Annotated in this window: 106 protein-coding genes and 3 tRNA genes (1 of these 109 running past the window's edge); 54 read left to right on the forward strand and 55 right to left on the reverse strand. The window is 67.1% G+C overall.

The window, feature by feature from the left end:
* Positions 1–428 carry the end of an ATP-dependent protease ATPase subunit HslU gene (gene hslU, locus ACO2RV_RS06005; protein WP_423290821.1) on the forward strand. Its footprint begins 883 nt before the window's first position, so only the last 428 of its 1,311 coding nucleotides appear in the window; its start codon lies off the left edge, out of view; its stop codon occupies positions 426–428.
* 66 nt (positions 429–494) lie between these two features.
* Here hslU and ACO2RV_RS06010 read toward each other — a convergent pair whose 3' ends face one another.
* The 4 genes from ACO2RV_RS06010 to ACO2RV_RS06025 are packed head-to-tail and all read right to left on the reverse strand — an operon-like array spanning position 495 to position 3,513.
* On the reverse strand, positions 495–860 hold the full coding sequence (locus tag ACO2RV_RS06010; RefSeq protein WP_423290824.1) for a helix-turn-helix domain-containing protein: 366 nt from the start codon (positions 858–860) through the stop codon (positions 495–497).
* On the reverse strand, positions 857–1,468 hold the full coding sequence (locus ACO2RV_RS06015) for a Smr/MutS family protein (protein ID WP_423290827.1): 612 nt from the start codon (positions 1,466–1,468) through the stop codon (positions 857–859). Before ACO2RV_RS06015 ends, ACO2RV_RS06010 begins: the two co-directional genes overlap by 4 nt.
* Positions 1,465–2,766, reverse strand: a complete 1,302-nt coding sequence (locus tag ACO2RV_RS06020; RefSeq protein WP_423290829.1) for a murein transglycosylase A — start codon at positions 2,764–2,766, stop codon at positions 1,465–1,467. The genes ACO2RV_RS06015 and ACO2RV_RS06020 overlap by 4 nt, the downstream gene beginning before the upstream one ends.
* Before the next feature lie 12 nt (positions 2,767–2,778).
* The gene (locus tag ACO2RV_RS06025) at positions 2,779–3,513 is read right to left on the reverse strand and encodes a Tim44/TimA family putative adaptor protein (RefSeq protein WP_423290831.1); all 735 of its coding nucleotides are present in this window, start codon (positions 3,511–3,513) and stop codon (positions 2,779–2,781) included.
* A gap of 452 nt (positions 3,514–3,965) precedes the next feature.
* Between ACO2RV_RS06025 and secB the strand changes: the two genes are divergently transcribed.
* The gene (gene secB, locus ACO2RV_RS06030) at positions 3,966–4,433 is read left to right on the forward strand and encodes a protein-export chaperone SecB (RefSeq protein ID WP_423290833.1); all 468 of its coding nucleotides are present in this window, start codon (positions 3,966–3,968) and stop codon (positions 4,431–4,433) included.
* A gap of 55 nt (positions 4,434–4,488) precedes the next feature.
* Here the strand turns inward: secB and dnaQ are convergent, their stop codons facing one another.
* From dnaQ to ACO2RV_RS06055, 5 genes are read right to left on the reverse strand one after another with little or no spacing between them, the layout of a single operon-like run.
* On the reverse strand, positions 4,489–5,205 hold the full coding sequence (gene dnaQ / locus ACO2RV_RS06035; protein WP_423290835.1) for a DNA polymerase III subunit epsilon: 717 nt from the start codon (positions 5,203–5,205) through the stop codon (positions 4,489–4,491).
* Positions 5,198–5,803, reverse strand: coding sequence for a dephospho-CoA kinase (gene coaE, locus ACO2RV_RS06040; RefSeq protein ID WP_423290837.1), 606 nt, complete (start codon positions 5,801–5,803; stop codon positions 5,198–5,200). Before coaE ends, dnaQ begins: the two co-directional genes overlap by 8 nt.
* Positions 5,800–6,645 (reverse strand): shikimate dehydrogenase, encoded by an 846-nt coding sequence (locus ACO2RV_RS06045; protein WP_423290839.1) that lies wholly within the window; start codon positions 6,643–6,645, stop codon positions 5,800–5,802. The genes coaE and ACO2RV_RS06045 overlap by 4 nt, the downstream gene beginning before the upstream one ends.
* Complete coding sequence (locus ACO2RV_RS06050; RefSeq protein WP_423290841.1) at positions 6,642–7,274, reverse strand: Maf family protein; 633 nt, start codon at positions 7,272–7,274, stop codon at positions 6,642–6,644. The genes ACO2RV_RS06045 and ACO2RV_RS06050 overlap by 4 nt, the downstream gene beginning before the upstream one ends.
* A complete protein-coding gene (locus ACO2RV_RS06055; protein ID WP_423290843.1) occupies positions 7,267–8,136 on the reverse strand; it encodes a pyruvate, water dikinase regulatory protein in 870 nt (289 codons plus the stop codon). The genes ACO2RV_RS06050 and ACO2RV_RS06055 overlap by 8 nt, the downstream gene beginning before the upstream one ends.
* Before the next feature lie 301 nt (positions 8,137–8,437).
* On the opposite strand from ACO2RV_RS06055, the gene hemE reads away from it, so the two are divergent.
* The 4 genes from hemE (at position 8,438) to ACO2RV_RS06075 (ending at position 11,829) form a co-directional block, all read left to right on the forward strand.
* A complete protein-coding gene (gene hemE / locus ACO2RV_RS06060; RefSeq protein WP_423290845.1) occupies positions 8,438–9,490 on the forward strand; it encodes a uroporphyrinogen decarboxylase in 1,053 nt (350 codons plus the stop codon).
* A gap of 16 nt (positions 9,491–9,506) precedes the next feature.
* A complete protein-coding gene (hemJ, locus tag ACO2RV_RS06065) occupies positions 9,507–9,932 on the forward strand; it encodes a protoporphyrinogen oxidase HemJ (RefSeq protein ID WP_423290847.1) in 426 nt (141 codons plus the stop codon).
* A gap of 247 nt (positions 9,933–10,179) precedes the next feature.
* The gene (gene rho / locus ACO2RV_RS06070) at positions 10,180–11,445 is read left to right on the forward strand and encodes a transcription termination factor Rho (RefSeq protein WP_423290849.1); all 1,266 of its coding nucleotides are present in this window, start codon (positions 10,180–10,182) and stop codon (positions 11,443–11,445) included.
* Between the two features lie 18 nt (positions 11,446–11,463).
* Positions 11,464–11,829, forward strand: coding sequence for a hypothetical protein (locus ACO2RV_RS06075; protein ID WP_423290850.1), 366 nt, complete (start codon positions 11,464–11,466; stop codon positions 11,827–11,829).
* A gap of 233 nt (positions 11,830–12,062) precedes the next feature.
* Here ACO2RV_RS06075 and ACO2RV_RS06080 read toward each other — a convergent pair whose 3' ends face one another.
* On the reverse strand, positions 12,063–14,084 hold the full coding sequence (locus ACO2RV_RS06080) for a thioredoxin domain-containing protein (protein ID WP_423290852.1): 2,022 nt from the start codon (positions 14,082–14,084) through the stop codon (positions 12,063–12,065).
* A gap of 138 nt (positions 14,085–14,222) precedes the next feature.
* Here ACO2RV_RS06080 and mnmE point away from each other — a divergent pair, with 138 nt between their 5' ends.
* From mnmE to ACO2RV_RS06105, 5 genes are all read left to right on the forward strand, one after another.
* On the forward strand, positions 14,223–15,575 hold the full coding sequence (mnmE, locus tag ACO2RV_RS06085) for a tRNA uridine-5-carboxymethylaminomethyl(34) synthesis GTPase MnmE (RefSeq protein ID WP_423290854.1): 1,353 nt from the start codon (positions 14,223–14,225) through the stop codon (positions 15,573–15,575).
* 187 nt (positions 15,576–15,762) lie between these two features.
* On the forward strand, positions 15,763–17,619 hold the full coding sequence (gene mnmG / locus ACO2RV_RS06090; RefSeq protein ID WP_423290856.1) for a tRNA uridine-5-carboxymethylaminomethyl(34) synthesis enzyme MnmG: 1,857 nt from the start codon (positions 15,763–15,765) through the stop codon (positions 17,617–17,619).
* A 48-nt stretch (positions 17,620–17,667) separates the two neighbouring features.
* A complete protein-coding gene (gene rsmG, locus ACO2RV_RS06095; RefSeq protein ID WP_423290858.1) occupies positions 17,668–18,318 on the forward strand; it encodes a 16S rRNA (guanine(527)-N(7))-methyltransferase RsmG in 651 nt (216 codons plus the stop codon).
* A gap of 54 nt (positions 18,319–18,372) precedes the next feature.
* Positions 18,373–19,230, forward strand: a complete 858-nt coding sequence (locus ACO2RV_RS06100; protein ID WP_423290860.1) for a ParA family protein — start codon at positions 18,373–18,375, stop codon at positions 19,228–19,230.
* A gap of 11 nt (positions 19,231–19,241) precedes the next feature.
* Entirely contained in the window at positions 19,242–20,162 is a 921-nt protein-coding gene (locus tag ACO2RV_RS06105; protein WP_423290862.1) for a ParB/RepB/Spo0J family partition protein, read from the forward strand.
* 3 nt (positions 20,163–20,165) lie between these two features.
* Here the strand turns inward: ACO2RV_RS06105 and holA are convergent, their stop codons facing one another.
* The 4 genes from holA to ACO2RV_RS06125 all read right to left on the reverse strand — a co-directional run bounded on the left by holA (position 20,166) and on the right by ACO2RV_RS06125 (position 26,404).
* A complete protein-coding gene (gene holA / locus ACO2RV_RS06110; RefSeq protein WP_423290864.1) occupies positions 20,166–21,191 on the reverse strand; it encodes a DNA polymerase III subunit delta in 1,026 nt (341 codons plus the stop codon).
* 4 nt (positions 21,192–21,195) lie between these two features.
* Complete coding sequence (locus tag ACO2RV_RS06115) at positions 21,196–21,864, reverse strand: hypothetical protein (protein ID WP_423290866.1); 669 nt, start codon at positions 21,862–21,864, stop codon at positions 21,196–21,198.
* Positions 21,851–24,496 carry a leucine--tRNA ligase gene (leuS, locus tag ACO2RV_RS06120; protein WP_423290868.1) on the reverse strand — a complete coding sequence of 882 codons (2,646 nt, stop codon included), beginning with the start codon at positions 24,494–24,496 and terminating at the stop codon, positions 21,851–21,853. The genes ACO2RV_RS06115 and leuS overlap by 14 nt, the downstream gene beginning before the upstream one ends.
* Positions 24,497–24,598: 102 nt before the next feature.
* Entirely contained in the window at positions 24,599–26,404 is a 1,806-nt protein-coding gene (locus ACO2RV_RS06125) for a sensor domain-containing diguanylate cyclase (protein ID WP_423290870.1), read from the reverse strand.
* A gap of 180 nt (positions 26,405–26,584) precedes the next feature.
* Here ACO2RV_RS06125 and ACO2RV_RS06130 point away from each other — a divergent pair, with 180 nt between their 5' ends.
* Positions 26,585–27,277: a YggS family pyridoxal phosphate-dependent enzyme gene (locus ACO2RV_RS06130; protein ID WP_423290872.1), complete on the forward strand. Its 693-nt coding sequence runs from the start codon at positions 26,585–26,587 to the stop codon at positions 27,275–27,277.
* Here ACO2RV_RS06130 and ACO2RV_RS06135 read toward each other — a convergent pair.
* Positions 27,274–27,891: a L,D-transpeptidase family protein gene (locus tag ACO2RV_RS06135; RefSeq protein ID WP_423291064.1), complete on the reverse strand. Its 618-nt coding sequence runs from the start codon at positions 27,889–27,891 to the stop codon at positions 27,274–27,276. The two genes, ACO2RV_RS06130 and ACO2RV_RS06135, sit on opposite strands and share 4 nt — an antisense overlap.
* A 162-nt stretch (positions 27,892–28,053) precedes the next feature.
* On the opposite strand from ACO2RV_RS06135, the gene ACO2RV_RS06140 reads away from it, so the two are divergent.
* From ACO2RV_RS06140 to arfB, 3 genes are read left to right on the forward strand one after another with little or no spacing between them, the layout of a single operon-like run.
* A complete protein-coding gene (locus ACO2RV_RS06140) occupies positions 28,054–28,740 on the forward strand; it encodes a response regulator transcription factor (protein WP_423290874.1) in 687 nt (228 codons plus the stop codon).
* 56 nt (positions 28,741–28,796) lie between these two features.
* Entirely contained in the window at positions 28,797–29,288 is a 492-nt protein-coding gene (locus ACO2RV_RS06145) for a cyclic nucleotide-binding domain-containing protein (RefSeq protein ID WP_423290876.1), read from the forward strand.
* Between the two features lie 10 nt (positions 29,289–29,298).
* Positions 29,299–29,730, forward strand: coding sequence for an alternative ribosome rescue aminoacyl-tRNA hydrolase ArfB (arfB, locus tag ACO2RV_RS06150; protein WP_423290878.1), 432 nt, complete (start codon positions 29,299–29,301; stop codon positions 29,728–29,730).
* Between the two features lie 18 nt (positions 29,731–29,748).
* On the opposite strand, the gene ACO2RV_RS06155 is transcribed toward arfB, so the two are convergent.
* A complete protein-coding gene (locus tag ACO2RV_RS06155) occupies positions 29,749–29,961 on the reverse strand; it encodes a DUF1674 domain-containing protein (RefSeq protein WP_423290880.1) in 213 nt (70 codons plus the stop codon).
* 175 nt (positions 29,962–30,136) lie between these two features.
* Between ACO2RV_RS06155 and htpX the strand changes: the two genes are divergently transcribed.
* Both htpX and ACO2RV_RS06165 read left to right on the forward strand, forming a co-directional pair.
* A complete protein-coding gene (gene htpX, locus ACO2RV_RS06160) occupies positions 30,137–31,144 on the forward strand; it encodes a zinc metalloprotease HtpX (RefSeq protein WP_423290882.1) in 1,008 nt (335 codons plus the stop codon).
* Positions 31,145–31,265: 121 nt separating this feature from the next.
* Positions 31,266–31,341, forward strand: a tRNA-Thr gene (locus ACO2RV_RS06165).
* 55 nt (positions 31,342–31,396) lie between these two features.
* On the opposite strand, the gene ACO2RV_RS06170 is transcribed toward ACO2RV_RS06165, so the two are convergent.
* From ACO2RV_RS06170 to ACO2RV_RS06185, 4 genes are all read right to left on the reverse strand, one after another.
* Positions 31,397–35,497, reverse strand: a complete 4,101-nt coding sequence (locus ACO2RV_RS06170) for a glycosyltransferase (protein ID WP_423290884.1) — start codon at positions 35,495–35,497, stop codon at positions 31,397–31,399.
* Between the two features lie 132 nt (positions 35,498–35,629).
* Positions 35,630–36,613 carry a GDP-mannose 4,6-dehydratase gene (locus ACO2RV_RS06175; protein ID WP_423290886.1) on the reverse strand — a complete coding sequence of 328 codons (984 nt, stop codon included), beginning with the start codon at positions 36,611–36,613 and terminating at the stop codon, positions 35,630–35,632.
* Between the two features lie 46 nt (positions 36,614–36,659).
* The gene (locus ACO2RV_RS06180; RefSeq protein WP_423290888.1) at positions 36,660–37,634 is read right to left on the reverse strand and encodes a GDP-mannose 4,6-dehydratase; all 975 of its coding nucleotides are present in this window, start codon (positions 37,632–37,634) and stop codon (positions 36,660–36,662) included.
* A 147-nt stretch (positions 37,635–37,781) separates the two neighbouring features.
* Positions 37,782–39,215, reverse strand: a complete 1,434-nt coding sequence (locus ACO2RV_RS06185; RefSeq protein ID WP_423290890.1) for a phosphomannomutase — start codon at positions 39,213–39,215, stop codon at positions 37,782–37,784.
* 114 nt (positions 39,216–39,329) lie between these two features.
* Here ACO2RV_RS06185 and ACO2RV_RS06190 point away from each other — a divergent pair, with 114 nt between their 5' ends.
* Both ACO2RV_RS06190 and ACO2RV_RS06195 read left to right on the forward strand, forming a co-directional pair.
* Positions 39,330–40,772 (forward strand): mannose-1-phosphate guanylyltransferase/mannose-6-phosphate isomerase, encoded by a 1,443-nt coding sequence (locus ACO2RV_RS06190; protein WP_423290892.1) that lies wholly within the window; start codon positions 39,330–39,332, stop codon positions 40,770–40,772.
* Positions 40,773–40,908: 136 nt separating this feature from the next.
* A complete protein-coding gene (locus ACO2RV_RS06195; protein WP_423290894.1) occupies positions 40,909–41,991 on the forward strand; it encodes a glycosyltransferase in 1,083 nt (360 codons plus the stop codon).
* A gap of 87 nt (positions 41,992–42,078) precedes the next feature.
* Here the strand turns inward: ACO2RV_RS06195 and ACO2RV_RS06200 are convergent, their stop codons facing one another.
* Positions 42,079–42,432, reverse strand: a complete 354-nt coding sequence (locus ACO2RV_RS06200) for a hypothetical protein (RefSeq protein ID WP_423290896.1) — start codon at positions 42,430–42,432, stop codon at positions 42,079–42,081.
* A 323-nt stretch (positions 42,433–42,755) separates the two neighbouring features.
* Between ACO2RV_RS06200 and ACO2RV_RS06205 the strand changes: the two genes are divergently transcribed.
* From ACO2RV_RS06205 to ACO2RV_RS06220, 4 genes are all read left to right on the forward strand, one after another.
* The gene (locus tag ACO2RV_RS06205) at positions 42,756–43,055 is read left to right on the forward strand and encodes a hypothetical protein (protein WP_423290898.1); all 300 of its coding nucleotides are present in this window, start codon (positions 42,756–42,758) and stop codon (positions 43,053–43,055) included.
* A gap of 47 nt (positions 43,056–43,102) precedes the next feature.
* Positions 43,103–43,561: a hypothetical protein gene (locus ACO2RV_RS06210; RefSeq protein WP_423290900.1), complete on the forward strand. Its 459-nt coding sequence runs from the start codon at positions 43,103–43,105 to the stop codon at positions 43,559–43,561.
* Between the two features lie 113 nt (positions 43,562–43,674).
* A tRNA-Leu gene (locus tag ACO2RV_RS06215) sits at positions 43,675–43,761 on the forward strand.
* A gap of 490 nt (positions 43,762–44,251) precedes the next feature.
* Entirely contained in the window at positions 44,252–46,414 is a 2,163-nt protein-coding gene (locus ACO2RV_RS06220) for a DUF6311 domain-containing protein (protein WP_423290902.1), read from the forward strand.
* A gap of 277 nt (positions 46,415–46,691) precedes the next feature.
* On the opposite strand, the gene ACO2RV_RS06225 is transcribed toward ACO2RV_RS06220, so the two are convergent.
* The 7 genes from ACO2RV_RS06225 to galE form a co-directional block, all read right to left on the reverse strand.
* A complete protein-coding gene (locus ACO2RV_RS06225; RefSeq protein ID WP_423290904.1) occupies positions 46,692–47,096 on the reverse strand; it encodes a GtrA family protein in 405 nt (134 codons plus the stop codon).
* A 20-nt stretch (positions 47,097–47,116) separates the two neighbouring features.
* On the reverse strand, positions 47,117–47,836 hold the full coding sequence (locus ACO2RV_RS06230) for a class I SAM-dependent methyltransferase (RefSeq protein WP_423290906.1): 720 nt from the start codon (positions 47,834–47,836) through the stop codon (positions 47,117–47,119).
* Between the two features lie 140 nt (positions 47,837–47,976).
* Entirely contained in the window at positions 47,977–48,753 is a 777-nt protein-coding gene (rfbF, locus tag ACO2RV_RS06235; RefSeq protein WP_423290908.1) for a glucose-1-phosphate cytidylyltransferase, read from the reverse strand.
* 11 nt (positions 48,754–48,764) lie between these two features.
* A complete protein-coding gene (locus ACO2RV_RS06240) occupies positions 48,765–49,748 on the reverse strand; it encodes a glycosyltransferase family 2 protein (protein ID WP_423290910.1) in 984 nt (327 codons plus the stop codon).
* A complete protein-coding gene (locus tag ACO2RV_RS06245; RefSeq protein WP_423290912.1) occupies positions 49,748–50,674 on the reverse strand; it encodes an NAD-dependent epimerase/dehydratase family protein in 927 nt (308 codons plus the stop codon). The genes ACO2RV_RS06240 and ACO2RV_RS06245 overlap by 1 nt, the downstream gene beginning before the upstream one ends.
* Before the next feature lie 2 nt (positions 50,675–50,676).
* The gene (gene rfbG / locus ACO2RV_RS06250) at positions 50,677–51,777 is read right to left on the reverse strand and encodes a CDP-glucose 4,6-dehydratase (RefSeq protein WP_423290914.1); all 1,101 of its coding nucleotides are present in this window, start codon (positions 51,775–51,777) and stop codon (positions 50,677–50,679) included.
* A 108-nt stretch (positions 51,778–51,885) separates the two neighbouring features.
* Positions 51,886–52,869, reverse strand: a complete 984-nt coding sequence (galE, locus tag ACO2RV_RS06255; RefSeq protein WP_423290916.1) for a UDP-glucose 4-epimerase GalE — start codon at positions 52,867–52,869, stop codon at positions 51,886–51,888.
* Between the two features lie 241 nt (positions 52,870–53,110).
* Between galE and ACO2RV_RS06260 the strand changes: the two genes are divergently transcribed.
* Positions 53,111–54,139 carry an SDR family oxidoreductase gene (locus ACO2RV_RS06260; RefSeq protein WP_423290918.1) on the forward strand — a complete coding sequence of 343 codons (1,029 nt, stop codon included), beginning with the start codon at positions 53,111–53,113 and terminating at the stop codon, positions 54,137–54,139.
* Positions 54,140–54,143: 4 nt separating this feature from the next.
* Here ACO2RV_RS06260 and aguA read toward each other — a convergent pair whose 3' ends face one another.
* The 5 genes from aguA to acnA form a co-directional block, all read right to left on the reverse strand.
* Entirely contained in the window at positions 54,144–55,235 is a 1,092-nt protein-coding gene (aguA, locus tag ACO2RV_RS06265; protein ID WP_423290920.1) for an agmatine deiminase, read from the reverse strand.
* A gap of 10 nt (positions 55,236–55,245) precedes the next feature.
* Positions 55,246–56,136, reverse strand: coding sequence for an N-carbamoylputrescine amidase (gene aguB, locus ACO2RV_RS06270; RefSeq protein ID WP_423290922.1), 891 nt, complete (start codon positions 56,134–56,136; stop codon positions 55,246–55,248).
* 55 nt (positions 56,137–56,191) lie between these two features.
* Positions 56,192–56,533: a DUF2794 domain-containing protein gene (locus tag ACO2RV_RS06275; protein WP_423290924.1), complete on the reverse strand. Its 342-nt coding sequence runs from the start codon at positions 56,531–56,533 to the stop codon at positions 56,192–56,194.
* 384 nt (positions 56,534–56,917) lie between these two features.
* Positions 56,918–57,775 carry a DUF1223 domain-containing protein gene (locus ACO2RV_RS06280; RefSeq protein ID WP_423290926.1) on the reverse strand — a complete coding sequence of 286 codons (858 nt, stop codon included), beginning with the start codon at positions 57,773–57,775 and terminating at the stop codon, positions 56,918–56,920.
* Positions 57,776–58,059: 284 nt separating this feature from the next.
* Positions 58,060–60,744 (reverse strand): aconitate hydratase AcnA, encoded by a 2,685-nt coding sequence (gene acnA / locus ACO2RV_RS06285; RefSeq protein ID WP_423290928.1) that lies wholly within the window; start codon positions 60,742–60,744, stop codon positions 58,060–58,062.
* 215 nt (positions 60,745–60,959) lie between these two features.
* Here acnA and ccmA point away from each other — a divergent pair, with 215 nt between their 5' ends.
* From ccmA to ACO2RV_RS06330, 9 genes are all read left to right on the forward strand, one after another.
* On the forward strand, positions 60,960–61,586 hold the full coding sequence (gene ccmA, locus ACO2RV_RS06290; RefSeq protein WP_423290930.1) for a heme ABC exporter ATP-binding protein CcmA: 627 nt from the start codon (positions 60,960–60,962) through the stop codon (positions 61,584–61,586).
* Between the two features lie 20 nt (positions 61,587–61,606).
* Complete coding sequence (gene ccmB / locus ACO2RV_RS06295; RefSeq protein ID WP_423291066.1) at positions 61,607–62,278, forward strand: heme exporter protein CcmB; 672 nt, start codon at positions 61,607–61,609, stop codon at positions 62,276–62,278.
* Between the two features lie 312 nt (positions 62,279–62,590).
* Complete coding sequence (locus ACO2RV_RS06300) at positions 62,591–63,145, forward strand: F0F1 ATP synthase subunit delta (protein WP_423290932.1); 555 nt, start codon at positions 62,591–62,593, stop codon at positions 63,143–63,145.
* The gene (gene atpA / locus ACO2RV_RS06305) at positions 63,145–64,674 is read left to right on the forward strand and encodes a F0F1 ATP synthase subunit alpha (RefSeq protein WP_423290934.1); all 1,530 of its coding nucleotides are present in this window, start codon (positions 63,145–63,147) and stop codon (positions 64,672–64,674) included. Before ACO2RV_RS06300 ends, atpA begins: the two co-directional genes overlap by 1 nt.
* A 37-nt stretch (positions 64,675–64,711) precedes the next feature.
* Positions 64,712–65,593: a F0F1 ATP synthase subunit gamma gene (locus ACO2RV_RS06310; protein ID WP_423290936.1), complete on the forward strand. Its 882-nt coding sequence runs from the start codon at positions 64,712–64,714 to the stop codon at positions 65,591–65,593.
* A gap of 24 nt (positions 65,594–65,617) precedes the next feature.
* On the forward strand, positions 65,618–67,051 hold the full coding sequence (gene atpD / locus ACO2RV_RS06315; RefSeq protein WP_423290938.1) for a F0F1 ATP synthase subunit beta: 1,434 nt from the start codon (positions 65,618–65,620) through the stop codon (positions 67,049–67,051).
* Between the two features lie 74 nt (positions 67,052–67,125).
* Positions 67,126–67,542 (forward strand): F0F1 ATP synthase subunit epsilon, encoded by a 417-nt coding sequence (locus tag ACO2RV_RS06320; protein ID WP_423290940.1) that lies wholly within the window; start codon positions 67,126–67,128, stop codon positions 67,540–67,542.
* Between the two features lie 74 nt (positions 67,543–67,616).
* Complete coding sequence (tenA, locus tag ACO2RV_RS06325) at positions 67,617–68,306, forward strand: thiaminase II (RefSeq protein WP_423290942.1); 690 nt, start codon at positions 67,617–67,619, stop codon at positions 68,304–68,306.
* Positions 68,307–68,399: 93 nt separating this feature from the next.
* Complete coding sequence (locus tag ACO2RV_RS06330) at positions 68,400–69,125, forward strand: GntR family transcriptional regulator (RefSeq protein WP_423290944.1); 726 nt, start codon at positions 68,400–68,402, stop codon at positions 69,123–69,125.
* Between the two features lie 12 nt (positions 69,126–69,137).
* Here the strand turns inward: ACO2RV_RS06330 and infA are convergent, their stop codons facing one another.
* Positions 69,138–69,419, reverse strand: a complete 282-nt coding sequence (infA, locus tag ACO2RV_RS06335) for a translation initiation factor IF-1 (protein ID WP_013168254.1) — start codon at positions 69,417–69,419, stop codon at positions 69,138–69,140.
* A gap of 75 nt (positions 69,420–69,494) precedes the next feature.
* Positions 69,495–71,120, reverse strand: a complete 1,626-nt coding sequence (locus ACO2RV_RS06340; RefSeq protein WP_423290947.1) for a DEAD/DEAH box helicase — start codon at positions 71,118–71,120, stop codon at positions 69,495–69,497.
* A gap of 245 nt (positions 71,121–71,365) precedes the next feature.
* Here ACO2RV_RS06340 and ACO2RV_RS06345 point away from each other — a divergent pair, with 245 nt between their 5' ends.
* Positions 71,366–72,109 carry a class I SAM-dependent methyltransferase gene (locus ACO2RV_RS06345; RefSeq protein ID WP_423290949.1) on the forward strand — a complete coding sequence of 248 codons (744 nt, stop codon included), beginning with the start codon at positions 71,366–71,368 and terminating at the stop codon, positions 72,107–72,109.
* 9 nt (positions 72,110–72,118) lie between these two features.
* On the opposite strand, the gene metW is transcribed toward ACO2RV_RS06345, so the two are convergent.
* A complete protein-coding gene (gene metW, locus ACO2RV_RS06350) occupies positions 72,119–72,751 on the reverse strand; it encodes a methionine biosynthesis protein MetW (protein WP_423291068.1) in 633 nt (210 codons plus the stop codon).
* A 50-nt stretch (positions 72,752–72,801) separates the two neighbouring features.
* Positions 72,802–73,992, reverse strand: a complete 1,191-nt coding sequence (metX, locus tag ACO2RV_RS06355) for a homoserine O-acetyltransferase MetX (protein ID WP_423290951.1) — start codon at positions 73,990–73,992, stop codon at positions 72,802–72,804.
* Positions 73,993–74,124: 132 nt separating this feature from the next.
* On the opposite strand from metX, the gene ACO2RV_RS06360 reads away from it, so the two are divergent.
* From ACO2RV_RS06360 to ACO2RV_RS06370, 3 genes are read left to right on the forward strand one after another with little or no spacing between them, the layout of a single operon-like run.
* Positions 74,125–75,027 carry a chorismate mutase gene (locus ACO2RV_RS06360; RefSeq protein ID WP_423290953.1) on the forward strand — a complete coding sequence of 301 codons (903 nt, stop codon included), beginning with the start codon at positions 74,125–74,127 and terminating at the stop codon, positions 75,025–75,027.
* A 42-nt stretch (positions 75,028–75,069) separates the two neighbouring features.
* Positions 75,070–76,224 carry a histidinol-phosphate transaminase gene (hisC, locus tag ACO2RV_RS06365; protein WP_423290955.1) on the forward strand — a complete coding sequence of 385 codons (1,155 nt, stop codon included), beginning with the start codon at positions 75,070–75,072 and terminating at the stop codon, positions 76,222–76,224.
* Positions 76,214–77,149, forward strand: coding sequence for a prephenate/arogenate dehydrogenase family protein (locus ACO2RV_RS06370; protein ID WP_423290957.1), 936 nt, complete (start codon positions 76,214–76,216; stop codon positions 77,147–77,149). Before hisC ends, ACO2RV_RS06370 begins: the two co-directional genes overlap by 11 nt.
* Positions 77,150–77,174: 25 nt before the next feature.
* Here the strand turns inward: ACO2RV_RS06370 and ACO2RV_RS06375 are convergent, their stop codons facing one another.
* From ACO2RV_RS06375 to ACO2RV_RS06385, 3 genes are all read right to left on the reverse strand, one after another.
* On the reverse strand, positions 77,175–77,549 hold the full coding sequence (locus ACO2RV_RS06375) for a VOC family protein (RefSeq protein WP_423290959.1): 375 nt from the start codon (positions 77,547–77,549) through the stop codon (positions 77,175–77,177).
* A 70-nt stretch (positions 77,550–77,619) separates the two neighbouring features.
* Entirely contained in the window at positions 77,620–78,321 is a 702-nt protein-coding gene (locus tag ACO2RV_RS06380; protein WP_423290961.1) for a helix-turn-helix transcriptional regulator, read from the reverse strand.
* A gap of 257 nt (positions 78,322–78,578) precedes the next feature.
* Complete coding sequence (locus tag ACO2RV_RS06385) at positions 78,579–80,069, reverse strand: CoA-acylating methylmalonate-semialdehyde dehydrogenase (protein ID WP_423290963.1); 1,491 nt, start codon at positions 80,067–80,069, stop codon at positions 78,579–78,581.
* A gap of 130 nt (positions 80,070–80,199) precedes the next feature.
* Between ACO2RV_RS06385 and ACO2RV_RS06390 the strand changes: the two genes are divergently transcribed.
* Positions 80,200–81,117 carry a LysR family transcriptional regulator gene (locus tag ACO2RV_RS06390; protein WP_423290965.1) on the forward strand — a complete coding sequence of 306 codons (918 nt, stop codon included), beginning with the start codon at positions 80,200–80,202 and terminating at the stop codon, positions 81,115–81,117.
* A gap of 144 nt (positions 81,118–81,261) precedes the next feature.
* Here ACO2RV_RS06390 and ACO2RV_RS06395 read toward each other — a convergent pair whose 3' ends face one another.
* From ACO2RV_RS06395 to ACO2RV_RS06435, 9 genes are read right to left on the reverse strand one after another with little or no spacing between them, the layout of a single operon-like run.
* Complete coding sequence (locus tag ACO2RV_RS06395) at positions 81,262–82,140, reverse strand: Pnap_2097 family protein (protein WP_423290967.1); 879 nt, start codon at positions 82,138–82,140, stop codon at positions 81,262–81,264.
* Positions 82,137–83,402, reverse strand: a complete 1,266-nt coding sequence (locus tag ACO2RV_RS06400; protein ID WP_423290969.1) for an MSMEG_0569 family flavin-dependent oxidoreductase — start codon at positions 83,400–83,402, stop codon at positions 82,137–82,139. Before ACO2RV_RS06400 ends, ACO2RV_RS06395 begins: the two co-directional genes overlap by 4 nt.
* Before the next feature lie 28 nt (positions 83,403–83,430).
* Entirely contained in the window at positions 83,431–83,718 is a 288-nt protein-coding gene (locus ACO2RV_RS06405; protein WP_423290971.1) for an MSMEG_0570 family nitrogen starvation response protein, read from the reverse strand.
* A complete protein-coding gene (locus ACO2RV_RS06410; protein WP_423290973.1) occupies positions 83,711–84,868 on the reverse strand; it encodes an MSMEG_0565 family glycosyltransferase in 1,158 nt (385 codons plus the stop codon). The genes ACO2RV_RS06405 and ACO2RV_RS06410 overlap by 8 nt, the downstream gene beginning before the upstream one ends.
* Positions 84,865–85,878 carry a sll0787 family AIR synthase-like protein gene (locus tag ACO2RV_RS06415; protein ID WP_423290975.1) on the reverse strand — a complete coding sequence of 338 codons (1,014 nt, stop codon included), beginning with the start codon at positions 85,876–85,878 and terminating at the stop codon, positions 84,865–84,867. The genes ACO2RV_RS06410 and ACO2RV_RS06415 overlap by 4 nt, the downstream gene beginning before the upstream one ends.
* A gap of 1 nt (position 85,879) precedes the next feature.
* On the reverse strand, positions 85,880–86,452 hold the full coding sequence (locus ACO2RV_RS06420) for an MSMEG_0567/Sll0786 family nitrogen starvation N-acetyltransferase (RefSeq protein ID WP_423290977.1): 573 nt from the start codon (positions 86,450–86,452) through the stop codon (positions 85,880–85,882).
* Entirely contained in the window at positions 86,449–87,591 is a 1,143-nt protein-coding gene (locus tag ACO2RV_RS06425) for an MSMEG_0568 family radical SAM protein (RefSeq protein WP_423291070.1), read from the reverse strand. The genes ACO2RV_RS06420 and ACO2RV_RS06425 overlap by 4 nt, the downstream gene beginning before the upstream one ends.
* Positions 87,509–88,567, reverse strand: a complete 1,059-nt coding sequence (locus ACO2RV_RS06430) for a Nit6803 family nitrilase (RefSeq protein ID WP_423290979.1) — start codon at positions 88,565–88,567, stop codon at positions 87,509–87,511. Before ACO2RV_RS06430 ends, ACO2RV_RS06425 begins: the two co-directional genes overlap by 83 nt.
* A gap of 36 nt (positions 88,568–88,603) precedes the next feature.
* Positions 88,604–89,086 (reverse strand): MSMEG_0572/Sll0783 family nitrogen starvation response protein, encoded by a 483-nt coding sequence (locus tag ACO2RV_RS06435; protein WP_423290981.1) that lies wholly within the window; start codon positions 89,084–89,086, stop codon positions 88,604–88,606.
* A 380-nt stretch (positions 89,087–89,466) separates the two neighbouring features.
* Between ACO2RV_RS06435 and ACO2RV_RS06440 the strand changes: the two genes are divergently transcribed.
* Positions 89,467–90,852: a PLP-dependent aminotransferase family protein gene (locus ACO2RV_RS06440; protein WP_423290983.1), complete on the forward strand. Its 1,386-nt coding sequence runs from the start codon at positions 89,467–89,469 to the stop codon at positions 90,850–90,852.
* A 118-nt stretch (positions 90,853–90,970) separates the two neighbouring features.
* Here ACO2RV_RS06440 and ACO2RV_RS06445 read toward each other — a convergent pair whose 3' ends face one another.
* The 3 genes from ACO2RV_RS06445 to ACO2RV_RS06455 form a co-directional block, all read right to left on the reverse strand.
* Positions 90,971–92,029, reverse strand: a complete 1,059-nt coding sequence (locus tag ACO2RV_RS06445) for a threonine aldolase family protein (RefSeq protein WP_423290985.1) — start codon at positions 92,027–92,029, stop codon at positions 90,971–90,973.
* 100 nt (positions 92,030–92,129) lie between these two features.
* Positions 92,130–93,644, reverse strand: a complete 1,515-nt coding sequence (locus ACO2RV_RS06450; RefSeq protein ID WP_423290987.1) for a carnitine 3-dehydrogenase — start codon at positions 93,642–93,644, stop codon at positions 92,130–92,132.
* 10 nt (positions 93,645–93,654) lie between these two features.
* Positions 93,655–94,557 carry a 3-keto-5-aminohexanoate cleavage protein gene (locus tag ACO2RV_RS06455; RefSeq protein ID WP_423290989.1) on the reverse strand — a complete coding sequence of 301 codons (903 nt, stop codon included), beginning with the start codon at positions 94,555–94,557 and terminating at the stop codon, positions 93,655–93,657.
* A gap of 90 nt (positions 94,558–94,647) precedes the next feature.
* On the opposite strand from ACO2RV_RS06455, the gene ACO2RV_RS06460 reads away from it, so the two are divergent.
* Positions 94,648–95,613, forward strand: a complete 966-nt coding sequence (locus ACO2RV_RS06460) for a GlxA family transcriptional regulator (protein ID WP_423290991.1) — start codon at positions 94,648–94,650, stop codon at positions 95,611–95,613.
* A gap of 25 nt (positions 95,614–95,638) precedes the next feature.
* On the opposite strand, the gene choX is transcribed toward ACO2RV_RS06460, so the two are convergent.
* Together choX and ACO2RV_RS06470 are read right to left on the reverse strand one after the other, a co-directional pair.
* A complete protein-coding gene (choX, locus tag ACO2RV_RS06465; protein WP_423290993.1) occupies positions 95,639–96,583 on the reverse strand; it encodes a choline ABC transporter substrate-binding protein in 945 nt (314 codons plus the stop codon).
* 136 nt (positions 96,584–96,719) lie between these two features.
* Positions 96,720–97,625, reverse strand: a complete 906-nt coding sequence (locus ACO2RV_RS06470) for a LysR substrate-binding domain-containing protein (RefSeq protein WP_423290995.1) — start codon at positions 97,623–97,625, stop codon at positions 96,720–96,722.
* A gap of 158 nt (positions 97,626–97,783) precedes the next feature.
* On the opposite strand from ACO2RV_RS06470, the gene katG reads away from it, so the two are divergent.
* From katG to ACO2RV_RS06525, 11 genes are all read left to right on the forward strand, one after another.
* On the forward strand, positions 97,784–99,958 hold the full coding sequence (katG, locus tag ACO2RV_RS06475; protein ID WP_423290997.1) for a catalase/peroxidase HPI: 2,175 nt from the start codon (positions 97,784–97,786) through the stop codon (positions 99,956–99,958).
* 359 nt (positions 99,959–100,317) lie between these two features.
* Positions 100,318–100,392 (forward strand) — tRNA-Gly (locus tag ACO2RV_RS06480).
* Between the two features lie 573 nt (positions 100,393–100,965).
* Complete coding sequence (locus ACO2RV_RS06485) at positions 100,966–102,159, forward strand: DUF932 domain-containing protein (RefSeq protein WP_244449987.1); 1,194 nt, start codon at positions 100,966–100,968, stop codon at positions 102,157–102,159.
* Between the two features lie 158 nt (positions 102,160–102,317).
* Positions 102,318–104,381 (forward strand): ParB/RepB/Spo0J family partition protein, encoded by a 2,064-nt coding sequence (locus ACO2RV_RS06490; protein WP_244449988.1) that lies wholly within the window; start codon positions 102,318–102,320, stop codon positions 104,379–104,381.
* A gap of 69 nt (positions 104,382–104,450) precedes the next feature.
* Positions 104,451–105,485, forward strand: coding sequence for a DUF7146 domain-containing protein (locus ACO2RV_RS06495; protein WP_244449989.1), 1,035 nt, complete (start codon positions 104,451–104,453; stop codon positions 105,483–105,485).
* Between the two features lie 370 nt (positions 105,486–105,855).
* Positions 105,856–106,782 carry a DUF2493 domain-containing protein gene (locus tag ACO2RV_RS06500; protein WP_244449990.1) on the forward strand — a complete coding sequence of 309 codons (927 nt, stop codon included), beginning with the start codon at positions 105,856–105,858 and terminating at the stop codon, positions 106,780–106,782.
* An 84-nt stretch (positions 106,783–106,866) separates the two neighbouring features.
* Positions 106,867–107,121 (forward strand): FitA-like ribbon-helix-helix domain-containing protein, encoded by a 255-nt coding sequence (locus ACO2RV_RS06505; protein WP_244449991.1) that lies wholly within the window; start codon positions 106,867–106,869, stop codon positions 107,119–107,121.
* Positions 107,118–107,540 (forward strand): type II toxin-antitoxin system VapC family toxin, encoded by a 423-nt coding sequence (locus ACO2RV_RS06510; RefSeq protein ID WP_423291001.1) that lies wholly within the window; start codon positions 107,118–107,120, stop codon positions 107,538–107,540. Before ACO2RV_RS06505 ends, ACO2RV_RS06510 begins: the two co-directional genes overlap by 4 nt.
* A gap of 282 nt (positions 107,541–107,822) precedes the next feature.
* The gene (locus ACO2RV_RS06515; RefSeq protein WP_188079217.1) at positions 107,823–107,990 is read left to right on the forward strand and encodes a hypothetical protein; all 168 of its coding nucleotides are present in this window, start codon (positions 107,823–107,825) and stop codon (positions 107,988–107,990) included.
* Between the two features lie 123 nt (positions 107,991–108,113).
* On the forward strand, positions 108,114–108,551 hold the full coding sequence (locus ACO2RV_RS06520) for a hypothetical protein (protein WP_244449993.1): 438 nt from the start codon (positions 108,114–108,116) through the stop codon (positions 108,549–108,551).
* Between the two features lie 632 nt (positions 108,552–109,183).
* A complete protein-coding gene (locus tag ACO2RV_RS06525) occupies positions 109,184–109,510 on the forward strand; it encodes a DUF736 domain-containing protein (protein WP_244449994.1) in 327 nt (108 codons plus the stop codon).
* 84 nt (positions 109,511–109,594) lie between these two features.
* Here the strand turns inward: ACO2RV_RS06525 and ACO2RV_RS06530 are convergent, their stop codons facing one another.
* Positions 109,595–109,843, reverse strand: coding sequence for a helix-turn-helix domain-containing protein (locus tag ACO2RV_RS06530; RefSeq protein WP_244449995.1), 249 nt, complete (start codon positions 109,841–109,843; stop codon positions 109,595–109,597).
* Positions 109,844–110,091: 248 nt separating this feature from the next.
* Here ACO2RV_RS06530 and ACO2RV_RS06535 point away from each other — a divergent pair, with 248 nt between their 5' ends.
* From ACO2RV_RS06535 to ACO2RV_RS06545, 3 genes are all read left to right on the forward strand, one after another.
* A complete protein-coding gene (locus ACO2RV_RS06535; RefSeq protein ID WP_149577236.1) occupies positions 110,092–110,358 on the forward strand; it encodes a DNA -binding domain-containing protein in 267 nt (88 codons plus the stop codon).
* 118 nt (positions 110,359–110,476) lie between these two features.
* Positions 110,477–110,818, forward strand: coding sequence for a transcriptional regulator domain-containing protein (locus ACO2RV_RS06540; RefSeq protein WP_423291005.1), 342 nt, complete (start codon positions 110,477–110,479; stop codon positions 110,816–110,818).
* The gene (locus ACO2RV_RS06545; RefSeq protein ID WP_347881467.1) at positions 110,799–111,209 is read left to right on the forward strand and encodes a DUF2285 domain-containing protein; all 411 of its coding nucleotides are present in this window, start codon (positions 110,799–110,801) and stop codon (positions 111,207–111,209) included. The genes ACO2RV_RS06540 and ACO2RV_RS06545 overlap by 20 nt, the downstream gene beginning before the upstream one ends.
* The last annotated feature ends 122 nt before the right edge of the window (positions 111,210–111,331 follow it).

The raw sequence follows: 111,331 nt of genomic DNA on the forward strand, positions 1-111,331 counted from the left end.
TATTGTTCATCGCCTCCGGCGCGTTCCATGTGTCGAAGCCCTCGGACCTGCTCCCCGAGTTGCAGGGCCGACTGCCGATCCGCGTCGAGCTGGAAGCGCTGACCCGCGAGGATTTCACCCGCATCCTCACCGAGACCGAGGCCAGCCTCGTCAAGCAGTCGGTGGCGCTGATGGGTACGGAAGGCGTGACGCTCACCATCACCGAGGATGCGGTGGAGGCCATCGCCGACATTGCGGTGCAGGTGAATGCCAGCGTCGAGAATATCGGCGCGCGACGGCTGCAAACCGTGATCGAGCGGGTACTGGACGAGTTGTCCTTCACCGCGCCGGACCGCGCCGGCGAGACGCTGGTGATCGACGGCGCCTATGTGCGCGAGCGCGTGGCGGACCTCGCCGGCAACACGGACCTCAGCCGCTACATCCTTTGACTCGGCTCCGGAACGAACCTCTCAAGGCAGCTTGGGCCCCTGTTTCATGTGAAACAGGGGCGGCCTCTAACCGGGCCGGCTGAGGATCTTGAGCCGGCCGAGCAGTTCGGCCACCCCCTCGGGCGGCAGGGTGGCGATCTCGCGGGCCAGCAGGTTCGCCAGCTCCGTCGCCTCCGGCGAGAGGCCGGCGGTGTCGACCACCACGCGCGGATCGGAGATTTCCGCCAGCAGGCGCAGCGCTTCGGCCTCGTCCCAGATGACGTTGAAATAGGCCATGATGCGCTGGAGCATCATGAAGGTTGGCTGGCCGCGCTTGCCGTGCTCCAGCGCCGAGAGATAGGCCGCCGAAACGCCGATGGTTTCCGCCATTTGCGACAGGGTGACGCCGCGCTCGGCCCGCAGTTCGCGCATGCGGCGGCCGAACGGCGTCATCGTCCGCCCTCGCGATGGCGGCGCACCCGGACATACAGCGCGCCCTCCCCGCCATGGCCGCGTCCGGCGGTCTCGAAGCCGACCACCACGGCGCGCAGCTCCGGCGCGGCGAGCCATTGCGGCACCAGGCGGCGCAGCACGCCGCGCCCTCCCTCGTGGTGAAAACCGGCGGAAGCGTCGCCCTTTCCGGTGATGACCAGCACCAGCGAATGGCCCGACCCCTGCGCGCCACGCAGGAAGGCGATCAGCCGGCCATGTGCGGCGGCCTGCGTCAGGCCATGCAGATCGAGCCGCGCATCGACCTCGGCGCCCCGCGTCAGGCGGCGGCGCATCTTCGGCTCCAGCGGCGCGAGCGGCGTCAAGGGCGGCTTTACCGGAGGCTTCTCCGCCCGTGCCGGCAGGGACATGACCGGGGGCTTGCGGGGATTCGGCGACGGGGGCGCTTCGGCCGGCTCCGGCGCGGGCGGGACGACGGGTGCGGCGAGTTTCGGCGCCGGGCGCAGCCGGTCGATCGAGCGGGTGACATGCTCCCACAGCGCCTTTTCCTCCGCCGCCAGCGGCCGGCGGCGGCGCGAACGCGGCTTGCCTTCTGTGTCTCCGCTGCTCATTGCGTATCCGAAACGTTCGCGGCGGCGGGGATGACCGGGCGCGGCCTCGGCAAGGGCACGCGATGACGCGCCGGATCGAGCGCGCGCGGCAGCAGCACGACGAAGCGGCCGGGATGCTGGATGCGCCCGGCTTTCGCCCCGGCGTCATCGCCCGCGCCGAAGAAGATGTCCGCCCGCGCCGGCCCGATAATCGCCGAGCCGGTGTCCTGCGCGATCACCAGCCGCTGGAACGGCTCGGCCGCGCCGCCTTCACCGGTCGGCAGGGCGGCGTCGATGAAGAACGGGGTGCCGTAGACATGGATGAGCCGGTCCACCGCGATGGAATGGCCGGCGGCGAGCGGCAGGCCCTGCGCGCCGACCGCGCCGTCATCCGCCTTCAGGTCGCCGGCGATGCGGAAGAAGACATAGGAGCGGTTCTGCCGCATCAGTTCGCGCCCCTCCTCCGGGTGGTCGGAGATATAGGCGCGGATGGCGTCCATCGACATCTTCTCGCGCGGTACCAGCCCGCGCTCGACGAGGAGGCGGCCGACCGGCGTATAGGGCTGGCCGTTGTGCCCGTCATAGTTCAGCCGCAGCACGTCGCCGTCGGGCAGGCGCACCCGCACCGAGCCCTGGATCTGGGCGAAGAAGGCGTCGGCAGGATTGCGGATCCACACTAGTTCCAGCCCCTTGCCCTTCAGCGCGCCGTCGTCGATGGCGGCGCGGTCGTAATAGGGCTCCAGCACGCCGTCGACGCGCCGGAATGCCTTGCCCCGGTTCGACGGCGGACCGTCTTTCGGCGGCGCCTCGACGACGAGATCGGGCGGGCGGCGATAGAGCGGCGTGGCGAACTCGGCCGTCGGCACGCGCGAGCCTTCGATCTCCGGCTCGTAATAGCCGGTGAGAAAGCCCTGCGCCTGGTCGACGCCGGCGATGAGGAAGGGGCGGAACTCGTGCTCGAAGAACGCCCGCGCAGCCTTCACCGGAGGGTGCGCGGGCAGGCGCGCGGCGTGGCGGCAAATCGGGCGCAACGCGGTGAATACCGGGCGCGGCGGATCCACCAGGTCGCCTTTGCGGCGGATGCTGGCGCAGCTGCGGCGGAAGGCGGCGAAGGCTTCAGCCACGCCATCGCCGCCGTCCTCGCTCCGCCAGCCCGGAAGATCGGCGAAGGCAATCGGCTCCAGCGAGGCCTGCGGGAACAGCACCGGCGCAGCGCCGGTCGCCGCGCGCGCAAGACCCTGCCCGCCCCCGAGAACCGGGAACAGGGGCGATCCCGTCAGGACGCAGGACGCAAGGAGGATGAGGAGAGCAGCGCGCACGCCGCCATAATCTCACGAAGCCGCTTCGGTGGCGACCAGCTTCCAGTTCGGATCACGCGCGCCGAGGTCGCGCGAGAAGGTCCACACATCGGTGACGTCGGCCACCTGCTCGGCATCGCCGTCGATGACCTGGCCGTTCTGGTCGCGCGTCACCGAGATGAGCTGCGACAGGAAGCGCACGGTGATCTGCGCCGTGCGGGCCTTGACGCCAGCCTCGATGATGTCGGCCTTCTCGATGCCGACGAACTGTGTCTCCATCTTCTCGCCGCGCCGCTCGCGGTCGGTGATGGCGGCATTGAAGCCGTCAAACACTTCGCGGGCGAGAAGGTCCTTCAGCGCCGCCCGGTCGCCATTGGCGAAGGCGACGACGATCATCTCATAGGCCGCGCGCGCGCCGCCGATGAAATGCTGGACGTTGAAGCCGCGCTCCTGCCCGGCAATGGCGTCGAGCCCGTTGGCGACGGCCGAGCCGACCTCGGCCACACCCGCCCAGCGGGCGGGCGCCGGCTCGCCCGGCTCGCTGATGTCGACCGGCTCCACCGGCTCGGGAAGGTTGGCCGGCTCGGGCGTGCCGGGAAAGTTCACCACCTTGTCCGAGGCCCCGACCGGGGCCTTGGCGGCGTCGCGGCGCGAATAGGGGTCATAGGGCGGCCGCTCGCGCCCGGTCCTCTGTCCCAGCACGCTGCGCAGCCGTATGAAGATGAATACGGCCAGGGCCAGGAAGATGATCGTATAGATGTCGAACACGTTGCACGCCGCCGTTGGTTCGCCCCGTCGGAACCTGTTCCGGCGAGGCCTCTCAATGGATGTGGTGCGCGGCACGGCCGTTTCCAGCGGAAGCGGTCCGAGCCTGCCACCCGAGTCTATTTACGATGTCCGGCCGATTTCGCCAGCCTGACAATGCCGCTAGGTCATCACTTCACGCGGAAAAGTGGTTATTTACCGGCGCGAATTCGAAAGAGTAGTGCAAGGGCGCGGCCGACGCCAACCCCGGATCGGACATCGGCTGACCACGCAGCGGCCGTTCCGGCGGGCGCCGGCACCGGCCCCTGGCTGGCCCGGACGGCCGCCGCCTTGTGAGCGAACGGCAACCGTGTTAGCCACACGCGCCCTTTTTGAAGCCCGATCGCGGCGGCACGGCCGACCGCGCGGCACAGACGCCGGCGCCCTCCCCGGCGCGCCGGGCACGGAGATTGCTGATGGCCGAGAACGAAACCGCCGCCACGATGCCCACGCTGCAGGTGCTGACCCAGTACACGAAGGACCTTTCCTTCGAGAATCCGGGCGCGCCCGAGACGCTGGTCATCGGTGGCCAGCCGCAGATCGGCATCCAGATCAACGTCAATGCGCGCCCGGTGCGTGAAGGCGCCGAATACGAGGTCGAGCTGAAGATCGAGGCCAAGGCCGAGCTGAACGGCAAGACGCTGTTCGCCGTCGAGCTGGTCTATGCCGGCATCTTCCGCGCCCAGAACGTGGCGCAGGAGACGCTGCACCCGTTCATCCTGATCGAATGCCCGCGCATGCTGTTCCCCTTCGCGCGGCAGATCGTCGCCGACACCGTGCGCAATGGCGGCTTCCCGCCGCTGATGATCGACCCGGTCGACTTCGTGACGCTGTATCGCCAGCGCATGGCGAAGACCCCGCCGAGCAACATCCTGGCGTCCTGAGGCCCTGCCGGTCCCAAGGGGCCGGCTTCATCGCTGATCTGGAACGGCCGCCGGCTTATGCCGTCGCGGCCGTTTCGCTTTCTGCGGTGTATTCCTTCCAGAGCGCCGCATCGCCCAGCGTGGCCACAAAAGCCTCGTGCGCCGCGATCTCCTCGGCCGTGCCGCGGGGGGGCAGGGGCCGTGGACGCTGGCGCGGGCCCGCCTCGCGCCGTTCGGCAGCCGCCGCGCTGCTTTCCGTGACGGTGAGGCTCAGCGCCGTCTGCTTGCCGCCGCACAGTTCCGCGTAGACATCCGCCAGCAGCTCGGAATCCAGCAGCGCGCCGTGCTTGGTGCGGCGCGAGCTGTCGATGCCATAGCGCGACATCAGGTCGTCGAGCCGGTTCGAGGCACCGGGATGGCGTCGGCGGGCAAGGCTCAGCGTGTCGACCACGCGGTCGAAGGTCAGCGCCTTGCGCCCGACCTTGCCCAATTCGGCATTGATGAAGCCGATATCGAAAGCGGCGTTGTGGATGACCAGCGGGTCGTCGCCGATGAAGGCAAGGAAATCGTCCACCACCTGCGCGAAAAGCGGCTTGTCTGCGAGGAACTCGGCGGACAGGCCGTGGACGTTGAACGCCTCCACCGGCATGTCGCGCTCGGGATTGATGTAGACGTGGAAGACCTGTCCCGTCGGGATGCGGTTGTAGATCTCCACGCAGCCGATTTCGACCAGCCGGTCGCCGGTCAAGGGATTGAGCCCGGTGGTCTCGGTATCGAGGACGATCTCACGCATCGGTTTTCCCCTTGCGCAGCAGCGCCAGCAGCGCGGCCACCTCCGACCGGGCATGGGCGAGCCCATGGCCGGTGTCGATCACATGGTCCGCGCGGCGGCGCTTTTCCGAATCAGGCAGCTGTCGCGACAGGATCACTGCTAATTTGTCTTCCGTCATGCCCGGGCGGGCGAGAACGCGGGCCCGCTGCACAGATTCCGGCGCGGTGACGACGAGAACGGCGTCGACCCGCCCGGCCGCGCCGGTCTCATAGAGCAGGGGGATGTCCAGTACGGCGATGTCCTCGCCGGCTTCGGCAGCGCGTTCCAGAAACGCCGTCTCGCGGGCCCGCACCAGCGGATGCACGATGGATTCCAACCGCTTCATCGCCGCGTCATCACCGAGCACACGGGCACCGAGAAGCGCGCGGTCGATGCGTCCGCCCTGCGTCACGCCGGGAAACGCCGCCTCGACCGGGGCGACTCCCTCCTCGCCATAGATCGCATGCACGGCGGCGTCGGCATCGTGCACCGGCACGCCGAGTTCGCGGAAAATGCCGGCGGTGGTGGACTTGCCCATGCCGATCGAGCCGGTGAGGCCGAGGCGGAAGGGCGTCTTCACGCCAGCTGGCCCTTGGCGGCGAGGTCGGCGACGGCGAGCGCGCGCAATTCGGGCGTCACCTCCGGGCGCACACCGAACCAGCGCTCGAAGCCCGGCACCGCCTGGTGCAGCAGCATGCCGAGGCCGTCCACGGTCTTGAGGCCGCGCGCCTTCGCCGCCTTGAGCAGCGGCGTCTCCAGCGGGACATAGACGATGTCGCTCACCAGCGCGTCCGGCGACAGGGCGGACAGATCGACATCGAGCGGCGGCTGGCCCTTCATGCCGAGCGAGGTGGTGTTGACGAGCAGGCGGCAGCCATCCAGCCGGCCGGCGAGGTCGCGCCAGTACACCGGCAGAACGCGCGCGCCGAACTGCTGGCGCAGCGCCTCGGCGCGGGCGAGGGTGCGGTTTGCCACCACCACGCGGTCGACGCCGCGGTTGATCAGCCCGTAGACCACGGCACGCGCGGCGCCGCCGGCACCCAGCACCACCGCTTCGCCCAGCGCGCGCGCCCATTCCGGCTCGGCGGCGTCGAGATTGGCGAGGAAGCCGTGCACGTCGGTATTGGCGCCGTGCAGCGTGCCATTCTCCAGCCACAGCGTGTTGACCGCGCCGAGCGCCTGCGCGACGGGATCACGCTCCTGGGCGGCGCGGAAGGCGGCTTCCTTGTGCGGCACGGTGACATTGGCGCCGACAAGGCCGCTGGCGGGGAAATCACCGAGGAAAGCCTCGATCTCGTCGGGCGCTACATCCAGCCGCCCGTAATCGCCGTCGATGCCGTGCTGCTTCAGCCAATAGCCATGGATGAGGGGCGAGCGCGAATGGGCGACGGGATGGCCGATGATGGCGGCGCGACGGGTCACAGCAGATCTCCGCGACGACGCAGGAAAGACAGAAGCGGCAGCAGCGGCAGGCCGAGGATCACCGAATGATCGCCGGCAATGCGCTCGAACAGATGGATGCCCAGCCCCTCCAGCTGATAGCCGCCGACACTGGCGAGCACCGTCTCGCCTGCCGCCGCGAGATAGGCGTCGAGCGCTGGGACATCGAGCCCGCGCATGGAAAGATAGGCGGACTCCACCGTCTCGAACAGCACCTCGCCATCGGCTGCGATGGCGATCGCGGAGTGCAGTGCATGCGTGCCGCCGGACAGGCGCTGCAGTTGCAGCCTAGCCGCGGCAAGATTGGCCGGTTTGTGGAAGGCTTCGGTGTCCAGCGCCAGCGTCTGGTCAGCCCCGATGACGAGCCGGCCGGGACATAGAGCGCTGCCCGTCCGCGCCTTGGCACGGGCCAGCACGCCGGCGATCGCGGCAGGCTCGGCGCCTTTCGCGACTTCGGCGGCTTCCAAAGCGCGCTCATCCACCTCGACGGAAATCGCCTCGAACGGCAGACGGGCAGCTTCGAGCAGCCCTCGCCGCGCCGCGCTTTTCGACGCCAGCACGAGCGGGGCATTCCCGCGCCAGAGCGGATTGTGGAACGGCGTATCAGCCACCGGCAGCCTCGGAAATCCTGCGCTGATGCTCCTTCAGCAGGGCGATGATCGCCGCCGCAGTTTCCTCGATCGAGCGCCGTGTGACGTCGATCACCGGCCAGCCATTCTTGGCGCAGAGCCGACGCGAAAAGGCGATCTCCTCCGCCACCGCCTCGCGGTCGATATAGGCGTCGTGCGGCTGGGCGGCATTCAGCCCGAGCAGCCGGTTGCGGCGGATCTCCACCACGCGCTCGGCCGAGGCGACGAGCCCGACGACCAGCGGCCGCCGCAACTCGGAAAGACCGGCCGGCACCGGAATGCTCGGCACCAATGGGATATTGGCGGTCTTGATGCCGCGATTGGCGAGATAGATGCTCGTCGGGGTCTTGGATGAGCGCGAAATGCCGAGCAGCACGACGTCGGCGGCTTCCAGCCCGTCCGTGTGCTGGCCGTCATCATGCATGACGGTGAAGTTCATCGCGTCGATGCGGCGGAAATATTCGCCGTCGAGCTGATGCTGACCGCCGACGCGCGGAGTCGGCGCGCCACCGAGATAGGCCTGGAACAGCCGCACCACAGGAGCCAGCACCGACAGCACGGGAACGCTGTTCTCGGTGCAATAGGTCTTCAGCCGGTTGCGCAGCTCCGGCTCGGTCAGCGTGTAGAGCACGATGCCGGGATATTCCTCGATGTCGCTGATGACCTTGTCGAGCTGCTTGTGCATGCGCACCAGCGGATACACATGCTCGATGGGCCGCACGCCGCTGTACTGCGCGGCCGCGGCGCGGCCGACGCTGATCAGCGTCTCGCCGGTGGAATCCGACACGAGATGAAGGTGGTAGTAGCTTTCCGCCGGGCGGGTGGCATCAGTCACGCCGGTCATCCACAGGGCTGTGCATAGTCTGGGAACAAGCCATGGGCCGGACGGGTTAGCAAGTCCGCATTGGGGATATGTCGGTTTGCCCTCCACAGGCCAGCCACCTGTGAGCAAGATCAACGCACAGGCGGGGAACTGCGTGGATAATCCGCCGCACTCTCACAAGCCCTTGATGAAGCGTGAGATTCAAAACCGCCGCGACGACGTTGGCGCGTGCTGGACTGGGGCTTGGTTGTGAACGGCTGGGAACAGCGCTAATGCCCATGCCTAAACACAGACAACTAGATTCAAAAGAGATTAAATAAGTATGAAGAGGCTTGGGGAAGGAAAGTCAGGCCAGCGGATCGTAAGCCAGGCGCTGGATGGGCATGTGCCCGATCGCACGCCGATCTGGATGATGCGCCAGGCGGGCCGCTACCTCCCGGAATATCGGGCGGTCCGCGAGAAGGCCGGCGACTTCCTCACCCTGTGCTACACGCCCGACCATGCGGTCGAGGTGACGCTCCAGCCGATCCGCCGCTTCGGCTTCGATGCGGCGATCCTGTTCTCCGACATTCTCGTCGTGCCGCACGCGCTGGGCTGCGATCTCTCCTTCGAGGCCGGCGAGGGGCCGCGCCTCAGCACGGTGACCAATCTCGCCGAGCTGAACGCCCTGCGTGACGAGCTGGATGCTTCCAAGATCGACCGCGTGCTGGAAGCCGTGGGCCGCATCCGCCAGGAACTGCCGGAAGAGACCACGCTGCTCGGCTTCTGTGGCGCGCCCTGGACGGTGGCGACCTACATGATCGCCGGACGCGGCACGCCGGACCAGGCGCCGGCGCGGCTCGCCTCGCTGCGTGACCCGGCCTTCTTCACCGCGCTGATCGACCGGCTGGTCCAGACCTCGGCCCGCTATCTCATCGGGCAGCTGAAGGCCGGCGCCGACGCGGTGCAGATCTTCGACAGCTGGGCCGGCGTGCTCGATCCGGAAGCCTTCCGGCTCTGGAGCATCGAGCCGATCACCCGCATCGTGCAGGCGGTGCGGGCGGAAGTGCCGGACGCCCGCATCATTGCCTTCCCGAAGGGCGCAACGTTGCAGGGGCTGACCGAACTCGTGCGGGTGAGCGGCGTGAACGCCGTTGGGCTGGACTGGACGGCGGAACGCCCCGCGACGCGGCTGGCGCTTGGCGGAAAGGTGGCCTTGCAGGGCAATCTCGATCCGCTCACCCTGATCGCCGGCGGTGGCGCGCTCGACCGCGCCATCGACGCGCTGATGCAGGATTTCCACGGCGCGGCGCATATCTTCAATCTCGGCCACGGCATAAGGCCGGAAACGCCGATCGCCCATGTCGAGCAGATGATCGCCCGGGTGCGGGGCTGAGGGAGCGGGACGCGCCATGCTCTACGACTGGATCAAGGCGCTGCATGTGATCGCCGTCATCTCCTGGATGGCGGGAATGCTCTATCTGCCGCGGCTGATGGTCTATCACTGCGAGGCGCCGGTAGGCTCAGCCAAATCGGAAACCTTCAAGGTGATGGAGCGGCGCCTGCTCAAGGCGATCATCAACCCGGCGATGACCGTCACCTGGCTCGCCGGGCTCTGGCTCGCCTGGGATGGCGGCTGGTATCTCTCCGGCTGGTTCCACGCCAAATTCGCGCTGGTGCTCGCCATGAGCGGCTTTCATGGGTTTCTGAGCGCGCGGGTCAAGGATTTCGCCGCCGACCGCAACACCCGGTCGCAGCGCTTCTACCGTGTGGCCAACGAAGTGCCGACGCTCTTGATGATCGCCATCGTGATCCTCGTCATCGTTAAGCCTTTTTGAGCTGTTTCAAGAGGCTCGACGGCGGGCTTGCGCCGAATCGTCGCTTTGCCTATGGTGCCGTCACTTCCACGAAGCTGGCTGACGCTCCGCTTTGACCGACATCTTCCCCGGTGTCGGCGGGTGTGTCGGACAGAGGGCCGGTTTTCACGCCGGCTGCGTCCTCAGACCAGCGCTTCCCTTCCCTATTCGTTCCGGCAGCTTCTTCACGCTCGACCGGGACCAATCCAATGACCGAGGCCTTTTTCCCATGGGGGAAATGAAGCTCCAGGACCTCAAGTCCAAAAATCCGGCCGAACTGCTCGTCTTCGCGGAAGAGCTGGAGGTCGAGAACGCCAGCACGCTGCGCAAGCAGGAGCTGATGTTCGCTATCCTCAAGCAGCTCGCCGCCAAGGACACCGACATCATCGGTGAAGGCGTCGTCGAGATCCTTTCCGACGGCTTCGGCTTCCTACGCTCGCCGGACGCCAATTATCTGCCCGGTCCCGACGACATCTATGTGTCGCCCTCGCAGATCCGCCGCTTCGGCCTGCGCACCGGTGACACGGTCGAGGGGCAGATCCGCTCGCCCAAGGACGGCGAGCGCTACTTCGCCCTTCTCAAGGTCAACACGATCAATTTCGAAGACCCCGAGAAGATCCGGCACAAGATCAATTTCGACAATCTGACGCCGCTCTATCCCGACGAGCGCTTCAAGCTCGAGATCGAGGATCCGACCCGCAAGGATTTCTCCGCCCGCATCATCGATGTCGTGGCGCCGATCGGCAAAGGCCAGCGCGCCCTCATCGTCGCGCCGCCGCGTACCGGCAAGACGGTGCTGCTGCAGAACATCGCGCAGTCCATCACCACCAACCATCCCGAGTGCTACCTCATCGTGCTGCTCATCGACGAGCGGCCGGAGGAAGTCACGGACATGCAGCGCTCGGTGAAGGGGGAGGTGGTGTCCTCCACCTTCGACGAGCCGGCGCAGCGTCACGTGCAGGTCGCCGAGATGGTGATCGAGAAGGCCAAGCGCCTCGTCGAGCACAAGCGCGACGTTGTCATCCTGCTCGATTCGATTACCCGCCTCGGGCGTGCCTACAACACCGTGGTGCCGTCCTCCGGCAAGGTGCTGACCGGCGGTGTCGACGCCAATGCCCTGCAGCGTCCCAAGCGCTTCTTCGGCGCGGCGCGCAATATCGAGGAAGGCGGCTCGCTGACCATCATCGCCACCGCGCTGGTCGATACCGGCTCGCGCATGGACGAGGTGATCTTCGAGGAATTCAAGGGTACCGGCAATTCTGAGGTCATCCTCGACCGCAAGGTGTCGGACAAGCGGGTCTTCCCGGCGATCGACATCACCCGCTCCGGCACCCGCAAGGAAGAGCTGCTTGTGCCGAGCGACGTTTTGAAGAAAATGTACGTGCTCAGGCGCATCCTGAACCCGATGGGCACGGTCGATGCCATCGAGTTCCTGCTCGACAAGCTGCGCCAGACCAAGACCAACGGCGATTTCTTCGATTCCATGAATACCTGACGCGGGACGGGGGCGGACATGGTGGCGCAGCGGACATTTTCTCTTCTCGCCGCCGCGGCCGTTCCCTTCCTCGCCGCCGGTTCCGCTCACGCCGGCATGGCCGAGCGCGAGCCGCCCTCGCCGGTGCTGTGGCTGTTCGTCATCGGCATGGTGGCGCTGAGCTGGGTGATGGCGTGCCGTCGCTGGTGGCTGCCGCTGGCGATCTGGGTGCCGGCGGCGCTGTTCGTCTCCAGCCTGGTCGCCGACTTCGCCGACCCGGTGCTCGGGCCGGCGGTGCGCGACGAACTCGGCCTCGCCTATATCTTCCAGGCGGACCTGGTCGGGGCGCTGGTGCTGGTGGTGCCGCTGATGTTCGCCAATATGCGGTTCAGCCGCAACGATTAGCTCTCCGCGACCTAGCCGGGCAGGTGTCTTGAAAAGGCAACCTGCGGTAATGATTCGGGGCCGAAATGATGCCCCTCACAGATGACTCAGGACGGGCGATCGCCCTCTCGTCCGATCCATCCATCACAAAACCGAAAACAGCCGCCAGCGCCGATTTCTGAGGGTCTGTGGGGCTGGTGGGCATTTTGCCCCCAACTTATCCACAGGCTTGTCCCCAGAAGCGGATCGAGGCGTCAGCCGCCTGATCCGGCCCGCGCGAGCACGGCTTCGCTCAGTCGATTCGTTTCCGTAACGGGTAGCGAGCAGACGGCGCCGGCGCAGACGAAGGCCGCTGCGCCCTCGACCGCGAGTGCCTTGGCCTTCGCCGGGTGATCGGCGGGGAGGGCGGTAGCGTCAAGGACGCGCTGGATCGTCACATCGACGCGCGGCAGGCGCGAGGCGGTGCCGGCCAGGGCCTCGGCCAGATTGCCCGCACCGACGACCACGATCTCCGGCGCGCGCAGCCTGGTATCGAGCGCGTTGAGCAGGCCGGCATGGCTGTAGAGCTGCGGCGCGGCACGCGGCAGCAATCCCTCGAACAGCCGGTCGGCGCGGGCGCGATAGCTCTCATCCCCGGTGAGCGTGGCGAGGCGGATGAGGTTGCGGGCGATCAGCGCGTTCGGGTTGGTGACGGCGTCGTCCGCGGTGGCGTCGGGTCGCAGGATCAGCCCCTCGGCATCGTCGGCGGTGAGGTAGTAGCCGCCATCTTCCGCGGCGTGATGTGCCTCCAGCGCCGCCTGCCAGGCGCGGGCGCGTTCGAGATAATGCGCCTCGCCGGTGGCCTGATGCAAAGCGAGGGCGGCGCCGACCATCGCCGCGTAATCCGAGGACAGGCCGGGGAAGACCAGCCGGCCCTCGCGCCAGCTATGGCCGAGGCGGGCGTTGCGGGTCATCGATTCGGCGATGAAACGGAAGGCGCCCGCCGCCAGTTCCACCCATTCCGGCCGCCCGAAGCGTGGCGCGACATTGGCCAGGGCGGCGATCATCAGCCCATTCCAGTCGGCCAGCACCTTGTCGTCGCGGCCGGGCGGCACGCGCCTGGAGCGCACGGCGAGCAGCTTGTCGCGCAGCATGGCGAGGCGGATCTCGTCGGTGCCGGAGCGCTCGGTCTCCTTCAATCGATTCGGGATCGAAACGCCTTCCCAATTGCCGAAGGGAACGATGTCGTAGTGCTTGGCGAAGAACTCGGCGTCCTCGGCCCCTAGCGCGTCGAGCACCTGTTTCAGCGTCCAGACGTAATAGCGACCCTCATGGCCTTCCGAATCCGCGTCCAGGCTGGCGGCGAAGGCGCCGCCCGTGGTGAGCATCTCGCGTTGCAGCCAGCCGACGGTCTCCTCGGCGCGGGCGCGGAACAGGTCGGCCAGCGTTTCGGAATAGGCAAGGCCGAGCAGGTCGAGGATCTGCGCATTGTCGTAGAGCATCTTCTCGAAATGCGGCACCAGCCAGCGCTCGTCGACGGAGTAGCGGGAATAGCCGCCGCCAATATGGTCGTAGATGCCGCCCTCGCTCATGCCGTCCAGCGCATGCAGCGCCGCGTTGCGGAAGCGCTCGCGCCCGGTGCGCTCATAGGCGCGCCACAGCAATTCGAGGAACGGCGTGTTGGGGAATTTCGGCGAGCCCTGCAGACCGCCATGCTCGTCATCCATGATGCCGAGGATGCGGGTGGCGACGTCGTCGAGCTCGTTCTCACCGATCACCACCTTTCCGGCCGGCCGCGCCTTCTGCCGCAGCCGGCCGAGCAGCGCTTCGCGGTTAGAGGTGATGCGCGGGTCGCCCGAGGCATAGGCGTTGGCCATGGTCTTCAGCACCTCGGTGAAGGCGGGTTGGCCGTATTTGGCCTCACGGGGGAAATAGGTGCCGCCCCAGAACGGGGCGCCCTCGGGGTCGAGGAACATGGTCATCGGCCAGCCGCCTTGCACGCCGAGCTGCTGCAGCGCGGACATGTAGATCTGGTCGACCTCGGGCCGTTCCTCGCGATCGACCTTGATGTTCACGAACAGCTCGTTCATCACGGCAGCCGTGGCCTCGTCCTCGAAGCTTTCATGCGCCATGACATGGCACCAGTGGCAGGCGGCGTAGCCGATAGAAAGCAGGATGGGCCGGCCGGTCCGCTGCGCCTCCTCAAAGGCCTCCGGCTGCCACTGCCACCAGTCGACCGGGTTGTCCTTGTGCTGGAGCAGATAGGGGCTGGCGGAATCCTGCAGGCGATTGGACAAGGCGTCTCTCCGGCGTAGGGCGCTTCAAAGGGGCGCGGACGGCATGGCAGTGGCGCCGCTTCTGTCGCGGGCGATTCAAAACATAGGGCGTAGCTTGTGACTGTGCAGGAGAAAAGCGCAAAGCTCTCGGGTGGCGATATGGCCGGGCCGGGCGGCGATACCATCGCTGCCGTGTCCTCGGGCAGCGCTGCGGCCGCGGTCGCGGTGATCCGGATCTCGGGGCCGCAGGCGGGTGCCGCGCTGATCGCGCTTGCCGGCCGCCTGCCGGAAGCACGCCGGGCGACGCTGGTCCGGCTGCGCCATCCCGCCGGCGGCGAGGTGCTCGACGAAGGGCTGGCGCTGTGGTTTCCCGGCCCGCGCAGCGCCACCGGCGAGGATATGGCGGAGCTGCAGATCCATGGCGGCAGGGCGGTGGTCGCCGCCGTGCTCGGTGCCCTGTTCGCGCTGCCCGGCATCCGGCCGGCCGAGCGCGGCGAGTTCAGCCGGCGCGCCTTCGTCAACGGGCGGATGGACCTGACCCAGGCCGAGGGCCTCGCCGACCTCATCGCTGCCGAGACCGAGGGCCAACGCCGGCTCGCCTTCGCCCACGCCTTCGGCCATCTCGGCCGGCAGGTCGACGGCTGGCGCCGGCGGCTCATCCGGGCCATGGCGCTGATAGAGGCCGGCATCGACTTCGCCGACGAGGACGATGTGCCGGCCGAGGCGCGGGCGCTGGCCCGGCCGGAGGTGGAGGCGCTGCTGCGCGAGCTCGACGTAGCACTGGCCGACCGGCGCGGCGAAATGCTGCGCGAAGGCGCGCTCATCGCCATCGCCGGCCTGCCCAATGCCGGCAAGTCGTCGCTGATCAATGCGCTGGCGGCGCGCGATGTCGCCATCGTCTCGGACGAACCGGGCACCACGCGCGACGTGCTGGAAGTCGCGCTCGATCTCGGGGGCCATCGCGCCACGCTGATCGACACGGCGGGCTTGCGCGAGGCGACCGGCAAGGTGGAGGCGGAAGGTATCCGCCGCGCCCGCGCCCGCATCGCCGAGGCCGACCTCGTACTGTGGGTGCATGATGTGGCCGACCGGCCGGTGCCCGCCGAGCGCCCCGAGGTCGAGGCCGGGGCGGAGCTCTGGCTGGTCGCGAACAAGCTCGATGTCGCGGACGCCGAGACGCCGGACGACGCCACATGGGCGAGCCGCCAGTTCGGGATTTCGGCGCAGGCCGGTCTCGGACTTGATGCGCTCGTCGAGGCGCTCGGTGCGCTGGTGGCGGGGCGGGCGGCGGGGTCGGATCATCCCGCGCTGATCCGCGCGCGGCATCGCGCAAGCGCGGGGGAGGCGGCCGGTCATCTGCGCGTCGCACTCGCGAACTGGGATCGGCTTGACGACGAACTGCTCGCCGAGGAGCTGCGCCTCGCCGGGCGCGCGCTCGGGCGGATGACGGGGGCCATCGGCGTCGAGGACCTGCTCGACGTGGTGTTCCGCGAGTTCTGCATCGGCAAGTGACCGGGACTGACCGCCGATGTTTCACGTGAAACCGGCCCGACGTCCAACCGATTCGTTGGCGGAATGTTTCACGTGAATCAGGGTCGGGGTCGTCTGGCACGCGCTGCCACGCGGCTTTGACTTGACGCGGACCCGTGGGCGCGGCTTCTAGGCTGCCACTCATTCTTCTTGCCGGTTCTGGAATTCGATGGTCGTTTCCGATCTCCTCTTTGATGTCGTCGTCGTCGGTGGCGGTCATGCCGGCACCGAGGCCGCCGCCGCTGCCGCCCGATGCGGCGCGCGCACCGCGCTGGTGACGCATGCCCATGCCACCATCGGCACCATGTCCTGCAACCCGGCGATCGGCGGTTTGGGCAAAGGCCATCTCGTGCGCGAGATCGACGCGCTGGACGGGCTGATGGGCCGGGTCGCCGACCAGGGCGGCATCCAGTTCCGCGTGCTGAACCGGCGCAAGGGCCCCGCGGTGCGCGGCCCGCGCGCCCAGGCCGACCGCACGCTCTATGCGCAGGCGATGCAGCGCGAGATCGATTCGCAGCCGAACCTATTCGTCATCGAGGGCGAGGCGGACGAACTGATCCTGTCACAGGGTCGCGTCGCCGGCCTGCGGCTGCTCGACGGACGCGCCATCGCGGCGGGTGCCGTCGTCATCACCACCGGCACCTTTCTCAACGGGCTCATCCATATTGGCGACCGGCAGATGCCGGCGGGGCGCATGGGGGAGCAGCCGGCGCGGGGACTCTCCGGTTCGCTCAGCCGCCTCGGCGTCACGCTCGGCCGGCTGAAGACCGGCACGCCGCCGCGGCTCGACGGGCGGACGATCGACTGGGCCGGCCTCGAGATGCAGGACGGCGATTCGCCTCCGGAACCATTCTCGACGCTGACGCGGGCGATCACCAACCGCCAGGTCCAGTGCGGCATCACCCGCACCACGCCGGAAACCCACGCGGTGATCCGCGCCAATATCGACCGCTCGGCGATGTATTCCGGGAACATCAAGAGCGTGGGGCCGCGCTATTGCCCGTCCATCGAGGACAAGATCGTTCGCTTCGGCGAGCGGGAAGGGCATCAGATCTTCCTGGAGCCTGAGGGGCTGGATGACCCGACGGTCTATCCGAACGGGATCTCCACCTCGCTGCCGGAGGATGCCCAGCGCGCGCTGCTCGCCACCATTCCCGGCCTCGAGAAGGTGGCGATGCTGCGGCCGGGCTACGCGATCGAGTACGATCACGTCGATCCGCGCGAGCTGGAGCCGACGCTGGAGACCCGCAAGGCGAGGGGGCTTTTCCTTGCCGGGCAGATCAACGGCACCACCGGCTATGAAGAAGCGGCGGCGCAGGGGTTGGTCGCCGGGCTGAACGCGGCGCGGCGGGCGGCGGGTTCGGACGGCGTCACCTTCGACCGGGCCGAGGCCTATATCGGGGTGATGCTCGACGATCTGGTGACGCGCGGTGTTTCCGAGCCCTACCGCATGTTCACCTCGCGGGCCGAATATCGGCTGTCGCTGCGGGCCGACAATGCCGACCAGCGGCTGACCGCGCGGGGCGAGGCGCTGGGTCTGGTCGGCGCCGAGCGGCGGGCGAGCTTCGCGACAAAGAGCGAAGCGCTGGCCCGCGTGCGGGAGTGGAGCCGCTCGGTCTCGCTGACGCCGGGCGAGGGTGACCAGTATGGGCTGACGCTCAACCGCGACGGCCAGCGGCGCTCGGCTTTCGATCTGCTGTCCTATCCGCATGTTAGCTGGGCCGATATCTGCCGCATCTGGCCGGAGGCGTCGGGCGAGGAGGAGGGCATCGGCGAGCAGGTGGAGATCGACGCGAAATATGCGGTCTATCTGCACCGGCAGGAAGCCGACATCGCCTCGTTCCGCCGCGACGAGGCCGCCGTGCTGCCCGACATGGACTATGCCGGGCTGGCGGGCATTTCCAACGAGATCAAGGCCAAGCTTGAATCGATTCGGCCCCGTACCATTGGCCAGGCCGGGCGCATCGACGGCATGACCCCGGCGGCGCTGGCGCTGCTGGCGGCGCATGCGCGCCGGGTGCAGTGAGCGCGGACAGCGCGAGGCATTCGCTCGCCGCGCTTGTATGATGGGTGCATGAGCACCGATTCGTCCGACCGCGCCCGCGCCCTCCGGCTGACCCCTGTTTCACGTGAAACAGAGGACCGGCTCGTCGCCATTATCGCTCTGCTGGAGAAGTGGCAGCGCACCATCAACCTTGTCGCGCCGGCGAGCCTGCCGCAGGTCTGGACCCGGCATGTCGCGGATTCGCTGCAGCTGCTGCCGCTGGCAGGGGAAGCGCGGCGCTGGGTTGATCTCGGCTCGGGCGGCGGCTTTCCCGGCCTTGTCGTCGCGGCGGTGCTGGCCGAGCGGCCGGGGGCGGATGTGACGCTGGTCGAGAGCGATACGCGCAAGGCGGCCTTTCTGCGCGAGGCGGCGCGGATCGCCGAGCTGCCGGCGACGGTGCTGCCGGCCCGCATCGAGCAGGTGGCGCCGAAGATCGCCGCCGGGGTGGAGATCGTTTCCGCCCGCGCGCTTGCAGCGCTGCCCAAACTGATCGATCTGGCCTATCCCTTCCTTGCACAGGGCGCGACCGGCCTGTTTCTGAAGGGACAAGATGTTGATAACGAATTGACCGAGACAGCTAAATCTTGGAGAATCGATGCCGAGATCAAGGAGAGCCTGACCGACCGCGGCGGGCGTATCGTGATTGTTCGTTCCGCCGCGCCGCTGTCGCCGACGCCGTGACATCGAAGATGACCTGTCAGAGATGAGCTCGCGCTCGCCATCGGGATTACCGACATGACCGACGAGATTCCGCTCGTACCTGCCGCGCCGTTCGCGGCGCCCCGCGTGCTCGCGCTCGCCAACCAGAAGGGCGGCGTGGGCAAGACGACGACGGCGATCAATCTCGGCACCGCGCTGGCCGCGATCGGCGAGACGGTGCTGATCGTCGATCTCGACCCGCAGGGCAATGCCTCCACCGGGCTCGGCATCGACCGCCGCAGCCGGCGGGTGTCGACCTATGATGTGCTGACCGGCGACGCCAGCCTGCGCGAGGCGGTGCTGGAGACGGCGGTGCCCCGTCTGCATATCGCGCCGTCGACGATGGACCTGTCCGGCCTGGAGCTGGAGCTCGCTTCGGCGCGCGATCGCGCCTACCGGCTGCGCGACGCGGTCCATACGCTGAACAGCGTGGACTCGTTGCAGGAGCGTAACGAAGCCCATTACAGCTATGTGCTGATCGACTGCCCGCCCTCGCTGAACCTGATCACCGTCAACGCAATGGCGGCGGCGAACGCGATCCTGGTGCCGCTGCAATGCGAGTTCTTCGCGCTGGAGGGTCTCTCCCAGCTGCTGAAGACGGTGGAGCAGGTGCGCACCACGCTCAATCCGGGGCTCAGCATCCATGGCATCGTGCTGACCATGTTCGATTCCCGCAACAATCTCTCGACCCAGGTGGTCGAGGATGTGCGGCAGTTCATGGGCGACAAGGTCTATGAGACGATCATCCCGCGCAATGTGCGGGTCTCCGAGGCGCCATCCTATGGCAAGCCGGTGCTGCTCTACGATCTCAAATGCGTGGGGTCGCAGGCCTATCTTCGTCTCGCATCCGAAATAATTCAGCGTGAGCGCGCCCTGCGCGCCGCGGCGGCGTAGGGAGGGGCGCGATGGCTATGGCGGAAGATGGCGGGCGGTCGCGGCTCGGGCGGGGCCTTGCGGCGCTGATCGGCGACATGGCGGAGATGAGCGATCTCGGCGGCGAGCGCCAAGGGCGCCCCAGCCCGCCCGGCGCGGCGCGCAAGGTGCCGGTCGCATTCCTGCGCGCCAATCCGAACAATCCACGCCGCACCTTCGGTGAGGAGGATCTGGAGGATCTGGCCGCCTCGATCCGCGAGCGCGGCGTGATCCAGCCCATCGTGGTGCGGGCGGTCGCGGGTGCGCGCGACAGCTATGAGATCGTCGCCGGCGAGCGGCGCTGGCGCGCGACGCAGCGGGCGGGCGTGCACGAGGTGCCGATCGTGGTGGTCGATGTCGACGACCGCGAGGCGCTCGAGATCGCCATCATCGAGAATGTGCAGCGCGCCGATCTCAACCCGCTGGAAGAGGCCGCCGGCTATCAGGCGCTGGCGGACCAGTTCGGCTATTCGCAGAACGACCTCGCCAAGGTGATCGGCAAGAGCCGCTCGCATGTGGCGAACACGGTTCGCCTCCTGAAGCTGCCGGAATCGGTGAAGGAATATCTCGCCGACGGACGGCTCTCGGCCGGTCATGCGCGCGCGCTGCTGACGCAGGAGGACCCGGAAGGACTCGCCCGCGCCATTGTCGAGCGCGGCATGAATGTGCGCGCCATCGAGCAGCTGGCGCAGGAGCTGAACGTCGCCAGGGCGGAAGCGGCCGGCAAGCCGGCGCGCAAGGCAAAGGCAGCCCCTGCGCTCGACGCGGACACGGCGGCGTTGCAGCGGCGGCTTTCCGATGCGCTGGGCCTGCAGGTGAGCCTGCGCCATGAGGGCGAGGCGGGCGAGCTGCGCATCCGCTATTCCTCGCTCGACCAGCTTGACGAGGTCTGCCGGCGTCTCGCGGCGGGCTGATCGTCAGCCGCGCCGGGCGGCGGACGCGATCTGGAACAGCGCCCGTTCCGCAATCGCCGGGCCGAGCGCGGCGTTGCGACGCGCGGTGAGCAGCGCATCGTCGAGGGCCAGCAGCGCGGTTTCCAGCCGTTGCAGGGTCCAGCCGCGCAGCGCCTTCTCCACCAGCGGCTTGCGGCGGAAATGGATCGCCGGCCGGGCACCCTCGATGGCCCGTTCCACGCTGCCGCCGGCTTCGACCGATAGCCGCATCTGATGCAGCGCCTGGCCGGAGCGGCACACCGAGCCGAGCACGATGTCGGCCCGCATGCCCTCATGCGTCGCCTTGGCGAGGGCGGCGGACATTTCCGCGGGCTGACCGGTGAAGGCGGCGTCGGCAATCTCGTCCAGCGCCAGGCTGGAGGCGTCGCCGACGATGGCGCGCACATGCTCGACGGTGATGCGGGGCTCCCCCATGGCATAGAGCAGGAGCTTGGCAATCTCGCCGCGCGAGGCCAGCCGGTCGCCGCCGAGCAGCGCCATCAGTTCGCCGCGGGCGTCGCGGTCGATGGCGATGCCGGCCTCCGCCGTCATGGTATCGATGAGGCGGGCCAGATCGCGGTCGGTGTCGGCGTAGCAGGCGATGGCGAGGCAGTGCGGCGAGGCCTCGCACACCGCGCGCAGGCCGGTGCCGCGCTTGAGGTCGCCGGCCTCGATGACCACGATGGCGTCGGAGGGCGGCGCGGCCAGCAGCGCCTCGACGGCGGGTATGACATTGCGCGAGCCGACGCGCAGGGAGATGATCCGCCGCCCGCCGAACAGCGCAACGGTCGACGCCTCGTCCACCAGTCGTCCGGGATCGCCGGAAATCTCGTCGCCGTCGAGGCGCACCAGGCCGAAGGGATCCGTGGAGCCCTCGCCGGCGCGGGCGAGATAGGCGCGCGCGCGTTCGCGAACCAGCCCGGAATCCGGGCCGAACAGCAGCACAACCGGACGCAGCGGATCGATGCGCGTGAGCGTCGCCTCGACGTCGCCCGGGCGAACCGCGACCATAAGGTCAGCCCTTGGGCGGTGTCGCCACCCAGTTCGTGGACGGCGCGGCCGCAGGCGGAGCTGCTGGCGCGGCGGGTTCGGCCGATGCGATCGGAGCGATCAGATAGGAGACGACCTGGGTCTTGATCGTCTCAGCCGCCACGCCGGAGGCGCGGTTCTGCGCGTCGCGAATGGCGCGGGAGCGGGCAAAGCGCTGATAGCCGCTGTCGAGCGATGCCTTGCCGAAGGCGGAGCCCTGGGCGATCGGGGGCAGGGGCTTGCCGCCGGCCGGCACCGGCTTGGTGGTGTCGAACAGCCGCCAGGACACGTCGACCGAGACCAGCTCGACTTCCGGGATGCCGGAGAGCGAATCGACGACCGCAGCCGTCGTGGTGCTGTCCTTGACGGTGAGCTCCAGCCGGTAGGGCGCGCCGGCCGGATTGCCCGCGCCGCCGGTCAGCGCATAGATGAGATCATTGCGGACCTCGTTGCCGACCCGGCCGGCAACGAAGACCACTTCGATCTGGCTGAGCTTCTCGCTCAGGGCGGTGCCGTCCGAGGCGGTCTGCTTATACATCGGCTGGAAGCAGCCGCTGGTGGCGGCGGCAAGCAGGCCGACACAGGCCAGCCCGAGCAGGCGGCGGCGCGACGGAAGCGGGTTCATCCAGGCGTTCATCCGGTCAGGCAACGACATTCACGATCCTCTGCGGCACCACGATGATACGCTTTGGCGGGCGTCCGTCGAGTGCCTGGGCTATGAGATCGAGCGCGAGGACGGCTTTCTCCACCTCGGCGGGGCTTGCATCCTTGGGCACGGCAATTTCGCCGCGGCGCTTGCCGTTGATTTGAATCGGTAGCGTAACGGTATCTTCGACCAGCAAGGAAAGGTCGACCGCCGGCCAGGACGCCGTGGCGGCGAGACCCTCGCGCCCGAGCAGGATCCAGCATTCCTCGGCCAGATGCGGCACCATCGGTGCCGTGACGGCGACGAGGAAGGCGGCCGCCTCGCGCAGGGCGAAGGCCATGTCGGGCGCGAGCGCGCCCTTGCCGGCCGCCGCGCCTGCCTTGCGGGCCGCATTGAGAGCATCGCCGAACTGGTTGGCGAAGCTGTGCACGCGGGCGACGGCGACATTGAAGCGCAGGCGCTCGACATCTTCCTCTACCTGGGCCGCCAGTCGATGGGTGGCGCGGCGCAATTCGGTCGATTCGGCACCGAAACTCTCGGGCTTGGCTGTATCGGCCGGCACCAGCGCGACGGCATCGCCGACCAGCCGCCAGATGCGCTGGGCGAAGCGCCACGCGCCCTCGATGCCGCGGTCGGTCCACTCGCTGTCGCGCTCGGGCGGGGTGTCGGAGAGCATGAACCAGCGCGCGGCGTCGACGCCATAGGTATCGGCGACGACTTCCGGCGGCACCACGTTCTTCTTCGACTTCGACATCTTCTCCGGCGCGCCGACGCTCACCGGCTCGTCGGTGCCGAGCTTGACCGCCGTGCCGTCCGCGCGCTTCTCGACCTCTTCCGGGAACAGCCACTTGCCGGCCGCGTCCTTGTAGGTCTCGTGCACGATCATGCCCTGCGTGAACAGGCCGGCGAAAGGCTCCTTCACCGACAGCCGGCCGAGCTTCTGCAACGTGCGGATGAAGAAGCGCGAATAGAGCAGGTGCAGGATCGCGTGCTCGATGCCGCCAATATACTGGTCGACCGGCAGCCAATGGTCCGCCGCCGCCTTCTGCAACGGGGCGGTGCCGGGCTCGGAGGCGAAGCGGGCGAAATACCAGGACGAATCCACGAAGGTGTCCATGGTGTCGGTCTCGCGCCGGGCCTTCGCCCCGCATTGCGGGCAGTCGACATGCTTCCAGGTCGGGTGGCGGTCCAGCGGGTTGCCGGGCTGGTCGAAGGTGACGTCATCCGGCAGGCGAACGGGGAGCTGGTCCTCGGGAACCGGCACCGGGCCGCAGGCTTCGCAGTGGATGATCGGGATCGGGCAGCCCCAGTAGCGCTGGCGCGAGATGCCCCAGTCGCGCAGGCGGTAATTGATCGCCCGCTCGCCCACCGGCGCATTGCCGAGGATCTCGTTTTCCAGCTTCAGCGCCACCGCCTGCTTGGCGTCCGGCACCGGGCGGCCGTCGAGGAAGCGCGAATTGAACAGTGTGCCGTCGCCCTCATAGGGGCCGTCCGCTACCGAGAAGGTCGCGGCGTCGGTGTCCGGCGGCAGCACCACGGGGGTGATGGGCAGGCCGTATTTGGTGGCGAAGTCGAAATCGCGCTGATCGTGCGCCGGGCAGCCGAAAATGGCGCCGGTGCCGTATTCCATCAGCACGAAGTTGGCGACATAGACCGGCACCGGGTCGCCGCCGAGCGGGTGCAGCGCGGTGAGGCCGGTGTCGAAGCCCATCTTCTCCTGGGTCTCGATCTCGGCGGTCGAGGTGCCGCCGCGGCGGCATTCCTCGATGAAGGCCCGGAGCTCCGGCCGCCCGGCCGCCAGTGCCTCGCTCAAGGGATGGCCGGGCGAAAGGGCGAGGAAGGAGGCGCCGAACAGCGTGTCCGGGCGGGTGGTGTAGACACGCACCTCGTCACGCACGTCCTGCGGCAGATCGGCCGGCACGCCGGCCAGCCGGAAGCGCACATGCAGGCCCTCTGAGCGGCCGATCCAGTTGCGCTGCATCAGCCGGACCTTGTCGGGCCAGCGATGCTCCAGCGTGTCGAGGCCGGCGAGCAGCTCCTCGGAGGCGTCGGAGATGCGGAAGAACCATTGCGCCAGCTTGCGGCGCTCGACCAGCGCGCCGGAGCGCCAGCCGCGCCCGTCGATCACCTGCTCATTGGCGAGCACGGTATTGTCGACCGGGTCCCAGTTGACCTCGCTCTCGCGGCGATAGGCGAAGCCGCCCTTGAGGAAATCGAGGAAGATGCGCTGCTGCTCGCCATAATAGGAGGGATCGCAGGTGGCGATCTCGCGCGACCAGTCGAGCGACAGGCCGAGCAGCTTCAGCTGCTCGCGCATGGTGGCGATGTTCTCGTAGGTCCATACGCCCGGATGGGTGTTGCGCTCGATGGCGGCGTTCTCGGCCGGCAGGCCGAAGGCGTCCCAGCCCATGGGATGCAGGACGTTGAAGCCCTTCATGCGCTTGAAGCGCGCCACCACGTCGCCCATGACGTAGTTGCGCCCGTGGCCGATATGGATGCGCCCGGACGGGTAGGGGAACATCTCGAGCACGTAGTATTTGGGACGCGGGTCGTCGTTGCGGGTGCGGTAGATACCCCGTTCATCCCAGATTTTCTGCCAGCGGGGCTCGGCCTCGCGGGCATTGTAGCGCTCGGTGCTCATGCGTTCGTCTCGGGCAGAATGTCTTCTTCGGCGGGCGTCGTCAGGCAAGCGGTTGCGTGCATGACCGACGGCGCGCGACTAGGCACGAGTTGAGCCGCGCGGTCAACCGGCTGTACTGCCCGAACGGCCCGGACGCAACGCCTCGGCGGCGTTTGCCGGGTCGGAGACGGTGCCGTCGACCGCCGCGCGCACCGCGTTGCGGCCGGCATGCTTGGCCGCGTACAGCGCCTGGTCGGCGGCGACGTAGAGATTGCTCGGGGAGAGTTCCAGCGTCGGGCGGCAGGCGGCGCAGCCGACGCTGATCGTCACGCTGCCGGTGGCGCCCTTGGCGTGGGGAATGGCGAGCCGCTCCACGGCGCGACGGAGCCTGTCGGCGACGTCGATCGCGGTTCCGATCTCCGCGTTCGGCATCAGGACCGCGAACTCCTCGCCGCCGACGCGGGCCACCATGTCGGTGCCGCGCACGGTGGAGGCCAGCGTCTGGGCAATGGCGCGAATGCAGCGATCGCCCTCCTTGTGCCCGTAGCTGTCATTGAACAATTTGAAGTTGTCGATATCGAGGATCAGCATTGCCAGTTGCGGCACGCTGTTCCACTGCAGTGCCAATATGGCATCGAAGCTGCGCCGGTTGGCGATGCCGGTGAGCGGATCGAGGCTCGCCAGCGAGTTCAGCCGCCGGTTGGCGCTGCGTAGCGCGGTCTCGCGCCGGGTGAGTTCCAGCGCCATCGCCTCGAAGGCGTTCGTCAGCGGCTGCAGCTCGGTAATGAGCACGGTGGATTTCGGCGGCTCGATGTCGCCATGCCCGAAGCGGATCAGCCGATCCGCCAGCGCCTGAACCGGGGCGACGACCAGTCGCTCGCCGGCCACCCACAGACCGACCAGGATGATCAGCCCGACGACCAGCATGGTGAGCCCGGCGCTCCAGGTGGCGCGCTCGGCTGGCGCCATCACGACCGTCTGGTCCACGCCGACGAGCAGATGCATGTTGGTGCCGGTAACGCGCGTATAGGCATAGACCCGCTGCACGCCATCCGGCCCTTCGGCAAGGATGGTGCCGCGGGTGTGGCTCAGAGCCCGTGCCACGGGGGCGACATTGCTGAGATCGAGCCCCTGGCCGAGGGAGCCTTCCGGGTAGGACAGCATCACCGTGCCGACCGGGCTGACCAGGATGACCTCGGCGCCGGCGCCGAGTTCGGCAAGCGTGCCGTGAGGAAACAGCTCGTTCACGCCGATGCGCGCGACTATGGCGCCGATGATCTTTCCGCCGTTCGGATCGACGATGGGCTGCGCGGCGTAGATGGTCGGCCGGCTCGTGATGTAGCTACGCAGCACGGGCTCGACGTTGCTGATTCCCCGCAAGGCAATCTGCACATAGTCCCGCTCCGAAATGTCGAGCCCGGCGGCGCCCGGCGCCGTGCCGCAGCGCACGATGCCGTTGGTGTCGATGATGGACAGGGACTCTATGGCTGGAAACGCCTTCTCTACATGGCCCAACGGGCGGCATGCCTCGGTATTGTCGGGCGTCTGCGAGGGAGTAGGTGTACTCCCTGCCCCCGCCGCGGCCTCCGCCGCGGGAAGGAAATCCGCAGGCACGGCATCCCTATCCGACGCCAGGGTGAGAAGCACCGCCCGTACGGTCGAGAGGGTTGCCTCGTACCGGCCCACACTGCGATCGAGCAGCTCCATCACATGGCGTTCGGCGGCGGCGAGATTGTCGGCGTGGAGGCGGAACACGCTCACCGTCCGCTCGGCGATGACCAAGGTCATGGCGAGGGCGGCGAACGCGGCCAGTCGCAAGCGCAGGCTGACCTTTCGCGTCCGTGCCAGCCCGTTGAACAGGCTGTCGGACCGGCCGGCTTCGGCCGGATCGTCGCGTTGGGGACCGCTGCTGACCCGTGGTTCGATCACATTGAATCTCGATAGTTCAGGCAGTCGTCGGAAACTAGTGGCGTGGCCGGGGGTGCCGCAAGGGAAAACGGGTGCGGATCACGTCACCATTGCCTCGGGATAAGCGATGTTCCGGCAAGCCATGTTGACATCGCGTCCCCTGCTTCGCATTCCCATCGCCGAGTGTCAGGAGATAGGGCGATGGAACAGGGTGGGCAATCCGGCGTGGTCGGGCGGTTGGCCGAGGTGCGCGGACGGATCGAGCGGGCCTGTCACGATGCCGGGCGGCCGGTGCGGGATGTGCAGCTGATCGCCGTGTCGAAGACCTTCGACGCGGAGCATATCACCCCGGTGATCGCCGCCGGGCAGCGCCTGTTCGGCGAGAACCGGGTGCAGGAGGCCAAGGGCAAATGGCCGGAACTGCGCGCGGGCCATGCCGATATCGAGCTGCATCTCATCGGTCCGCTGCAATCCAACAAGGTGCGCGAGGCGTTGGCTCTGTTCGACGTCATCCATACGCTGGACCGGCCCTCGCTGGCGAAGGAACTCGCCAAGGAGATCGCCCGAGCGCGCGACGAGGGCGGCCGGCCGGCGCCGCGCCTGCTCGTACAGGTGAACACCGGCGAGGAGCCGCAGAAGGCGGGCGTGGCGCCGCTGGAGGCGGATGCCTTCATTGCGGCGTGCCGGGACGTTCACGGTCTCGTGATCGACGGGCTGATGTGCATCCCGCCGGCGGATGAGCCGGCCGCGCCGCATTTCGCCCTGCTCGGGGAGATCGCCCGGCGCAACGGGCTGTCTATCCTGTCGATGGGCATGAGCGGCGATTTCGAGACCGCGATCGCGCTCGGCGCCACCCATGTGCGGGTGGGCAGCGCCATTTTCGGCGGACGCTAGGGCTGGCCGACCACGATCGCCGTGCGCGGCGACAGCGCCTTGAGAAGGCGTCGGAGATCGGCGCGGCGGAAGGCAATGCAGCCGGCGGTGGGCTCGAAGCCGGGCCGGGCCAGATGCAGGAACACTGCCGAGCCGCGCCGCGCCCGGCGCGGGCGGGCATTGTGGTCGAGCACGATCACCAGGTCGTACAGCCCGTCGTCGCGCCACATCTCCTCATGCGAGGCTTTGAGCGGCAGGCGCACCGCGCGGTTGTAGCGCCCGTCCATGGGCTCGTCGCACCAGCCGTCCTCGGGGCGGGTCCGGCGTACCGGCAGCAGCGTCGCCGGGCGCGGCCCATGGTCGGCGCGGTAGCGCAGCTCGCGCGGATGCCAGAGGCCCGCCGGGGTCGCGCCGTCGCCCTCGCGCTTGTCGTGGCGGATGCCGGCGCGCCCCAGCGCGACCGGGAAGACCTGCGTCCCGGCGAACAGCCAGCCGCGTGTCGGCATGCCCACGCGGGCGGCCACACGCAGCCGGGAGCGTGCGATCTTGTGCTTCGCCGTGCTCTTGGGCGTGGATTTCGGCGGTATTTCCTGCCGAAGGGCCTTCTTATTCACGCGTTTTCCGTTCACGATCACGTCACGTACCCGCCACTGCTTCGCGCGCGGGTTCACCGACTCTTGCCGAATGCCTCCGGCCTGCCTACTCGGAACTCACGGCAATTTGCCGATCCTCGCGAGCATTACCGCGTGGCGCGGCGCGAACAAGAGGTTCGGATAGCGGACTTCAGGGAAGCGGATATGGCGAACGCTCAACGAATCCTGGTGGTCGAGGACGACAAGGATCTGCGGGATGCGCTGGTCGAACAGCTCTCGCTCTACGATGAATTCGAGGTGGTCGCCGTCGACAGCGCGCAGGCGGCGACCAGCGAGATCGAAACCACCCGCATCGACCTGATGCTGATGGATGTCGGCCTGCCCGACCTCGACGGCCGCGAGGCGGTGCGGCGCCTGCGCCAGGGCGGCTTCAAGGCGCCGGTGATCATGCTCACCGGGCACGACACCGACAGCGACACCATCATGGGGCTGGAGGCGGGGGCCAACGACTACGTCACCAAGCCGTTCCGCTTCGCGGTGCTGCTGGCGCGCATCCGGGCGCAGATGCGCTCGCACGAGGCGAGCGAGGACGCGGTCTTCACCATCGGGCCTTACACCTTCCGCCCCGGCGCGAAGATGCTGGTGACCGAGCGCAACTCGAAGATTCGCCTCACCGAGAAGGAAACGGCGATCCTGCGCTACCTCTACCGTGCGGGGAAGAAGCCGGTGGCCCGCGAAATCCTGCTGCAGGAGGTCTGGGGCTACAATTCCGGCGTGACCACCCACACGCTGGAAACCCACATCTACCGCCTGCGCCAGAAGATCGAGAAGGATCCGTCCCATCCCAATCTTCTTGCCACGGAAGCTGGCGGGTACAAGCTGCTGCCCTGACGCGGGCCGAACTGATTCGTTCCGAGAGGCCCTAAGACCGGAGAGCGGTCCGCCGAATGTCCATCGAGGACGATATCGCGCTGCTTGAAAGCGTGCCGATGCTGCAATTGCTCGGCCGCGACGCCTTGCGCGTGATCGCCATCAGCGCCGACAGCCGGCCCCTCGCGCAAGGTGAGGTGCTGTTCCGCGAGGGCCAGTTCGCCGAGGCCGCCTATGTCGTCGCCAGCGGCATCCTTTCGGTGGGCCGCGAGAACGCCGCGCTGGCCAAGCGGGTCGGCCAGACGATACGGGTCAGTCGGGGCGGGCTGCTCGGCGAGATCGCGCTGATCACCGAGACCAAGCGCCCCGCCACCGCGACGGCGGTGGAGCCCTCCGTCGTGCTGCGCATACCGCGGGTAATCTTCATGCGCACCATCGAGAGCTATCCGGATGCCGCGGCACGGCTGATGCAGGCCGTGACCGACCGGGTGGAGAACACGCTGAGCGAGCTCGACGGCGTGCGCCGGCATCTCGAGGCGATCGAGCCCGCGCCGCGCCGGCCGCGCTGAGGCGCGCGCGATGATTCCGGTGACGCCGCGCATATGGCTCGACGAGCGCGAGATCGAGGAGAGCTTCGTGCGCGCCTCCGGTCCCGGCGGGCAGAACGTCAACAAGGTCTCGACGGCGGTACAGCTGCGCTTCGACGTGCGCAATTCGGCGACGCTGCCGGAAAGCGTGAAGCTGCGGCTGGAACGCATCGCCGGGCGGCGGCTGACCAATGACGGCGTCATCGTGCTGGTGGCGCAGCGCTACCGCACGCAGGAGCGCAACCGCGAGGACGCGGTGGCGCGGCTGATGGAGATGGTGCGCGAGGCCGCCATCGTGCCGGTGATCCGCCGGCCGACGCGCCCGACGCTGGGCTCGAAGATCCGCCGGCTGGAGGGCAAGGCGAAGCGCTCCGGCGTCAAGGCGATGCGCCGTGACAAGCCGGGCGGCGGGTCGGACGACTGACGCGTTACGCCGTCGGCCTCAGAAATCCGAGGCGATGCCCTTCACTTCCCAATCGCCATAGCGCACCGGCTCGGGGCCGCCGCGACCGTCGATCTCCTTCGGCGGCGTGGCTTCCTGCGCGGCGGCGCGGCGGGCGGCGGCTTCCGCCAGCGCACGCTGGGCGGCGGGGGTGAGCGGCGGGCGCTCCGCCGCGGCGGGCGGCGCGACGGGGGCGGTGCTGTCCTTGGTCATGGCAGTCCTTCCTGAGCGCGCATTGGAACCACCGCCCGGCATCGCGCGTCAAGCCGGTGATGGCGGCGGACTGCCGCAGGGACAGGCGGCGACCTGAACGCGCTTGCGACTTCGCACGGCGCTTCCCATCCTAGGAGCGTGGGCGCGCCACGAACGGCGCCACATGAGGGACGAGATGAACTATTTCCGTACGGCGATCCTGCTGGCCGGCATGACCGCGCTGTTCATGGGCGTCGGCTTCATCCTGGGCGGCCGCGGCGGCATGATGATCGCGCTGCTTTTCGCCGCCGGCATGAACCTCTTCAGCTACTGGAATTCCGACCGCATGGTGCTGTCCATGTACGGCGCCCGCGAGGTCGACCGCGCCAGCGCGCCGGATTTCTACGGCATGATCGAGGAGCTGGCCGCGCGGGCGGGCCTGCCGATGCCGCGCGTCTACATCATGGACAATCCCCAGCCCAACGCCTTCGCCACCGGCCGCAATCCCAGCCATGCCGCCGTGGCGGCGACCACCGGCCTGCTCAACACGCTGTCGCGCGAGGAGGCGGCGGGCGTGATGGCGCATGAGCTGGCGCATATCAAGCATTACGACACGCTGACCATGACCATCACCGCGACGCTGGCGGGCGCGATCTCCATGCTCGCCAACTTCGCCATGTTCTTCGGCGGCAACCGCAACAACAACAACGGATTCGGCATCATCGGCACCATCGCCATGATGATCCTGGCGCCGCTTGCCGCCATGGTGGTGCAGATGGCGGTGTCGCGCTCGCGCGAATATGAGGCGGACCGCGTCGGCGCGGAGATCTGCGGCCAGCCGCTCTGGCTCGCCTCGGCGCTGGGCAAGATCGCCGGTTATGCCAAGGCCGTGCCCAACATGCCGGCCGAGCACAATCCGGCGACGGCGCACATGTTCATCATCAACCCGCTCTCGGGCGAGCGCATGGACAGCCTGTTCTCCACCCATCCCGCGACGGAGAACCGCATCGCCGCGCTGCATGCGCTGGCGCAGCAGATGGGCGCGGCCGCGTCGCCTGGCTTTGGCGATCGGGGTGCTGCCGCCGACATGCCGCAGGGCGGGCCGTGGGGCGCCACAGTCGCAGGTCGCGACGGGGCCTGGGGCCACAAGAGTGCCGGTCAGGGCGGCAGGCAGCAGGGCGGCCGGCGCGGGCCATGGGGCTGAAGCCGCCCTCGTTTGCAGCTTCCACAACGCTTTCGCCCACCGATATGCGCGGCATGGCGCGGCAGCGCTTGAAAAGATGGGGCGTCGCGGCTATCAGAGGCGCCGACACCGGGTGTCAGTGGCCGCTTTAGCTCAGTTGGTAGAGCATCGCATTCGTAATGCGGAGGTCGTCAGTTCGAGTCTGACAAGCGGCACCACTTCTTCCAGCATCACGCATTGAACATGCGGCCCGCGTGCGGGCCGCCCGGGCTTCTACGAGGCATCCTGCTTCGGCAGCAGGATGTTCTTCAGCCGGTCCGCGCTCTCGGCCCAGGACAGCCACTTCATCGAATCCGGCTTGGGATGGCGCCCCTCGCGGAATTCTCGCAGCCAGAGATCGATGGCAGCTGCCAGCGAGGCACCATCCCTTCCCGAGAAATAGGCCGCGGCATTGCCGGCGACCTCGCGGAAGACGGGAATGTCGCGCGCGAGGATGGGCACGCCGTGCCGGGCGGCCTCGATCAGCGGCAGGCCGAAGCCTTCATCCAGCGAGGCGGCGATCAGGCAGTCGGCTTCCTGATAGATCCTGTCGAGGAACTCGTCGCTGACGCCCTGGAGCCAGAACAGGCGCCGGCCGGCCTCGGGGTGATTTCTCAGGCGCTCCAGAATATCCGGCAGGTTTTGCGCGTGGTCTCGCGGCACGCCGCGCCAGCCTTCATTGCCGACGATCACGAGGCGGGCCTCGCTGCCCGCCTCCCACAACAGGTCGAAGGCGTCGAGCGCCTGTAAGTGCCCCTTTCGCGGCTCGATGGTGCCCACCATCAGGAAGCAGTCCTTGCCCCGGAATGTCCCGAGCAGGATTTCCGCATCGGCGGGCAAGCCCTTGGAGGGAAGCGAGGCGGCGATGTCGGCGCCGAGCGTCCAGGGGTGGATCGCGGGCAGCTTGCTGGAGCTATCCAGATGCGTCTCGAGCCAGGCCCGGGTCTCCTCGGCGACTGAGGCCGAGATGCAGACGAGGTCATCCGCCTCTGCGGCAAGGACTGAAATCCACTCCTTGTGCGCGGGTTCGGCGTGTGGCGGAAAACACTCCGGCAAAGTCAGCGGAAGGATGTCATAGACAATGAAGCTGACGCGGACACCACGCGCGCGCCAATCCCGGTAAATTCCGCTTCTGGCGGCGCAAACCACGCCGCCGGCGTAAAAATCGGCGCCGATAAACAAATCACCCTCGCCGACTTCGATTGCTTCGTCCTCGAAAACGCCGGCAATATCCGTGAAGAACTGCCCCATGTAGCTGGCTGCATGGTAGTATTTCCATTGGCCGCTTGCGTCGCTGAGGCGGACGGGCTCGATACGGTATCCTGCCGGTGGAGAATTGAGCAGTTCGAGCAGTAAGGCCCGGACCACACGCTGGATGCCGGTGCGGAAATCCTGCATCGCCAGCACGGACACATCGATGAACAGGTGCCGGTTGCCGCGTTGGAGGGGAGCCTCGCGGCCAATTTTTCCGGCATGGCGCTGGATTGCGTCGTCGGCAGCTCCCGCCGCGACGAGATCCCTTGCTGAGGCCATAAGTGCCGGCATGCTCTGAAGTGCCGACGCACTATTGGCGAATTCCTCTATCGCTTCGTGATATCGCGCCGCGACGATCGAGGGGTTGTGACTTGTGGCGACATAAGCGGCGGCCGACGTGCTGAGCCTTTCCCGCTCCGCCTGATCCGCGCATAGCTCGCTCAAGGCCCGCGCGAGCTCCGAGGTTTCGAACGTGTCGTCGAGCCGTCGCACGCAATCAGCCGGAAGTTCGGCCATGGAGCCGTTCGCATTGACGATGGTGGCGAGGCCGTAGGCGAGGCAGTCCAGCGCCGCTGCGGACGTCTCGCCGCGGGAATGGGCGCGCAACTGGACGCCGATATCGGCGGCCTGCAAGTAAAGACTATAGATCTCGGCCGAGACGAAGCCGGTCGTCCGGATGCGCTGGCCGCCGTCCGATCGCTTCATCCTTGCGCGCATCTCGTCGGCATAGGAGCCCTTCGGCATATCACCGACGAAGATCAGGTGGCATCGCCGGTCGCGACACAGCGGCGATTCCAGCCAGGCATCGGCAAGCCGAACGCTGAGCTTTACCGGCATTATGAATCCGAAGGAACAGACGATGATATCGTCCGGCGAAAAACCGAGAATTCGCCGGGCCTCTTCTTTCGTTCGCGGTGGTGCGGGTTGTCGTACGAGAGGAATTACCTTCGACAGCTCACGATCAAGGGTCGGATAGAAATCTTCAGTTAATTTGACAGCGTACTCGCTGTGAAAAATAACACCCTGAGACTGTGTCAATACATCGATATTCGATGGGTATTTTGGAAATAAATCGGTCGTCGTTTTGTGCGTGAAACGTTCTTTTACAGCAACATAACCATGCGACCGCAGCAAAGCACGCGTCCAGTGGTGGATGACCTGCCTATCGTACTCGATATAGCAGATTATATCGCCGAGATAAAAGTCGTGAAGAACAACAACGCCAGGGATGCGGCGCAGCAGCGAAAACATATGGATATGAAATTCGGAATTACCGAAATGATACAGGATCCGGTCGTAGGAATGCGCGTGGCTTTCGAAATAGGCGACCGAGCGAACGCCGCAATTCGCAATAATCCAGTCATCCTCGACCCGATCCTGCGCTACGACGACATCGATGTCGTAGTAGCGACGGAGTTCCGGAAGGATCTGGGCGCTGTAGTCGGCGACACCGCTCCTCTCCGGCGGCAAGGGTGAGACGAAGGCCAGGCGCGGCTTCGTCGACCGGGGGGCATCGTCCCGCTCCGGCGCCCGCGCGAGATCCATCGCATGGGAAAGCCGCTCGAAGGCGAGCCGTTCGGTGCGGCTCAGCGCCGCCGGGGCCTGATGCTCGCCGACGGCGGGCATGCCCGCCGGCGCATCGGGACCTCGTTTGAGGTATTTGAGACGGATGCGGCGCTCCAGCCGCTTCAGCTTCTGCCGCAGGCGCGAGTCGCGTCCGACATTTTCCGTCAGCGCGGCACGGAGCGAGTGGCGGCTGCGGCGCTCGAGCTGCTTCAGCTTCTGCCGCAGGCGCGCGTCACGTCCAACGTTTCTCTTCAGCTTGGCCACGAAGGAACGGCGGATGCGACGCAGCCGTACCAGCAGTTTCAGCATCGGCAGGGCCTTCAGTTCGCCGAGACTGAGGTCCTGCTGCGAAGCGTGCGCAGCCTGCACGTCGAGTTGCCACTGCACGTGAGCGTGAAGGCGTTGCAGCTCGCCTAGTCCGGAGGCAACATCGTCCACGGTCGACAGGCGTCCGGCGAGCGACCTGACGTCCGCCGCGAACCGCGTCTTCGCCCGCTGAAGCTCGCGAACCTCCCTGGTCAGATGTTCAGCCGTTCGCATCGCCTCCTCTGCATTGGCGGCGGCCGTCGCGAAGGAACTGATGTCCGACATCAGCGCGCCGAGGTCGGTTGGCGACAGGCGTCCGGAGAGGGCTTCGATCTCTGCCGCCAGTTGCGCCTTCGTCTTGCGCAGCGTGCGAATTTCCTTCGACAGCTGCTCGACAGCACGCATCGCCTGCTCGGCCGTCGTCGCGGCCGCGGCGAAGGAACCGATTTCCGAGATCAGCGCGCCAAGGTTGGTTGGGGTCGGCTCCGTCGTGACCGAGGCGAATTGCGCGATCGCATCGGCGATGTCCGTGCCCGCGCCGGGTTTGCTGGCAATGATGCTGTAATCCGGCGCATTGGTGAAAAGGCCGACAATGGCGGAAGCGACGGGGACGCCGTCCTGCATCTGGGTTTGGCTGTTCAGCCGCACGATCGCCGGCTGCTCCAGGCCGGTGGCACGCACGAAGAACTGCAGAAGCGCCGGTGGCAGCGGCGCCTGGTGGGTCGGGTCCATGTGAAAGGACCAGGACGCCACGGTGAGATTTTCCGGATTGGGCGTCTCCAGGATGACGACGCCGCCCGGCATCAGAACCCGCTCGACCTCGTTGAGGAGATCGGTGAGCATTCCATGTTCGATGTGCTCGACGACGTGGAAGGCCGTGATGAGCCCGAACGAGTCGGCTTCGCAGGTCCGCAGATAGTCCAGCGCGTCGGCTGATATGACCTCGATGCCATTCGCCTCGGCGATGGCCGTCATGGATGCGTTGGAATCGACGCCGATGGCGTTCCAGCCGTGCTCGGCGATGAGGCCGAGCCACTCCCCGCGACCGCAGCCGATATCGAGGGCGCGGCGGCCCGCCGGCGTGTTTTTCGCGATCTGCTCAATGAGCGGGAGATAGACGCTCTGCCTCCCACGGATCAGGTCCAGGCTACCGCGATGAGCATCTTCGAACTCGCGGTAGAGCTCATCAAACGGCTTGCGACGAGACATTGCGTCATCCAACTTCGAAAATCACCGACACCTACTGGATCATTCCCGGGGATGAAGGCGTAGGTAGAAATGCACCGTCGGCATAGTTTTCGTGACCACCGGCACGGCTGCGACGGTGGGCCCCGGAAACGGCTACGATCCCGATGTCGAGGTGGCGGCAATGTGAGCGCGCCAGAAATCCAGGCATTCGCGCAACGTGACGGCAAGCGGAATACGCGGCTGCCAATCAAGGGCGGCATGCGCCAGCGCGGCATTGCCGGAGGCAATGGCTATGTCGTTCGGGCGCAGCCGTGCCGGATCCGTCCTGACCTCGATCGGACGATCGGCCGCGGCGAGCAGCGTGTCGAGAATGGCGCGGATCGAAACCGGCGCGCCGGTGGCCAGATTCAGCACCGCTCCCGTCTCGCGGCCATCGCCGCCCCGACAGGCGGCGATGTAGGCATCGACGATGTCGCGGACGTCCAGGAAGTCGCGTTCGGCATCGAGATTGCCGACCTCGATGACCGGCGGCTGCAGGCCGTGCTCGATCCGCGCGATCTGGCGGGCGAAAGCCGACACCACGAAATCGGCTGCCTGGCCCGGTCCGGTATGATTGAACGGCCGAAACCGGGTGGCGTTCAGGCCGTCCTTCGCCATCTGCCCGATCATGAGGTCGGCCGCCGCCTTGGTCGCGGCATAGACGCTGCGGGGGGCGAGCACGGCGCTCTCGTCCAGCGGCGCTTTCGCGTCAATGAAGCTGTCGCCGTAGACTTCCGAACTGCTGATGAAGATGAAGCGGGCGTCCGGTGCCGCCGTCATGACGGCGCGGGCGACGTTGAGCGTGCCCATGACATTGACCTGCCAGGCCGTTGTCGGGTCGGCCCGCGCGTGCCCTGGGGCCGCTATCGCCGCCAGATGCAGGACGACGTCGGGGCGGGTGTCCCGCACGGCGGCGAGAACGGCGTCGGCATCGCGGATATCAGGTCCGTCCGCATCGGCCGGCATCGTGGGCGATGCCAGCGCAAATGCCTCGATCCCGAACGGGTCGGCGGCGCGCAAGCGCTCAAGGAACCAGGATCCGACAAAGCCACGGCTTCCCGTGACCGCTACACGCAAGGGTGCCGACGTAGCAGGCATCGTTTTTCCTCTCGACGCGCCCCCACGAACTTCACGAAAGCGTATATCAGCGGCTGAGACGCTTCAGGTCGGCATCGACCATCTCGGCGATCATTTCCTCAAGCGAGGTTTTCGCCTCCCAGCCGAGCTTCGCCTTGGCTTTGGCGGGGTTGCCGAGCAGGACATCCACCTCCGCCGGGCGGAACAGCGCGGGATCAATGACGAGATAGTCGTCCATCGCCAGGCCGACATGCTGGAACGCGACCCGGCACATGTCGCGCACCGTCGTCGTGCGGCCGGTGGCCACGACATAGTCGTCCGGCACGTCCTGCTGGAGCATCAGCCACATGGCCTCGACATAATCGCGCGAATGCCCCCAGTCGCGTTTCGCGTCGATATTGCCGAGCCGCAATTCGCCGGCGAGGCCCAGTTTGATTCGCGCGACGCTGTCCGTCACCTTCCGCGTCACGAACTCGATGCCGCGAAGCGGGGATTCGTGATTGAACAGGATGCCGCTCGAAGCGTGGATTCCGAAGCTCTCGCGATAGTTTACGGTGATCCAGTGCCCGTAGAGCTTCGCCACCGCATAGGGAGAGCGCGGGTAAAACGGCGTGGTCTCGGACTGCATGTCCTCCTGGATGAGGCCATACATTTCCGACGACGAGGCCTGATAGAAGCGTGCCTCCGGCGTTTCCAGCCGAACGGCTTCGAGAATATTCGTCACGCCCAGCGCGGTAACTTCGCCGGTCAGGATCGGCTGCTGCCAAGATGATTTCACGAAGGACTGGGCCGCGAGATTGTAAACCTCGTCCGGCCGCACGTCCTTGAGGGTGCGAATCAATCCCGACAGATCGAGAAGATTTCCGTCAACAATCTTCACATCTCGATCAATGCCAAGCCATTTCAATCGAGTATCGGTAACTTCCGAATGGCTCGAACGGCGCACAAGACCAAAGACGTCATACCCCTTAGACAGGAGCAACTGTGCCAGATATGCGCCATCCTGCCCGGTGACGCCTGTGATAAGCGCTCGCTTTGTCATCTCGCCTGTACTTAGGGCCAAATCAAACGTATTTCGAAATAGTCTGCTCTTAAGCGCTTCTAACGGCTTCGCCCACCGAGGGCAAGGGGAGCTTGCCGCATAGCAGCATGAGCAGAGGCCAGGCTGAGACCGGCCGGCGGCAGGTCGCTAGCCCTGGCCCGGGGCCTGCCGAATGAGCCCGGCCAAGGTCGCCACACGCTGTTCGATCATGCCGGGCTGATTCCCGCGGGTCTCGACATTGAGGCGGAGCAGCGGTTCGGTGTTGGACTTGCGCAGGTTGAGACGCCAGTCCGCGAAGGTCAGCGACAGGCCGTCGGTCTCGTCGCGCAGCGGGCGATCCGGGGAAAGCGCCGCCTCGACGCGCGCGATCGCCGCTTCGGGATCGGCAATGCGGAAATTGATCTCGCCGGACGAAGGGAACGCCGCCATCCGATCCGACACGAGCTCCGAAAGGCTCTTATTGGTGCGCCCCATCAGTTCCGCCACGAGGAGCCAGGGGATCATGCCCGAATCACAGGCCATGAAGTCGCGGAAATAATGGTGCGCCGACATCTCCCCGCCATAGATGGCGCCGGTGTCGCGCAGCGCCTGCTTCAGGAAGGCATGGCCGGTACGCGCCTGGATGGCGCGCCCGTTCGCCTGCGCCACCACGTGCTGCGTGTTCCACACCACCCGCGGATCATGCACGATCGACGCGCCCGGCTCCTTTGCCAGAAAGACCTCGGCCAGAAGCCCGACAATATACTCGCCGGGGATGAACCGGCCGGTATGGTCGAACAGGAAGCAGCGATCGAAATCGCCGTCCCAGGCAACCCCCATGTCGGCGCCGGCCGCGACCACGGCGTGGCTGGTGACCGGCTGGTTCTCCGGCAGGAGCGGATTCGGAATGCCGTTAGGGAAACGTCCGTCGGGCTCGTGGTGCAGGCGCAGGAAACGCAGCGGGGCGCCGCGCGCGGCAAGGCCCTCGGCGATGGCATCGAAGGTCGGGCCGGCGGCACCGTTGCCGGCGTTGACGAGGATGGTCAGCGGCCGCAGCGCCGCGATGTCGACGAAGGAGAGTACCCGCTCGACATAGGCGGCGCGGGCGTCCCCGGCCGGTACGACCCGCCCGCCCGGACGGGATTCCATCTCCGGGCCTTCGGTCAGCGTGCGGATCGCGGCGAGCCCTGTCGCGGTGTCGAGCGGTGCCGACCCGGCGCGCACGAGCTTCATGCCGTTGTAGTCCATGGGATTGTGCGAGGCCGTGACTTCGATGCCGCCGTCGGCGGCGAAATGCGTCACGGCGAAATACATTTCCTCGGTGCCGCACAGGCCGAGATCGAGCACTTCCGCGCCACCGGCGATCAGCCCTTCGATGCAGGCTGCCGTCAGTGATTCGGACGAGGCGCGGCAGTCGCGTCCGATGACGACCCGGCGCGCGGAGAGTGCTTCCACGAAGGCGCGCCCGATTCGGCGGGCGATATCCTCGTTCAATTCTTCGCCAAGCCGGCCGCGAATGTCATAGGCCTTGAAGCAGGTGAGCACGGACATGGCACTCCATCGCGCGGTGGCGTCGTGTTGCAACGGGACGGCGTCGAGCACGGCCGTATCCCCAAGCGCGGCTTGCGGTCAAGACATGGTTGCCTTGCCTTTCTCTGCCCGGCCGGTCACAATGATTCGCCATCTGTGAAACGCTCACGCATCATCAAGTAAATCATGCCCAATCTTTATCCCGTTCTGCTTTGCGGCGGCTCCGGGACTCGGTTATGGCCGCTGTCTCGAAAGAGCTTTCCTAAACAATTCGTCAAACTTGGCGACGGTGAGACGCTGTTCCAGGCTGCGGCGCGGCGCATGGTGGGCGCGGACATCAAGCCGCCGATCATTGTTACCAGCTCCGATTTTCGTTTCATCGTCACCGAACAGCTCGCCGAAGCCGGCATCGCCGCCGGCGACATTCTCATCGAACCCAGCCCGCGCAATACGGCGCCCGCCATTCTCGCGGCCGTGCAATATCTGGCGGCGCGCGATCCGGACGCGATGTTGATCGTCATGCCGTCCGATCAGGTCATGCCGGATCGCGAGGCCTTCTCCGTCGCGGTGCGCGCCGGACTGGAGGCCGCGGCGGCAGGCCAGATCGTGACCTTCGGCATCAAGCCGACCCGGGCGGAGACCGGCTATGGCTGGCTGGAGCTTGCCCACCAGCCCGACAGCACCCAGCCCACCGCCATTCCTCTCACGCGCTTCGTCGAGAAGCCGGCGGCCGACCGGGCCGCGGCCATGCTGGCCGAGGGCCATTACCTCTGGAACGCCGGCATTTTCCTGATGTCGGTAAAGACCGCGCTCGCGGCGTTCGAGGCGCATGTGCCGCAGATGATCGCGCCGGTCCGGCACGCGCTCGACGAGGCGAAGAGCGATCTCAATTTCCTGCGTCTCGCCGCGGCACCGTGGGAACTGGCCGAGGCGATCTCGGTCGACTACGCCATCATGGAGCGGTCCTCGAATCTGATGGCCGTGTCGTTCGATGGGGAATGGTCGGACCTCGGCGACTGGGCTTCCGTGCTGCGGGCCGGGCCGCCTGACGAGAACGGGGTGTCGGCGCACGGCTCCGTGACGGAGATCGACTGCGAGGAGACATTGCTGCGCTCGGAATCCGAGGGGCTGGAGCTCGTCGGCATCGGGCTGAAGAACATGCTGGTCGTCGCGATGCCCGACGCGGTGCTGGTGGCCGACCGTTCGCGGGCGCAGGACGTCAAGCAGGCGGTGACGGCGCTCAAGGCGAAGGGGTCATTCCAGGCCGAGCACTTCTCGCGCGACCATCGTCCGTGGGGATGGTTCGAGACGCTGGCGCTGGGCGAGCGCTTTCAGGTAAAGCGGATCGTCGTGCATCCGGGCGCCTCGCTTTCGCTGCAAAGTCACTTCCATCGTTCCGAGCATTGGATCGTCGTTTCCGGCACGGCGCGGATCACGGTGGACAATGAAGTCAGTCTGCTGACGGAAAACCAGTCGATCTATGTGCCGCTCGGATCCGTCCACCGGATGGAAAATCCGGGCAAGGTACCGATGGTGCTCATCGAAGTGCAGACGGGCACCTATCTCGGAGAGGATGACATCATCCGCTATGAGGACGTCTATGCAAGAGGCCAAGGAGCCAAGGGCTGACGTTGCAAGGCCCAGACAGTAGCAGATGACCCCGGTGGAGGACTTTCTGATCTCAAATCGGAGTCTGAATCGTGGCGTGTGGTCGTTGCGCTGCAACCGGGCCAATTGTCCGCCCGTAGCTCCGAAGCCCTGCTGGATGCAGCCCTGGTCGCGAAGCCAGCGCGCTTTCGGCATCGACGTCGTCGGCTATCTCATGTCGGAGATCGGCCTCGGCGAGGCCGCACGGCTGATTGTTGGCGCTCTCGATGCGGCCGACATATCCGCCAATCTCGTCAATGTTCCCCTGCCGGGGCGCCAGTCGGAAGCGGCGATGGCCGACCGCGTGTCGCATGGCGGCGATCACAGGGCGGCTCTGTCGATCTCCAGCGTGACCGAACTCACCTCCTTCGCCCGGCGCGCCTGCCGCGGCCAGCAGAACATCCACTACACCTACTGGGAACTGCCCAGCGTGCCGGCTTCGTGGCGCCGGGCCTTCGATGGTTTCGACAGCTTCTGGGCGCCGACGACCTTCGTCCGCGACATGCTGGTGTCGGTCCAGGAGCGGCCGGTCCACCTGGTGCCGCAGCCGATCTATCTCCCACCGGCGCCGCCGGCCCCGCGCGCCTCTCGCGGACCGCTGCGCATCCTGACCTTTGTCGACTACGATTCCTTCGTCGTGCGGAAGAACCCGCAAGGCGCCATCGAGGCGTTCCTGCAGGCGTTTCCGGCCGGCAGCGAGGACGTGCAGCTGATCGTGAAGGCGCGCGGGTCCGGCCGTACCAGCGAGCGCGACGAGCTTCATGCGCTGATGATGCGCGATCACCGGATCACTGTGATCGATCGTACCATCGCGCGCAATGACGTCGTCGAGCTGATGGCGAGCAGCGACGTTTTCCTTTCGCTGCATCGCTCGGAGGGCTTCAGCCTGGGATGCGCCGAGGCGCTGGCCAACGGCAAGGCCGTTGTGGCAACGAATTTCGGCGGCAGTCGCGATTTCGTCACCCCGCAGACCGGCTACCCCGTCGACTTCGATCTGGTGCCGGTCGCGGCCGGTGACTATCCCGGCGCGGAAGGCAGTTACTGGGCCGAGCCGAAAGTGGCGCATGCCGCCCAGCTGCTGCGGGAGATCTACGATGCGCCGGCCGCGAAGGCGCGCGCCGGCTATGATCACCTCAAGCGGTTCAATTCCTTCGACGCGGTCGGCGCCCGCATCCGCGACATCCTGTCTGTGGCCGGGTAGCGCTGGCGGACATCCGCGCCGCACCCCGCTCAATCGCTGAGCCGGGACGGGGAAGCCGGAATTGCCGGCTCCCCCGATCCTCAGCCGCTACCGCCACGTATACCAGCAGCGGCGGATGGGACGGCCCCAGCGGTCGCGGCGCCAGCCGCAGACCCGCCGGCGCCGACGCCGGTAGCGGCCGCGCGGCGGGCCGGGGGGGCCCCAGCCATGGCCGGGCGGCGGGCCCCACTGGGCCTGTTCGAGCGGCGTGCCGTCGGGTGCCGCGCCGGCGCTCATGTCCGAGGAGGCTTCGCCGGCAAGGTCGATCGCCTCGCCGTCCGGCGGGGCCATATTCTTGAGCTGGCTCAGCGGCGTCGCCTGGGCGGGCGACAGCGCCAAGCCGGTAACGGCGCTGGCGCCGGCGAGGCCGGCCAGGGCCATGAGGAAACCACGTCTATCCACTTCAGACCTCCCATGCGCACCCGTCTCGGCGCGTGGCGGACGACGGTGCGCTCGCCAATCAACGCACGAGGACGGGACAAGGTTCGCCAACCTGTGATCTTCGCCCGCCGGGTTGCGGTTCCGACGGCTCGGCTGCGCCGGGGCCGGATCTTGAGGAGGTGGCCCCGATGCGCAGACATCTTCGCGCGGAGCGTTTGAACGATGGCTGAGCCGGCCGTTTAGCCGGCGTTCATCGGCGTGGCGGAATTTCGCCGCCGCGCCGCCGCCTTGTGCGCCCCCTTGCGCAGCGATAGTTTTGCCGTCGCGAATCTAGAGAGGTCGACATGTCCCGATTCGGTATCATGCTGCGCACCGGGCTGGTGCTGGCCGCGCTGGCGCCCAGCCTCGTCGTCTCGGCGCCGCCTGCGCGGGCGAACGACACCGGCGCGCTCATCGGCGGGCTGGTCGCCGGCGCCCTGGTCGGCTCGGCGGTGACGGCGGCGACCCGGCCGAAGCCTTACTACTATTACGGCGCTCCGCCGCCGCCTCCGCCGGCCTATTACCCGCCCCCGCCGCGCCCGGTCTACGGCCCCGGCTATTGCGGCGCTCCGCCCTATCCGCCGTGCCGCACGCCGGTCTACTGAGCATGACGCCGCGAATCATCCCTTCCCGGAAGCGACAAGGTCGTCCGATGATCAAGATTGCCGCCGCCGCCCTCTGCCTGCTGACGAGCGGCGCCATCGCGCAGGCGCAGACCGCGGCGACGCCCGCCCCGGCGGCTCCCGCACCGGCGGAAGCGGCGATCCCCGACCTGCCGCCGGCGGCCGACTGCACCTTCACCAAGGTGTTCACCTGCGAGGCCGAGAAGGGCTGCGCGCCCGCGGCCGAGCTCGGCACCATCGACCTGCCGGCGCGGTTCCTCGTGCATTATGGCAAGCAGATCATCGCCAGCGTCTCGGACACCGGGCTGCCGCACATCACCGAGATCGCCTCCGCCGCCAGCGCGGGCGACAATGTCACGCTGCAGGGCGCGGACGATCTGGTGGGCTGGGTGATGCAGCTCTCGCGCACCCGGCCGCAGGTGACGCTGACCACGGTGACGCATGACAAGGTGCTGACCGCCTTCGGCACCTGCAAGCCGGCGCCATGAGCGCAGGGTCGTCAAGTCGGGCATGGCTTGCTTGAAGAGCTTGCCCTCGGCGCGCGGGCCACTATAGTCCGCGCCGCCTTCCGTCGGCACTGCGCCGGCGGTGCGCCAATCTCGCGGGTGTGGCGGAACCGGTAGACGCGACGGACTCAAAATCCGTTTCTGGCGACAGAGTGTCGGTTCGAGTCCGACCACCCGCACCATTTGCCGACGACGTTTGGTGCGTCGGGGCTCCATCGGCCAAAGGTGCCGAGCCCGGATCGGCCGAATATGCTCTGGCCGGCATTTCCTTCCCCATGGACACCGCGCCACGCCGGGAAGCGCGAAGCAAATCAAGCCCATGATTGAATCTGGCGCGACTCCGATGGCGTTGGCATTTCTTGCGCGGCGAGGCCACTGTTCGCATCGTTTGGGTGCTCCCGCTGGAGTAGCATGGGAGATTTACCTGTGTCACAAAATGGTGGCGATCGACGCCGGCGCCGCCTGCCGGAACAGCTTCTCCATCGACGATCGGCTCATCCGCTGCCATCGCCTTGACTTCTCCTCTGTCCCGTGGCGGCCTCAATGAACTGGGCTAACACGGCAGCGAACTCCGAATGCCTCAATCGGATTGTTGTTCGGCAGGATAGGTGGTTAATTGCCGGTCCCATCCTGGACCATCATGGTCCGGTCCCGTTTATCGGATAGGTTAAGATGAGTGTAAGCAGGAATGGGCTGGTTGACGGTCCGCTGAGCAGCCGTCGTGCCGGCCGTGCCTGGCATTTAGTGGGACTTCTGGCTTCCGCTACACTGGGAGCGATTATTGCATTTTCTATATTGCCGTATGAAATGCTTCTTGGTTATCAGAGTTATTGGAATAATATAATAGGTGACAATGCCACGTCGCTAGCTGGATTCTATTCGTTTGCCAATGATAAGTGGAGATGGCCTGTATTATTTACAAGTTATATTAATTACCCGTCCGGTGCTAATATATATTATATCGATGCGGTACCGGTCCTTGCCATAATAGGAAAGGCGCTGTTTAAGATAACAGGATACATTTATCCATACATGGGTGCATGGATATTATCGAGTTATATTTTAAATGGAGTGTTTGGGTATTTAATTTTTCGACTTCTAAAAATGGATGTTTTTTCATCTTTCATTTCATCATCTCTAGTGATCCTTGTGCCGGAGTTTATATTTCGGCATCCCCATATAGGGCTCGTCGCTCAATTTTTTATCTTGATTTCGATATATTTGTATTTAAAATTTACATCAGCGTCATCAAAAGTAGAAATTTATATACTATCCATATCAATTTCATTAGTAATTGTTGTAAATGTGTACCTGTTTGCTATGTGTTTCGCGCTAATAGTTGCAGGTATACTGGATTCTTGCAGGCTGGGGAAAGTAAAGATAGGGGCGGCAATTTCGATTATAATGTTAATTGGTATTTTCGCCTTAGTTATGTCGATATTTATGGGTCTGATTGGCGCAGGTCAGTCCTTACCCGGGATAGGTGGATTTGGCATATATTCAATGAACTTATTGTCACCCGTGTGGCCACAGTACAGTATACTGACTGGGGTGGGCTTCCTGGACACGACCGGCGGGCAGTATGAGGGCTTCAATTATCTTGGTCTCGGAATACTTGGGATATTCGTAGTGTCGGCCGTCTTCTTTTGGAAGTCATACTTATCTCTTATTAAAGACCGCCCGTTCATTGCATTGATATTGGTTTTGCTAATTGCATATGCGGCATCAACAATCGTGTATCTAGGTGATATAAGAATAGCGAAATTTCGCTATGACGAATGGCCCGTCCTCGGGCGGATCACATCAACGCTGCGATCAAGTGGGCGTTTCTTCTGGCCAGTCGGCTTCATCATAGTTATCTCAGCGATAACGATATTGTATCGTAATCTGCAAAGGCGCCACTTTGTCGCCGTCCTGAGCTTGGCTATCGTGCTTCAGGTGGTGGATCTGCAGCCCCTGTTTCGGTTGACCCATGGCAACGCGGTAGCTGTTACGACGCGTGTGCCCCCGGATGGGGATGTCACCCTCGATCTGATCCGATCCCACGACATGGTCATGGTCTTTCCAGGCGCGTTGTGCGGTCCCGAGGAGGATCTCAACAGAGTATTGCAAATTCAGCTGCTGGCGGCGCGCGCCGGGCGCCCCTTTGACGGTGCCTATATCAATCGGGGCAATCGCCCGTGCAAGGACATCGCCGCCGAGTTTGCGGCAGATCCATGGCGCGGCGTCGACCTACCGCGAGCCTTGCTCGTATTGATGAAGAGTTCCGTGTCGCCGTCCTTCGTGGCCTATGGCCTGGGTCCCGATGTGAAATGCCGCGAAGCGCGGTACGCTTATTTCTGTGGGCGGGTTCCGCTCGACGGGACCCTCGAGACCGTCGGGAGCGCAGTGAACCCGCCGACAATGCCGCTCAATACCTCCCTCGACCCGAACGGCGACGGCCGTCCATTTCTCGCGCAGGGATGGACTGCCCCCAGTTCGGTATACCGTTGGGCAGAAGGCGAACGGGTTCGTTTTCTCGGCAAGCTGCCACGCGAGGTTTGCGGAGCGATCGAGTTCAGTGCCGAGATCGTGCCCTTTGCGTTCAAGGACTATGCTGTGAAGACGGCCGTGGCGGAGATTTACGGTGGTGGGTCAAAGACAATCCAGCTCGATCAGCTTGGTCAGCAGCGCATCCATGTTGTTTTTCCCCTGGAGCGATGCATCGATCATCTCGATCTGACGTTCAATTTCCGAGAACTTAAGTCGCCCTTGGACGTCGGCCTGAACAACGATCCACGCACAGTGACATGGGGGTTCTTCAATTACCGCGTGGATGTTCCGGCCAATCCCTAGCCGGGCGTTCCCGCGCCGTGCTTCTCGCATGGCTGCGGTGCGTGCCGTCGTCTGCCGAACCCTGCGCGGAGGTATATGAGCAAACCGTGGCCAGTTCACGCCTGCATCGGCGAACCACTCGATCCAGGCGAGGTCGTCGAACTGGCTGAACTACCTGCGCCCCAATGTGTCGCGACAGCAGGCTGGGTATGTGCCGCCGCCGCGCTCCTCCGCCTATCCTGCTCGCTTAGCTGTCGATGAGTTTCGTATGACCCGCCAAGTCGAGGTCGGGGAGAACTCACGAATCGATACGTTGCTTGAAGACATTTCGGGAAAGCAGGAGGTAGGTCATCAATGGAATCGCCCCTACCACTGCCGCGACGCCGAAAATGCGGTCGAGTTCGAAAAAATCGACAAGGATTGTCATAATGATTGCTGCCGCAATCAGATTAAGACCCTGGACTAATAGAAATCCCGGCAGCTCGCGCTTCAGGGCGCCCGTGGCGCGGAAGGTCCAGAACTTCTGTCCGATAAACGAAACAGGAATAGCAACAAGATAGCCCAAAACACTGGCATAGAAGCCACTTACACCAAGCCGATCAATCGCAAGAATGACAACAATCGAATAAACGCCGGACGCGAGCCCACCCGTAAGGGCAAAGCGCACCAGGCGCATCATGTCACTTAGGCGGATGGGGGGCATGCAGGTCACTAAATGCTGTTTCAGGCAGCCGCGGGCTTCGTTCCAACGACATAATACTGCGCGCCGAAGGGCAGAGAGCCAAGCAGGCGGTCGACCTTCCGTAGCATCGGATTCGCCGCCGGCACTGAGAGAATGAAACGGGCTGCGACGTCCGTGAAACCGGCAGCTGTCAGCAAACCTGTTGTCTTGCCTGACCGGAGGAGCACTGCGTCTCGATCGAACGGACAGCGATTGACCACCCGAAGTGTCAGTGGATTCAGCGGATTGTGCTCAAACACCATGAAGAGTCCGCCGGGCCGCAGTACCCGCAGCGCCTCGGCGACGAACGCGCTCCATCCCTCCACTGGTACGTGATGCATGACGCAAATAGTAAAAGCAGCGTCGAAAGACTGATCGTCGTATGGCAGTCGTGCGCCATCGTAGCTGTCATACCGAACGCCCGGATTCTCCGAGGCCGCCTGAGCGACGCACTCCGCAGCGACATCGACGCCTGTCAGGGAACCCACATGAGGGTAAAGCAGCTTATGATAGTTGCCGACACCACAGCCGATGTCGAGTAGCGCGATTTTTTGAGGTTCAGCAAAGCGCTCAGTTAAAATATCACGCAGGTAGTCAGCCTTAACGCGAGTAAAAAAGTCGACATCCAGACCGGTAAAACTGAGAGACGCATTCACAGCGTCGCGATAGGACGTCTTGTATGTGTCGAACTCTTCAGCGACGGAACGCTGCTGCGGATCCATACGGCAAACCCTCTTCGTCATCGCTCATCGGTGGGATGTGCCCCCCGCCGAACAGGTCATTCGTTGCGACCAGCCCACCCGCCATGACGACCGCCAGACACACAATATGGGGCATGGTCACAATCTGGCGGCAGAGTGCTTCAGTTCCAGCACCGCCATGGCGCACGTCCGGAGGCCCAAAGCTTTTCCAACTCGCGCTTGTCGCGGAGCGTATCACATGGATGCCAGAAGCCGTTATGACGGAACGCGGTGAGTTGGCCATCCGAAGCCAGATTGGCAAGGGGCTCTTGTTCGAACGATGTCGCATCGCCCGCGACGTAGTCGATGGCCTTCGGCTCAAGCACGAAGAAGCCGCCATTGATCCAGCCGATCTCATCGCTCGGCTTTTCCTGGAAGGACGAGACCTCATTCGAACGATCATCAATGGCCAGAACGCCGAACCGACCGGGTGGCTGCACCGCGGCGACGGTGGCAAGCCGGCCGCTCTGGCGATGAAGCGCGAATTCGGCCGTGAGGTCGACATCCGACAGGCCGTCGCCATAGGTCATGCAGAAGGTCTCGTCGCCGAGATAGGGGGCGACCCGCTTCAGTCGTCCGCCGGTCATCGTGTTTTCGCCGGTATCGATCAGAGTGACCTTCCAGTCCTCCGATTGACTTCCCAGAATCCGATGGCTGCCATCCTTCAGGTTTATCTCGATATCTGAAAGATGCCTCTGATAGTTCATGAAGAATTCTTTTATGACGTAACCCTTGTATCCCAGACATATGATGAATTCCGTTACGCCATGGTGCGCGTAGGTCTTCATGATGTGCCAGAGCAGCGGGCGCCCGCCAATTTCGACCATCGGCTTTGGCTTGGTCTCGGATTCCTCCGCGATGCGCGTACCGAGTCCGCCAGCTAGGATTACAAGTTTCATATTGAACCCGTTCAGAGTTTAAGTTCGGCTGCATCCATATTTATCGACTCGTCGATGATCGCGAGCGGTTCGGCACGAAGAATCACATATATTCTGAGTATGTATTCTCCAATGACTCCTAATAGAAGCGATTGGAGGCCGATCCCGAACAATAGAATCAGGTGAATGCTGGTTATTCCCCGCGGAATTTCCGGATTGACGAGCTTCGAAACGACAAAAAAGCAGCTGCCGATGAAGCTGACAAAGAGCATCAGGATTCCCACGATCGTGGCCATGCGCAGGGGAACGGTGGAGTGATTGAGGATGGCAGTAAGACCGAGCCGCATCAAACGCGACATGCCGAACTTGCTGCTGCCGGCCACCCGGGCGTCACGGTCATAGGGAATGCCGGTCTGGCGGAAGCCGAGCCCGGCGATCATGCCGCGCAGATAGGGATTGGGCGTGCGGGACTTCGCAAGCGCGTCCACCACCTTGCGGTCGAGCAGCCGGAAGTCGCCCACATTCGGCGGGATGGGGTGTTCGCTGATCTTGTTGATCACCCAGTAGCCGAAGCGACGAAAGGCGTTCAGCGCCGGTGATTCCCGGCGCCGGCGGCGGACGCCATAGACCACCGCATAGCCCTGTTTCCAGTCATCGAAGAACTGCTCGAGCAGTTCCGGCGGATCCTGGAGGTCGGCGTCGAGCTGCATGACGGCGTCACCGCGCGCATGCATGTAATTCGCCAGAATGGAGCGCTGGAAACCGACGTTCTTCGAAAAGCGGATCGCGCGGATACGGGGATCCCGCGTGGCATACTGCTGCAACTTCTCCCACGTCGCGTCGGACGAATGGTTGTCCGAGAAGACGAATTCGAGCCGGCAGCGGTCGCGCATGCGCTGGCCGAGCGCATCCAGCCGGGCGTAGAGCGCATCGAGATTGTCCGCCTCGTTCAGAACGGGGATGCACAGTGAGACCAGCGGCAAGGACACCGGGGCCGGATCAAGCGCCGTCGACATCAGCATGATCCTTGCTGGCCCATGCCGCGGAGCGCCGCGGCGAGGGCCTGTTCGAGACCGGTACGGTCGGCAGCCCCAATGGCGCTGTCGAGCTTAGCCGTATCGGCAACCACATAGGGCAGGTCGTCTGGACGCATGGGCACGGTGCCAAAATGCAACAGCGCCTCGTCGGCGCCGGCGACACGGGCAAGCGTCAACGCGAAATCACGAACGGATACCGGCTTGCCGCTGGCCAAATTATACTCCCCGCTTTCCATTCCGCCTTCCAGCACTGTAGCTGCCGCCGTCAGGATGGTCTCGCACGCGTCGTCGACCCACAGGAAATCGCGGATCTGGCTTCCGTCCGACAGGTCAACGGGCTCTCCCCGCCGCAACCTTCGCGCGACCGTGGCGAATAGTCTGTGAGGCTTCTCGCCCGCGCCGAATATGTTGAAGGGCCGCAAAACCAGGACGGGCAGACCCGCGGCCCGTGCGGCCGCTTGCAGCAGGATCGAACCGGCGGCCTTCGTCGCGCCGTACAGCCGTTCCCGCTCCAGCGACGCGGTCTCGCGGATGGGTTCGGATGAGGGCTGGGTCGCATATTCGGCGCTCGAACCCAGATGAACCATGGCCCGCACGCCGGAATAGGCCAGGCAGGAGGCGAGCCGCGCGGGAAACACGGCATTCGCGGCCAGGAGGCGCTCCGTGCTGCGATCGGACGGTTCGACCCCGGCCGCAAGCAGGTTGACCATGACGTCGGTGCTGGTCTCTGCCGCCACGCGGCCGTAGAGGGCGGCATCGAGCGGGGACTGCGTGAGGGTGACCGGGCAGGGAAGCGCGTGGTCGGGACGCCGGACGACGGCATGCACGTCATGCCCGGCGGCGACACTCATCTCCACGAAGCGCTGCCCGATCAGGCCCGTCCCACCCGCGACGAGAATACGCATCGCTACCCTGTCGCCAGAGCGAGCTGCGCCGCGCGCCAGTCCTGAATCTGGGCCCTCGTGAAATCCCGCATGGCTTCGCCGACGGCTCCATCCGATGTCGAGGCCCGATGATATTCGCGATACCATTGCGCGGTGCGGGCCACCATTTCCTTGACCGACCAGGGAACCGTCCATCCCAGCTCGTTGATGGCCAGGCGGCTGTCGAGCGCAAGGTAGCCCGCCTCCGGGAGCGGGGCGTCGAGATAGTTCAGATCCGGCCGCTGCCACTGCTCGGCCATGATCTCCAGCACGGTGCGGACCGAATATTGCCGGGGATCCTCGGGCCCGAGATTCCACGCGCGCGCATATCGTTCCGGCTCGTTCGACAGCAGGCCGGCCGCGAGCATGCCGTAGCCCTGGACCAGCGCGAGGACATGCTGCCAGGGGCGGGTCGCATCGGGGAAGCGCAGCGTGAGCGTCGAGCCGTGGGCAACCGCCCGCACGAAATCGGGAATCAGCCGGTCCTCGGACCAATCGCCACCGCCGATGATGTTGCCGCCGCGCGCGATCGCGATGGCAGGATCATCGCTTCCCCTGAAGGAGCTCGCATAGCCCTTGATGATCATCTCGGCGGCGGCCTTCGAGGCGCTGTAGGGGTCCTTTCCTCCCAGCGGATCGCTTTCGCGATAGCCATAGGCCCATTCGCGGTTCTCGTAGACCTTGTCGGTGGTGATGCAGACCACGCCGCGCACGCTGGGCGTGTGACGGGCGGCCTCGATCACATTGGCTGTCCCGAGCGCGTTCACCGCGAAGGTGCGCAGCGGTTCGCGATAGGAGCGCCGCACCAGGGGTTGCGCCGCGAGATGAATGACGATGTCCGGACGGGCCTCGGCCATGGCGGCTGCGAGGCGATCATAATCCATGATGTCGGCGGTCACGGACGGGATTGCCTGCTCGAGGCCGAGCAACTGCCAGAGATTGGGCGTCGTTTCCGGCGCCAGCGAGTAGCCCGACAGTTCGACGCCGATGTCGTTGAACCAGGCGCAGAGCCAGCTGCCTGTGAATCCGGAATGCCCGGTCACCATGATCCGCGCGCCGCGGAGGGCTTTCTCAAACGCAAGCATGAGGTCTGACAAACTCCTACGGGCGACTTTCTGCACGCCTTGGGATGACAAATCAATCCGCCAACAGGACAGGGTCATCACTGTCGGGAAAGTGCGTATCCGTGGCCCTTACACGATCCGGGCCATTTTTCGATGCCAGCGCCAGGCGTCGCCGATCATGGCCGGCAGGGAGGAGCGCGATGGCCGCCAGCCCAGCACGCGCGCGGCGCGCTCGCCGCCGCTGACGAGGCGTGTCGCGTCGCCCGCCCGGCGCGGCGCCTCGATCACCGGAATGTCCTGGCCGGTCACCTCGCGCGCCGCGTCGATCACCTCGCGCACGGAATAGCCATGGCCGGTTCCCAGGTTGAAGACCTGGCTCTCGCCGCCATCGAGCAGCCATTTGAGGCCGAGAACGTGCGCGTCCACCAGATCGCACACATGCACATAGTCGCGAATGCAGGTGCCGTCGGGGGTGGGATAGTCCGTTCCGAACACGGTGATGGCGGGTCGGCGGCCGGCGGCGGCCTCCAGCACGAGCGGAATGAGATGGGTCTCCGGCTCGTGCCTCTCGCCGACCTCGGCTTGCGGGTCGGCACCGGCGACGTTGAAATAGCGGAAGATCACATGCCGCAGCCCGTGCGCCGCATCGAAATCGCGCAGCATGTCCTCGATGGCGCGCTTCGAGGCGCCATAGGCATTGATGGGATTGCGCGCCGTCGTCTCATCCAGCGCGCCGCCGCCATGCTCGCCATAGACGGCGCAGGTGGAGGAGAAGACGACATTGGTGCAGCCGGCGGCAAGCGCGGCCTCAATGAGATTGAGCGCGCCGTTCACATTCGCCCGCCAGTACTGCCCGGGATCGCTCATCGATTCCCCCACCAGGGAGAGGGCGGCAAAGTGCATCACCGCGGCCGGCCGGAAGCGCTCGAAGGCGGCCGCGATGTCGGAGGGGTTGAGGAGATCGCCCTGCACGAAGGGCCCGAAGCGCACCGCCTCCGCCCAGCCGGTGGCGAGGTTGTCGAAGGCGACGGGGGTAAAGCCGGCATCTCTCAGCGCCTTGCACGCATGGGCACCGATATAGCCGGCGCCACCCGTGACCAGAATGTTGGTCATGCAATACCCCCGGCCCCTCGCGACGTCAGGCAGCCCGCGCGTCCGCATCGCGGTCGGACTGCCGGCAATCCTCGCATTCCCGGACCACGGGATCGCGTGCCGGGAACGGCGATAGAGTATCAGCCCTGCACCGGCAAGCGTCGTGGGAGCACGCACTTGCTTTCTCGCGCCTTGCCGCGCGCGCTGTCCATGCCCACCTGCGTCAGGCCGGCCTGCGCCGGCGGGCGCACAAGGAGAGCCGATGACGCGGGTTCTGGTCACGGGCGGGTCGGGTTTCATCGCCGCGCATGTCATTCTGAAGCTGCTCGGCGAGGGCTACGAGGTGCGCGCCAGCGTGCGCCACTCCGGCCGCGCGGCGGATGTGCGGTCCATGCTGGCGCGTGCCGGCGTCGAGCCGGGCGACCGGCTCAGCTTCGCCACCACCGATCTCGAGCGCGACAATGGCTGGGCCGACGCGGTGGCCGGCGTCGATTACGTCATGCATGTCGCCTCGCCCTTTCCTGCCGGCGTGCCGAGGGATGAGGCCGAGCTGATCCGCCCGGCACGCGAGGGCACGCTGCGTGTGCTGCGCGCCGCCCGCGACGCGGGAGTGAAGCGGGTCGTCGTCACCTCCTCCTTCGCCGCGATCGGCTATGGCCACCAGCCGCGCCGCGACATCCATGACGAGCGCGACTGGACCAACCCGGACGCGCCCGACGTGCAGCCCTACATGAAATCCAAGACGCTGGCGGAGCGCGCCGCCTGGGACTTCATCGCCGGCGAGGGCGGCGGCATGGAGCTCGCGGTGGTCAACCCGGTCGGGGTCTTCGGCCCGGCGCTGGGCGTCGACCTGTCGACCTCGGTCGGCCTGGTCAAGGCGCTGCTGGAGGGAGCGATCCCCGCCGCGCCGCGCATCTGGTTCGGCGTGGTCGATGTGCGCGACGTCGCCGACCTGCATGTGAAGGCGATGACCGATCCCAAAGCGGCGGGCGAGCGCTTTCTCGCCACGGCGGGGGATTGCGTCTCGCTGCACCAGCTGGCGCTGATCCTGCGGGAAAATCTCGGCGGCGCGGCGCGGCGGGTGCCGCGCTTCGAATTGCCGGATTTCCTCGTGCGGCTCGCCGCGCTGCGCCTGCCCATGGCGCGGGCGGCGCTGCCGCAGCTCGGCATCGTGCGCAATGGCTCGGCCGAGAAGGCGCGGCGCCTGCTGGGCTGGACGCCGCGCTCGGTCGACGAGGCTATTCTCGCCAGCGCCGAGAGCCTCATCCATCTCGGGCTGGTGAAGGGCTGAGCGCTCAGCCCGGCAGGCCCTGCGGCTGCTGCTGGGTGATGCAGTGGATGTTGCCGCCGCCGAGAATGATCTCGTGGGTCTCCACGCCGACGATCTCGCGGTCCGGGAACAGCCCGGCGAGGATGTCGCGGGCGGCATCGTCATGGCGAGGGTCGAGCAGCGGCATCAGGATGAAGCCGTTGCCGATGTAGAAATTGGCATAGGAGGCCCCTAGCCGCTCGCCGGCGCCGCGGCTCATGAAGCCGGTCGCGTCACCCGGCTCGATGACCTCGGCGGCGTTGCGATAGAGCGGGCCGGGCAGCGGCAGCTTGACGATTTCCAGCGCGCGTCCGCGCGCGTCCGTCGCGCTCGACAGGCGCTCATAAGCGTCGTGCGAGATGGCATATTGCGGGTCGAGCGGGTCCTCGCACCAGGTCAGCGCCACCACGCCCGGCCGCACGAAGCAGGCGAGGTTGTCGATATGGCCGGAGGTCTCGTCGTCGACGAGGCCGGCCCCGAGCCAGATGACGGTCGAGACGTTCAGATAGTCCTTCAGGTGCTGCTCGATCTCCTCGCGGGAGAGGTCCGGGTTGCGGTTCGGGTTGAGCAGGCATTCTTCCGTCGTGAGCACCGTGCCCTCGCCGTCGACATGGATCGAGCCGCCCTCCAGCACCAGCGGGGCGGCGTAGCGCGGGGCGCGCTCCGCCTCCAGCATCTTGGCGGCGATCAGCTCGTCCTGGTCGCAGGGGGCGTAGAGCCCGCCCCAGGCGTTGAACTTCCAGTCGACCCCGCGCAGCCGGCCGGCCGCATCGGTGACGAAGCTGGCGCCGCTGTCGCGGCACCAGGAATCGTCGGAGGACGCCTCGATCAGCCGGATTGAGGCGGGCAGCATCGCGCGCGCCTGCCGCCATTGCTGCGCCGAGACCAGCATGGTCAGCGGCTCGAAGCGGGCGATCGCCGCAGCCACGCGGGCGAAGGCCTGCTGCGCCGGGACGGCCCCGTCGCGCCAATTGTCCGGTCGCTCGGGCCAGATCATCCAGGTGCCGGCATGCGGCTCCCATTCCGCCGGCATGCGGAAGCAGTCGGTGGCGGGCAGGCCGGTCAATGTCTCGCTCATGGCAACGTCCTCAGCCGGCAGCGCGGGTGGGCGCGCGCCCATCGAGCGAGAGCAGCGGGCCGTAAAGCTCCGGCCGGCGGTCGCGGAACACACCCCAGCTGCGGCGCTGCTGGGCGATGGCGTCGAGATCGAAGGTGGCGGTGAGCACGGCTTCCTCCTCGCGCCCGGCCTCGGCCAGCTTGGCGCCGGTCGGGTCGGCGATGAAGGAGGAGCCGTAGAAGGTGATCGAGGTGCCGTTGCGCCCTTCCTCGGTGCCGATGCGGTTGGAGGCGATCAGCGGCATGAGGTTGGCCCCGGCATGGCCCTGCATCACCCGCTGCCAGTGGGCGGCGGAATCGAGATGCGGGTCCTGCGGCTCGGAGCCGATGGCGGTGGGATAGAGCAGCACCTCGGCCCCTAACAGCGCCATGGCGCGGGCGCATTCCGGGAACCACTGGTCCCAGCAGATGCCGACGCCGATGCGCCCGACCGCCGTGTCCCAGACGCGAAAGCCGGTGTCGCCCGGCGAGAAGTAGAACTTCTCGGTGTAGCCGGGCCCGTCCGGGATGTGGCTCTTGCGGTAGATGCCGAGCACCGAACCGTCGGCGTCGATGATGGCGATGGAGTTGAAGGCCGCCGGCCCGGCGCGCTCGAAGAAGCTGACCGGCAGCACCACGCCGAGCTCCTTCGCCAGCGCGGCGAAGCGGGCGATCAGCTTGTTGCCCTCCAGCGGGGCGGCGAGGCGCAGGAAGTCGTGCAGCTGGTCCTGGCAGAAATACGGGGTCTCGAACAGCTCCTGCAACAGGATGAGCCGGGCGCCGCGGCTTGCGGCCTCCCGCACCAGCGCCTCGGCGCGGTCGAGATTGCCGGGAATGTCCCAGTCGCAGCGCATCTGTGTGGCGGCGACGGTCAGGCTGCGCATGTCGATCTCCGGAGGCGTGTTCTACGAGTAAATCAGTCTCTAGGCGGCGCGGCCTTCAGTTGACCGCGCGCAGCGGCTTTTCCAACACCGCGATCACGCGCGCAAGCTCGTGGCCGCGCTTGAGGATGAGACCGGTCTGCGACACCACCGTGTAGGCGCCCTGGCGGCGCGCGAGGCGCGGATCCTTTTCGATCCGGTAGATCGGCACCTCGGCGGCGCGGCGGAAGATGGAGAAGATGGCGCGGTCGCGGGTGAAATCGATGGCGTAATCCCGCCATTCGCCCAGCGCCACCATGCGGCCGTAGAGATCGAGAATCCGGTCAAGCTCGCGTCGGTCGAAAGTGACGAGATCGGCGCGGGCGCCGACCGGCAGGACTATGGGTTCAGTATCCGCCACGCGCGTCCTCCGGTTGGAACGTAGCTGCGAGTCACGCAACCGTCATGATCCTCCCGCGACCGTTCGGCTTCAAGCCTCTTCTGGCCTGGTCCGGCGTTCACGCGCTCGTTAGAAAAAAACACAGGCTCGCCCGAATTCGGCCGTTGCGCCGCCAAGGCCGCATTCCAATCTCTTAACCATAGCGTCGGGCCGGTTCGCAGAGCGCATCGGTTTCCCAGCCCCCCAGCCCCCCGCGGCGTTTAGCGGATCGGCCCGTCGTTATGTTCTAGGTTCAATCCCCGAATTGCTCTTCAGGGCCGGTATCTCACCGGCCCTTTTTCTTTGCGTCCGGAGATCTCCTCCAGAAGCGAGGAAACCGGGCATCGAGGATTTTCGGACTGCGCCCTAGGGCAGCGGCAGCAGCGCCGCGCCGAGGATGGGGCCTGGCTCGGTGGAACTGCCGGCCTGCACCAGCACCGCCACGGAATCCGCATCGAAGCTCTGGGCGCGCAGCGCCGTGTCGAAGCGGGTCTCGCCGCCGTTCCAGTCGCCGAGCTTGATCCAGCCGCGCACCACATTGTGGTAGCTGATCTTGGTGCCCTCGTTCTCGCCCCGGCCGATGTCGACATCCATCTTGCTGGCGACGGGGCAGAGCCAGACCTCGCCGGACAGCGCGCCGCCGGGATTCCGGCCGACCGTCACATGGATCCGGCCGTCGCGGGCGGCGATCTCCACCGGCACGGCCGGCTTGTCGATGGTGGCGAGGGTGCGCTCCAGCACGGCGCGGTCGGAGCCGATGGCCATGACGCGCCCGTTCACCACCGCCTGCGGGGTGAACATCTTGCCGTCGCCGCGCAGCTTGGCATAGGCCTTCTGGCGCAGCGAATGGCCGTGCTTGGCCAGCGTGTCCTTCCAGCCGAGATAGTCCCAGTAGTCGACCGCCAGCGTCAGCGCCAGCACATCGGTCCGCTGGGCGAACTCGCCCATCAGCTTGTCGGCCGGCGGGCAGGAAGAGCAGCCCTGGCTGGTGAACAATTCGATCACCGCGCGCGGCGCTGCCACCGGCCGGGCCGTGTCGTCTCCGGCGGTCGCCGGGCCGGCGAACAGACCGGTCATGGCGAGCGCAATGCATGCCGCCGCCGCACGCATCAGCGGCTCCACCAACCCGAATCCCGCCGGTCCGCGCACGGCGGCGCGCGGACGCGCCGAGGGGCAGGGGCGGAAAGGGGCGTTGAAGACCTGCATGTCGCGCGGTTCGTCCATGAAACGCGGCCTCGGGGCGAGCCGCTCAATCCATTCTCGGCCGGGCGGAACAGGGCATCGAAAAGAAAATGCTCTCATTTCAATCGCTTGAGCATCATCCCGTCGATCAGCCTATCTCAGCCTGGTCGGAGCATGCATTAGGCAATAGGACGCGCGGGGCGCAGGCACCAGTCACATTCGTTTGTCGCCGCCGCACGGAAAGGTGAAGAGGACACGAAAGACACGGGGCCGGCGCACGGTATTCCCGCACGCCGGCCCCGCCTGTCTCGTCGATGCGCGGCCGGTCAGGCCGCGAGATTGCGCAGCACGTACTGGAGAATGCCGCCATTGCGGAAGTAATCCAGCTCGTCGAGCGTATCGATGCGGCAGGTGAGCGGGACGTTCTTCACCGTGCCGTTGCTGAAGGTGATTTCGGCCACCAGCGTCTGGCGCGGCTTGAGGTCGCCCTCGATGCCCTTGATGGTGACGGTCTCGTCGCCCTTGATGCCGAGCGCCTGCCAGCTGTCGTCGTTCTGGAACACCAGCGGCACGATGCCCATGCCGACCAGGTTCGAGCGGTGGATGCGCTCGAAGCTCTGGGCGATGACGGCGCGGATGCCGAGCAGCTTGGTGCCCTTGGCCGCCCAGTCGCGCGAGGAGCCGGTGCCGTATTCCTTGCCGGCGAACACCACGGTGGGCACGCCTTCGCTCTTGTAGAGCATGGCGGCGTCGTAGATCGGCATTTCGGTGCCGTCCGGCCAGTGGCGGGTGAGGCCGCCTTCCTTGCCGCCCAGCATCTGGTTCTTGATGCGGATATTGGCGAAGGTGCCGCGCATCATCACCTGATGGTTGCCGCGCCGCGTGCCGTACTGGTTGAAGTCGGCCGGGCGGACCTGATGGTCGCGCAGATAGTGGCCGGCCGGGCTGGCTTCCTTGATGGAGCCGGCGGGCGAGATGTGGTCGGTGGTGATCGAATCGAGGAACAGGCCCATGACCCGCGCCTGGAGGATGTCGGTCACCGGCTCGGGCTTCATCTCCATGCCCTCGAAATAGGGCGGGTTCTGCACATAGGTGGAGCGGTCGTCCCAGGCATAGGTCTCGCCCAGCGGGATGGCGATCTTCTGCCAGTTCTCGTCGCCCTTGAAGACGTCGGAGTACTTCTCCTGGAACATCTTCTTGGTGACGTTCTCGCGGATGAATGTCGCGATTTCCTGGTTCGAGGGCCAGATGTCCTTCAGATAGACCGGCTTGCCGTCCGAGCCGGTGCCGAGCGGCTCGGTGGTGAGGTCGATCTGCAGCGAACCGGCCAGCGCATAGGCCACCACCAGTGGGGGCGAGGCGAGGTAGTTCGCCTTCACGTCCGGGTTCACGCGGCCTTCGAAGTTGCGGTTGCCGGAGATGACGGCGCCGGCGACGAGGTCGTTCTTGTTGATCGCCTCGGAGATCGGCTCGGGCAGCGGGCCGGAATTGCCGATGCAGGTGGTGCAGCCGAAGCCGACCAGGTTGAAGCCGACCGCGTCGAGGTCCTTCTGCAGGTCGGCGGCCTTGAGATAGCCTTCGACCACCTGCGAGCCGGGCGCCAGCGAGGTCTTCACCCAGGGCTTGGACGTCAGGCCCTTGGCGACCGCGTTGCGGGCGAGCAGGCCCGCGGCGATCAGCACGCTCGGATTGGAGGTGTTGGTGCAGGAGGTGATGGCGGCGATGGTCACGTCGCCATGGCCGAGCGTGTAGTCGGTGCCTTCCACCGGCACGCGCTTGGCGGCTTCGCCGGGCTTCTTGAACTCGCCTTCCAGCGCGGTGAGGAAACCGGCCTTGGTGCCGGAGAGCAGCACGCGGTCCTGCGGGCGCTTGGGGCCGGCGAGGGAGGGCAGCACGGTGGAGATGTCGAGTTCGAGAATGTCGGTGAACACCGGGTCGGCGGTGCCTTCGTGGCGCCACATGCCCTGCGCCTTGGAATAGGCCTCGACCAGCGCGATGCGGTCATCCGTGCGGCCGGTCTCGTCGAGATAGGCGATGGTCTCGCTGTCGACGGGGAAGAAGCCGCAGGTCGCGCCATATTCCGGCGCCATATTGCCGATGGTGGCGCGGTCGGCGAGCGAGAGATGGTCGAGGCCGGGGCCGAAGAATTCGACGAACTTGCCGACCACGCCCTTCTTGCGCAGCATCTGCGTCACGGTCAGCACGAGGTCGGTGGCGGTGATGCCCTCGTTGAGCTGGCCGGTCAGCTTGAAGCCGATCACCTCGGGGATGAGCATGGAGACCGGCTGGCCGAGCATGGCCGCCTCGGCCTCGATGCCGCCCACGCCCCAGCCGAGCACGCCGAGGCCGTTCACCATGGTGGTGTGGCTGTCGGTGCCGACGCAGGTGTCGGGATAGGCGACGGTGGTGCCGTCCTCGTCCTTGGTCCAGACGGTCTGGGCGAGATATTCGAGGTTCACCTGGTGGCAGATGCCGGTGCCCGGCGGCACGACGCGGAAATTGTCGAACGCCGACTGGCCCCATTTCAGGAAGCGGTAGCGCTCCTGGTTCTGCTTGTATTCTTCCTCGACGTTCTTGCCGAAGGCGGCATTGTTGCCGAAGAAATTGACGATCACCGAATGGTCGATGACGAGGTCGACGGGGACCAGCGGGTTGATCCGCTTGGGATCGCCGCCGAGCGACACCATGGCGTCGCGCATGGCGGCGAGATCGACCACGGCGGGAACGCCGGTGAAGTCCTGCATCAGCACGCGCGCCGGCCGATAGGCGATTTCGTTCTCGACCTTGCCGCGGTTCACCAGCCAGTCCTTGATGAAGACGATGTCCTTCTTCGAGACGGAGCGGCCGTCCTCGAAGCGGAGCAGGTTCTCCAGCAGCACCTTCATCGAGAAGGGCAGCGCGGAAATCCCGTCGAGGCCGTTCTTCTCGGCGTCCGGGAGGCTGTAATAAGTGTAGGTCTTGGAACCGACGGTGAGGGTCTTACGGCTTTTGAAGCTGTCGAGCGACGTCACGGCAGACTGATCCCCGCTGAGATGTGGCACGAATGCGTGGGCTCTGGAGGGACGAGGCCTTGCGGGCTATAGCTCGCGCGGCCTTGCGCCGAGGCGAGGACGCATCGTTCGGATTTCTATATAGAGCCATTTCAAACACCGATCCTAGTGGCCTCACGCGATGCATCGAAAAATTGTGCGGCGCGACGGCTCCAGCAACGGAAGGAAGTCCAGCGATGCGGCTCGTGGCTGAGGGGCTCGCCTGCCGGCGCGGCGTGCGCCAGCTGTTCGAAAACCTCGATTTCACGCTTGAATCCGGCCGCGCGCTCATCGTCACCGGACCGAACGGGACGGGGAAATCCTCGCTCCTAAGACTTTTGGCGGGGCTTTCCGCGCCGGCCGCGGGCACGGTGCGTCTCGAGGGCGCGCGCGAGCCGGAGGATTTCGCCGAGGACGTGCACTATCTCGGCCATCTCGACGCGCACAAGGCGGCGCTGTCGGCCGAGGAGAACCTTGCGTTCTGGCGCGACGTGCTCGGGCGGCCGGCGCTGTCGATCGCCGAGGCGCTTGAGGAAGTCGGGCTCGGCGGCCTGGGGCGGTTGCCGGTGGCGGTGCTCTCCGCCGGGCAGAAGCGCCGCCTCGCCCTGGCGCGGCTCCTCGTCAGCGACCGGCCGCTCTGGCTGCTGGACGAGCCGACCACGGCGCTGGACGTCGCGGCGCAGGCGCGCTTCGGCGTCCTCGCGCGTGCGCACGTGGGACAGGGTGGGCTCATCGTCGCCGCGACCCATGCCCCGCTCGATCTCGGTTCCGCGCAGGCGCTTGATCTCGGCGCCTACCGTCCCGCGCGTCCGGTGGCGGCATGAGCGAGAGCAGAAGGAGTGGCATGGGCCGGGCCTTCCTCGCCGTTCTGCGCCGCGACCTCAGGATCGCCATGCGCGCCGGCGGCGGGGCCGGGCTCGGCGTGGTGTTCTTCCTCGCGGTGGTGGTGGTCACGCCCTTCGCCATCGGTCCCGACCTTGCGCTGCTGGCGCGCATCGGTCCGGCGATCCTGTGGATCGGCGCGCTGCTGGCCTCGCTGATCGGGCTCGACCGGCTGTTCGCCGCCGATGCCGAGGACGGCTCGCTCGACGTGCTGGGGATGCTGGAGCTGCCGCTGGAGCTGATCGCCGCCGCCAAGGGGCTGGCGCACTGGATCGCGACCGGCCTGCCGCTGGTGATCGCCGCACCGGTGCTATCGCTGCTGCTGAACCTCGCGCCGTCCTCGATCGGAGCGCTGACGCTGACGCTGCTGGTGGGCACGCCGGCGATCACCTTTCTCGGGCTGATCGGCGCCGCCTTCGCCAGCGCGTTCCGGCGCGGCGGGCTGCTGGTCGCGGTGCTGGTGATGCCGCTGACCATTCCGGTGCTGATCTTCGCGGTGGCGGCGACCGGAACCGCGCTCGGCGGCACGGTGCCGTTCGGCACGCCGTTCCGCATCCTCGCCGGCCTGTCGCTGGCCGCACTGGTGCTCGGCCCCATCGCCGCCGCCGCCGCGCTGCGCGCGACGCGCGACTAGGCGCGAATCGTCGCCATTGCGAGGGTCGGTGGCATGCCAGGTGCAGCAATGCGCCGCAGGCCGCGCAAAGCCTTGCAACCGCGCCTTCCTCGCCAAAGGAAGCCGCGCAGGGCCCGCTACGTCATTTGCCCCTCGCAATCCCTCACGTCCTCGTGTTGCAGCCTGCAAAGAGCCGTGTTAGGGAACCCGCCGACTCCACAGGGCGGGTGAGGGAAATTCCATATCCCGCCTAGAGTTTGAACCCTTCCAGTCCGGAACCGGAAGCGCGCCGCTCGGCGGGTAAGGCTTCGGACAAGCCCCGAGAGAGGCACAGTGGCCGAGACATTCGTATCCGGAGTGGCAGGACGCTACGCGACGGCGCTGTTCGAGCTCGCGCGTGATGCCGGCGCCATCGATGCGGTGAAGGCGGACCTCGACAGGTTCGGCGCGATGATCGCCGACAGCGCCGACCTCCAGCGTCTGGTGCGCAGCCCGGTCTTCTCGTCCGAGGATCAGGAAAAGGCGATCGCCGCGATTCTGGGTAAGGCCGGGATCGGTGGTCTCGCCGCCAATTTCTTCAAGACCGTCGCCGCCAACCGCCGTCTGTTCGCCGTGGAGGCGATCATTCGCGGCTTTGACGCGCTGGTCGCCGCCGAGAAGGGCGAAGTCGTGGCCGAGGTCACGCTCGCCCAGCCGCTTTCCGACGCCCACGCCGCGACGCTCAAGGAAGCGCTCGACGCGCTGACGGGCAAGAACGTCAAGCTCGCTGTCGAGGTCGATCCCTCGCTGCTGGGCGGTCTCAAGGTCAAGATCGGCTCGAAGCTGGTCGACGCCTCGCTCAAGACCAAGCTCAATTCGATCCGCTATGCGATGAAAGAGGTTCGCTGATGGATATCCGCGCCGCTGAAATTTCCGCGATCCTCAAGGAGCAGATCAAGAATTTCGGCCAGGAAGCCGAAGTTTCCGAGGTCGGCCAGGTTCTCTCCGTCGGTGACGGCATCGCCCGCGTCTACGGTCTCGACAACGTCCAGGCGGGCGAAATGGTCGAGTTCGAGAACGGCACGCGCGGCATGGCGCTGAACCTCGAAATCGACAATGTCGGCGTCGTCATCTTCGGCTCCGACCGCGAGATCAAGGAAGGCCAGACCGTCAAGCGCACCGGCGCCATCGTCGACGTGCCGGTCGGCAAGGGCCTGCTCGGCCGCGTCGTTGACGCGCTGGGCAACCCGATCGACGGCAAGGGCCCGATCGAATACACCGAGCGTCGCCGCGTCGACGTCAAGGCGCCGGGCATCATCCCGCGCAAGTCCGTGCACGAGCCGATGCAGACCGGCCTCAAGGCGATCGACGCCCTGATCCCGATCGGCCGCGGCCAGCGCGAGCTGATCATCGGCGACCGCCAGACCGGCAAGACCGCCGTCGCGCTCGACGCCATCCTGAACCAGAAGTCGATCAACGCCGGCACCGACGAGAAGGCCAAGCTCTATTGCGTCTATGTCGCGATCGGGCAGAAGCGTTCGACCGTTGCGCAGTTCGTGAAGGTGCTCGAGGAGCAGGGCGCGCTGGAATATTCCATCGTCGTCGCCGCCACCGCCTCCGACGCCGCGCCGATGCAGTTCCTGGCGCCGTTCTCCGGCACCGCCATGGGCGAGTTCTTCCGTGACAACGGCATGCACGCGCTCATCATCCATGACGACCTGTCCAAGCAGGCCGTGGCGTACCGCCAGATGTCGCTGCTGCTGCGCCGCCCGCCGGGCCGCGAAGCCTATCCGGGCGACGTGTTCTATCTCCACTCGCGCCTGCTCGAGCGCGCCGCCAAGCTCAATGACGAGAACGGCGCCGGCTCGCTGACCGCCCTTCCGGTCATCGAGACCCAGGCCAACGACGTGTCGGCCTACATCCCGACCAACGTCATCTCGATCACCGACGGCCAGATCTTCCTCGAGTCCGACCTGTTCTTCCAGGGCATCCGCCCGGCGGTGAACGTCGGCCTCTCGGTGTCGCGCGTCGGCTCGTCGGCGCAGATCAAGGCGATGAAGCAGGTGGCCGGCAAGATCAAGGGCGAGCTCGCCCAGTATCGCGAGCTGGCGGCCTTCGCCCAGTTCGGCTCGGACCTCGACGCCTCGACGCAGAAGCTGCTGAACCGCGGCGCCCGCCTCACCGAGCTGCTGAAGCAGTCGCAGTTCTCGCCTCTCAAGGTCGAGGAGCAGGTGGTGGTGATCTATGCCGGCACCAACGGCTATCTCGACACGCTGCCGGTCTCCAAGGTGCGCGCGTTCGAGGAAGGCCTGCTGCTGTTCCTGCGCTCGAAGCATGCCGACATCCTCGACACGATCCGCACCTCCAAGGAGCTGTCGAAGGACACCACCGAGAAGCTCGTGAAGGCGATCGACGCCTTCGCGAAGACTTTCGCCTGAGCATCGAGCAGAGCATCGGGGCAGGGAGTCCGACGTAATGGCCAGCCTTAAGGATCTGCGCAATCGCATCGCTTCGGTGAAGGCGACGCAGAAGATCACCAAGGCGATGCAGATGGTCGCCGCCGCGAAGCTTCGGCGCGCCCAGAACGCCGCCGAGGCGGCGCGGCCCTATGCCGACCGGCTGGAGAGCGTGCTCGGCAATATCGCCGGCGCCATCGCCAGCGGGCCGGACGTGCCGCTGCTGCTGACCGGCACCGGCAAGGACCAGACGCATCTGCTGCTGGTGCTCACCGCCGAGCGCGGCCTGTGCGGCGCCTTCAATTCCTCGATCGTGCGCCTGGCGCGCGAGCGGGCCCTCTCGCTCATGAACCAGGGCAAGACGGTCAAGATCTTCTGCGTCGGCCGCAAGGGCTATGAGGCCCTGCGTCGCCAGTTCGAGAAGCAGATCATCGAGGTGGTCGAGCTGCGGGCCAACAAGGGCGTCACCTTCGCCGACGCGCAGGCCATCGCCGAGAAGATCTCGTCGCGCTTCGCCGCCGGCGAGTTCGACGTCGCGACCCAGTTCTTCAGCCGCTTCCATTCGGTGATCTCGCAGGTTCCGACGGCGCAGCAGCTGATCCCCGCCACCTTCCCCGAGACGACCGCTCCGGCGGCTGGCGCGGCGGCGGTCTACGAATACGAGCCCGACGGGGCCGAGATCCTTGCCGACCTGCTGCCGCGGAACCTCGCGGTGCAGATCTTCAAGGCGGCGCTGGAGAATGGCGCGTCCGAACAGGGCGCCCGCATGAGCGCCATGGACAACGCCACCCGCAACGCGGGTGAAATGATCAAGAAGCAGACTTTGACCTACAACCGCACCCGCCAGGCGATGATCACGAAGGAACTGATCGAGATCATCTCCGGCGCCGAGGCGCTGTGAGGCAGGACCCGGAAGGACGACGAAATGGCTAAGGTCGGACGCATCACGCAGGTCATCGGCGCCGTCGTGGACGTGCAGTTCGAGGATCATCTCCCGGAGATCCTGAACGCGCTGGAGACCACCAATAACGGCTCGCGCCTCGTGCTCGAGGTCGCTCAGCATCTCGGTGAGAACACCGTTCGCACCATCGCGATGGACTCGACCGAAGGTCTGGTTCGCGGCACCGAGGTGAAGGACACCGGCGCCGCCATCTCCGTGCCGGTCGGCGAGGCTTGCCTCGGCCGCATCATGAACGTCATCGGCGAGCCGGTCGACGAAGCCGGCCCGCTGGTCGGCGAAGCCACCCGCGGCATCCACCAGCCGGCCCCGTCCTATGCCGAGCAGTCGACCGAGGCCGAGATTCTCGTCACCGGCATCAAGGTCGTCGACCTGCTGGCGCCCTACTCCAAGGGCGGTAAGGTCGGTCTGTTCGGTGGCGCCGGCGTCGGCAAGACCGTGCTGATCATGGAGCTGATCAACAACATCGCGAAGGCGCACGGCGGCTATTCCGTGTTCGCCGGCGTGGGCGAGCGTACCCGCGAGGGCAACGACCTCTACCACGAGATGATCGAATCCAAGGTGAACGTCGACCCGCACGAGCATGGCGGTTCCTCCGCCGGCTCCAAGTGCGCCCTCGTCTACGGCCAGATGAACGAGCCGCCGGGCGCCCGCGCCCGCGTCGCCCTGACCGGCCTCACCGTCGCCGAGCATTTCCGCGACCAGGGCCAGGACGTGCTGTTCTTCGTCGACAACATCTTCCGCTTCACCCAGGCGGGTTCGGAAGTGTCGGCGCTGCTCGGCCGCATTCCCTCGGCGGTGGGCTATCAGCCGACGCTCGCCACCGACATGGGCGCGCTGCAGGAGCGCATCACCACCACGACCAAGGGGTCGATCACCTCGGTGCAGGCCATTTACGTGCCCGCCGACGACCTGACCGACCCGGCGCCGGCCGCCTCCTTCGCCCATCTCGACGCGACCACCGTTCTGTCGCGCTCGATCGCGGAAAAGGGCATCTACCCGGCGGTGGACCCGCTCGACTCGACCTCGCGCATCCTCTCGCCGCTCGTCATCGGCGAGGAGCACTACAACGTGGCCCGTCAGGTTCAGCAGACCCTGCAGCGCTACAAGTCGCTGCAGGACATCATCGCGATCCTGGGCATGGACGAGCTCTCGGAAGAGGACAAGCTCACCGTCGCCCGCGCCCGCAAGATCGAGCGCTTCCTGTCGCAGCCCTTCCACGTCGCCGAAGTGTTCACCGGCTCGCCCGGCAAGCTCGTCGACCTCGCCGACACCATCAAGGGCTTCAAGGGTCTGGTGGAAGGCAAGTATGATCACCTCCCGGAGCAGGCCTTCTACATGGTCGGCACCATTGAAGAGGCGATCGAGAAGGGCAAGAAGCTGGCTGCCGAAGCGGCGTGATCCCTTGTCGCCCGGCGCCCTTTTGAGGGCGCGGGGCGATGGTCGCCCAAGCTGACGCATCCTCTGGAGGATCCATGGCCACCTTCCCGTTCGAACTCGTCTCGCCGGAGCGCCTCGTCTATTCCGGCAAGGTGAGCGAAGTCGTGGTGCCCGGCACCGAGGGCGAATTCGGCATTCTCGCCGGTCACGCGCCCTTCGTGTCGACGCTGAAGCCCGGCGTTCTCACCATCAAGGGCGAAGGCGCGCCACAGAAGCTGTTCGTGCGCGGCGGCTTCGCCGAGGCCAATCCGCAGGGCTTGACCGTGCTCGCCGAGACGGCGATCCCGCTGGCCGAGCTGCGCTCGGAAAATCTCGCGCAGATGATCAAGGACGCGCAGGAAGATGTCGAGGATGCGCGCGACGAGGCCACCAAGGCCCGTCGCCTGACCGTGCTCGAATCGCTCAAGTCGGCGGCCTCCGCCATTGAGAGCGAGACGCGCGGCGGGCACTGAACCGCGTCGCCGAGAGATGATAAGGAAACGGGCCGCCTCAACAGCGGCCCTTTTCATGTCTGGAGGACCCCGTGATGAGTGACGCGACGAGCTTCAACGCTTCGACCTTCAGCGCCCATGCCTGGGGCCGCAACCTGCCGATCTACGAGGCCATCCGCACCATGCCGTTCAACAACGCGCTGGCGGACGGCACGCTGCCGCAGGCGCAGTTCCGGCACTACATGATCCAGGACGCGCATTATCTCATCGCCTTCGGCCGGGGCCTCGCCATCGCCGCCGCCAAGGCGGGAGACCCGGACGGGCTGGTGCAGTTCGCCGAGGCCGCCAAGGTCGCGGTGGTGGTCGAGCGCTCGCTGCACGCGGATTTCTTCGAGCAGTTCGGCATCGATGCCGATGATTTCGCCGCCACCGACATGTCGCCGGTGTGCCATCACTATGCGAGCTTCCTCATCGGCACGGCCTATGCGGAATCCTACCCCGTGGTGCTGGCGGCGCTGCTGCCGTGCTTCTGGATCTATGCCGAGATCGGCCGCGACATTCTCGGCCGCGCGGCGCGTCCGAACCCCTATGATGCCTGGATCGACACCTATGCCGGCGAGGAGTTCCACGAGGCGGTTCGCGCCGTGATCGCCACCACCGACCGTGCCGCCGCTGCCGCCTCGCCGGAAGAGCTCAAGCGCATGCACGCAGCCTATAAGCGCGCGTGCCAGCTCGAATGGATGTTCTGGGACTCGGCGTGGCGGCTGGCGGATTGGCCGGTCTGAAGGCCGGTTCGCGTCGTTGCTGCCGGCGACCGTGGCGCGGGGGCGCGGGAAGTGCTTAAGTCCCCGGATCGGCGTGGGGATGAGATGAGAGACGTGACGACCGAATTGCCGGCCGCGAGCCGGGGGCGCTCCGAAGCGCTGATCCGCTCGCGCATCCTTCAGGCGATTTTCGAGCGCCGTCTCCCGCCCGGCGAGAAGCTGACGGAAGACAGGCTCGCGGAGTTGTTCGGCGTGAGCCGCACCGTGGTGCGCCAGGCGCTGGCGCGCCTCGCGCAGGACGGCATCGTCGAGCAGCAGCCCAATCGCGGCGCCTTCGTCGCGGCGCCGAGCCGGGCGGACGCACGTCATGTGCTGGAAGCGCGTGCCGTGGTCGAGCCGGAGGTCGCCCACGCTGCCGCCTGCCAGTGCGGCGCGGCGGCGCTGGAGCGGCTGCGCCGGCACATCGCCACCGAGAACGAGGCCCGCGCGGCCGGCGATCGCGGCACACTGGTGCGGCTCACCGGCGAATTTCATGTGACGCTGGCGGAAGCGGCGGGCAACCCGGTATTCGTGCGCCTGCTCACCGAGCTTCAGGCGCTGAGCTCGCTCTCCATCCTGCTCTATGCGCGTGGCGAGCATGCCGCCTGTCCGCCGCACGAGCATGCGACCATCGTCGGGGCGATCGAGCGCGGCGAGGCGGAGGAGGCGGCACGGCTGATGCGCGAGCACATCAGCCACGTTGCCGCCGAGATGGACCTGAGTGAGCCGCAGGAGCGCCCGGTGGGGCTGGCGCAGGCGCTCGGCATCAAGCCGCGCGCGCGGCGGATGCCGTTGCGCTGAGCTTGCCGGCGATCAGCGGCGACGGCCCGGAGGCGGACGACGCTGGCCGGAACCGATCGGCGGGGTCGGGCCGCCGGTCTTGTGGCGGAAGTTGATGCGCCCGCGCTCGAGATCGTAGGGCGACATCTCGACGACGACGCGGTCACCCACGATGGTGCGGATGCGGTTCTTCTTCATCTTGCCCGCCGCATAGGCGAGAATCTCGTGTTCATTATCGAGCACGACGCGGAAATTTCCGTCGGGCAGCACCTCGGTCACGGTGCCGTCGAACTCGAGCAGTTCCTCTTTCGCCATTAATGGCTCTCCTCGTACAGGCTTATCGAGTGCTTGCCGTCAGGCACATAGCCTGACGGCAGCGCTTTGTCTCGTTCAACGCGCAGGCCGGAACGAATTACGTGGTCCGCGCTGCTCGCGCGCCGGGCCTTCCGAACGCGGGCCTTCCGAACGCTGGCCCTCGGGACGATGGGCGTCGCGGCGCGACCCCTCGTGCCGGGCGCCCTCATGCCGGTGTCCGTCGTTGCGGTGCCCGTCAGGGCGCGGTCCTTCGTGACGCGGGCGCTCGTGACGCGCGTGCTCGTGACGCGGGCCGCCGCGCTCGTCGGCGCGGGCGGGTTGCATGAAGCGCACGCCGGTCATGTCGCCGGCGGCACGGGGCTCGCCCCGGCCTTCGGTGCGGGCCTCGGGGCCACGATACTCGGGACGCGGGCCGCGCTGGAAGGGACGCGCGCCGCGCTCGCCTTCACGACGGGGACCACGGTCGCCCTCGCGGCGCGGGCCGCGATGGTCACGCGGCGCCCGCTCCTCGCGCGGGGAATCGAAGCCCTCCGGCCGCACCGCGCCTTCGCGGCGCGATTCGCCACGGCGGTCGACGGAGGGGATGGTCAGCTTGATCAGTCGCTCGATGTCGCGCAGGAAGGCGCGCTCCTCGCCGTCGCACAGCGAGATGGCGATGCCCTCCTTGCCGGCGCGCGCGGTGCGGCCGATGCGGTGGACATAGCTCTCCGGCACGTTCGGCAGGTCGTAGTTGATGACGTGGCTGACGCCGGGGACGTCGATGCCGCGGGCGGCGATGTCGGTCGCCACCAGCACCTTCACCGTGCCCTGGCGGAACGCGGCGAGCGCGCGCTCGCGCTGCGGCTGGGACTTGTTGCCGTGGATCGCCTCGGCGGCGATGCCGGCGACGCCAAGGCCCTTCACCACGCGGTCGGCGCCGTGCTTGGTGCGGGAGAACACCAGCGAGCGGTCCATCGTCGGATCGGAAAGCAGCTCGACCAGCAGGCTGGGCTTGCCGGCGCGATCGGTGAAGAACACCTTCTGCTCGATGCGGTCGGCGGTCTTGGCGACCGGCGTCACCGCGACGCGCACCGGATCGTTGAGCAAGGCTTCCGCCAGCTTCTCGATCTCGCGCGGCATGGTGGCGGAGAAGAACAGGTTGCGGCGCTTGCGCGGCAGCTTGGCGACGATGGCGCGGATGGCGTGGATGAAGCCCATGTCGAGCATCTGGTCGGCTTCGTCGAGCACGAAGACCTCGACCATGTCGAGCCGCACGGCATTGTTCTCAAGCAGGTCGACGAGGCGGCCGGGCGTGGCCACCAGCACGTCGACGCCGCCGGCCAGCGCGCGCGCCTGCCGGCCGATCGGCACGCCGCCAATGGCGAGCGCGGTGGAGGGGCGGACATGCTTGCCATAGAGGCGGAAGCTCTCGAGGATCTGGCCCGACAGTTCGCGGGTCGGGCTCAGCACCAGCGCGCGGGCCGAGCGGCGCTCGGGACGGAAGCGGTTGGTGACGAGGTGCTGGAGGATGGGCAGGGCGAAAGCGGCGGTCTTGCCGGTGCCCGTCTGGGCGATGCCGACGAGATCGCGACCGGCCAGCACCTGCGGCACGGCCTGGATCTGGATCGGCGTCGGGGTGGTGTGATTCGCCTCAGCGAGGGCTTGCAGGATCGGTTCGGCGAGGCCGAGCTCGGAAAAACTGTTCAAGTAGGGATCTTTCATGGCCGACCCGCCCACAGGCCCCAATGGCATGCGGACCGCGAGTCGCGGGGGTGCAGGAGACACCCCGCGCAGCCTGGGACGTCGGCGATATCGGATGATAAGGGGCTGATGACTGCCGCGGCTTAACCGTAGCGGACGTCGAGCAACGCGGCCCCGATACAGGCGAAACGCCCGTACGCTGCGCCTATGTGGCCTAAATGCGTGGTGATTTCAAGGCGTCGCAAGGCGGGATATAAGCTCGGGCCATGTTTCCTGACGTTGTCGACCTTCGCAGCTTCTATGCCCAGCCGCTCGGCGTGGTGACGCGCCGGCTGATCGGCCGCGCCATCCGCGCCCGTTTCGACGATGTGCGCGGCCTCGCCGTGCTCGGCATCGGCTATGCGACGCCCTATCTCGGCGTGTTCCGCGAGGAATGCGAGCGCACGCTGGCCTTCATGCCCGGCGCGCAGGGCGTGACGCGCTGGCCTTCCGCCGCGCCGACGCTGGCCGCGCTGGTCGACGAGACCGAACTGCCGCTGCGCGACGGCATGGTCGACCGCGTCATTGCGGTGCATCTGCTGGAGATGACGCCGGATGCCGGCGAGGTGCTGCGCGAGGCCTGGCGCGTGCTGGCGCCGGGAGGGCGCCTGCTCTGCGTGGTGCCGAATCGACGCGGCGTGTGGGCGCGCGCCGACAACAACCCGTTCGGCCATGGCCGGCCCTATTCGCGCGGCCAGATCACCGATCTCCTGCGCGAGGCGCTGTTCACCCCCGTCGGCTGGGGCGAGGCGCTCTACATGCCGCCGGTGTCGCGCAGCTGGTTCCTGCGCTCGGCCGTGGCGTGGGAACGGGTAGGGGGCTCGCTGTCGCTGCCCTTCGCCGGGGTGCACATCGTCGAGGCGACCAAGCAGGTCTACAAGCCGGTCGCCATCAAACGCCGCGCGGCACGGCTGCGCGTGCTCCAGCCGGTGCTGGAGCCCGGCCTGGTGCCGCGCCCGGCGGGCGGGTGAGCTTCCCGCTCAACGCTTACGCGACAGCAGGAACACCGCCTGTTCGCCGAGCAGGTTCCACACCGCCCAGGGCAGGTTGAAGCGCACCGGGCTGCCCGCGCTGTTGAGCGCGCTGGCGCGCTCGATCTTGGCGCCGACCTCCTCCACCAGATCGACGAAGTCGCGGATGGTGCAGAAGTGGATGTTCGGCGTGTCGTGCCAGCTATAGGGCAGATTGTCGGTGCTGGGCATCCGGCCGTTGAGCAGCAGATCGAGCCGCATCCGCCAGAAGCCGAAATTCGGGAAGGAGACGATGGCGCGCTTGCCCACGCGCAGCATCTGCTCCAGCACCCATTTCGGCCGCCGCGTCGCCTGGATGGTCTGCGACAGGATCACATAGTCGAAGGAATCGTCGGGATAGTCGGCGAGGTCGATATCGGCGTCGCCCTGGATGATGGCGAGGCCGCGCGCCACCCCGGCATTCACCCCCTCGCGCGACAATTCGATGCCGCGCGCATCGCAGCCGCGGGTGGTGGCCAGCAGCTCCAGAAGTTCGCCGTCGCCCGAGCCGACATCGAGCACGCGCGCGCCGGGCGTCACCATTTCGGCGATCAGCAGCAGGTCGACGCGCGCGCCGGAGGCGGCACGGGCGGCCTCGCTCATGGTGAGGTCGTGCGCCTTAAGGGCTTTCAGGGCGAGATCGCGCGGCGACATCAGCTCACTCCGACCGCCCGCGCGGCGGCGTCGAGGAAGCCGCGCGTGATGGCGAAAAGCTCCGGCTCTTCGAGCAGGAAGGCGTCGTGGCCCTTGTCGCTCTCGATCTCGGCGAAGGAGACCTGGGCGCCGGCGGCGTTCAGCGCGTGCACCACGGCGCGCGAATCGGCGGTGGTGAACAGCCAGTCCGAGGTGAAGGAGACGAGGCAGAAGCGCGTCTTCGTGCCCCTGAACGCGTTGGCCAGCACGCCGCCATAATCCGCCGCGAGGTCGAAATAATCCATGGCGCGGGTGACGTAGAGATAGGAATTGGCGTCGAAGCGGTCGACGAAGGCCTCGCCCTGGTGGCGCAGATAGCTCTCCACCTGGAAGTCCGCATCGAAGGAGAAGGTGCGCCCGTCGCGGTCCTGCAGCCGGCGGCCGAACTTCCGGTGCAGCGAACTGTCGGACATATAGGTGATGTGCGCGGCCATGCGCGCGACCGCGAGCCCGCGCCGCGGGCTGGTGCCCTCGGCAAGGTAGCGCCCGCCGCGCCAGTCCGGATCGGCCATGACCGCCTGCCGACCGACCTCGTGGAAGGCGATGTTCTGTGCCGAATGGCGCGCCGCGGTCGCGAGCGGCATGGCGGCGAAGACGCGCTCGGGATAGCTCGCCGCCCATTGCAGCACCTGCATGCCGCCCATGGAGCCGCCGACCACGGCGAGCAGGCGCTCGATGCCGAGATGGTCGATCAGCATGGCCTGCGCCCGCACCATGTCGCCGACGGTGACCACCGGCAGGTCGAGGCCGTAGGGCTGGCCGGTCGCCGGATTGGTCGACGAGGGGCCGGTGGTGCCGAGGCAGCCGCCCAGCACGTTTGACGCGATGACGAAGAAGCGGTCGGTGTCGATCGGCTTGCCGGGGCCGACGAGCGTCTCCCACCAGCCGGGCTTTCCGGTGACGGGATGCACGTTCGCCGCATGCTGGTCGCCGGACAGAGCGTGGCAGATCAGGATGGCATTGGTGCGGGCGGCGTTCAGCGTGCCATAGGTCTGGTAGGCGATCTGGAACGGGGTCAGGATCTCGCCGGCATCGAGACGCAGCGGCTTGTCCGCGCCAAAGCGCACCACCGGCGAATGCGGTTGGTCCGCTTCGCCGCGCGCAGCCTTCACCATGGGGTTCGGCCGGATGATCGTCTCGCCGTCAGCCATCTTTACCGTCCTGTTGGACGAACAGTTCGTTTTACCGAACGAACCGATGATCCTACAGCGCCGCCTTGTCAATATCGCCCGCCGGCAGATTTTGTTTTGCGCAGGGCGCGCGCGGCGCTAGGACATCGGCCGATGAGCGAGAACTCCGAAAAGCCTGCCGCCACGCCGGATGCGGCCCGTCTGCCCGCCGCCGGGCCGGCGATCGATCTTGCCACGCTGCGCGCGGAGATCGACCGGATCGACGCGTCGATGCACGCCCTTTTGATCGAGCGCGGCCACATCATCGACCGGCTGGTCGAGGTCAAGCGCTCGCGCGCGGCAGAGGGTGGCTCGGCCTTCCGGCCGGCGCGCGAGGCCTCGATGATGCGCCGCATCGTCGACCGGCACGAGGGCATCCTGCCGCTCGACACGGTCGAGGGCATCTGGCGCGTCATCATCTCCACCTTCACCTATGTGCAGGCGCCCTATGCCGTGCATGCCGATCTCGCCGCGGGCGAGGCGGCGATGCGCGACACCTCGCGCTTCCATTTCGGCTTCACCGTGCCTTTCGTCGCGCATATGGGCGCGGCGGGCGTCGTGGCGGCGGTTGCGGCCTCCAAGGGCGATCTCGGCCTCGTCCCGGCCTTCGCGGCGCCGGGCGGCAGTGCCTGGTGGACCGCGCTGGAGGGCAAGAGCGCGCCGAAGATCATCGCGCGCCTGCCCTTCGTCGAGCGCGCCGACCATCCCGCCGGGTTGCCGGTGTTCTGCATCGCCCATCCGGTGACGGACGGCGCCGTGACCGAGGTCGAGACCTGGAGCCTGCATGTCGCTGGCTGGTCGGCGCAGGCCGCCCGCGCGCTGGCGCCGCTCGCCGAGGTCATCGCCGTGCCCGATCGCGGCCTCGACGGGGCGGCGCTGCTCGCCTCGATTCCGGTGGGGGGCGATGTCGGGCTCGACACCGTGCTGGCGGCGCTGCGGGCGTCCGGTGCCTCCGTGCGCTCGGCGGCCCTCGTCGGCAGCCATGCCAGCCGCTATACCCACTCGCCGCAAGGTTGAAGCCACCCGATTTCTTTCCGTCGCCGTTCCGGAGTCCGTTCCATGTCGTCCGCGTCGTCGTCCGCACCTGTTCCGAACCGTCCTGTCCCGCGTGCCGGGGTGCTGGCGATCGAGGCCTATGTGCCGGGCAAGGCGAGCGCGGGATCCGGGGGCAAGGTCTTCAAGCTCTCGGCCAATGAGAACCCGCTCGGCGCCAGCCCGAAGGCGCTGGAAGCCTTCCAGTCCGCCAATGCGCTGGAATTCTACCCGGACGGCTCGTCGCTGAAGCTGCGCGAGACCATTGCCGGCGCCTATGGCCTCGACCCGGCGCGCATCGTCTGCGGCACCGGCTCGGACGAACTGTTGATGCTCACCGCGCTCGCCTTCGCCGGCCCGGGCGACGAGGTGCTCTATTCGCAGTTCGGCTTCCTGGTCTACCGCATCGCCGCACTGGCGGCCGGGGCGACGCCGGTGGTGGCGCCGGAGAAGGACTATCATTCCGATGTCGACGCCATCCTGGCGGCGGTGACGGAGCGGACGCGCGTCGTCTTCCTCGCCAACCCGAACAACCCGACCGGCACCTATCTGCCGTTCGACGAGGTCAAGCGGTTGCAGCGCGGCCTGCCGCCCAATGTGCTGCTCGCGCTCGACGCGGCCTATGCGGAATATGTCCGCCGCAACGACTATGAATCCGGCATCGAGCTGGTTGCCACCACGCAGAACGTGGTGATGCTGCGCACCTTCTCGAAGATTCACGGCCTTGCCGCGCTGCGGGTCGGCTGGCTCTACGGCCCGCCGGAAGTGGTGGACGCGATCAACCGCATCCGCGGCGCCTTCAATGTCTCCGCGCCGGGCATCGCCGCCGCCATCGCCGCGATCAAGGACACGGCGCATACCGAGGGGGCCGTGGCGCATAATGAAGAGTGGTTGCCCTGGCTGGCGCGCGAGCTCTCGGCTCTCGGGCTGAAGGTCACGCCGAGCGTCACCAATTTCCTGCTGGTGCATTTCCCCGAGGAGCCGGGCAAGACGGCGAAGGACGCCGACGCCTTCCTTCTGGAGCGCGGGCTGATCCTGCGCCGGGTCGATTCCTATGGCCTGCCGGGCGCGCTGCGCCTGACCGTCGGCACCGAGGAGGCGAACCGGCTGCTGGTCGCCGCGCTGGCGGAATTCTTGGGAAAAGCGGGCACGGGAAAAGCGGGCACCGATCATGGTGCTTGATCCCCCGCTGGCCCATCCGCTGGTCGGCCGGCTCGCCGTCATCGGCGTCGGGCTGATCGGCTCGTCCATCCTGCGGGCAGCGGCGGCGCGCAAGCTCGCCGGTACGCTGGTCGCCTATGACGGCGCCGAGGCGGTGCGCGCGCGCACGCTCGAACTCGGCCTCGCCGACATCGTGGCGCAGACGCCGGCGGACGCCGTGGCGGATGCCGACATCATCATCCTGTGCGTGCCGGTCGGTGCCATGGCGACGGTGGCCGAGGCGATCGCGCCCTATGTGAAGCCGGGCGCCATCGTCTCCGATGTCGGCTCGGTGAAAGGTGCGGTTTTGTCCGCCCTGCGCGCCCACCTGCCGACAAGCGTGCACGTCATTCCCGGCCATCCCGTCGCGGGCACGGAATATTCCGGCCCGGATGCGGGCTTCGCCACGCTGTTCCAGAACCGCTGGTCGATCCTCACCCCGCCGGAAGGCGCGGACGAGGGCGCGGTGGCGCGGCTCGCGGAACTGTGGACGGCGATGGGCGCCAATGTCGAGACCATGACGCCCGAGCACCACGATCTGGTGCTGGCGATCACCTCGCATGTGCCGCATCTCATCGCCTACAACATCGTCGGCACGGCGGCGGATCTGGAAGAGGTCACGCAGTCCGAGGTGATCAAGTTCTCCGCCGGCGGCTTCCGCGACTTCACCCGCATCGCGGCCTCCGATCCGACCATGTGGCGCGACGTGTTCCTCAACAATCGCGAGGCGGTGATCGAGGTGCTGGGGCGCTTCACCGAGGACCTGATCGCGTTGCAGCGGGCCATCCGCTGGGAACAGGGCGAGACGCTGTTCGACCTGTTCACCCGCACCCGCGCCATCCGCCGCTCGATCATCGAGATCGGCCAGGAAACCGCCGCCCCGGATTTCGGGCGCGAACGGGAATAGGGGCGGGAGCGTCGCCCCCGTCTTCCTACGTCGCCGCGCCGAGCGCATAGACCCGCAGCCGGTGGCCATCGGGATCGAGCGCGACGAAGCTGCGGCCGAAGTCGAGGTCGGTCGGCGGCAGGGCGATCGGCACGCCTTTGGCAGCCCAGCGCTCATAGGCGGCATCGACCGCTGCTCCGTCCTCAACGGCGAAGCCGATTTCGTTGCCGCCGGCGCGCAGATGCGGCGTCGGCTTCACCCCTTCGCGTCGCCACAGGCCGAGCTGAACGCCGGGCGCCAGCGGAAAGGTCGCGTAATTGGGGCCGGCCTCGATCGGCTCGCGCTCCAGCACCTCGCCGTAGAAGCGGGCGCTGGCGCGGGTATCGTTCACATAGAGCAGAATCTTGCTGGCGTGCTGCATGGTCATGTCCCCCTGACGAGGTGAGCATAGCGCGCGCTGCTGCCAGAAATCGGCAGTAGTCGACGTCGCCTCACTCCTGACCGTGGTCCGGCATCTGGTACTTCACCGCCTTCCACTCGCGGATAAGCTCGGGACGCCGCGTCGGGTAGCGGGAGGGGACCAGCTCGGCGCGCTCGATCCGGTCGGTACGGAAGCTGCGGAAGGCGCCGCGCAGTTCGCACCAGCCGATCAGCAGCCGTACCTGATTGAAGAAGGCGAGGGCAAACGGCCAGATCACCCGTTCGCTCGGCGCACCGCCGGCGTCGTTATAGGCGATCTGCAGCTTGTGCTCGATGCGGATCGCCTTGCGCAGCAGCGCGGCGTCGACAGTGTCCGCGGGCATGTCGGGGCCGGGGACGATGAACAGCGAATTGGCCTCCATCTCCTCGCGCAGATCCGCCGGCAGCACGGCGCCGATCCGGGCGAGGGCGCTGCGGGCGGCTTCCGCGAGCGGGCCGTCGCCCTGCCCGGCGACCCAGCGCGAGCCGAGCACCAGCGCCTCGATCTCCTCGGGCGAGAACATCAGCGGCGGCAGCAGGAAGCCGGGCCTGAGCACATAGCCGATGCCGGGCTCGCCCTCGATGGTGGCGCCCTGCGCCTGGAGGCTGGCGATATCGCGATAGAGCGTGCGCAGGCTGACGCCGATTTCCTCGGCCAGCACCCGCCCGCTCACCGGATGGCGGTGGCGGCGCAGCACCTGCAACAGGTCCAGCAGACGTTCGGAGCGCGACATCGAATGATGATAGCCGCTTTGCTGCTGCCGGATAGTGGCAGTGGAGATGAGAAGCGTTAAAGAACGCCCTTATCCTGAGAGCCTCGCGCATGTCGCCGAGAGAGCGGCCCAAACCCCCTCTCCCTGTGGGGGAGAGGGTTGGGGTGAGGGGGGCACCGCTCCGCAATGTTCTCGCCCCTCACCGACCCGCTTCGCGGGCCACCTCTCCCCAATGGGGAGAGGGAAGTGCGGGCTAGGCACTGGGCGCAGGGCAAGCCTCAGCCGCTGGTCGGCATGATGAACTGGGCGCCGGCGCGGATGCCGGTCGGCCAGCGGGCGGTGGTGGTCTTCATCTTGGTGTAGAAGCCCACGCCTTCCATGCCGTAGACGTTGCGGTCACCGAAGATCGAGCGCTTCCAGCCGCCGAAGGAGTGGAAGGCGACGGGGACCGGGATCGGCACGTTGATGCCGATCATGCCGGCCTTGGCGTCGCGGTCGAAGGAGCGGGCGGTGTCGCCGTCGCGGGTGAAGATGGCGGCGCCGTTGCCATATTCGTGGTCGTTCACCAGCCTCAAGGCCTCGTCATAGCGGTCGACGCGGACCACCGAGAGGACGGGGCCGAAGATCTCTTCCTTGTAGATCTTCATGTCGGTGGTCACGTCGTCGAACAGGCAGCCGCCGATGAAATAGCCGTTCTCATAGCCCTGCAGCTTCAGGCCGCGCCCGTCGACGACGAGCTTGGCGCCCTCAGCGACGCCGGAATCGACATAGCCCGAGACCTTGGCAAGGTGCTCCTTGGTCACCAGCGGGCCCATCTCGCTGTCGGGGTCGAGGCCGGGGCCGACCTTGAGGGCGCGCACCTTCGGCACCAGCTTTTCCATCAGCGCGTCGCCGACGCCGCCGACCGCGACCGCCACCGATACCGCCATGCAGCGCTCGCCGGCCGAGCCGTAGCCCGCGCCCATCAGCGCATCGACGGTCTTGTCGAGATCGGCGTCGGGCATCACCACGAGGTGGTTCTTGGCGCCGCACAGCGCCTGCGCGCGCTTTCCATGCGCGGCGGCGGTCTTGTAGACGTACTCGCCGATGGCGGTGGAGCCGACAAAGCTGACGGCGGCGACGTCCGGATGGGTCAGCAGCGCGTCGACCGCTTCCTTGTCGCCCTGCACCACGTTGAACACGCCGGCCGGCAGGCCGGCCTCGGCGAGCAGTTCCGCCAGCATCAGCGAGGCGGAAGGGTCCTTCTCGGAAGGCTTGAGGATGAAGCTGTTGCCGCAGGCCAGCGCCACCGGGAACATCCACATCGGCACCATGGCCGGGAAGTTGAACGGGGTGATGCCGGCGACCACGCCCACGGGATGGCGGGCCGAGAACACGTCGACGCCGCGCGCCACCTGCTCGGTGAAGTCGCCACGCAGGAGATGGGGGACGCCGCAGGCGAACTCGACCACCTCGATGCCGCGCGTCACTTCGCCCTTGGCGTCCTCGAAGGTCTTGCCATGCTCGCGGGTGATGGCGGCGGCGAGCGCGTCGATGTCGCGGTCGAGCAGCGCCTTGAACTTGAACATGATGCGCGCGCGGGTCAGCGGCGGCGTGTCGGCCCAGGCGGGGAACGCCTTGGCGGCGCTTGCCACGGCCTCGCCCACCGTGGCGGTGGAGGCGAGGAGCACTTCGCCCGACTGCGCGCCGGTGGACGGATCGAACACCGGCGACGTGCGTCCGGCGGTGTTGACGGTCTTGCCGCCGATGTAATGGCCGATGACCGCCATGGCGATCTCCCCCTGTGTTATCTGGTCCGTTGGTTGTGCTTGCTGAAAGAGCTCACTTCAACGACGATGTTGCCGCATCCGTTGTGCGAAAACGGGCTAATGATACGAGGCGCGGGCGGGACGGGGATCGATGGACTGGGATCATCTGCGTATTTTCCTCGCCGTGGCGCGTGCCGGGCAGATGCTGGCGGCGGCGCGCCAGCTCGGGCTCGACCATGCGACCGTCGGGCGGCGGCTCGGCGCGCTGGAGGCGGGGCTCGGCACCAAGCTCCTGGAGCGCCGGACCACCGGCAGCGAGCTGACCCCGGCCGGCGAGCGCCTGCTCGCCCATGCCGAGCGCATCGAGACCGAAATGCTGCAGGCGCAGGCGGCGCTCGGCAATGTCGACCTCGCGCTGGCCGGCTCGGTGCGCATCGGCGCACCGGACGGCTTCGGCACCTATTTCCTCGCCCCGCGCCTCGGCCGGCTGGCGGAGGAACATCCGGGGCTCAACATCCAGCTGGCGCCGCTGCCGCGCAGCTTCTCCCTGCCCAAGCGCGAGGTCGATATCGCGGTGACCTTGCAGCGCCCCGGCGAGGGGCGGCTCATCGCCCGCAAGCTCACCGACTACACGCTCGGGGTCTATGCCTCGCGGGCCTATCTCGAGCGCACGGGCGCTATCGCCGGCCTGCGCGACCTCACCGGGCGGCTGCTCGTCACTTATGTGCCCGATCTCGTCTACTCGCCGGCGCTCGACTATTTCGAAGCCTTCCGCGAGGTGGACGCACGCCGGCTGGAATGCGCCAGCGTGGTCGGCCAGATGGAGGCGGTGCTGGCGGGCGCCGGGGTCGGCATCCTGCACGACTATGCCGCCCGCGCGCATCCCGAACTGGTCCGGCTGCTTCCCGAGCTGGGTTTTCGCCGCGCCTACTGGCTGGTCACCCATGCCGACATCCATGGCCTGCGCCGCATCCGCGAGGTGGAGGATTTCATCGTCGGCGCCGTGCGCGAGGCACGCGGCAGCTTCGTCGAGGCGGGCGTGCCGGTCCCGGAGCGCGAGGAGGCGTGAGCCGCGTGCACGATTCCTGGATTCTCGGATCAACGTCATCCTGAGGTGCCCGGCGCTAGCCGGGCCTCGAAGGATGCTCGTCCGGGCGCCCGCGTGACGATCCTTCGAGGCTCGCTGCGCGAGCGCCTCAGGATGACGGCGTTCTCATTGGCCTGCGCTCAAAGCGCGCCGCGTGAAGGCGTCGGCGAGCCGCGCGCCGTCGCTCACCCGTTCCAGAAGGCAGCGATGGGCGAGCGTGCCGCCCTCGCGTCGCGCCGCCATCCAGCGCACCCGCACGCGCTCGCCGGGATCGGCATTGCCGTGGAAGAACACGTCGCGCGCCAGCGTCGCCGCGCGCGGCGACCGCCTTCCGTCGAAATGCCATTCCGCCCGGTCGATGAACGCCACGAAGCTGGAGAAATACAGGAAGCCGGCGCCGTTGAAGTCCTGCGCCGGGCAGGGGTCGATCTCGAAGGAGCCTCCGCCGGCCATCGAAAGGTCAAAGCCGAAATGCTGCCCGACACGGCCCGCGCGCATCGCTGCGGCCAAGGCCGGCAGGCCGTGCGGGTCCGGCACGCCGGGCGCCGGGAAGCCGTCCAGCGCGACGCGGGCGACGGTGTGGTTGCCGCCGCCGCTGCTGCGCCGCACGAAGGCGGAGACCAGCTCGACCTCGCCCATCGCCCGTCCGCGCCGGCTCAGCACATGGCGGCTGGCGCACTGGGTACGCGAGACGCGGGCGATGTCCGAGCGGATGGCGAGCCGGTCATTCTCCCCGAGATGGCGGAAGCGGGCCTCCCGCACCGAGAGCGCGCAGAAGGCGGCATAGACCGGGGCGCCGTCGACATCGCGGAAATCCGGAACAGTGCGCCCGGCCATCCGCGCCAACATCATCCAGTGGCGATGGCCGAGATCCCGCAACAGCCAGGTCTCCGACAGGCCGGAGAGGCAGAGCTGCGGCATGCCGAGCAGCACCGTGTCCTCCAGCCCGGCGGCGGCCGGGGCGTTGTCGGGAAACAGCGCGGCGGGTGGAAGCGCGATGTTCATGCGGCGCTGTCCTCGCGCGCGTCGCCCGCCCGCGCGGCGATGTGGTCGACGAGGAATTGCGCGTCGCGCCCGACGCTGCCGAAGCGGCCCGAGCCCCAGGTGTGCAGCCAGGGCAGGCCGATGAAATAGATGCCCTCGCGCGCGGTGATGCCGCGCCGGTGCTGGGGATGGCCGGCGCCGTTGAACACCGGCGCGTCGAGCCAGCGGAAATCCGGCTTGAAGCCGATGCACCAGACGATCGAGGTAATGCCCGACGCGGCGAGGTCGAGGGTCGGGCGCTCGCCTTCCGGCTGCCAGACCGGCTCGTAGCGCGACGCCGGCGGCGCCTCGATGGCGTTCTCCGCGATGTATGTGTCGATCGCCGCGTTGATGCCGTTATAGGTCTTGTCGGCCTCGTCGAGGGCACCGGCCAGATTGGTGTCGAAGACGAGATTGGCCCCGTCGAATTCGCGCAGCACGCCATAGAGCTCCATGCCCTCCAGGGCGAATTTGCGCAGGTCGATGTCGCGCCCGCCATCGCGGCCGGTGACGTAATGGTTGGTGTTGTCGCGCACGCCTTCGCGCAGGGGATGCTGGTCGACCGACATGTCGTAATAGCCCATGTCGGCGAGCCAGGTGACGACATCGCGGCCGCGATAGAAGCGGGCGCAGCGCGGGGCGTTGCCCACTGCGAGGTGCACCTTGCGCCCGGCGAGGTGCAGATCCTCGGCGATCTGCGCGCCGGATTGGCCCGAGCCCACCACCAGCACGCCGCCCTCGGGCAGCTGGTCGGCATTGCGATATTGCGCGGAATGGATCTGTGCGATGGCGGCCGGCAGGCGCTCGGCCATGCGCGGCACGATCGGCTCGTGATAGCCGCCTGACGCCACCACGACGTTGTCGGCGCTCACCTCGCCGGAGGTGGTGGAGACGAGGAAGCCGCCCTCGCCGCGCGGGGTGACGCGGCGCACGCTCACCCCCTCGCGGATGGGCGGCTCCACCACGGCGCGGAAGCCCTGGAGATAGCCGAGGATCTCGTCCTTCTTCATGAAGCCGTCGGGGTCGTCGCCCTGATAGGGATGGCCGGGCAGGGCGCATTGCCAGTTCGGCGTGACCAGGCAGAAATTGTCCCAGCGCTGGGTCGCCCAGGCGTGCATCGCCCTGTGCTTCTCGAAGACGATGTGGTCGATGCCGTGGCGTTGCAAGAAATAGCTGGTCGACAGGCCGGCCTGGCCGCCGCCGACGATCACGACGGGATAGTGCTGGATCAGGTTCTCGTTCATGGGCGTCGCTCCGGATTGGAGGGCGCGCTCACTCGTCGAAGGATTCGACGGCGACGCGGGCATCGGGATGGGTGGAAAAGCTGCCGCCGGCCGCTTCCAGCCGCGCGAGTTGACCGAGCGCGCGCGAGCAGGGCATGCCGTAGCGCGCCTCGACACGGTCGCTGGCGATCTTCAGCGCCTGCCGGCTGCGGGCGAGAAAGTCGTCGAGCGCATAGCTTTCGCCGGGCGTGAAGAAGTCCTTGACGACCAGCGAGGGCGAATAGCAGCGCTCGGACTGGCCATCCGGCCAGCGAATGGTGAAGCGCATTTCAGGCATGGAGAGGCTCCCGCAGATCTTCATAGGTGGCGAGGTGGGCGCGCGCGGTCGTGGCCCAGTCGTGACGCGCGGCGACGACGGGCCCGATGGCTTCGAGGCGCGGTCGGAGCTCCGGCGTGAGCGCGACGGCGAGCGCATTGGCGATGGAGGGCGAGCTCGCGGGATTGCACCACACCGCCTCGTCCTCGCCGATATGCTCGGTGAAGGGGGCGATGCGCGAGACCACCACCGGCACGCCGCAGGCCATGGCCTCCAGCGCGACGAGGCCGAAGCCTTCCTTCACCGAGGCGAAGGCGAGCACATCGGCGAGACGGTAGAGCGCGGGCATGTCGTCCTGCGGCAGCGCGCCGGTGCGGAGGACCGCGTCCGCCGGCAGGCCGGAGGCGGCGAGCGCGGCGGCGAATTCCTCGGCGTAGAGATGATGGTCGAGCACGGTGGCGCCGCCGGCGACGACCAGCTGCGCCTTCGGATGCAGCGCCCGCAGCTGGACGAAGGCTTCCAATATGCGCAGCGTGTTCTTGCGCGGCTCGACCCCGCCGACACTGAGCACGATGGGCCCGGCGCCGAGGCCGAGACGGGTCTTCAGCGCCGCCTCGCGGCCATCCGCGTTCGGGGTGAAGCGGTGGATGTCGACACCATTGCCGACGATGACCGAAGGCAGGTCGAATGTCTCGGTGAGCAGGTCCTGCCAGAGATGGCTGACGACGAAATGCCGGTCGGCGCCGACGATGGCGCGACGCTGGAGGTCGATCAGCGCGGGATCGGCGAAGGCGTCGACATGGTGCACGGTGCGGGCAAAGCGGGCGATGAGGCCGCGCTGCTTCAGGCTCGCCAGCGCGTTGCCGGAAATGCCGTCCTGCGCGTGGAACACGTCGAAGGCGCGGTGCTTCGGCGCTTCGAAATAGGTGACATAGTCGGCTACGCGTTGATGCACCATCGCCGTCACATCCGCACCGACAGGGGAGGCGGGTACGCTCACCGTGCCGCACAGCGCCGGGCGGAAGAAGCCGGTGCCCTTGGCGTCCGGGGCAAACACCACCGCCTGATGGCCGAGCCGGGTGAGCGCGTCGCCGAGTTCCAGCGCGTGCACCACGCCGCCGCGCGGGTTGGTGGAATGGGCGAGGATGGCGATGCGGAGCGCGCGTGTCATGCCGCGTCCTCCGCCTTCGCCGGCGCGGGACCGCAGCCGAGCAGGGCGCGTTGACTGAGGTCCCAGATCGTCTCGCGCGCCGGGCCGTTCACCGCCGTGACGCGCTGGTCGGCGGTGACGGTGCCGATGGCGGCGGCGGCGATGCCACGCGCGTGGAACTGCGAGATGATAGCCGGCAAATTATCAGGCGTAGCGGTCAGCAGATAACCGAAGCTCGGAAAGCTCATCAGCCAGCACGCGGCATCGACACCAAGCGGGGCGGGCACGCGGGCAAGGTCGATCTCCACGCCGACGCCGGAGCACTCCGCCAGCATGGCGGCGGTACCGACGACCCCGCCCTGGCTGATGTCCTTGGCCGCGCGCGACAGCCCGGCCTCGGCGATGCGCGGCAGCACTTCGAGGTCGCCGCGCAGCCGCTCCGCCGGGGCGTCCAGCGCGGCCTGCCAGTTGGCGAACGGCTCGCGGTAGCGCCCGCGCAGATCGATGGCCGCGACCAGCGTCTCGCCCGGCCGGGCGTCGAAGCTCGTCAGCAGGCGCTTCGCCCGGCCGAGCACGGCGACGGAAAGCTGGCCGCGATCGGTGTTGAGATTGGTGTGGCCGCCGACGATCGGCACGCCGAAGCGCTGCGAGGCCGCGCGCAGCCCGTCCAGCACCGGCGCGGCGCCGTCCTCGCCCGAAGCCCAGACCGCATCGACCACGGCGATGGGCCGTCCCCCCATGGCGGCGATGTCGGAGAGGTTGACCATCACCCCGCACCAGCCGGCGAACCAGGGGTCGCCGGCGACGAACGCGTTCATGAAGCCTTCGATGGCGAGCAGCAGGAAACCGTCGCCGTCCGGGATCGCCGCGCAGTCGTCGCCCACCGCAATCGCGTCCGCCCCGCCAATGCCGAGCCGGGCGGCGGCGAGGCCGATATCGGCCTTGGCCGCCATGCCGGCGGAGGCGCGCAGCTTCGCGACAATGGTCTCGAAGGCGGTGGCGGAAAGCGGGGAGGCGGAGAGCGCGCTCATGCTAGGCCGCCTCGCGTGTCGGGAGACGGGCCGGCGCGCTGCGGGCAGCGGTGCGGAAGCCAGTCTCGGCGTCGCGGATCGGCGGATAGAAGGCGAGGTCGGCCTGCATGAGATAATGCGGGCGGCCGTGCAGTTCCTTCTCCTCGACGATGTTCCAGTGCAGCCGGCGGAACAGCAGGCCGTTCTGCGCCTGCACATGGGCGAGGAAGGACGTGGCACCGCGCGCATGGGCGGAGGAGACGGCGAGGCGGATCAGCGCCGCCCCGAGCGCCCCGACTTTTCGATAATCCTCGGCGACGGCGAGGCGCGAGCCCCACCACACGCCGGGCTCAGATTCATGGATGCGCACCGTGCCGACCACGTCGTCCGCCATCACGCCCAGCAGGGAGAGCGCGACGATGGGGATGGCGATTTCGTCGAGAGCGTCACGGTCGTCGCCGCCGCCGAACAGGCCCTGCTCCGCGCAGAACACCTGCCGGCGCAGCGCCGCGGCGCAACGCCTCTCCCAGGTCGCGGTGGCGAACTTCACCTGGAAATCGGCGGCAATGAAGGGGCGGAAGGGCTCGAACATCATGAACAGCCTCCCTGTCCGCGACCCCGCCGCTCATAGGTCGAGAGCGCCGAACAGGCGCCGCATTTGGCGCAGCCGGCCTTGGCGTCGATGGATTTGAGACCCGTCGCCAGCAGCATGCCGGCGAGCGGCCCGAGGATGGAATTCATGAAGGCGGGCGAGGGCGTCGGGTGGCTTTCCAGCGGCGTGCCGGAGATCGGCACGAAGGGCACCACGAAGGGATAGACGCCGATGCGGGTGAGCCGGTCGCAGACTTTCAATATGTCCTCGCGGCTGTCGCCGAGGCCGGCGAGGATATAGGTCGAGACCTGCCCGCGCCCGAACACCGGGACGGCGGCCTCGAAAGCCTGGAAGTAGCGCTCGACGGACACCTGCGCCTTGCCGGGCATGATGGAATGGCGCACTTCCTCGGTGACGGCTTCCAGATGCATGCCGAGCGCGTCGGCTCCGGCCGCATGCATGCGGGCGAACCAGGCATCGTCGTCCGGCGGCTCGCACTGCACCTGGATCGGCAGGTCCACCGCCGCCTTCACCGCGCGGGCGCTCTCGGTAAGGATTGCCGCGCCGCGATCCTTGCCCGGCGGGGTGCCGGTGGTCATCACCATATGCTTGACGCCGTCGAGCTCGACGGCGGCCTTGGCGACTTCCGCGAGCTGCGCCGGGGTCTTGCGCTCGATGGTGCGCCCCGCCGCCAGCGACTGGCCGATGGCGCAGAACTGGCAGGTCTTGGTGCGGCTCTGGTAGCGGATGCAGGTCTGGAGCACCGTGGTCGCCAGCACGTCGCGCCCGTGCAGCACGGCGATCTTGGAATAGGGGATGCCGTCGGCGGTGGTGAGGCCGTAGAATTTCGGCTGCAACGGGAACGACACCTCGCCGAGCACCAGCCCGTCGCGGCTGATGCGGCTCCGGCCATAGGCGTCCGGCTTTTCGACGAGATACGGGCTCTCGAAGGCCGGTGCGGTGTGCACCGGCACCATCACCGTCATGCCGTCCAGGGTCAGCGCCTTGTGATCCGAGGGACCGGCGCCGCCGCGTCGCGATTCCGCGCCGGCACGGGGATCAACCAGCCGCACCCCGTAGGACTGCAACTCGTTGATCAGGTGCTCGGTCGGCATCGGCTGGAGATCGGTGGCCGGATCCATCGGTTTCATCGGTCGCACTCCCGTAGCTGGCGAAGAAGGGAGCGGCATGCGCGTGCATCGGCACGGCAGGCCGGTTGTCGAGATTGAGGCTGAGCAGTTCCGGCCGGGCGTAATGGCCGACCGAATCCATCATCCGCTTGCGCTTGGTGATCAGCGCCATGTCGAGATCGGCGATGAGGATGCCCTCGCCGGAGGTAAGCGGGGGCACGACATGGCTGCCCTCCGGGGAAATGATCGCCGTCATGCAGCCGCCGGTCAGCGCTTTGCGCAATCTTTCTTCCGGCGCGATGCGGGCGATCTGCTCGTCGGTCAGCCAGCCGGTGGAGTTCACCACGAAGCAGCCGGATTCCAGCGCGTGGTGGCGGATCGTCACCTCGATCTGCTCGGCGAAGATCGGCCCGACCAGCGAGCCGGGGAACTGCGCGACGTGGATTTCCTCGTGCTGCGCCATCAGCGCGTAGCGGGCGAGGGGATTGTAGTGCTCCCAGCACGCCAGCGCGCCGATGCGGCCGACCTGTGTGTCGACCACTTTCAGGCCGGCGCCGTCGCCCTGGCCCCAGATCATCCGCTCATGGAAGGTGGGGGTGATCTTGCGGCGCCTGAGCGCCAGCGTGCCGTCGGCATCGAAAACGAGCTGGGTGTTGTAGAGCGAGCCGTGATCGCGCTCGTTCACCCCGAGCACGACCACCACGCCGAGGCGGCGGGCGGAAGCCGCCACCGCCTCGGTCACGGGGCCGGGGACCACCACCGCATTGTCATAGAGCCGCAGATGCTCCGCCCCGGTGAGAACGGGGGGCAGGACAAAGGAGAAATAGGGGTACCAGGGCACGAAGGTCTCGGGGAACACCACGAACTGCGCGCCCTTGCCCGCCGCCTCCTCCAGCGCGGCGAGCACGCGATTGAGCGTGCCCTCCAGGCTGTCGAGGTCGGGCGCGATCTGCACCGCGCCGACGCGGACAATTCTCTTCTCGGCCATTGCGAGCCTCCTCGAATGCGGTGACGTCCGGGGCGCTCAGAGCGTCCAGGTGTCGAGGATGAAGGCGTTGTCGCGGCGGTGGAGCAGCACGATGTCGAGCACGTCGAGCGGACTGACCGGGACGATGCCGGGGATCAGCGCACCCTCGCCATGGCCGTACAGCGCCTGCAGGGCGAAGCGGCAGGCATAGACCTTGCCGCCATCCGCCAGGATCTTCTCGATGCGGTTGTTGAAGTTGAGGTGGCCGGGGAAGGCCTCGTCGCCGAGCTTGGGGAAGCCGCGCTGCACGCCGAGCGTGACGCCGGGGCCGTAGAGCAGCACCGAGGTCTCGAAACCCTTCTGGATCAGCCGCGAGGCTTGCAGCAGGTTGACGAGGCCGATCGAGCCCTCGAAGGCGACGGTATGGAAGGTGATGAGCGCCTTTTCGCCGGGGGCGGCTTTGACGTCCTCGAACTTCTTGTCCTCGTAGTCGACCAGTACGTCGCCCTTCTGGTGGGCGGGGACGGTGATGGTGGCCATGTCGCTCTCCTTGGCTGAAACACGGGCCGGCAGGGCTGCCGGGTCACGCCAAATGGAATTGCAATCAATGTGCCAATTGATGGAATGCAAAAAGAAACAGCAAAACAGTCAAATTACATTCAATTATACATTCAATGAGATCCCGCCACCCTGTTTCGACCTGTTGAAAAATGATGCGAAAGCCTAGGGATGCAGCGCGATTCTGCACGCTTGGGCGGCACGTGGCGGCAAAGGCTCGGTAGTCCTACCTATGACGCAAACTGTGGACCAAGGGTGACAGACGGGCTGTGCAACATTATACAGTCAATTATGATTGACGGAGACGGTGGCATTCGGGCACCGGCGTAGGGCCGGCGCCTCCCGCCGCGAACGGAACGACCATGGCCGACTGGATTCCCGACCTCTCCCGCTCCGACAAGCCGCGCTACCTCGCCATCGCCGACCTGATCGCCGAGGACATTCGCGCCGGACGGCTCGCCATCGGCGACCGGCTGCCGCCGCAGAGGAAGCTGGCCGGCCGGCTCGATATCGACTTCACCACGGTGGCGCGCGGCTATGTCGAGGCGCAGAAGCGCGGCCTGGTCGAATCGCGCGTCGGGCAGGGCACCTTCGTGGTCGGCACGCCACGCCCCAAGCTGCGCCCCGCCGCCGCCGCCCGCCCCTCCGCTGTCGACCTGTCGATGAACCTGCCGCCCGAGCCGGACGACCCTGTCCTGATCGAGCGCATGCAGGAAGGTCTTGCCGAAGTGGGGCGCGATCTGGTGGCGCTGCTGCGCTATCAGGGGTTCGGCGGCACGCGGGCCGACAAGGACGCGGCCTCCGCCTGGCTCGGCCGGCGCGCGCTGGTGCCCTCGCAGGAGCGCCTCTTCGTCACGCCCGGCGCGCATCCCGCGCTGCTCGGCATTTTCGGCCTGCTGGCGAAGCCCGGCGACACCGTGCTGTGCGAGGCCATCACCTATCCCGGCGCCCGCGCGGTGGCGGCGCAACTGAGCCTCAAGCTGCACGGCCTGCCGATGGACCGCGACGGCATCGATCCCGACGCCTTCGCGGAAGCCTGCCGCACGCTGGCGCCCAAGGCGCTCTATCTCAACCCGACGCTGCAGAACCCGACGACGCTGACCATTCCCGAGGGACGGCGCACCGCGATCGCGCAAGTGGCGCGCCGCTTCGGCGTGCCGATCGTCGAGGACGACGCCTATGGCTTCATTCCCGCGCATGGCCCCGCCCCGCTCGCCGCCATCGCGCCGGACCTGACCTGGCACATTGCCGGCCTCGCCAAATGCATCGGCGCCGGGCTGCGCACCGCCTATGTCGTGGTGCCGGATGCGCGCTCGGGCTACCCGTTCGCGGCGGCGCTGCGCACGGCCAATGTGATGGCGTCCCCGCTCACCGCCGCTCTGGCGACCCGCTGGATCGAGGACGGCACGGCGGACACGCTGCTGCGCTTCATCCGCGCGGAGACGCAGGCCCGGCAGGCGCTGGCGAGCGAAATCCTGCCCGCCGGCTCGTTCCGCGCCGACCCGCTGAGCTTCAATCTCTGGATCGAGCTGCCGGCGCCATGGACGCGCTCGGCCTTTGTCGGCCATATGCGCGCCACCGGTATCGGCGTGGTGGCGAGCGACGCCTTCACCGCCGGCGGGCCGGCAACCGAGGCGGTGCGCGTGTGCCTCGGCGGGCCGGCGAGCCGGGCGCAGATCCGCTCCGCGCTGGACTATATCGCCCATGCGCTGGAGCAGTCGCCCGAGGCGGTGTCCTCGGTGATGTGATCGCCTCGAGCTGTCATCCCGGCCGTAGGCGAAGCCGCAGAGCCGGGATCGCTCTCCAATTTCATGCGATCCCGGATCGGCCTTCGGCCGTCCGGGATGACGACAAAAGAGGTGAGCCTCATCCCAGCTTGCGCGCCGCCTCCAGCAGCCGGTCGACATCCTCATCCGTGGTGCGGAACGAGGTGACGAGGCGCACCACGCCGGGGCCCCAGCGGTCTGTGTAGAAGCGGAAGCCCTGCCCCAGCAGCCCGTCGATCATCGGCTGCGGCAGGCGGACGAACAGCATGTTCGCCTCCACCGTGTCCCGCACCTCGACGCCGGCAATCGCGCGCAGGCCGCCATCGAGCCGCGCCGCCGCGCTGTTGGCCGCGCGCGCATTGGCGAGCCAGAGATCGTCCGCGAGATAGGCGTCCATCTGCGCCGCGAGGAAGCGCATCTTGGAGGCGAGATGCCCGCCGCGCTTGCGGCGGAAGGCAAGCTCGTCGGCCCATTTGCCGTCGAACGCCACGATGGCCTCGACGCCGAGCGCGCCGTTCTTGGTGGCGCCGAAGGAGAGGATGTCGACGCCGGCCTTCCAGGTCAGCTCCGCCGGCGAGGCACCGAGCGCCACCACCGCATTGGCGAAGCGCGAGCCGTCCATGTGCAGGGCGAGGCCCGCCTCGCGGCAGACGCGTCCGATGGCGGCGAGGTGTTCCAGCGAATAGAGCGTGCCGAGCTCGCTCGCCTGGGTGATGGAGACCACGGAGGGCTGCACGCCGTGCACGTCGCCCTTGTTGAGCCGGGCCGCGACGCGCAGCGCCTCGGGGTCGATCAGCGCCCGTTCGCCGGCGACATGCACCAGCTTGGCGCCACCGGTGAAGAATTCCGGCGCGCCGCATTCGTCGTTCTCGATGTGGCTGTCGGCATGGCACAGCACCGCACCCCAGGGCGGGGTGAGCGCGCTGAGCGAGAGCGCGTTGGCCGCCGTGCCGGTGGAAACCAGCAGGACGGAGACCTCGCGCTCGAACAGCGCTTTGAGCCGCTGCTCGACACGCCGGGAGATGTCGTCGGCGCCATAGGAGGGGGCCGGGCCGTCATTGGCAGCAGTGATGGCGTCGAGGATGGCCGGGGAGACGCCGGCAACATTGTCGCTGCCGAAGCCGGGCTGGCGCGGCAGGGCGCTGGGCGGAGGGGTCACGGGGGGATTCCTGCTCGAATGGATCGTTCAGGACACTCAATAACGCCCTTCGTGCCCGGCGCCCACCAATGATGCGTGTGGGCGCCGGGGGGCCGCCGTTTCAGGCGACGGTGGCCGGCGCGCGCTTCTGGCCGACGGCGCGGCCGGCACCCAAGGGGCTGTCGAGACGGGCATGCGCCTCGGCGATGGGCGCCAGCCGGGCGAGCACCGCCGCCGGTGCCGGGCTGGCGCGGCCCGCCTTGCTGTCGACATGCAGCAGCATCTGCTCGGCGGTGGCGATCTCGCGCTCGTCGGTTCCGGCGAACAGCCGGTGGAAGAGGTGGATGCGCTTGTCGTCGGCCGACAGGACCTGGCAGGTCGCCTTCAGCGTCTCGCCAAGTCGGGCTTGGTCGAGGTGCCGGATATGCGTCTCCACCGTGTAGTAGCTGTGGCCGGCCTCGACATAGGCGAGATCGACGCCGATCAGCCGCAGCAGGGCGTCCGTGGTGTCGCCGAACACCTGCAAATAGCGGTGCTCGGTCATGTGGCCGTTATAGTCGATCCAGGCCGGCGACACGCGGGCCTCGACCAGCGCCAGAGGCGCCGCGAGGTCGGGCGCGTCGGCGGGTGTCGCCTGTGCCAGCAGCCGCCGCTCGAAATCGGCCAGCAGCTTGCCGGCGCCCCAGCCCGCCCCGCCATGCCCCGCCTTCAGCGCCTGCACGATGCCGACGAGGTTCTCGTCGCGGATGCGCTCAAGCTCGCGGATGGAAAGCCCCGCCGCCTGCGCGTCCGACTGCGCGCCGATCTTCTCCACCAGCGCCTCGTCGAGGTCGACCACGTCGGTGAGCTTGGTCCACGGCCATTTGAGGCACGGGCCGAACTGGGCGAGGAAATGGCGCATGCCGGCCTCGCCGCCGGCGATGCGGTAGGTCTGGAACAGGCCCATCTGCGCCCAGCGCAGACCGAAGGAATAGCGGATCACGTCGTCGAGCGTCTCGACGTCGCAAATGTCGTCCTTGATCAGCCACAGCGCCTCGCGCCACAGCGCCTCCAGGAGCCGGTCGCCGACAAAGGCCTCGATCTCGCGGGCGATGACCACGCCCTTCATGCCGATGGCGTCGAGAACGTCCCTGGCCCGCGCGATGGTGGCGGGGGCGGTTGCATGGCCGCCGACGATCTCGACGAGCGGGAGCAAGTAAACCGGGTTGTAGGGATGGGCGACGAACAGCCGTTCGGGATGGGTCAGGCCCTGCTGAAGATCGGACGGCTTGAGGCCGGAGGTCGAGGAGCCGATCAGCGTCGTCGCGGGGGCGGTGGCGTCGATCTCGGCCAGCACGCGGTGCTTGAGGTCGAGCCGCTCCGGCACGCTCTCCTGCACCCATTGCGCATCCGCTACCGCTTCCGTCAGGCTGGCGCAGAAGGTGAGCCGGCCGCGCGGGGGGAGCGGTACGTTGGTCAGCAGCCCATAGGCGCGTTCGGCATTGGCGATCACCTCGCCGACGATGCGCTGCGCCTCCGGGTGCGGGTCGAACACCTTCACGTCGATGCCGGCGAAGAGGAAGCGGGCGATCCAGCCGCCGCCGATGACGCCGCCGCCGATGCAGGCGGCACGGGAGATGGGGGAGAGCTTGGTCATGGCGGTCTCCTCAGCGCTTCACCAGCTTCAGCTTCTCGCGCACCTCGGCCGGGCCGATGAGGCGGGCGCCCATATTCGTCACCACGGTGGCGGCCTTCTCGACCAGCTGGGCGTTGGTGGCGAGCTGGCCCTTGCCGACATAGAGATTGTCCTCCAGCCCGACCCGGACATTGCCGCCGGCCAGCACGGCGGCGGCGGGGTAGGCGAGCGCGTTGCGGCCGATGGAGAAGGCGGAGAAGGTCCACCCGGTGGGGACGTTGTTGACCATGGCCATGAAGGTGTTGAGGTCGTCCGGCGCGCCCCAGGGAATGCCCATGCAGAGTTGGATCAGCACCGGGTCCTCGATCAGCCCTTCCTCGACAAGCTGCTTGGCGAACCAGAGATGGCCGGTGTCGAAGGCTTCGATTTCCGGCCGCACGCCCAGCGCCGTCATCTGCCGCGCCATCTCGCGCAGCATGGCGGGCGTGTTGGTCATGACATAGTCGCCGAGGCTGAAATTCATCGTGCCGCAATCGAGCGTGCAGATCTCCGGTAGGCACTCCGCGACATGGGCGACGCGCTCGGTGGCGCCGGCCATGTCGGTGGCCTTCTCGTTGAGCGGGAAGGGGGCTTCCACATGGCCGAAGACGAGGTCGCCGCCCATGCCGGCGGTGAGGTTCAGCACCACGTCGACCTCCGATTCGCGGATGCGGTCGGTGACTTCGCGGAACAGGTCGCGGCGGCGCGAGGCGGCGCCGGTGTCGGGATCGCGCACATGGCAATGCACCACCGCGGCGCCGGCCTTGGCCGCGTCGATGGCGCTCGCGGCGATCTGCTTCGGCGTCACCGGCACATGGGATGAGCGCCCCACCGTGTCGCCCGCTCCGGTGACGGCGCAGGTGATGAAGACGTCGCGATTCATCGACAAGGGCATTTCGACCTCCAGAATGATGCGGCGAGCTTGACGGGAAAGCGCAGTCGTGACGCAACTGTTTGCGTAGCGAACTTTCCATTCTGCGAAGCCATGATCTTTACCCATTCCGACGAGCCGCTGGACGTCACGCTGCTGCTGTTCTCCGGGCTGTCGCTGCTCTCGCTGGCGGCGACGCTCGATCCCATGCGCGGGGCCAACCGTGTGCTGGGACGCCCGGCCTATCGCTGGAAGCTGGTGTCGATGGACGGCGCCATGCCGGTCGCCAGCTGCGGCCTGCCGATCCCGGTCGACGGCGCCTTCGCCCCGGCGGAGCGGCAGGACGCGCTGATCGTGCTCGCCGCCTTCGACGCCATGGCCCACGCCACGCCGCGCAACCTGAAGGCGCTGCGGGCCGGGGCCAAGCGCTCGACTGTCGTGGGTGGGATCGAATCCGGCTCCTGGCTGATGGGCTTCGCCGGCCTGCTCGACGGCCGCCGCGCCACCACGCATTGGGAGGATCTGGAGGATTTCGCCGCCCGCTTTCCCAATGTCGACGTGCAGCCGGACCGCTTCGTGGTCGACGAGCCGGTGTTCACCACTGGCGGGGCGACGCCGGCGCTCGATTGCATGCTGTCGCTGATCCGCGCGCGCAACGGCTATTCGGCGGCGCTCGATGTCGCCAGCCTCTATATCTATGAGGAGGTGCGGACGGGCTCGGACATCCAGCCCATCGTCTCGCTGGGGCGCATCCGCCAGCACGAACCGCGCGTGGCCGAGGCGATCCGCGTCATGGAAACCCATATCGACCGGCCGCTGACCATCGCCGCCATTGCGCGCCGCGTCGGCGTGTCGACGCGCGGGCTGGAGACGCTGTTCCTGCGCATCGTCGAGGTCACGCCGGGGGCGTATTACGTCACGCTGCGGCTGAACGCAGCGCGACGCCTGGTGCTCGACACCAATCTGTCGCTCGCCGACATCGCCGAGCGCACCGGCTTTTCGGCGATCGCCTCGCTGTCGCGGGCGTTCCGCCGGCAGTTCGGGCAGCCGCCCTCGGCCGCCCGCAAGGCCCGACTGTGAATCGCCCGTCTGTAAGCGGGTTCGCCTACAGGCCGAGCCCGCTTTTGACCGCCGCCGCGCCCGGCTTGCCGTCCAGCGTGGTCACCCCGGCGAGCCAGGCGTCGACCGCGGCGGGGTTGGCCTTCAGCCAGGCCCGCACGGCGGCATCCGCCGTCATGCCCTTGTCGAGAATGTCGCTCATCAGCTGGTTCTCGGTCTTCACCTCGAAGACGAGGTTGGACAGCAGGCGGCCGACATTCGGGCAGTCCTTCGCATAGCCCGGCCGCGACAGGGTGACGACCGTCGCGCCGCCATCATTGGGGCCGAACACGTCGTTGCCGTCGGTGAGATAGACCATCGGCAGGTTGACGTTCATCGGGTGCGGCTGCCAGCCGAAGAACACCACCGGCTCCTTCTGGCGGATCTTCTGCGTCGCCTGCGCCAGCATGCCCTGCTCGCTGGATTCGACGAGATCGAAGCCCTTCAGGCCGAATGTATTGTCGGCGATCATCTTCGCGATGGTGTTGTTGGCGCCGCTGCCGGCCTCGATGCCGTAGATCTTGCCCCCGAGTTTGTCTTTGAACTTGGCGATGTCGGCATAGGTCTTGAGGCCGGCGTCATAGGCGTCCTTGGAGGTGGCGAAGCCGATGCGCGCGTCCTTCAGGTTGGTGGCGACGATCTCGACCTTGCCGGCCTTGACCAGCGGCGCCTGGGTCGGCTCCTGCAGCGGCATCCAATTGCCGAGGAAGACGTCGCGGTCGCCATTCTCCAGCGCCTTGAAGGTGATGGCGACCGACAGGACAGAGACCTCGGGCTTGTAGCCGAGGCCGTCGAGCAGCTGCCTGGCGATCTCGGTGGTGGCGGTGATGTCGGTCCAGCCCACATCCGAGAAGCGCGGCTTGGCGCAGGAGGCGGGATCGGCGGCGAAGGCGGAGGACGACATGAGTGTTGCGGATAAGGTAACGCAGGCCACGAAAATGCGTGAAATCATTGCTGTTCCCTCGTGTTGGCGATCATGCCGCGTGCGGCATCGCAAGGGAAGCCTACGCCCCGCCCCGCGTGCTGCTTGACTTGATTCGAAGCGTTGATGATCGCTTACGCAAGCGGAGGCGCGTGCCGCCTCCTCGTCACGCCGCCTGGGCCTGCGCCTGCCCGATCTCGCGCACGAGGCTGGCAATCAGCTCCAGCGGGCCGGAGAGCGGATTGGTCTTGCGCCAGACCATGCCGATCGTGCGCGTGGGGCGCGGTTCCCCCAGCCGCGCCACGCAGACCGAGGCCGAGCGCGTCTCGACCGGGACGGCCATTTGCGGAATGAGCGTGACGCCGATGCCCGCACCGACCATCTGCACCAGGGTGGTGAGCGAGCTCCCCTCCATCAGGTCGCGCGGCAGGCTGGACGACATCCGGCAGTACGAAAGCGCCTGCTCGCGGAAGCAGTGCCCCTCCTCCAGCAGGAGGAGCCGCATCTCGCGGAGCGTTTCCGAGCTCGGAACCGGCAGCCCCGCCTCATGCGCCGGGCGCACCAGGACGAATTCCTCCCCGAACAGGGCATATTCGGTGAGCGAGGGCTCGGACACCGGCAGCGCGACGATCGCGGCGTCGAGCCGGCCCTCCATGAGGTCGTCGACGAGCCTCTGCGTCACCGCCTCGCGCGGGCGCAGGTCGAGGCCGGGGAAGCGCACCGCCAGGCGCTGCATGACGGAAGGCAGCAGATAGGGCGCGACGGTCGGAATCACGCCGATCCGCAGCCGGCCGGCGAGCGGGCTCTGCGTGGCGCGGGCGAGATCGTCGAGCTCGTCCACCGCCCGCAATATGCGGCGCGCCCGCGTCGCGAACTCCTCGCCGAGGCCGGTGAGCCGGATCCGCCGCGTTCCCCGCTCGACCAGCGGCGCGCCGAGAATCTCCTCGAGCTCCTTGATCTGCAGCGACAAGGCCGGCTGGGAGATTGCGCACGCCTCCGCCGCCCGGCCGAAATGACCGTGCTGGGCCAGCGCCTCGAAATAGCGCAGATGCCTCATGGAGATGTCTGTCATAAGCCAGACATATCGGACTGATTAGAAAATGCAAATTTTCATTATTGCGGGCGTACGATAAGACCATTTCTAAGGTGAGCATCTGCGCGGAGCGGGCACGTCGCCCCCCTGCGCCGGCGTGTCCGGTTCCGCGGACCAGCAGTCGATCGGAGAAGGCAATGGACGACATCACGAAGAAGCCGGCCGGCAAGTGCCCGGTGATGCACGGCGCCATCACGGAAACCGGCACGTCGAACGTGGACTGGTGGCCGAAGGCGCTCAATCTCGACATTCTCCACCAGCACGACAGCAAGACCAACCCGCTGGGCAAGGACTTCAATTATCGCGAGGCGCTCAAGGGGCTCGACTTCGAGGCGCTGAAGGCGGACATGCGCGCCCTGATGACCGACAGCCAGGACTGGTGGCCGGCCGATTGGGGCCATTACGGCGGGCTGATGATCCGCCTGTCGTGGCACGCGGCGGGCTCCTACCGGCTGGCGGACGGGCGCGGCGGCGGCGGCACGGGCGACCAGCGCTTCGCCCCGCTCAATTCCTGGCCGGACAATGTCAGCCTCGACAAGGCGCGCCGGCTGCTCTGGCCGATCAAGAAGAAGTACGGCAACAAGGTTTCCTGGGCCGATCTCATCGTGCTCGCCGGCACCATCGCCTATGAGACGATGGGGCTGAAGACCTTCGGCTTCGGCTTTGGCCGCGCGGATGTCTGGCACCCCGCCAAGGACACCTATTGGGGCGCTGAGAAGGAGTGGCTGGCGCCGAGCGACAACCGCTACACCGACGTCAACCAGCCGGCGACGATGGAGAATCCGCTTGCCGCCGTGCAGATGGGCCTCATCTACGTCAACCCGGAAGGCGTGAACGGCAAGCCGGACCCGATGAGGACCGCCGCGCAGGTGCGCGAGACCTTCAAGCGCATGGCGATGAACGACGAGGAAACCGTGGCGCTGACCGCCGGCGGCCACACCGTCGGCAAGACCCACGGCAATGGCGACGCCAAGGCGCTCGGCCCCAACCCGGAGGCCGCCCCGCTGGAAGACCAGGGCATGGGCTGGTCCAACCCCAACCAGAACGGGCTGGCCAGCCGCGCGGTGACGTCCGGCCTCGAAGGCGCCTGGACGACGCATCCGACCGTGTTCGACATGGGCTTCTTCGACATGCTGTTCAAGCATGAGTGGACGCTCAGCCACAGCCCGGCCGGGGCGTCGCAGTGGGTGCCGATCTCGATCGCCGAAGAGGACAAGCCGGTCGACGCCAGCGACCCCTCGATCCGCCACAGCCCGATGATGACCGACGCCGACATGGCGATGAAGGTGGACCCGATCTACAACGCGATCTGCCAGAAGTTCATGGCCGATCCCGAGTACTTCAAGGACACCTTCGCCCGCGCCTGGTTCAAGCTGACCCATCGCGACATGGGTCCGAAGGTCCGCTACATCGGCCCGGACGTGCCTGGGGAAGACCTGATCTGGCAGGACCCGGTGCCGGTCGGCCCCACCGGTTACGACATCGCGGCGGTGAAGGCGAAGATCATCAATAGCGGCCTGACCATCGGCGAACTCGTCAGCACCGCCTGGGACAGCGCCCGCACCTATCGCGGCTCCGACATGCGCGGTGGCGCCAATGGCGCGCGCATCCGCCTCGCGCCGCAGAAGGACTGGGTGGGCAATGAGCCGGCGCGCCTCGCCAAGGTGCTCGCTGTGCTGGAGCCGATCGCGGCGGAGGCCGGCGCGAGCGTGGCGGACGTCATCGTGCTCGGCGGCAATGTCGGCGTGGAACTCGCGGCGAAGGCGGCCGGCCACGATGTCACCGTGCCCTTCGCGCCGGGCCGGGGCGATGCCACCGACGCGCAGACCGACGCGGACTCCTTCAGCGTGCTGGAGCCGATCCATGACGGCTACCGCAACTGGCTGAAGCAGGACTACGTGGTCAGCGCCGAGGAACTGCTGCTCGACCGCACCCAGCTCATGGGCCTCACCGCCCCGGAGATGACCGTGCTGATCGGCGGTTTGCGCGTGCTCGGCACCAATCATGGCGGCAGCAAGCACGGCGTCTTCACCGCCCGCGAAGGCGCACTGACGAACGATTTCTTCGTCAACCTGACCGACATGGGCAACAAGTGGGTGTCGGTCGCCGACGGGCTCTATGAGCTGCGCGATCGCCGGACTGACCGGCCTAAGTGGTCCGCCACGCGCGTAGACCTAGTCCTCGGCTCCAACGCGATCCTGCGCGCCTATGCCGAGGTCTACGCCCAGGACGACGCGCAGGAGAAGTTCGTCCACGATTTCGCCGCCGCCTGGACCAAGGTGATGAACGCGGATCGCTTCGATCTCGCCTGATCCAAAACCGACCTCTCCCGCCGTCGACATCGAGGGCGGGAGAGGTCGTCCGGCTTCACGGGCCCCGACCGACCGGTGGACCAGGGCGGGAGACTTCCTGTTCCAGCCGTAACGGGAAGTGGCGCGCGCGTCGGCCTTTCCCGGCCGGGGAAGGCCTGCCCGGCAGGGGATCCGGGGGAACCGCACCTGCGGCAGATTTCTCCACAGGCTGGAATCCATGGCCGATCCTGGTGTTTGCGGCGGGGTGCCATGAGGCTGTGAGAATTCATGTAATAGGCCGTTGCATTCTCCGGAATCATGGGGCATAGAGACGGCCCGTTCGGGGCGCCGGCCAAAGGCGGTCCTGGACGACGGAGCGAGCGGGCGTAGCTCAGGGGTAGAGCACAACCTTGCCAAGGTTGGGGTCGTGGGTTCGAATCCCATCGCCCGCTCCAAATTTTCCCAAGAAAATCAGATAGTTAGCAAACGCCCTTCGGGGCGTTTTCTGCTTACCGGCAACAGCTCTGCCATTTCGGTAAGCAGGCGGTAAGCGCGGCAGGGAAAGCCGTGGCGCGCTCCAGCGGAGGCGCCCGCCCTGTCCGACCGGTCAGCGAAAGCGCGGACAAGCGGTGCGGCTATTCGGCAGACCACCTCTCCCGCGTACGGGATGTCCTTTCGCCCACTGAGAGTGAGAGGTAGGACCGGAATCCCGCGACGGGTTGAGGGCCGGAGGAGGGCTTCCGGCGCCCGTCATGGAGTCAAGGCTGAGGTCATCCATCGCCGAGGTCCTTGGCGATCCTTCGAGGCCGTCGAGGTTGCCACGCTGACCTGGGTCGACTGGTTCAACCATCTCTGGCTGCTGCAGGAGAGTTCTTTCGGGATAATTTCAGATCACACCTCCCGGACTGTCGGGCAGACCCACCCCAAAGCCCTCAGGGCGGCAAAGTGTGAGAGGCAGGTCTGGATTTCCGTGACGGGTTGAGGGCCGGGAGAGAGGCTTCCGGCGCCCGTCATGGAGGTTGATCCCCATGAACATGCAGGTTCTGGATGCCGGTCGTGATGCCAGCAGCGGCTACAAGGTGGAGGTCACCCGCGGCGAGCGGGTCGGCCGCGTGTCTTCGGAGTGGTTCTCCCGGCCGGATGATGAGCGGTTCCTGTCGCTCGGCGAAATGGCCGCGATGGTGCGGGGGCGTGCTGATCACAGTCGGTCGCGCCTGGTGGAGACGTCGCGTATCCATGTGGAGGCGAGCCGCTCCAATGCCGAGCGGTTGGCGCTGGTCATTCCCGGGGCGGATGCCCCCGTCGAGCCGAACCATTGGTCCTTCGGCCAGCTCGCGGCCCAGATCGGGGCCCCGGCCGCCTATCTGCGCCAGCTTCCAGCCGCGCTGGCCGGCATTAATCTGCAATATGGTCTGACCTCGCACCGCGCCGAGCAGATCAAGACCTATGAGACCGCCAATGGCCGCGTCGAGCTGCGCGCGGTGACCGGCCCGGACTATGGCCGGATCTACGATCACGAGCTGGTCGAAGCGGTGCAGCGCATTGCCGGCAACGGCACCGGCGACACGCGCTGGAAGGTGCCGGGCGTGCTCGACTGGTCGACGGGCATCTACAATCCGCGTGTGGACATCACCAGGGATACGACGACGCTCTATGCCTCCGACCGCGACGTCTTCCTGTTCCTGGTTGACGACCTCAACCCGATCGAGGCCGGGCGTTTGCCCGACGGCTCGCCGGACCTCTATTTCCGGGGCTTCTACTGCTGGAACTCGGAGGTGGGGGCCAAGACGCTCGGCATCGCGAGTTTCTATCTGCGTGCCGTCTGCCAGAACCGCAATCTCTGGGGTGTCGAGGATTTCCAGGAGATCACCATCCGCCACTCCAAATACGCCGCCTCGCGCTTTGCGCACGAGGCAGCGCCGGCACTCACCCGCTTCGCCAATTCCTCGCCCATGCCCTTCGTCAACGGCATCAAGGCGGCACGGGAGAAGATCGTGGCGCGCACCGACGAGGACCGCAGCGACTTCCTCCGCAACCGGGGCTTCTCCAAGGCCGAGACCGCCAGGATCATCGACACGGTGCTGGCCGAGGAGGGGCGCAAGCCCGAGAGCATCTTCGACTTCGTGCAGGGCATCACCGCGGTCGCACGCGCCAAGCCCCACCAGGATGCAAGGCTCGATCTTGAGGGCCGGGCAAAGAAGCTGCTCGATCGGGCAGCCTGACTTCCGGAAAGCCGGAGATGTGGAGATCCGTGTCTCCGGCTTTCTGCTTGTGCGGTTCTGCGGCGCTGCCCTCCAGAGTGAGAGGGCGGCGCTGCGCTTCGTGACGGGTTGGAGGCCGAGAGAGAGGCTCTTGGCCGCCCGTCGCGGAGATGCCTTCCATGGCGACCAATGTTCAGAAGATCACGCTCTCGCCCTCGCGTGACATCCCCTTCAACAAGCTGCTGCTCAGCCAGTCGAACGTCCGGCGCATCAAGGCTGGGGTCTCGATCGAGGAACTGGCTGAGGACATCGCCCGCCGTGGCCTGCTGCAGGGCCTGAGCGTGCGGCCTGTGGTTGACGACACCGGCGTCGAGACCGGCATGTTCGAGATCCCGGCCGGCGGACGGCGCTATCGGGCGCTGGAAGTGCTGGTGAAGCAGAAGCGCCTCGCCAAGACCGCGCCGGTGCCCTGTGTCATCCGGGAGGGCGGCATCGCCGAAGAGGATTCGCTCGCCGAGAATGTCCAGCGCGCGCCGCTGCATCCGCTCGACCAGTTCCGCGCATTTCTGGCGCTGCGCGAGAAGGGGCAGTCCGAGGAAGAGATCGCCGCCGCCTTCTTCGTCTCCGTCGGCGTGGTGAAGCAGCGTCTCAGGCTCGCCTCGATCTCTCCGGTGCTGTTGGAGGTCTATGCCGAGGACGACATGACGCTCGACCAGCTCATGGCCTTCACCGTTTCCGGCGACCATGCGCGCCAGGAACAGGTCTTCGAGCGGCTGAAGACCTCCTATGACAAGCAGCCCTATGCCATCCGCCGCATGCTGACCGAGGGTGCTGTCCGCGCCTGTGACAAGCGCGCCCAATTCATCGGTCTCGAGGCCTATATCGAGGCCGGCGGCACCATCCTGCGCGACCTGTTCCAGGGCGATGATGGCGGATGGCTGCAGGATGTCGCGCTCGTCGACCGGCTTGTGGCTGAGAAGCTCAAGGCCGAGGCCGACGCTGTCGCTACCGAAGGATGGAAGTGGGTCGAGGTGGCCCCTGACTTCGCCTATGGCCACACCTACGGCCTGCGACAGCTGCGCGGCGAGACCATCCCGCTCACCACTGAGGAGGAAGCGAGCCGCGATGCCCTCCAGGCGGAATATGATCGCCTGTCCACGGAATACGCCGAGGCGGATGAACTGCCGGAGGAGGTCGACGCGCGGCTCGGCGAGATCGAGACGGCGATCGAAGCCTTCGAGGCGCGTCCGATCGCCTTCGATCCGGCGGAGGCGGCGCGCGCCGGCGCCTTCGTCAGCATCGCCCATGATGGGTCGGTGCGCATTGAGCGCGGCTATGTGCGGCCTGAGGACGAACTGCCGGCTGAGCCCGAACTCGCCGTGGAGGACGCGGGGCCGCGCCTTGCCGCCGCTGCGGCCACGAGGGCGGGCGATGCTGTTACAGCCGATACGCTGGCGCCCGAACTCGAGGAGGACGAAGGGCTGTCTGCGCTCTCGGACCGGCTCATGGCCGAACTGACCTCGCACCGCACGCTCGGCCTGCGTCAGGCGCTGGGCGAACGGCCGGACGTGGCCTTCCTCGCCGCCCTGCATGCCCTGACGCTGAAGAGCTTCTACCGTTACGGCTCGGATAGCTGCCTCGAACTCGACCTGAAGAGCATCGCCTTCAGCGCGCAGGCGCCGGGGCTGAACGACAGCGCCTCGGCCGCGGCGATCCACGCCCGGCATGATGGCTGGGCCAAGGTCCTGCCGAAGGACTCGGCCGATCTCTGGGAGGCTCTGCGGGACTGGGACAGCGACAGCCGCTCCAGCCTGTTCGCCCATGTGGTGAGCCTGTCGGTGAATGCTGTTCATGAGGCCTGGAACCGGCGCCCCCGCGCCCTCCACCATGCGGATCAACTCGCCCGCGCCGTCGACCTCGACATGGCGGCCGCCGGGTGGAGGCCGACCGTGGACAATTTCCTCGGCCGGGTCACCAAGGCCCGCATTCTGCTGGCGGTGTGCGAGGCCAAGGGGTCGCGCGTTGCGGACCGCATCGCGCACCTGAAGAAGGGCGACATGGCCCGCGAGGCCGAAACGTTGCTGGCTAATACCGGCTGGCTGCCGGAACCGCTGCGCGGAGCCGAACCCGCCGTTGGCGAGGATACGGCGGCGCAGGACGGCACAACGGCCATGGGCGAAGACGAGAGTCTTGAGGATACTGAAGACACCACGGACATCCCCCCTGCCGTGGCGGCGGAGTAACCCTCACCACGATCCTGAACCTCGGCCCGCCGGCTCTGTCGGCGGGCCTTTGTTTTTGAAAAGCTCGCCATGTCCGGGATTGCTCAACATCTGTCGCGCCGGCTCGCCGATCGGGCCGAAGCCGTTTGCCGTCACTATCTCTCCAATGGGCGCCGGGAGGGCCGCTACTGGCTCGTCGGCGATGTCCGCAACACGCCCGGCCGCTCGCTCTTCGTCCGGCTCCACGCATCCGCGAAGGGCCCGGCGGGCAAATGGACCGATGCCGCCACCGGCGAACATGGCGATCTTCTCGATGTCATCCGGGGATCGCTGGGGCTCCTCGACTTCGCTGACGTTGCCGAGGAAGCGCGGACCTTTCTCAACCTGCCGCATCCCGAACCGGAGCCCGCAGCACCACGTCGCTGCGTCACGCCGGCTCCATCAGGTTCGATCGAAGCGGCACAGCGGCTGTTCGCTATGTCGCGGCCCATCGCCGGGACCCTCGCACAGACGTATCTGCGCCGACGCGGCATTACGCTTCTGCACGGAACCGGAAACCTGCGCTTCCACCCGCGCTGCTACTACAGGCCTGACGACGGCCCGACCGAGACCTTGCCCGCCATGATCGCCGCCGTCACCGATCTCACGGGCAGGATCACTGGCGTACACCGCACCTGGCTCGCCCCCGACGGTTCGGACAAGGCCCCAGTCGACACGCCGCGCAAGGCGATGGGCGATCTGCTCGGGTCTACCGTTCGCATCGGTGTGCCCGACACCGTGATGGCAGCGGGCGAAGGCATCGAGACCTTGCTGTCGCTCCGGCAGGTTCTGCCGAGCATGGCGATGGCGCCGGCGCTCTCGGCAGCACATCTGGCCGCCATCCTGTTCCCGCCTGCCCTGAGGCGGCTCTACATCGTCAGCGACAACGATCCTGCCGGTGACGCCGCGCGGGACACGCTGATCGAACGGGCGAACGCTGAGGGGATCGAGGCCATTCCATTGTCGCCAGCGCTCGGAGACTTCAACGAGGATCTCCAGCGGCTCGGTATCGATGCGCTCCGGATGGGTGTTCGGGTGCAACTCGTCCCGGAAGATGTCGTGCGCTTCATGAGCCTGGCCCCATAGCCGAAACGGGCTGAACCGCGATGCGTGGCCGCCATGCCTGCAAGGATGCGTCAGTAACGGCAAGAGGACCGCGCCTTGCGCCTTCGAGAGGGCGATCGGCCGTCAGCCGGGCCGGATCAGCAATGGCTGCCGCCGACGATTTTCCGGCGCGGCCTTCGGGCCGCTTTCCATCGCGAAGCAAAATCGCCGGCTTGTCGCCATCCTCCGCTGGCGCTGCGGCCCTGTGCGCTTTTCCGGCATGGTCTTGTCCCGAAACCGGTTCCCACTTTCGGGGACCATGCCCGTGCTCCGGGTGCAGGTCCGTCCCGACCGACGGCTTCGTCGCCATGAAGGCCGCCACGGCAGGCGGTCCAAACCGACGGAGCATCCCATGAGCGCGCATGACGACCACGAGCCGCACCACGTCTCATCGCCGACCGACCACCTGATCCAGGAATTGCAGCTCCACGGCCATCGTCCCTCCGAGGACGAGCGCGACCAGCGCCCGCCACCGGAGGACCGCCACATCGAAGGCGCCGTTGCCGACATCTTCGATGCCCTGGTCGCAACGATCACCGACACCAGCCTCGATGCCGAGCTTCCCGATCTCCTCTGGTCGACCGTCAACATGTTCCACCGCGCCGTGGACCGGATCGAACAGAAGCTCGACGACAATGAGCAGGCCCAGAAGCAGCTTCAGCGCGAACAGGACGGCTCGGAGGTGAAGTCACTGGAGCTCGAGCGCCTGATCGACATCGGCATGAACCTGATCGGCCGGCGCGACGGCATGGAAACCTTCCGCGAGGCCGCCGCCGACCGCTACCGTATCGCCACCGGCTCGCCCTGGACGCCACGGGCCGGATCACGGGTCAACCATCGGCACCTCACCGCATCGCTGATCGACAGCCGGGATTTTCTCGCCGCCAGGAGGCGCGCGGATAGCGAGGTGCTCGTGCCCGTCGGGCCGAAGATCGCCTTCTCGGGCGGCGACACTGCCGATCACAGGCAGATCTGGGCCAAGCTCGATCAGATCCACGCCAAGCACCCGGACATGGTGCTGCTGCATGGCGGCTCGCCTAAAGGCGCCGAAAAGATCGCATCCCTCTGGGCCGACAGCCGCAAGGTGCCGCAGGTGGCCTTCAAGCCCGACTGGACGAAGCACGCCAAGGCGGCGCCCTTCAAGCGCAACGACCAGATGCTGAACGTGGTGCCGATCGGGGTCGTGATCTTTCCCGGCACCGGCATTCAGGACAATCTGGCCGACAAGGCCCGTAAGATGGGCATCCCGGTCTATCGCTTCGGAACTGGTGGCGCATAAGCGCCGCCAAGCCCGCCATCTTGAACGTGATGGCGTTTTCTCTATTTTGCTATCAACGCTATCGGCCTTACTGGAGGCGCCATCATGCCCGCAGTGACGATCCGCAACCTCTCCGAGGCGACGCACCGTGCCCTCAAGGTGCGCGCGGCACAGCACGGCCGCAGCACCGAAGCCGAGATGCGCGACATCCTAGAGACCGCCGTTCGCCCTGACACGCGTCTTCGGCTCGGCACGGCGCTCGCGGAGCGCAGCCGCCGTCTCGGCCTAACCAATGAGGACATCGACGCCCTCAGCCCGGCGCGCGACAGGACGCCCGACGAGCCGATGAGCTTCGAGTGATCCTTCTCGACACCAATGTCATCTCGGAGGCGATGAAGCCCACGCCCGACGACACCGTGCGGGCGTGGCTCGACGAGCAGGCGGCCGAGACGCTCTATCTCTCCAGCGTCACCATTGCCGAGCTGTTGTATGGCATCGGTGCGCTGCCTGCGGGCAAGCGCCAAGACCGGCTCACCAAAGCCCTGGATGGGCTGATGGAGCTGTTCGCTGACCGTGTCCTGCCGTTCGATATCGCTGCCGCACGACGCTATGCCGACCTCGCCGTGAAGGCGCGTGCGGCCGGGAAGGGCTTTCCGACGCCCGACGGCTATATCGCCGCAATCGCAGCCTCCCGGGGCTTCACTGTGGCCACGCGCGATACCAGCGCATTCGACGCCGCCGGTGTGGCGGTCATCAATCCGTGGAACGTGGAACGGTGACGACCTGCCACAGTCAGCACGTGTTGAACCTGACAACGCTTCGGAAGCGACCTGCGCAGTAACCCGCCATCACGGTCTCCTGACCGGACGACCATCCCCGCTTCACGACGCTGATCCTTGGGTCCAGCCGATGGCCTGACGCCATCAACCCATGAAGGGTCGGACTACGCTGCGCGTGCCGCCGCTCCGGCTGCGCCGGACACGGTGATTGCGGCCACCGGCCGGCCCTTTCGGGCGCCTGTCAGCGGGGGATGGACCTCCGCTCGCGCAGGAGCCAGGTCGATGTCCGCCCAGATCGCTCACGCCTTCGCCTTCAGCCTCGCCACCACCCTGATGGCCACCGTCGTCATCTTCCGCGCCGGCGACGGCACGCTCTCCGTCGCCCCGGCTGCAGAATATGATGGCGACGAAGCCGCCATCGTCCGCGAAATCGACCCCTTCGCCTCTTGAGAGGCGAACAGGCGGCCATGAACGGCGGAGACGGCGTGCGCTCTTGCTCTGACGCCGACGCCAATCTCGCCGGTGCATCGTGGTGGTGGAGGCGCTTCGATCTGATTTTATGGAGCCGCCCCCATGATCTTCATCGGCATTCTCCTCAGCATGGCGACAATCGCATTCTTCTGCTGGCTGCTCTTCACGCTGGCGGTATTCGCGTTGCCGCTGTTTGCGGGCATCACGGCGGGCACATGGGCCTATGGCACCGGCGCCGGATGGCTCGGCGTTGTTGTCGGCCTTGTGGCCGCTGGCCTGACTTACGCCCTCGGCCAGTTCCTATTCGCGATCGTCCGCCCGATCTGGGCGCGTCTGCTCATCGTTGCCGTGTTCGTCGTCCCGGCTGCGGCGGCAGGCTTCCACGCCACCCATGGCATCGTGAAGCACACCATGCCCTCGCAGACGTGGCAGATGGTGTTTTCGATCATCGGAGCCGGCGTGGTTGGCATTGTCGCCTTCGTGCGGATCACCGGAAGGAAGGCGTTCCGCCCTTCTGACGGGCACAGCTCCCCTCCCTGACGCCGCGATAGCCGTTCGGCGCACCAGACAGCGAACGGCATATCGTCCGCGTCAACCGGCTGGGCCGGGAGGGAGCGGAGATCCGGCGCGCCGGCTTCGCCCTCTAATGCGGCAAGATTGGTGAGCGTGGAGGACGGCGGCCGCGTCGCAGCCGAAAGCCCCCTTGGGGCAGAGCATTCGCGACGTTGGCGGGACGAGGAATGCGCAGCTTGGCCAAGCTCAGGCTATCGTCCGCCGATGCTCGCCGGTCGGGTCTCGATATCCGGCGCGAAGGCCAAACCATCTCCCTCATCCATCCGCCCGTGCCCGCTCCAGACGGCCTCTTCAATGGCCTGATCTGGCCGAAGGACGGCTGCGCCTCGAGCGCCTATGCCACAACGGCTGGTCCCGACTTTCTTCCCCTGCCGACGCCCACCCCGCGCGCTGCGCGGGGACCCCGGATCGCTGTCATTCCTCGCGCAGCAACAAAGTCGCGCCTGCGCCGTCCTCCGCTGCGCTGCGGTCGCAATCCTCACCCCATCGCGCGAGCGCGATGGGGACCCCGAGGCGATGTGGCGTCGCTCGCCTCCGGCCTCTCGATCGCCATCGAGGCCGCAATGGTGCGGGCTCAGAAGACAGGACGGAGACGGAACATGGCCACCATCGGCACCTTCAAGAAGACCGGCACCAACGAGTTCACCGGCGACATCGTGACCCTCGGCGTGCAGGCCCGGGGCGTGCGCATCGTCCCCGACACCCGCGCCACCGGCGAAAACGCCCCCAGCCACCGCGTCCTGGTCGGCCGCGCCGAGATCGGCGCCGCCTGGTCCAAGCGCTCCACCGAGGGCCGCGACTATCTGGGCCTCAAGCTCGACGATCCGAGCTTCACCGCCGCCATCTACGCCAACCTCTTCGACGACGAGGACGGCGAGAATTTCTCCCTCATCTGGTCCCGCCCCAACGGGCGCCGCGGCGACTGACGTGCGGGCCGCGTCTCCGGCCACCAAGGCCGGGGACGCACTCCATCGGCAAGCAGCGAATTTCGCGATGGCTAAAATCGAGCCCTACTTGCCGTCCTCGAGATCGGTCTCGATCCTGTCTGTCGGCTCGCGCAGGAGCAGGTCGGAGGCCTCGACGCCGAGAACCGAGGCGAGCCGCTGCACCACATCGATGCTGGCGTTGTAAACGCACCGCTCGAGCGAGCTGATATAGGTGCGATCAATGTCCGCGAGGTGCGCAAGCTCCTCCTGCGACAGCCCCTTGGCCAGCCGCAAGGCCTTCAGATTGCGCGCGAACACCTCTCGGATCTCCATGGCCGAGAGAGCAGTCGCTTGATGAGTATTTCACCACGGAGTATTCTCTACATCGCACTCGCCACGGTCTGACAGCGGTCGCCGAGTGCCTCGCATCGTCAGTGCCAAAGAGACCGTGGATCAGGTGTGCGCACCGGCGACGCAGCGTTCGGCTTTATGAGCACGCATGATAGAATGATCCCAAATTGCAGCCCCACGCCGTCGCCGACGGCTTGGTTTGCGACAGAAGAAACGGCAGCCTGCGGGGGATGGACGTGGCCAAGGCGTTTGATGATAAGGCGCCGTCCGGTCAGGAACTGACCGCCTATGACCGCACCCATATCAAGCTCTATATGCGCCTCCTCGACGCGACCACTGAGGGAGCCGACTGGCAGGAAGTGGTGGTCGTTCTGTTCGGGATTGATCCGGCGCAGGAGCCTGCCCGCGCCCGCGCGGTGCATGACAGCCATCTGGAGCGCGCCCGCTGGCTCGCCCAGACAGGCTATCGCGATCTGCTCCCACATCGCGTGAACTGAAGCGCCGCTATCCAGGTGATGCGTGCGACGCATCACCTGTTGCCTGTGAGGTGAGTTCTGCCCGGCAATACAATCTTCAATTGATGACCCCACGGCATGCACCGTCTGGGAGTCGCTCATGAAGCCCGATACGTCGCGCTGGCGAGACCGTCGGACCTACGACTATTTCGATGATCTCTCGGTAGAGGGATTGGCCTGGGAGTGCCTGAGGCGGGATCCATCCTACCAGCAGGCCTATCGCGGCCTCATGGAGACCGGCAACACGGCGGCGCCTCTCCCAGCCGAGGCCGAGCATCTCTGGGGGTTACGATGTCCCCGCGAAACCCTCGCTCCCCGCGACCTGTCAGCCGGTCCACTGGTCCCCACGGATCAACCCGGCCGTCACCGTCCTCACCGAGTTTCCCCACCATCTGCGGAGCACCGGCACGGCGCCTCGCGCTGTGCCTGCCGAAACACCTGACCATGCGGCGCCGCCGCACCTTCTGCTTTCCGGCATAGAACCGGGCGCATCGATCGCCGCCCTGATCCCCTTTGACGACGACCTGCCCGGCCGCATCGAGGCGCTGAACCGCCTCTGGCATGCGCACCGTGGGAAGCCCGTGCCACCCGACACCCGCATGACCCGCCAGCAGCGCGGACGCCTGCGGCTGATGCTTCAAGCCTGCGACGGACGAAACCGGGGCGCGAGCTACCGCGCAATCGCTGAGGCCCTGTTCGGCATCGAGCGTGTCGCGGCCGATCCCTGGAAGACGTCTCCCCTGCGCGACCGCGTCATTGGCCTCGTGGAAGGCGGCACCGGCCTGATCGCCGGCGGCTATCTGCGGCTGTTCCGTCATCGCCGCCGGGCGTGACGGGGTGGGGATTTTAGCCCCCCAATCTTCCCCATCCCTCCCGACATTCCTCCTCCGCCACCGTGGTCACCGTCCGCCGCCGCACTCCGGCGGCTCCCGCCACGCCCACGGAGGCCCGCTCC

The sequence above is a fragment of the Ancylobacter sp. VNQ12 genome (assembly GCF_049445835.1).
In the GTDB taxonomy this organism is placed as follows: domain Bacteria; phylum Pseudomonadota; class Alphaproteobacteria; order Rhizobiales; family Xanthobacteraceae; genus Ancylobacter.

Bases quoted from the DNA above. Each gene is read 5' to 3' on its own strand.
- ACO2RV_RS06010 (WP_423290824.1), bottom strand. From the start codon at position 860: ATGACGCCGTTCGGCCGCCGCATGCGCGAACTGCGGGCCGAGCGCGGC.
- ACO2RV_RS06015 (WP_423290827.1), bottom strand. From the start codon at position 1,468: ATGAGCAGCGGAGACACAGAAGGCAAGCCGCGTTCGCGCCGCCGCCGG.
- secB (WP_423290833.1), top strand. From the start codon at position 3,966: ATGGCCGAGAACGAAACCGCCGCCACGATGCCCACGCTGCAGGTGCTG.
- dnaQ (WP_423290835.1), bottom strand. From the start codon at position 5,205: ATGCGTGAGATCGTCCTCGATACCGAGACCACCGGGCTCAATCCCTTG.
- ACO2RV_RS06055 (WP_423290843.1), bottom strand. From the start codon at position 8,136: ATGACCGGCGTGACTGATGCCACCCGCCCGGCGGAAAGCTACTACCAC.
- hemE (WP_423290845.1), top strand. From the start codon at position 8,438: ATGAAGAGGCTTGGGGAAGGAAAGTCAGGCCAGCGGATCGTAAGCCAG.
- hemJ (WP_423290847.1), top strand. From the start codon at position 9,507: ATGCTCTACGACTGGATCAAGGCGCTGCATGTGATCGCCGTCATCTCC.
- rho (WP_423290849.1), top strand. From the start codon at position 10,180: ATGGGGGAAATGAAGCTCCAGGACCTCAAGTCCAAAAATCCGGCCGAA.
- ACO2RV_RS06075 (WP_423290850.1), top strand. From the start codon at position 11,464: ATGGTGGCGCAGCGGACATTTTCTCTTCTCGCCGCCGCGGCCGTTCCC.
- mnmE (WP_423290854.1), top strand. From the start codon at position 14,223: ATGGCCGGGCCGGGCGGCGATACCATCGCTGCCGTGTCCTCGGGCAGC.
- mnmG (WP_423290856.1), top strand. From the start codon at position 15,763: ATGGTCGTTTCCGATCTCCTCTTTGATGTCGTCGTCGTCGGTGGCGGT.
- rsmG (WP_423290858.1), top strand. From the start codon at position 17,668: ATGAGCACCGATTCGTCCGACCGCGCCCGCGCCCTCCGGCTGACCCCT.
- ACO2RV_RS06100 (WP_423290860.1), top strand. From the start codon at position 18,373: ATGACCGACGAGATTCCGCTCGTACCTGCCGCGCCGTTCGCGGCGCCC.
- ACO2RV_RS06105 (WP_423290862.1), top strand. From the start codon at position 19,242: ATGGCTATGGCGGAAGATGGCGGGCGGTCGCGGCTCGGGCGGGGCCTT.
- holA (WP_423290864.1), bottom strand. From the start codon at position 21,191: ATGGTCGCGGTTCGCCCGGGCGACGTCGAGGCGACGCTCACGCGCATC.
- ACO2RV_RS06115 (WP_423290866.1), bottom strand. From the start codon at position 21,864: ATGTCGTTGCCTGACCGGATGAACGCCTGGATGAACCCGCTTCCGTCG.
- leuS (WP_423290868.1), bottom strand. From the start codon at position 24,496: ATGAGCACCGAGCGCTACAATGCCCGCGAGGCCGAGCCCCGCTGGCAG.
- ACO2RV_RS06130 (WP_423290872.1), top strand. From the start codon at position 26,585: ATGGAACAGGGTGGGCAATCCGGCGTGGTCGGGCGGTTGGCCGAGGTG.
- ACO2RV_RS06140 (WP_423290874.1), top strand. From the start codon at position 28,054: ATGGCGAACGCTCAACGAATCCTGGTGGTCGAGGACGACAAGGATCTG.
- ACO2RV_RS06145 (WP_423290876.1), top strand. From the start codon at position 28,797: ATGTCCATCGAGGACGATATCGCGCTGCTTGAAAGCGTGCCGATGCTG.
- arfB (WP_423290878.1), top strand. From the start codon at position 29,299: ATGATTCCGGTGACGCCGCGCATATGGCTCGACGAGCGCGAGATCGAG.
- ACO2RV_RS06155 (WP_423290880.1), bottom strand. From the start codon at position 29,961: ATGACCAAGGACAGCACCGCCCCCGTCGCGCCGCCCGCCGCGGCGGAG.
- htpX (WP_423290882.1), top strand. From the start codon at position 30,137: ATGAACTATTTCCGTACGGCGATCCTGCTGGCCGGCATGACCGCGCTG.
- ACO2RV_RS06170 (WP_423290884.1), bottom strand. From the start codon at position 35,497: ATGTCTCGTCGCAAGCCGTTTGATGAGCTCTACCGCGAGTTCGAAGAT.
- ACO2RV_RS06175 (WP_423290886.1), bottom strand. From the start codon at position 36,613: ATGCCTGCTACGTCGGCACCCTTGCGTGTAGCGGTCACGGGAAGCCGT.
- ACO2RV_RS06180 (WP_423290888.1), bottom strand. From the start codon at position 37,634: ATGACAAAGCGAGCGCTTATCACAGGCGTCACCGGGCAGGATGGCGCA.
- ACO2RV_RS06190 (WP_423290892.1), top strand. From the start codon at position 39,330: ATGCCCAATCTTTATCCCGTTCTGCTTTGCGGCGGCTCCGGGACTCGG.
- ACO2RV_RS06195 (WP_423290894.1), top strand. From the start codon at position 40,909: ATGCAGCCCTGGTCGCGAAGCCAGCGCGCTTTCGGCATCGACGTCGTC.
- ACO2RV_RS06205 (WP_423290898.1), top strand. From the start codon at position 42,756: ATGTCCCGATTCGGTATCATGCTGCGCACCGGGCTGGTGCTGGCCGCG.
- ACO2RV_RS06210 (WP_423290900.1), top strand. From the start codon at position 43,103: ATGATCAAGATTGCCGCCGCCGCCCTCTGCCTGCTGACGAGCGGCGCC.
- ACO2RV_RS06220 (WP_423290902.1), top strand. From the start codon at position 44,252: ATGAGTGTAAGCAGGAATGGGCTGGTTGACGGTCCGCTGAGCAGCCGT.
- ACO2RV_RS06225 (WP_423290904.1), bottom strand. From the start codon at position 47,096: ATGCCCCCCATCCGCCTAAGTGACATGATGCGCCTGGTGCGCTTTGCC.
- ACO2RV_RS06230 (WP_423290906.1), bottom strand. From the start codon at position 47,836: ATGGATCCGCAGCAGCGTTCCGTCGCTGAAGAGTTCGACACATACAAG.
- rfbF (WP_423290908.1), bottom strand. From the start codon at position 48,753: ATGAAACTTGTAATCCTAGCTGGCGGACTCGGTACGCGCATCGCGGAG.
- ACO2RV_RS06240 (WP_423290910.1), bottom strand. From the start codon at position 49,748: ATGTCGACGGCGCTTGATCCGGCCCCGGTGTCCTTGCCGCTGGTCTCA.
- ACO2RV_RS06245 (WP_423290912.1), bottom strand. From the start codon at position 50,674: ATGCGTATTCTCGTCGCGGGTGGGACGGGCCTGATCGGGCAGCGCTTC.
- rfbG (WP_423290914.1), bottom strand. From the start codon at position 51,777: ATGCTTGCGTTTGAGAAAGCCCTCCGCGGCGCGCGGATCATGGTGACC.
- galE (WP_423290916.1), bottom strand. From the start codon at position 52,869: ATGACCAACATTCTGGTCACGGGTGGCGCCGGCTATATCGGTGCCCAT.
- ACO2RV_RS06260 (WP_423290918.1), top strand. From the start codon at position 53,111: ATGACGCGGGTTCTGGTCACGGGCGGGTCGGGTTTCATCGCCGCGCAT.
- aguA (WP_423290920.1), bottom strand. From the start codon at position 55,235: ATGAGCGAGACATTGACCGGCCTGCCCGCCACCGACTGCTTCCGCATG.
- aguB (WP_423290922.1), bottom strand. From the start codon at position 56,136: ATGCGCAGCCTGACCGTCGCCGCCACACAGATGCGCTGCGACTGGGAC.
- ACO2RV_RS06280 (WP_423290926.1), bottom strand. From the start codon at position 57,775: ATGGACGAACCGCGCGACATGCAGGTCTTCAACGCCCCTTTCCGCCCC.
- ccmA (WP_423290930.1), top strand. From the start codon at position 60,960: ATGCGGCTCGTGGCTGAGGGGCTCGCCTGCCGGCGCGGCGTGCGCCAG.
- ccmB (WP_423291066.1), top strand. From the start codon at position 61,607: ATGGGCCGGGCCTTCCTCGCCGTTCTGCGCCGCGACCTCAGGATCGCC.
- atpA (WP_423290934.1), top strand. From the start codon at position 63,145: ATGGATATCCGCGCCGCTGAAATTTCCGCGATCCTCAAGGAGCAGATC.
- ACO2RV_RS06310 (WP_423290936.1), top strand. From the start codon at position 64,712: ATGGCCAGCCTTAAGGATCTGCGCAATCGCATCGCTTCGGTGAAGGCG.
- atpD (WP_423290938.1), top strand. From the start codon at position 65,618: ATGGCTAAGGTCGGACGCATCACGCAGGTCATCGGCGCCGTCGTGGAC.
- ACO2RV_RS06320 (WP_423290940.1), top strand. From the start codon at position 67,126: ATGGCCACCTTCCCGTTCGAACTCGTCTCGCCGGAGCGCCTCGTCTAT.
- tenA (WP_423290942.1), top strand. From the start codon at position 67,617: ATGAGTGACGCGACGAGCTTCAACGCTTCGACCTTCAGCGCCCATGCC.
- infA (WP_013168254.1), bottom strand. From the start codon at position 69,419: ATGGCGAAAGAGGAACTGCTCGAGTTCGACGGCACCGTGACCGAGGTG.
- ACO2RV_RS06340 (WP_423290947.1), bottom strand. From the start codon at position 71,120: ATGAAAGATCCCTACTTGAACAGTTTTTCCGAGCTCGGCCTCGCCGAA.
- ACO2RV_RS06345 (WP_423290949.1), top strand. From the start codon at position 71,366: ATGTTTCCTGACGTTGTCGACCTTCGCAGCTTCTATGCCCAGCCGCTC.
- metW (WP_423291068.1), bottom strand. From the start codon at position 72,751: ATGAGCGAGGCCGCCCGTGCCGCCTCCGGCGCGCGCGTCGACCTGCTG.
- metX (WP_423290951.1), bottom strand. From the start codon at position 73,992: ATGGCTGACGGCGAGACGATCATCCGGCCGAACCCCATGGTGAAGGCT.
- ACO2RV_RS06360 (WP_423290953.1), top strand. From the start codon at position 74,125: ATGAGCGAGAACTCCGAAAAGCCTGCCGCCACGCCGGATGCGGCCCGT.
- hisC (WP_423290955.1), top strand. From the start codon at position 75,070: ATGTCGTCCGCGTCGTCGTCCGCACCTGTTCCGAACCGTCCTGTCCCG.
- ACO2RV_RS06370 (WP_423290957.1), top strand. From the start codon at position 76,214: ATGGTGCTTGATCCCCCGCTGGCCCATCCGCTGGTCGGCCGGCTCGCC.
- ACO2RV_RS06375 (WP_423290959.1), bottom strand. From the start codon at position 77,549: ATGCAGCACGCCAGCAAGATTCTGCTCTATGTGAACGATACCCGCGCC.
- ACO2RV_RS06380 (WP_423290961.1), bottom strand. From the start codon at position 78,321: ATGTCGCGCTCCGAACGTCTGCTGGACCTGTTGCAGGTGCTGCGCCGC.
- ACO2RV_RS06385 (WP_423290963.1), bottom strand. From the start codon at position 80,069: ATGGCGGTCATCGGCCATTACATCGGCGGCAAGACCGTCAACACCGCC.
- ACO2RV_RS06390 (WP_423290965.1), top strand. From the start codon at position 80,200: ATGGACTGGGATCATCTGCGTATTTTCCTCGCCGTGGCGCGTGCCGGG.
- ACO2RV_RS06395 (WP_423290967.1), bottom strand. From the start codon at position 82,140: ATGAACATCGCGCTTCCACCCGCCGCGCTGTTTCCCGACAACGCCCCG.
- ACO2RV_RS06400 (WP_423290969.1), bottom strand. From the start codon at position 83,402: ATGAACGAGAACCTGATCCAGCACTATCCCGTCGTGATCGTCGGCGGC.
- ACO2RV_RS06405 (WP_423290971.1), bottom strand. From the start codon at position 83,718: ATGCCTGAAATGCGCTTCACCATTCGCTGGCCGGATGGCCAGTCCGAG.
- ACO2RV_RS06410 (WP_423290973.1), bottom strand. From the start codon at position 84,868: ATGACACGCGCGCTCCGCATCGCCATCCTCGCCCATTCCACCAACCCG.
- ACO2RV_RS06415 (WP_423290975.1), bottom strand. From the start codon at position 85,878: ATGAGCGCGCTCTCCGCCTCCCCGCTTTCCGCCACCGCCTTCGAGACC.
- ACO2RV_RS06420 (WP_423290977.1), bottom strand. From the start codon at position 86,452: ATGATGTTCGAGCCCTTCCGCCCCTTCATTGCCGCCGATTTCCAGGTG.
- ACO2RV_RS06425 (WP_423291070.1), bottom strand. From the start codon at position 87,591: ATGGATCCGGCCACCGATCTCCAGCCGATGCCGACCGAGCACCTGATC.
- ACO2RV_RS06430 (WP_423290979.1), bottom strand. From the start codon at position 88,567: ATGGCCGAGAAGAGAATTGTCCGCGTCGGCGCGGTGCAGATCGCGCCC.
- ACO2RV_RS06435 (WP_423290981.1), bottom strand. From the start codon at position 89,086: ATGGCCACCATCACCGTCCCCGCCCACCAGAAGGGCGACGTACTGGTC.
- ACO2RV_RS06440 (WP_423290983.1), top strand. From the start codon at position 89,467: ATGGCCGACTGGATTCCCGACCTCTCCCGCTCCGACAAGCCGCGCTAC.
- ACO2RV_RS06450 (WP_423290987.1), bottom strand. From the start codon at position 93,644: ATGACCAAGCTCTCCCCCATCTCCCGTGCCGCCTGCATCGGCGGCGGC.
- ACO2RV_RS06455 (WP_423290989.1), bottom strand. From the start codon at position 94,557: ATGCCCTTGTCGATGAATCGCGACGTCTTCATCACCTGCGCCGTCACC.
- ACO2RV_RS06460 (WP_423290991.1), top strand. From the start codon at position 94,648: ATGATCTTTACCCATTCCGACGAGCCGCTGGACGTCACGCTGCTGCTG.
- choX (WP_423290993.1), bottom strand. From the start codon at position 96,583: ATGATTTCACGCATTTTCGTGGCCTGCGTTACCTTATCCGCAACACTC.
- ACO2RV_RS06470 (WP_423290995.1), bottom strand. From the start codon at position 97,625: ATGACAGACATCTCCATGAGGCATCTGCGCTATTTCGAGGCGCTGGCC.
- katG (WP_423290997.1), top strand. From the start codon at position 97,784: ATGGACGACATCACGAAGAAGCCGGCCGGCAAGTGCCCGGTGATGCAC.
- ACO2RV_RS06485 (WP_244449987.1), top strand. From the start codon at position 100,966: ATGAACATGCAGGTTCTGGATGCCGGTCGTGATGCCAGCAGCGGCTAC.
- ACO2RV_RS06490 (WP_244449988.1), top strand. From the start codon at position 102,318: ATGGCGACCAATGTTCAGAAGATCACGCTCTCGCCCTCGCGTGACATC.
- ACO2RV_RS06495 (WP_244449989.1), top strand. From the start codon at position 104,451: ATGTCCGGGATTGCTCAACATCTGTCGCGCCGGCTCGCCGATCGGGCC.
- ACO2RV_RS06500 (WP_244449990.1), top strand. From the start codon at position 105,856: ATGAGCGCGCATGACGACCACGAGCCGCACCACGTCTCATCGCCGACC.
- ACO2RV_RS06505 (WP_244449991.1), top strand. From the start codon at position 106,867: ATGCCCGCAGTGACGATCCGCAACCTCTCCGAGGCGACGCACCGTGCC.
- ACO2RV_RS06515 (WP_188079217.1), top strand. From the start codon at position 107,823: ATGTCCGCCCAGATCGCTCACGCCTTCGCCTTCAGCCTCGCCACCACC.
- ACO2RV_RS06520 (WP_244449993.1), top strand. From the start codon at position 108,114: ATGATCTTCATCGGCATTCTCCTCAGCATGGCGACAATCGCATTCTTC.
- ACO2RV_RS06525 (WP_244449994.1), top strand. From the start codon at position 109,184: ATGGCCACCATCGGCACCTTCAAGAAGACCGGCACCAACGAGTTCACC.
- ACO2RV_RS06530 (WP_244449995.1), bottom strand. From the start codon at position 109,843: ATGGAGATCCGAGAGGTGTTCGCGCGCAATCTGAAGGCCTTGCGGCTG.
- ACO2RV_RS06535 (WP_149577236.1), top strand. From the start codon at position 110,092: ATGGACGTGGCCAAGGCGTTTGATGATAAGGCGCCGTCCGGTCAGGAA.
- ACO2RV_RS06540 (WP_423291005.1), top strand. From the start codon at position 110,477: ATGAAGCCCGATACGTCGCGCTGGCGAGACCGTCGGACCTACGACTAT.